Origin of the sequence: Maribacter sp. 1_2014MBL_MicDiv (assembly GCF_001865655.1) — a bacterium.
GTDB lineage: Bacteria > Bacteroidota > Bacteroidia > Flavobacteriales > Flavobacteriaceae > Maribacter > Maribacter dokdonensis.
This window is the reverse complement of record NZ_CP011318.1, coordinates 403700-519042: the sequence shown is the minus strand read 5'-3', so window position 1 is coordinate 519042 and position 115343 is coordinate 403700. Positions and strand designations below refer to the sequence as shown.

Sequence of the window (115343 nt, the reverse complement as noted above, 5' to 3'; positions counted from 1 at the left end):
AGTCAAAATAACAAGGAGCCTTTAAAATTGGATATGAATGTCTATCTAAGCCTTGCAGATAAAGACACTATTTATCCTACTGACAAGCAATTGGTAATGCTTAAAGAAATAATGCCAAGAGAAGCATTTCAGCCAGCACCTAAAATATCGAATAGGGAGTATTGGAAAGGTATTGCAGAAACGAGCTCAGGTAAAGAATACTTGTCGAAGGCATTGGAGCTTTTAGATAAAAAACCCGAAGTACCCATTACGGACAGTATTTATAGACTTGCCAATAAAGAAGGTAACCGGGGTATTTACAAACCAAGGTATTACAGAACTATGGATCGTTTAGAACGCTTTATTCTTGCAGAATGTCTGGAGAACGAAGGACGTTTTTTACCACAGATCAAGACGTATAGCAAAGCTATAATGAGTATGAAATCATGGTTGCACCCTAATCATGATGATGATAAAAACGGAGTTTTAGAAGGTAGGCGAATATCCATTGACTTGGGTGCACGAAAATTTGGGGGTGTACTGGCATTGGCTGAAAATTTGTTGGAAGATAAATTGCCAAAGTCATTACAAGATGAAATTCATAAACAGTTGCAAAGGCGTATTACGGATTCTTATTTGAAAAGTACAAAGTATTTAGATGAGAATAATAAGTGGATAAAGAGTACCAGTAATTGGAATTCCGTTTGTACCAGTGGCACGGTGTTGACCACGATCACCAGTTCAGAAAGTTATGAGAAGCGTTTGGCAACTGTAGGTTCTGCGCTTAATAGTATGGCGTATTATTTAAGCGGTTTTGGTGATGATGGGTATTGTTCAGAAGGTTTGGGATATTGGGGTTATGGCTTTGGGCATTATTTGTATTTGGCTCAAATATTACATGATTATACTAATGGAAGTATAGATTTATTTATTTTCAATATTGCCGAAAAAATGAAGAATGTTGGCAATTTTCCCGAAGGATTTGAAATTCAGAAAAATGTTTGTTCTCCGTTTTCAGATGGGGTTTCATCCATCTCAAGAAAGGGTAGTAATTTCGCCGATGTTTTATCTGCAAAGCATTACGGTGCCATTCCACCAACCGAAATAAGAATGGAGGAAGCAGCAGAGCAATTAATCGCTTGGCAATACCCAGAAATGTTTCAAGTTGTTGAAAAATCGAAGTCATCGGAATTACCTGATCATACATACTTCAATGATTTTGGAATGGTCATTTCAAGGGGAAAGCAAGAAATTCCATTTTCAATTGCCTTAAAAGCAGGTCATAATGCCGAAAATCACAATCATAGTGACGTGGGTACGTATAGCCTGGTATTGAAAGATGAAATTATAGCAGGAGACATAGGTGCGCCATCATATAGGGCAGGATCTTTTTCTCCGGATAATAAAGCCAGAAGTTCTTGGGGGCATCCCGTACCCATGGTCAACAACACCTTACAGTCTAACGGAATTGAATTTAAGGGAATTATTACGGAAACAGATTTCAGTGATCAAATAGATAAGGTGGTTATGGATATTTTACCTGCCTATGAATTACCAATGCTAAAAACCTTGGAAAGGACGGTAACAAATAATAAGTCTGGTAAAGGCACCATTATAATTGAAGATCATTTTGTAGCAACAGAGCCTATTTGTTTTGGATCGGCAATAATGACTTTAAATGAATATGAAATTGTAGATGGTAAAACCGTTATTTTAAAGACAGCCAACCAGCAAGTAAAAGCCGAGATTAAGGGAAAAGGTTTTGAATTTCACATTAAAGATGAAAAAGTACCAGTGGAACATTTAAGGGAAGGCGGTCCTGCTTATAAAATTGGAATAGAGTTTACTGAACCTAGTGTAGAGGGAATTCTGACCATCAAATTTACACCAATATCATAATGCGAAATAGACTTTTAGTGATTTGCTGTTTACTTGTTTCTATAGTTCATAGCCAAAACAATATTTTAGATAAATTGGGTGTAGCACCAGTTGAAGGCGGACTCATTATGGAAGATTATTGGGTTTGGGGAAGTTCTGTGATAAAGGGAGAAGATGGAAAATATCATATGTATGCTTCAAGATGGCCAAAATATTTAAAGTTTCATCCTGGGTGGATGATCGCTTCTGAAATTGTACATGCCGTTTCAGATTCAGCTGAAGGTCCTTATGAATTTAAAGATGTAGCGCTTGGAGCTAGGGGTGCACAGTATTGGGATGGTAGGTCTTGTCATAATCCAAAGATTGTGAAATATAAAGAGCATTATTTGCTTTATTATATGGGATCTACCCATCCGTTTGAAGAGTTGACAGAAGAAAATTCAGATGCGCTAACATTAGATAGCAAATGGTGCATAGCCGGTAGATGGGGTAAAAGGGTAGGTTTAGCCACTTCTAAGAGTCCAAATGGACCATGGAAACGGTTAGACACTCCAATTTTAGATGTAAAACCAGATTCTTTTTACAGCTATATTACTTCAAATCCTTCGCCTTTGATTAAAAAAGATGGTTCTGTGGTATTGTTATTTAAAGGTCGAAGCTATAGAGAAGATAAAATTACGCACACTGACCAGTTTATAGGTGTGGCTACGGCAGATTCTTTTGACGGTAAATATAGCGTTGTTGGTAATGAACCACTTTTCTCGGCAAATAAATTTGGGGAAGTGGAAGACCCACATGTATGGAGCGATGATAATGGTTTTCATATGATAGCGAAAGATATGACGGGTGCAATTACAGATGGGTATCATGGTGGGGTGCTAGCACATTCTAAAGATGGAATTCAATGGGCATTGGATAAAAATCCCTTGGCGTATACCAGAGAAGTAACTTGGAATAACGGACAAACTATTGAGCAAGGTCAGTTGGAAAGACCGTTTGTTTTAGTTGAAGATGGAGCGCCAACCTATATTTTCTTTGCCACAATGGATGGTCCAGGAGGATTTAGTAATGGTACAAAAACATGGAATATGGTAATACCACTAACAGGTAATAAATAATACACACATGAAATTAATAGGTAAGGTTCTTTTTCTATTATCGGTTTTTGCGATAACAACATCGTTTATGATCTATGTTGTAGATAACCAACAGGAGGTCATAGAAGTACAAACACTTTCTGAATTCAAAAAGTACTTGAATAAGGACAATGTAAAGGTAAAACTGGCAGCAGGCAATTATCAGATAGATGATGCTAAGAAAATTAGGTTTATGGAGTTTACAGGTAATAACAGCTACTTTGACCTTACTGGGGCAAGATTTATGGTCGATACAAAATTGTTTAGTCGTAATGATCTAGAATCTAGTAATGATGGTAATGACATGTATTGTGCCATTGAGGTTTCTGGTACAAATGTCACGCTTGTAGGTTTGTATATTGAAACCTATGGAGATACACCAGGTAAGCAGAGCAAGAATAAAATATTCAATGTAGTTGGTGATGATGTTACCCTTAAAGATATAGAAATCCGTACGGCAGGATCTAGTCCATGGGGCTATGGAAGTTTATATGGTTTAGGTGGGGGTGATGTTCGAAAAATGAACGGTATTCGTGTAGGTTATCCCGCAAAAAATGCAAAATTGATAGGTTGTAAAGTCCATATGAGAGCCATGGGGCATGCCATCTTTTTACAAGGTGCAGAGAATACGTTGATAGAAGATTGCCATGTAGACGGTTTGCTTAGAACAACAAATGCCATTCTTAAGGAAACTTCAGGTTATCTTTTTGATAGGGATTTTTACGCATTAAAGCCAAAACATGAACATAAACCCGGTTATGTTGAAGGAACAATTATAGGTAGAGATGGCAAAATTCTGCCAAATGAGATTATTTCTTTAAGTGAAGACGGAATCCGAATGTATCCGGAATACAACGGTCATAAAACCTTGAATACAACAGTAAAAAAATGTACGGTTACGCAAATGCGAAGAGGTATTTGCACGGGTTTAAGCACATCTGGCGATAAAATTATTGATTGTGTGGTACGCAATTGCGTAGCTACCGGATATAACATAGGTAATGCAGATACAGTAATTAATTGCAGTGCAGATGCAAAATATGCAGAAGCATTTTGCGTACCCTATACAGATGCCAAAGGGGCATATGTAGAAATGAATATTTTAGATAGCAGAAATGGCTTGGCCAATAATCTATTGGCGAAAATTAATGGTACGGGGCATGAAGTAATAATTAAAACGGCAGACCCAGCTTACATACCAGAAAATTTAGAGATAGAATTATCGGTTTGGGAGGGCTATGGCAACTTCCATAAAAATGCGGTCATGCATGCCACTGATATCAAATTAGAGAATGAAACTGCAGCGAAAGTACTTTTATTTCCTGGTACCAAAAATCCCGAAATAAAAAGTGAAGGTGAAGTGGTTAAGGTTTCAAAACCCAAATAAAATCCAATGATGTTAGTCCATATTACACCCAAAGAAATTGATTAATGTGAATACATAATTTGAAATAATAGCATAAAGAATTGAGACTGTTAAAACATAAAATATTGCTTTTAATACTATCAGTTGTAATAAGTTGTTCGGATGATAAAATCATAGAATTACCAATTACAATGCAAGATGGCTATGGTCCTTTTTGGATGGGTTTTGGGGCTATTCATGCATATTCCGAAATAGAAGGAGGGAGAGAATCCACACAATTAGAAGTGTCTGGGCTACCTGAAAAATGGGTAGATGTTAAGGTTGGAGAAATAGTTACGCATCAATCAGACAGGGCAATTAAAAATAGGATTGCATTTGCTTACGAAAATGGGTCTAATGGTGAACTTAAAATGATTGTTGATGCCAATAATAATTATGATTTTAGTGATGACGCTATTTTTTATCCTCCTAAAATAAACGGCTCCATGTTCCAAATGAATAAAGATTCACTTTTAAAAAGTAATGCTATTGATGTTAGTTTTGAACGTATAATTAATAATAAAATTACTGATATAAGTGCACCACTATTAATAGTTCATATGCCAAAATATAATCAGTTGTTATACAATTTTGCACAATTTGCCCAAGCGAGTTTAGATGGGACAGAAATTGCAATTGAATCAAATAATTTTATGGACTTATCATTTAAAGATATTCATCTAACCAAGAAAAATTTAAGTATAAGCCAAGATCAAGATGCATATATGTCAAACTTTATTGCAAATAATGAATACCTTGAAATCGGAGACAACATATATAAAAACCTAGGTATACATATAAAAGAATATACCTTGGTTTTAGAAAAAATTGATAGAGCTAAAGAGAAAATAAATTCTACACAAATAGGTTTTAAGGCCATTGAATTCACAGGTAAGAAACATAAAACTGAAAATTTTATTTCGCTCAATAGTATCAAAGGAAAATATGTGTTATTAGATTTTTGGGCAACTACTTGTGCTCCATGTATAAAGGAATTTCCTCATCTTAAAAAAATGTATTCTGAAATGGATACGACCCAATTTGAAATACTTGGTATTGCAGGTAATAGTTCAATAGAACAGATAGATTACATTATAGATAAACATCAAATTACTTGGCCACAAATAGTATCTGATGATATCAATAAAATAAATGAGAAGTATGGGATAAAGAGTTACCCTCAAACTATTCTTTTGGATCCAGAAGGAATTATTATTTCTAAAGGTTTACGAGGAAAACAATTAGAAGTTAAAATTAAAAGTGTAATAAAATAACGACCTAATTTAGAATAACAACCGCATTTATGTTAGTAAAAATAAATATTAGACTATATCTATTAACAAGCATTTTTTGTTCAGTCAGTTCAATACTAATTGCTCAAGAAAGTAATAAAATTCCTCTACCGACCAATTTAGAACAAGGCTATCCAAGGTTGTATATTACTCAAGACGAGAAAAAAGACCTTCAAAAAACCATTAAAAAAGAAACCTGGGCAAAAGAGGTGTTACAGGGCATTCATGATCGAATTGATACTCATGTAAAGCGCCATCAATCAGATCCGGAGTGGATGGTTTCAAGATTGCAAATGCATTGGAAAACCAAGGCGACCAACATTTATGTAAACGGGGTAAATTATTCACATGCCGATGGTGAAGCACCAGTGCCTACGGTTCGTTTTGTAGGAGCAAGAGATTATACCACACCCTATGGTAAACCTAATTTAGAAGATATTTTGCCTTATATGGATGACCCTAGGGGATTGTATTTGCCCAATAGAAGTAAAGAGGGCAAACCATTTGAGTGGGTACACCCTGCTAAGACCGGAAGAATTATCTACTCGATAAATGAAGAAATACTAGGTCTTGCACGTGATGCCGCATTCATCAATTGGTTAGAAAATGAAGAGGAGTATGCTAAATTCTCCTTCGATGTTTTTCATAAATATATGGAGGGCATGTCATATAGAAGTGAGCCCATAGATTTGTTGAACGGTCACATACAGACCCTTGTAGGTTTTACTAATTTTCAGGTGATACATGAAAATGTTCTGATTGAAATAGCTGAACTCTATGATTTTTTACATCCGTATATAGAAGCAAAATATCCGCAGCATATTGCCATGTACGATAAAACCATAAAACGTTGGACAGACCAGATCATAAAGAACGGTGTACCGCAGAATAATTGGAATTTACACCAAGCAAAAATCATATTGAAAGCTGCAATGGTTTTGCAAGATGACCGGTTTTATGAAGACAAAAAAGGCAGGGAATATTACATAGATTATATATTGAACGTAACCTCTGCACGTCAATGGTCGTTGACCAAATTTATGGATTATGGTTATGATAAGGAAAATGGAGTTTGGGCAGAGTGTCCTGGGTATTCTATGGGTGTCACCAAAGATTTAACCCACTTTGTAGAAGACTTCAATAATACCTTTGATCATAATATTTTACCATACATGCCCATAATGGAAGATGCGGTAAAAATGCTGCCACAGTATCTATTTCCTAATGGGCAAACGGTTGCCTTTGGTGATAGTTATTATGGTCCGCTGAGTTCAGAACCAATGAACGATATGATCCGTATTGCCCAGAAGAATAATAATACAGAGCTAGAAGAGGAATTTACGGCATTGTATCGCTTATTTGCGGATAATAAAGCAGGGCAAAAGAAAAAGCCAAGAACCAATATAAGTTCGTTCTTTGCCAGTAAACCGTTAGAAATCAATCCGAAATACAAAAAAGGAAATTTGGACGATTATGTTACCCAAACCTTTTACGCTCCTAATGTAAGTTGGCACGTACAACGCATGGGTAAGGGCAAAAACGGAATGATGGTTTCTTTAAATGCATCACTGGGAAATCACATGCATGCAAATGGAATTAACATGGAATTGTACGGAAAAGGATTGGTGCAAGGTTCTGATCCTGGTAAAGGTGCTGGCTATTTACAACCGGTGTATTTGGAGTTTTATTCTCAATTTCCCGCACACAATACGGTCATGGTAGATGGTGTATCATCCTATACCGAAATGCTCAGCTATCATGCATTTGATTTGATGGGACAATACCCAATTTCAGGACAGAAAGAGGGGTATTACAAAGATATTACCTATTCTGATGTCTATTTTTTGGAGCCCGAAACGCAAAGCGACCAATCACGTTTGGTAAGCATAGTAAAAACAGGTGAGGAAACAGGATATTACGTTGATATTTTTCGCTCGAAGAAGCAACGCAAGGGTGATAAATTTCATGATTATTACTACCATAATTTGGGTCAGACCATGAAGGTGATGGATGCGGATGGAAACCCCTTAACACTTTTACCCAGTGAGGAAATGGGCTTTGCGGGCGGACATTTGTACGCGCTAGATTACATGTGGGATAAAAAATCCGTAAAGTTAGAAGACGACTATCAAGCCGAATGGAAAATAGATATGCCAGATGGTGAAGATGATATTTTCATGAACCTTTGGATGAAAGGTACAGAAGGTCGTGAGGTATTCTCCATTAAATCACCACCTAATAAAGGATTTAAGGGTAACCACGGTTTACCATATGATGTAGATAAAGCCCCTTATTTAACGTTGACGGCAAGACAACATGGCGAGGCTTGGGAGCATCCATTTGTATCGGTATATGAACCTTTTACGTCTTCCAAAGGAAAAAGTATAGAGAAGATTTCAAGTTTTGAAGACCAAAATAACAGTAAAGGTTTTGTTGGATTAAATATTACACATACATCTGGAAGAAAAGATTTGGTGTTCTCTACGGTCAATAATCAAACAGCAACTTATGGTGAAGTAAGTACAAATGCTACGTATGCATTGATTGGTACTGAGAAAAATGAGAATGTAGTACTATTTATGGGCAATGGTACACAATTGAAAACAAAAGATTTCGTGATTACTTCAGTTGAAAAAGGTAATGTGGTTTTAGAACAGAAAGATGGTAAACTGTATTTACATAATGAAGTTCCTGTAAGTATTACCCAAAATGGCAAAAGTCAACAGTTCAAAGTTGGTGGTTTTAGGGCAGTTGGTATTGAATAGTATAAAAATTGTAGTGTAGATATTTAAAGAAGTCAAATGAAAAACCAACCAGCATCCTTGAAATTAATGTCGTTATGTTTTTTAATGGCATTTTGGACGGTAGCTTTAATGCAGGCTCAAAAAGCTGAATCTGACCTTAAACTATGGTATACGGCACCGGCGGCAGATTGGAATGAAGCATTGCCAATTGGTAACGGTCGTTTGGCGGCTATGGTTTTTGGGAATCCTATTACCGAGAATATTCAATTGAACGAAAGCACCTTGTGGGCTGGCGGTCCGCACCGTAATGATAATCCAAGGGCAAAAGAATCTTTGTCCAATATACGACAACTCATTTTTGATGAAGACTATGATCAAGCTCACGGTATCGCTAATCGCGATTTTATTTCAAAAACCTCTCATGGCATGCCCTATGAAACGGTGGGGAATTTAAGGTTGAATTTTAAAGACCAAGAAAATTGCACCAATTACTACAGGGAATTGGATATTGAAAATGCAATGAATACCACCATGTATTCGGTAAATGGTGTGGAATTTAAAAGAGAGGTTTTTACCTCTTTTACGGATGAGGTCATTGTAATGAGGTTAACAGCCAATAAAGAAGCTCAAATTAGTTTTACGGCAACTATGGATCGCCCAGAACCGGCTAAAGTTAGGTTGTTTACTGAAAACAGTGATGTTTTGGTCATGACAGGTTTTGGAAGTGATAATAAGAATAAGCGTTTGCCAGAAGAGGCTGAGCCAGTTGAAGGTGAAGTAGAATTTGATGCCAGAATAAAAATTGTTCCGGAAGGTGGAGAAATTGTTTCAACGGCAAGTGAATTAAAGGTAACAAATGCAAATAGTGTGATGCTGTACATCTCAGTAGCTACAAATTTTGTGGACTACAATGATGTAAGTGCAGATGCTCATATGAAGGCAGCAGATTATTTGGCTAAAGCATCCTCTAAAAGATATGACCAATTGTTAAGCCGTCATTCAAATTTTTATCAAAAGTATTTTAATAGGGTCTCATTACATTTAGGTAGTACAGATGCGGCAAAAAATCCTACTGATGTTAGAATAAAAGAATTTAGTACCGGTATAGATCCATCGCTAGTTGCCTTATATTTTCAATTTGGCAGGTATTTATTGATCTCCTCATCGCAACCAGGTGGTCAGCCGGCCAACTTACAGGGCTTATGGAACAACCTATTGGTACCACCTTGGAAAAGTGCCTATACCGTAAATATCAATACAGAAATGAATTACTGGCCTGCTGAGGTTACCAATTTATCTGAAATGCATGAGCCATTAATTGAAATGGTAAAAGATCTTGCAGTAACGGGAAAAGAAACCGCAAAGGTTATGTACGGTGCAGATGGGTGGGTAACTCATCACAATACAGATTTATGGAGAATTACCGGTCCTGTAGATGGGGCAACTTGGGGAATGTGGCCAACTGGCGGAACATGGTTAAGTCAGCATTTATTCGATACCTATGAATTTAATGGTGATATAGCATTTTTACAAACGGTTTATCCAGCTATGAAAGGTGCCGCTGAGTTTTGTTTGAGTATGTTAACTCCAGAACCTGAAAATGGTTGGTTGGTAATATCACCTTCGATATCCCCTGAACATGGACCCAAAAACCGTTCTAAAAATGTATTTATCGCGGCAGGTACTACCATGGATAATCAATTGGTGTTCGATATGTTGACAAAAACAATAAGAGCGGCAAAATTACTAGGGATAGATGATAAAATGGTATCTAAAATGCAGTCGGCTTTAGCGAAACTACCTCCAATGAAAATAGGTCAACATCATCAGCTTCAAGAATGGATGCAAGATTTAGATGATCCAACCGATGATCATCGTCATGTATCTCATTTGTACGGTTTATATCCTTCAAATCAAATATCGCCCTATAGAAATCCAGAGTTATTTCAAGGTGCCAAAAATACTTTGATACAAAGGGGAGACCCATCTACCGGATGGTCAATGAACTGGAAAATTAATTTGTGGGCTAGAATATTAGATGGCAACCATGCCTATAAATTAATGGGCGATCAAATAAAATTAGTTGGCAGACCAGACTCGCCTAAAGGCGGAGGTACTTATGCCAATATGCTAGATGCTCACCCACCATTTCAAATTGATGGTAATTTTGGGTTCACCTCTGGTGTAGCGGAGATGTTGGTTCAAAGTCATGATGGAGCAATTCACCTATTACCTGCATTACCAGATGTTTGGGCAAAGGGCAAGGTAATGGGTCTTCGGGCTAGGGGAGGTTTTGAAATCAAGGAGTTGGAATGGAAAGATGGTAGAATTGTAAAAGCTATAATCCGATCTAATCTAGGAGGAAACCTTCGTGTAAGAGGGTATGACAGATTGCAGGATCAAAACGGTAATGAATTTAAAGTTGCCACCACGGAAAACGTGAACCCGTTTTATCAAGTGCCACAAATTAAAAAGCCTGTCATATCTATAACAGATCCAGAAGAGCTTATTTTAAAACCTACATTCTTATATGACATAGCTACAAAAGTTGGGCAAGAAGTTATGCTACTTGCCAAGTAGTTTTATGAATTAAAATCAGGTTTGCCCTTCAATTACTTAAAAACCTTATTTCTAGGCATAATTGGCAATAATTTATAGAAGTTGAATAATAAGTGATACATGTTTTATTCAATAAAGAATAAACTTGTATAGATCAATAATCAACAACTTTTAATTTATTCTTACCTATGAGGAATTTTTTATCGAACACTTCAATTTTCAAGTCCATAGTTTGTGCATTTTTGCTGATCCAAATAGCATGCGCACCAAATAATGAAAAGAATATAGATGCAGAAGTGGTTATTTATGGAGGCACATCTGCAGCAATTGCTACAGCGGTACAATTGGCAAGAATGAATAAATCGGTCATTATTGTATGTCCGGAAACCCATATAGGCGGTCTCTCATCTAGCGGACTAGGATTTACCGATCTGGGAAATAAGGAAGTCATTGGGGGTATTTCAAAAGAGTTTTATCAAGAAGTATACAAACACTACCAGAATAAAGAAGCTTGGAACTGGCAACCAAGAGAGGAATATGGTAATGAAGGGCAAGGCACCACCGCCATAGATGATGAGCTCAAGACCATGTGGACATTTGAGCCCCATGTTGCTGAACAAATTTTTGAGCAATTTGTAAGGGAGCATAACATTACCATACATCGCAATAAATGGCTAGATAGGGAAAAAGGTGTAGAAGTCGAGAACGGAGTGATCAAATCTATTACCATGCTGAACGGGGAGAATTATAAAGCCAAGATTTTTGTTGATGCCACTTATGAAGGAGATTTAATGGCTGCCGCAGGTGTAAATTACCACGTTGGTAGAGAAGCTAATAGTGTTTATGGTGAGGAATGGAACGGTGTACAAAAAGGAATTTACCACCACAGCCACAACTTTCAACAGTTGAATATTAGTCCGTATGTAATACCCGGCGATTCTACTAGTGGTGTACTTCCTAGGATATCAACAGCACCACCGGGTGAAAATGGTTCAGGAGATAAAGGGGTGCAGGCTTATAATTATAGATTATGCACTACTAACGCAGAAGGCAATGTGGTTCCTTTTGAGAAGCCTGAGAATTATGATCCAGCACAATATGAATTGCTGAGAAGAGTATTTGAAGGTGGTAGATATTCCATGTTCGGAGGGGGCAAGATTCCCAATAAAAAGCGCGATGTTAATAACGTAGGACCGTTCAGCTCTGATAATATTGGAATGAATTATGACTACCCGGAAGCATCTTATGAAAGGAGAAAGGAAATTTTACAAGAGCATATAGACTATCATAAAGGTTTGCTTTATTTCTGGGGTCATGATGAAAGTGTGCCAGAACGGTTTAGGACAAGCATAAATAAGTGGGGTCTTGCCAAAGATGAGTTTGTGGACAACGGTCATTGGCCCTACCAAATTTACGTTCGCGAAGCAAGGAGGATGATCGGGGAATTTGTCATGACGGATAATGAGATACTTGGAAAAAAGAAAGTATTAAAACCTATAGGTATGGGCTCCTATGCCATGGATTCACATAACGTTCAACGCTATATAACCAAAGAAGGCTATGTGCAAAACGAAGGTGATTTGGGTATAGAGCCAGACGCTCCCTATCAAATACATTTAGGTACAATATTGCCAAAGCAGAAAGAATGTAAAAATTTATTGGTTCCTGCTGCAGTCTCTAGTTCGCATATTGCCTTTGGGTCCATAAGAATGGAGCCTGTATTTATGATTTTAGGTCAGAGTGCCGGTACCTTGGCAGGAATGGCCATAGATGGGGAGAAAAATATTCATGATGTTGCATATTCTGCTTTAAAGCAGAAATTGATTAAAGACGGCCAGGTGTTGGAATATCAAGGACCAGATGATGTAGCTAAATGAGAATAAGTACAGGACATATTGTTTTCATCATATTGTTAATTACATCTTCAATATCAACCTATGCTCAAGTAATAAATGCAGGAGTGAGAGGTAATACTGCAGTAGATCTTTTAGAAAGATTAAATGATGATGTATTGATTAAATCTCCGGATTTGGTGATAGTAATGGTTGGTACAAATGATATGCTGAATTCTAAAAAGTTGGCTTCATATCAAGCGTATGAGGATTATTTAGAGCGCATTGTCATACGCATAAAGCAAATGAAAAGTAACGTTGTGCTTATGACATCTCCACCGGCAGATTCTGTCTATTTATTTAAAAGACATGATAAGAAGTTGTTTAAAGAATCGCCTAATGTGAAGTTGGATAGTGCAAGAAATAGGGTTCATCATGTGGCAAAAAAATTATCGGTGCATTATTTGGATTTATTTCAGGTTTTTAATGATATGAATTTGCCCAAGCATAACAGCGATTTATTTTTTAAGAATAGTAGCAATAGTGGAGCTGCGGATGGCGTGCATCCTACGGCATTGGGCTATCGGTTTATTGGAGAATTTGTATTTCGATACTTAAAGGAAAACCTGTTATTGAAAAATCCACAAAAGATTATTTGTTTAGGCGATTCTATTACCTATGGCAGCGGAATGGTTGGTAGAGGAACAGCTATGGGAGATACGTATCCTGCAGTCCTTCAGGATTTTATAAATAATGAATACAACAGTATAAATAGACCAAGTAAAAACTGATAAAATAAAAAAAAGGAGAATGCGCCAATTACTACTTGTTTTGCTCATATTAATGGTAAATGTGAATTTCATCAATGGGCAATATCACAAGAAATTAGAGGAAGGTTTTGTACAACTGTTCAATGGTAAAAATTTTGATGGCTGGCATCTCAAATTAAAAAAAGGTGATAGTATCATGGCAAAAGAAGTATACGCTATAGAAGATGGTATGGTACATGTTTTTAAGGATATGCCAGATAGTTTAAATCTAAACACGGGAGAAAATGCCACTCATGGTTTATTCTATACTAATAAGAAGTATAGTAAGTACATACTTAGGTTTGAATATAAATGGGGAGAGAAAATCACCAATAATTTTGATGAATGGCAGTATGATGCGGGCTGCTATTACCATGTCTTCGATGATAAAGTGTGGCCTAAGGGTTTGGAATATCAGGTTCGATATAACCATATTACCGAAAGAAACCATACAGGCGATTTTTGGGGTGCTGGTGTAAGTTTAGATTGGACAGCTACTGAAGATGGCAAAACATTTTTATTGCCCAAAGATGGAGGTAAGGAAATGCGTAATATGAAAAATGAAATTTATGGGTATGCATCTCCCAAATATAATGCCTTGAACGGAAAATGGAATCAGTGCGAAATTATTGTAATGGGTAATGTATATACCATTCACAAGTTAAACGATGAAATTGTGAATATGGGCACTAACCTTTCGGTGGAGGAAGGTATCATCGGTTTTCAATCGGAAACGGCAGAAATAATTTATCGAAACATAGAAATCAAAGAATTCGATAAGGTTATTCCCATTGAAAAATTTCTAAATTAAAAGTAACTCATAAATGCTTATAATTTATATGGAATGAACTATAAATTATATCGCATAGCTATATTAAAAATTACTTTCGATATAAGATCCATAATTCAGCAGTTCTATTGTTGTTGGTAAGTTGAACTAGGGGACAGATCTTGATGAAATTAAATGAAATCAAAGAATGAATAAAGACAGAGTTTTGAGCAAGGTAATCGTAGTTTTTTTAATAGCTATAGTTGGTCTTGGTTGTAAGGGTAAAGAGAAGAATAAACCGGTTGAGGTAAAAAAGAAACCTAACTTTTTATTTGTTCTGGTAGATGATCAATCTCCTTTCGATTTTAAATTTTACGATTCTACTTCAACTTTAGATGCCCCAACGATAACCAAACTGGCAAAAGATGGTTTAATAGTTGATGATGCCAGACACATGGGGGCAATGGTGGGTGCGGTTTGTACCCCATCTAGACATATGATCATGAGTGGGAGAACGGTTTGGAGCTTACCATCTATGCAAGGATACATCAACCCTAACGCTCCTGAAAATTTAGAGGAAAACACCATTGGTGCCATTTTCAATAGGGCAGGGTACAGCACTATGCGTACTTGTAAAAAGGGAAATTCATATCCAAAGGCGAACAAACAGTTTACCGTGGTGAAAGATGCTACAAAACGCGGAGGAACAGAAGAGACTGGTAGTGCTTGGCACGCTGATCAAGTATTGACTTATTTAGACGGTAGGGAAGAAACAGCAGACGAAGATCCGTTCTTTATTTATTTTGGTCTTTCGCATCCACATGATATTCGGGACGGTACGCCAGAATTATTGGCAAAGTATGGTGCAACAAATCATACCGATAAGAAAAATCTTCCGCCTGCAAATGAAAATCAACCACCCTTATTTGAAAATTATTTAAATGCCCACCCTTTTCATCATGGGCATTTAGAATTACGTGATGAAGAAAATGTTAGTGGTGTTTGGAAAAACAGGGATGAGCAAACCGTTAGAAACGAAATAGGGAGGGAATATGCCTGTTCAGAAAATATTGATATTCAATTGAACAAGGTCTTAAATAAATTAGAGGCTATGGGAGAATTGGATAACACCTATGTTATTTATACTTCTGACCATGGTATAGCGGTTGGGCGTCACGGTTTAATGGGGAAGCAGAATTTATATGAGCATTCATGGAGGGTGCCATTAATTGTAAAAGGTCCTGGTATAAAGGTAAATCAGCGTGTTAAGGGTAATATATATCTGACCGATATTTTGCCAACCCTGTGCGATTTAGCCGATATAGAAATACCGGAAACGGTACAAGGGAAAAGTTTTAAGCCTATTCTTATGGGAGAGCAAGAAAGCCTTAGAGAGGTCATGTACGGTGTGTATGCCGGCGGTTCAAAACCAGGTATGCGTACCGTAAAAAAAGGAGATTGGAAATTAATAAAATATGATGTTTTAGACGGTAAGGTTCGTGAGACACAATTGTTCAATCTTGCGGAAAATCCTAATGAATATATAGCAGAACATAGTAAACCTACAGAAATGCAAAATGACTTGTCAGAAAACCCAAAATACGCAGCTAAGTTGGCAGAAATGGAAAAATTACTTTTAGAGGAAATGGAAAATTACGGAGATCCATTCAGGTTATGGGATCAAGAAACTAAATAACTATACATGATGATTTTAAAAAACACACGTAATATTACAATTTTAACGCTACTATTTTTTAGCGTATTAATGAGTTGGGCGCAACAAGCTAAAACAACGGAACAGCCTAATATCATTATTTTTCTTTGTGATGATCTAGGGTATGGAGATCTATCATCTTATGGGCATCCTTTCATAAAAACTCCGAATATTGATAAGTTAGCGGCAACGGGCATTAGAATGACAAATTACTATGCTGCAGCACCGGTTTGTTCACCTTCCCGTGTAGGGTTGTTAACGGGGCGTAGTCCCAATAGGGCAGGGGTGTACGATTTTATACCGGGTCCTAAGAAAAGTGAGGATTTAAGGGATAAGGTCCACATGCAAGAAGGAGAGGAAACCATACCGGCAATGTTAAAAACCGTAGGTTATGAAACTGCTTTGGTTGGCAAATGGCACTGTAGTTCTTTATTTAATAATCCTGCACAACCACAACCAGATTATTTCGGGTTCGACCATTGGTACGCCACCCATAACAATGCATCGCCAAGTCATAAAAATCCAAAGAATTTTGTTAGAAACGGAGAGAAGGTTGGTCAGCAAGAAGGATTCAGTTGTCAATTGGTGGTAGATGAAGCTATGAGCTGGTTAGACAATAGAAAAGGAAATCACCCATTTTATTTACAGGTAACCTTTCATGAACCTCATGAACCGGTAGCTTCACCAGAAGATTTAGTACAGGAATACTTGCCATATTCCAATGGTCTTGCTGAAGCCGAGTTTTTTGCAAATGTTGCCAATGTAGATAAGGCTGTGGGCAGGTTATTGGCATATTTGGAAGAAAAAGGAACAGAAAATACCTTGGTCATTTTTACTTCAGATAACGGACCGGAAACATTTACACGTTACCCTGGCGCAAAAAGAACCTTTGGGCAAACTGGTGGTTTAAAAGGGAGAAAATTATGGACCACAGAGGCTGGTATTCGTGTTCCTGGTATTGTGAATTGGATAGGAAAACCTATGTATACTGGTACTACGGATGCTGTTGTATCCGCATTGGATTTTCTGCCTACATTGTCAGAGATTACCGGAGCCAAATTACCAAATAAAGAGTTAGATGGTGAATCCTTTTTATCCCTGATTAAAACAGGGAAATTTGAAAGAAAGAAACCATTGGTTTGGGGTTTTTACAATGCCTTAAACCAACATAAAGTTGCTATGAGATATGGTGATTATAAAATATTGGCACGTTTAAAAAACAACGGTGAATATCTTCCACAGATAATGAATGTATACGATGGTAATGAAGCTTTGATCAAAGAAAGTGAACTAACCGATTATGAGTTATACAATTTAATTGAGGATAAAATGGAGTCCGTAAATCTGGTAGAAATAGAGCCCGAAAAATTTACGGAAATGAAAATATTACTTCATACGGAGTACGGTAAGTTGCTAGAAGGTAGTCATATATGGAGAAATGAAGTAGACTAAGTAATAGTGGGGTGTAATATTAATGTTTTACTGACAATGTGTTTTATGAAAAAGGTGATAGCTTTTGTTTTTATACTTTTTATGAGCTTACATCTCATGGCCCAACAAAAAAATGTGCTTGTTATCTGTATAGATGATTTAAGACCGGAATTAAAATCTTTTGGTGCAGCATATATACATTCCCCTAACATAGACAGCTTAGTAAATAAGGGTAGGGCGTTTACAAGGCACTATGTAAATGCCCCCAGTTGCGGTCCATCGCGTTATACGTTTTTAACAGGACTATATGGATTGCAGTATAGGGGTGATGCTAATCAATCTTTATTTAAAAGGGCAGAAGAACTATCTGAAGATTCCAATGCTATTTCTCCAAGTATGCCAGAATGGTTCCGCAAAAATGGGTATACCACGGTATCGGTAGGTAAAGTTTCTCATCATCCCGGTGGTAGAGGAGGTACACTTTGGAATGATGATCAAATTCCTGAAATACCTAATGCTTGGGATAAGCATATTATGCCCGTTGCGGAATGGGAAACACCTAAAGGAGCAATGCATGGCTTGGCGTATGGTAAAGTGCGTACACCCAATAATAGGGCCATCATTGAATCGGTTAATGGTGATGATAAAAGTTATCCGGACGGTCATATTGCAGAAGAAGGTTTGCGGCAGCTTGATCTATTGTCTAAAAATGATAAACCCTTTTTTTTGGCAATAGGGCTTATAAAACCACATCTTCCTTTTGGGGTTCCTGAACACTATTTAAAGTATTATGATGATGTTGAAATTCCTGCTTCTCCGCATACCTATAAACCAAAAGGGAAAACCACATGGCACGGCTCGGCAGAGTTCATGAATTATAATAGATGGGACAAGGATCCTAATATTGATAAGGAATTCGCTTTACGGCTTAAAAGGTATTACGCCGCGTGCGTTAGTTATGCCGATAAGCATGTGGGTGATATTATTGAAAAGTTAAAGCAAACGGGTGCGGATAAAAATACGATAGTGTTATTATGGGGCGATCATGGTTGGCATTTGGGAGAACATGCAATCTGGGGTAAACATAGCTTATTTGAAGAATCTTTAAGATCACCGTTAATCATTTATGACCCTTCCATGACTGGGAAAGGTCAAAAAAGTGATGCCATTGTAGAATCGGTCGATGTCTTTCCAACATTATGCGAATTAACGGATTTGCCCGTTCCTAATTTTACCAAAGGATCATCTTTAATGCCCATTTTAAAAGATGCCAAGGCAAGTGGTCATGAAGCTGTGGCAATTAAGGCACATGCTACTACCATACGAACAGATCAATACAGATTGGTTCAACATAAAAGCGGCGAAGTAGAATTGTATGACCATAATACACCAGAGGGTGAAGTGCTCAATATCGCAGAGGATCATCCAGAGACCGTACGGCGTTTAAAAAAATTGATCACTGCCAAAATGGGAATAAAAGCTTTTGTTTTCGCTGATTGATAAATAGCCCATTGGTAAGTAAGTGTATAGCTATAGGTTATCATCACTTTGCAATATAATTTATATACATGGAGCATAGATTTATAGCCTTATAAGTTCAAAGAATTGATATTAGTGGACAATTATCAATACAGAAAAAATGGTAGGTATTTTGTCTTTAATAGCTGTTGAACAAAAAATGGCATTATGCTGTAAAATGTTACGGCGAAATATATGGTTACCTATTATTTTGTTTGGTTTGGTTTTGGTAGCACAGGTTAAGGTGTATCCTGCACCAAATGGAATACAATTAGCTAAAACATATAAGGTAGCGGTAGATGGCTTAGATGTTCCTGTTTACTCTACTAAAATACCACCGTCCAAACCCATACCAAGGTTGAACCCTTTACGGGGTGAATTCGGTAAAGCATCTATTGCTTCTTTTGATATGAAGGGGAGTGCATCAGTTTCTATTGCATATCATGAAAAAGTGGAATCGGTAAAGATTTTGCCCTCGTCGTATAACATAAAACCGAATTTTAAAGGAAATAGCGTTGATTTTCAATTAGATGAACCCGGTCATGTAACTATTGAAATTAATGGAGAGTGGCATGAGTCTTTACATATTCTAGCCAATCCGTTTGAAGAAAATATACCCGATCCCAATGACCCTAATGTCATTTATTTTGGACCGGGAATTCATAATGTATCACAAATAACAGTTACTGATGGGCAGACCTTGTATGTTGCCGGTGGAGCCTATATAAATTGTGTAGTTCCGGAAATAGAGGAAGAAATTGAAATTAGAGGGCAATTAAGAAAAAAACCAACATTTATTTTAGAAGGAAAAAATGTAAGTATAAAAGGTCGTGGCATAATTGATCAAAGTGGCATTCCAAAAAAAGAAAGACGATACACTATTTTGGCGCTTAAAGCAGAAAACGTAAAGATAGAAGGTGTAACAATCTTTGACCCCAGTCATTGGACCATTCCTATTCAAAGTAGTGATAATATTCATGTTGATAATATAAAAATCATAGGTTGGCGTGGTAATGCAGATGGTGTTGATATTACCAGTAGTAGAGATGTTTTGGTAGAGAATTGCTTTATGAGAACCTTTGATGATGCTGTAGTGATTAAGTCCTTTGGCGGATATGGAGAGGTAAAAAACGTTCACACAAGAAAGTGTGTGGTTTGGAATGAGCTAGCCCATGCTTTTAGTATAGGGGCAGAGGTTCATGAAAATATCAGTAACGTACTTTTTGAAGATAGTGATGTTATACATGACGTAGGTAGGGAGACAGCGTTGAGGGTATATCATTGTGATGATGCGGTAATAAGCGATGTCACTTTTGATAATATCAGAATAGAAGAAGCCCGTAGGTTGATTTCCTGTTGGATAGGAAAAACACGCTGGACGGAAACCATGGAACGCGGACATATTAAAAATGTAACCTTCAAAAATATTACGGCAACTTCCGCGCCAATAGATACCACACTTACAGGGTTTCAAGATGGACCAGATTGGAAACCCTATAGCATTAAAGATCATGCAAGTATGGAATTGATCGGTTATGATAAAGATCACATTGTTGAAGGGGTAGTTTTTGACAATGTAATTCTTGATGGTAAAAAAATTGAAGTTAAAAATGTAATCATCAATGACTTTGTTAAAGATGTTGAGGTCAAGAAATAAATAAGCAACAATCCAGATAAAGCTAACAATCATTCTTAGGAGAATAGAGCAATTTTAAGGTGTAAGAAAAAAGAATATATGAAACAGATAAAGCCATTTGGCAATCATTTATGCGTAATCGCGGTATTAATGATGTTCTTCTCGTGTGCTGAGAATAAAGAAGAAGCACCAAAAAAACGACCAAATATTTTGTTCATCATGTCAGATGATCACGCGTACCAAGCTATAAGTGCGTATGACAGTAAATTGATACAAACACCAAATATAGATCGGTTGGCAAAAGAAGGTATGTTGTTTACCAATGCCAGTGTTACCAATTCAATTTGTGCACCATCAAGGGCAACAATATTAACAGGAAAGCATACCCATATCAATGGTAAAATAGATAATTTAATGCCCTTTGATACTACACAGGTTACTTTTCCTCAGATTTTTCAAGAAAACGGGTATGAAACAGCCATGTTTGGAAAGTTACATTTTGGGAATAATCCAAAAGGTGTAGACGAGTCTATGATATTACCTGATCAGGGATTTTATCTGAATCCGGATTTTATAGATACTAAAGGGGATACTACGACTATTACTGGTTATGTTACGGATATCATTACCGATTTAACATTGGGTTGGTTGCAAGAAAAGCGCAACAAGGAAAAGCCGTTTATGATGATGTACATGCACAAGGCGCCACATAGACCTTGGTGGCCAAGTCCGGAAAAGTTTGCGGAATTTACGAATAAGGAATTTCCAGAACCTGAAACCCTTTTTGATGATTATAAGAATAGGGGCACCGCTGCAAAAACGGCGGAAATGAATCTATTGACTCATATGATGTATAGTCATGATAGTAAAATTAGACCAGAACTTCTTCAAGAAATGGGTGATAAGGTATCACCAAAAGTTGAGGAATTCGAGAATGGTTTTTATGGTCCTTATGGCAGGGCAAATGCAGCTCAAAAAGCGAAATACGATGTGGTTTTAGACAAAATAAATGCTGATTTTAAAACAAATTGGCCAAACATGACCGAGCAGGAAAAAATGCGATGGAAGTATCAACGCTACATGCAAGATTATTTAGCCTGTATTTCATCTGTGGATGATAATGTGGGTCGTGTTTTGGATTATTTGGATGAAAGCGGATTGGCAGAAAATACAATAGTGGTTTATACTTCTGATCAAGGGTTTTATTTAGGTGAGCATGGCTGGTTCGATAAAAGATTTATTTATGATGAGTCTTTTAAGACACCGTTATTGGTTCGTTGGCCCAATAAAATTACCCCTGGTAGTAAAGAAAATGAAATGGTACAAAACCTGGATTTTGCACCCACTTTACTTGAAGCCGCCAATATTCCTGTACCAACGGATATGCAAGGGGAGAGCTTAATGCCCTTACTAACGGGAGAAAAGGAAAAATGGGATAGAGATGCGGTGTATTACCAGTATTATGAATACCCTAGTGTACATATGGTAAAACGTCACTATGGCATTGTGACCAAAGAATATAAGCTGATCCATTTTTATTATGATGTTGATGAATGGGAATTGTATGATAGATTAAAAGATCCTCAAGAGCTCAACAACGTTTTTAATGATTCAGCGTATGCAGCAGTAGTCAAAGAAATGAAAACAAAGTTAGATGAACTCCGTGTAAAATATGGAGATTCATCTGAATTGGATCAGAAGTATATAGAGATTTATAAAAACATGAAAACAGAAAAGGAAAATGATTTTTGGTAAAAAAATAGGTAAAGGTATTGTAATAAAAACCTTAGTTGTTGTTCATTTTTTGATTTATAGTACGTCTTTATCTGCGCAAACCGAAGTTGCTTCATTGGCAGCTTTGGTACCCTATTTAGCGCAAGATAGTGTCAATGTAGTTGTAAAGAAAGGTGTATATAATATCACGGTAAAAGATATAGAAAATGGCACGTTTAAGTCTTACACAAATATTGATGATCATAATGCATTGGTGCTATTGTTGTTTAGTGGTGATAATAGTACTTATGATTTTACGGATGTGACCATTAATGTAGAAACAAAGGTTCTTACGGCATTTAAGAACTATCGTGAATTTTATGAACTTCAAATAACGGGTAATAACAATGTTATAAAGAACTTAACCCTGGCAGATGTAGGATCTGTGCATGACCATCCAACTAGAAGGGCTTGTAATGTGGTTATGGATGGAGCTAGCAACAGAATAGAAGGGCTACATTTAAGTACCAAAGGATCTTACCCGTATGGTTATGGAGAAACGTTTGGAAAAGGAGGAAAAAATGTAATTCCTCATTTTAAGCATTCTGCCTTTTTGGTTCGGGGTTATAAGAATCATGTGAAAAACTGTACAATAATTCACCGATCTTATGGACATGCCTTGTTTATGCAGGCGGCAGATGAACCGTTAATTGAAGGTTGTTATATAGAAGGTACCATGCGATCAACAGATGATATGCTTGCCGAAACCGGAACGGGTACAGATGGAGATAAAGCAGGTTTCATGACATATTTTGGGTATAAGTTGCCACCAGGTTATATGATGAGCCTGGGCGAAGGAGGTATAAGAGCATATAATGGAGGGGAAACTATAATTGATGGTGTGGAGTATAACCGTGGAACTTCTAACCCAACGATCATTAATTGCACGGTAAAGAATATGAGGGCAGGTGTAACACTGACCCATGCAACAGGTAAAAAGTATGTGTCGGGAACAACAACTATTGGTTGCGAGAGAGGTTTTTGCATTGGCACGGGAGATATTGTAGATTGTTATGCAGATACCCAATATGGTCCAGCACTTGGGGTAGATTATATTACGGACAGTGGTACAAATGCAGATATAACCTTGCTTCCGTATGAAGGGGAGTCCTATAACGGTAGTGGTCATGCAGCCATCATTATAGGAAGCAATCATAAAATTACCCTTAGGAGTGCTATCCCTGATCCTGATCAGAATTTAAAAATTCAAATTGGTGGTGATAACAAAACGATAGGCTTACTAAAATCAGATGAAAATTATACCGCATCGCATATTTTACTTCATAATTTAACAGTGTATCCCGTTATTCTCGATGAAGATAGCAGTGGTATTAAGGGGGTATCTGCGGGTAAGGTTATAGATGAAGGGCAAAATAATCACCTTTCTTATAAATCAATTTTTCAAGATTAGAATACAATTAACGCACAAGAATTATAATATATCTATGTTTTTAAAATCAAATCTATCGGTATTCAACTTTCATCAAATATCCTTTGTCCTATTTGGGGCTATGACCATACTATGCACATCTTGTGAAGAGGAGAAGGATTCGGTCTCCACCGTTGAAAAAAAGCCTAATGTAATATTGATATTGGTAGATGATCAAGGTTATGGTGATATCGCGGCTTTGGGTAACCCATATATAAAAACGCCTAATATAGATAAGCTGCACGCTACAAGTGCCAGATTTACGGATTATCATGTAAATCCTACATGTGCGCCAACAAGGGCAGCACTTTTAACAGGGCATAATGCAAATAGAACGGGAGTTTGGCATACCATTAACGGTAGGTCTTTATTATTGGAACGAGAAACGACCATGGCCGAGATTTTTAAGGAGAACGGCTATTCCACTTCAATTTTTGGTAAATGGCATTTAGGGGATAACTATCCGTTTAGGCCAGAGGATAATGGTTTTGATGAGGTATTATCTCACGGCGGTGGCGGTATGGAGCAAACTATGGATTATTGGGATAACGATTATTTTGATGACATGTACATACATAATGGGGAATTGAAAAGATTTGAAGGGTACAGTACAGATATTTGGTTCAATGAGGCAATTAAGCATATTGAAAAAAATAAGGATAAACCTTTCTTTTGTTACCTACCTACCAATACTGCGCATTCACCATATTTTGTGGCGGATAAGTATATAGCACCATACAAGGATAATGAAGCCATTCCGTTACCAGCTTTCTATGGTATGATCGCCAATATAGATGAAAATATAGGTAAGTTGGTTGACTATCTAGAAACCTCAGAATTGATGGATAATACCATACTTATCTTCACCACCGATAACGGTACCGCCCAAGGAGCCAAAACAGATGGACACCGATTAGACGGCTTTATTAAGAAAGGTTTCAATGCAGGTATGCGTGGGGTGAAAGCAAGTAAATACGAGGGTGGTCACCGTGTGCCACTATTTATCCATTGGAAGAATGGAGGAATTACCGTTGGCAAGGATATTAACGAGTTGACCGCTCATTTTGATGTATTGCCAACTTTGGTAGAAATGTGTGGTTTAGAGGTGGATGATGATATTTCTTTTGACGGAAAGAGTTTGCTGCCCTTGATCAAAGGGGAAAGCAATGATTTTAAAGAACGTATTGTAATTACCAATTCTCAGCGTACTGAGAATCCTGAGCCATGGCGTAGAACATCCTTAATGCAAGGGAAATGGCGATTGGTAGATAGTACCGAGCTTTATAATTTAGAAACTGATCCAGAACAGCGAGAGAATATAGCCTCTATGCATCCTGAAAAAATGAAACAATTTAAGGATGCATATGATCAATGGTGGCAAGATTTGCTTCCAACGTATAATGATCTTCCAAGAATTTATGTTGGCCATGAAAAGGAAAATCCTACCAAATTGTATTGTCATGATTGGCATACAGAAGGGGATAGCCCTTGGCACCAAAGGCATATAAGAACGGGTTATAGGGATAATGGTTATTGGGCAATACATGTGGACCAGCCAGGTACATATTCAGTAAAACTGCGTAGATGGCCAGAAGAAACACAGTTGGCCTTAAATGCAGAGGCACCTATTAGACCAGCAAAAGAAGGGACCAGTGTTTCTGCAAGTAAACCCGGTAAATCTTTGCCAATTACCAAAGCGAGGTTAAAAGTGCAGCATTTCAATAGTGAAATTAAAGTGGATCCTACTCAGGAATATGCAGAATTTAAGGTGGATTTAACCGAAGGGGAAGCTGAACTGCAAACATGGTTTACGTTGGATAACAATGAAACACTTGGTGCATATTTTGTAAGCCTAGAAAAAATTGAATAGGTTAATTGATTGATTTTTAAGGGTTAAATATATTGTGATTCATAATTTATCGATAATGAATCATGAGTTATAAGTATATGGGGATTAATTTTTCATATTGCACAAGGTCATTAGGCAACTTAAACAGGTTATGAGTAAACACAATCAAAATTTTAATTTCGCAGCATTGGTGTTAATGACCTTTCTGTTTAATTATGGCTGTGCCCAAACGGCTAAAGTAATGGTCTTGAATGATTCTTTAGAAGTGCGATCTACACTTTTATATGAGGAAAATTTTAATGAAGACCTAAGTTCTTGGCAGGTGGAGCAGATGCCTGGGGGAATAGCTAAAATCAATAATGAAAAGCTTGAAATTGATGATGTCGCAGGTTGTACAATTTGGTTTAAAAAAGAACTATCCGGACCATTAATGATTGAATACGATGCCTATATCATATCTGACGGAGGAGAAAACGACCGGGTTTCTGATATGAACTGTTTTTGGATGGCAAAAGATGTAGAACATCCGGATAATTTATTTGAAAATTCAGCCAAAAGACACGGTAAGTTTACAAATTATGATAGTCTACGGCTGTATTATATGGGCGTAGGTGGTCATGACAATACCAAAACCAGATTTAGAAGATATGTAGGTAATGGAGAAAGACCGTTATTGGCGGCACATGATTTTTCTAAACAGGAGTTTTTGCTAGAACCTAATACCACGTATCATATTAAAATCATTGCGTATGACAATGTTATTCAATATTACAGAAATGGAGTCAAAATGATCGATCTAAATGATGATGATCCTTATACCAGTGGATATTTTGGGTTCAGAACGGTGAACAATCATATGACAATTGATAACTTTAAAGTATACGGATTAAAACAATAATAAATATATAATTAAATGTCTACAACCTATAATACAAGATACGCTTCTAGCCCAGAGGCAGTTAAGAAATATGACACAACAGCTTTAAGGGACGAGTTTTTGATCAATGACCTTATGAAAGAGGGCGAGATCAATTTAACCTACACCCATTACGATCGCTATATTGCTGGTTCTGCAGTGCCAAAATCTAATTTGAAACTGGAAACTATTGATCCTTTAAAGGCAGCGTTTTTCTTGGAGAGAAGAGAAATGGGTATCATCAATGTAGGTGATTCAGGAGCCGTTGAAGTAGACGGTGAAAATTATAGTCTTGGTCATAAAGACGCGCTCTATATTGGCATGGGTGCAAAAGATGTCATTTTTAAAAGTGATGACCCTAAAAAACCGGCTAAGTTTTATATCAATTCAGCACCGGCACATACCAATTTTCCAACTAAAAAAGTAAGCTTGGAAGAGGCGAATAAATTGGAGCTCGGATCTTTGGAAACTGCAAACCATAGAACGGTTAGTCAAATGATCATTGGTGGTGTGGTTACTACATGTCAGTTGCAAATGGGTATGACCAAGTTAAAGACCGGTAGTGTTTGGAACACTATGCCGGCACACGTGCACGATCGTAGAATGGAGGTATATTTTTATCTAGATGTGCCAGAAGGTCAAGCAGTTTGTCATTTTATGGGTCAACCCCAAGAAACAAGACATATATGGATGCATAACCACCAAGCGGTAATTTCACCACCATGGTCTATACATTGTGGGTCAGGAACTTCAAATTACACCTTTATCTGGGGTATGGCAGGTGAGAATTTAGATTACAGTGATATGGATGTTGCTGCAATAACAGAATTAAAGTAAAATTATGTCTACAGAATTATTTAGTTTAATAGGAAAAGTGGCATTGGTAACCGGTAGCACCCATGGTCTAGGTATGGCAATGGCAAAAGGATTGGGACTTGCAGGTGCAAAGTTGATCGTTAACGGTAATTCATCGCAAACTAAGATTGATGATGCCGTTGCATTTTATAAATCATTGGGTATAGATGCATACGGATTCAAGTTTAACGTAACCGATGAAAAAGCGGTTGAAAAAGCTATTAACGATATTCAAGCTTCAGTTGGCACCATTGATATTCTTGTGAATAATGCAGGGATCATTAAAAGAACACCTCTAGAAGAAATGGAAGTTGAGGACTTTAAAGAAGTTATCAATGTTGATTTAGTGAGTCCGTTTATAGTATCCAAACATGTGGTGAAAACCATGATAGCCAGAAAGCAAGGTAAGATTATTAATATTTGCTCAATGATGAGTGAATTGGGTAGAAATACCGTAGGGGCTTACGCGGCCGCAAAAGGCGGATTAAAAATGTTGACCCAAAATATGGCTACCGAATGGGCTAAGCATAACATACAGGTCAATGGTATAGGACCAGGGTATTTTGCAACCAGTCAAACCGCGCCTATACGTGTAGATGGTCACCCTTTCAATGAATTTATTGTAAATAGGACACCGGCAGCAAAATGGGGAGACCCAGATGATTTGGCAGGTGCAGCGGTATTTTTATCGTCTAAGGCGAGCGATTTCGTAAACGGACATATTTTGTATGTAGATGGTGGTATTTTGGCAACCATTGGTAAACCAAGTAATGAAAACTAAAATTATGATTAACCAGATCCATTTAAAGTATTGTGCAGTAGTAGTTACCTTATTTTTAATAGGCTGTACAGGTGAAAAACCGTTAGAAATTGAAGTTGTAAATCATTTGAATATTGATCGTTCATTGGAGACCGTTGAAATTGATTTGGCACTTTTACAATCTGACGAATCTTTAAAATTGGTCACGGGAAAATCATACAAGGTCAGTGAAGTAGGTAGTGGTACTGAATTAGTTTCGCAGCTAAGTGATGTTGATGGAGATGGCGCGGCAGATGTTCTTCTGATTCAACCGGAAATAGCGGCAAATTCAAGTAAAACTTTTAACATCTCACTTAAGGATGCTGTAGCAGGGTCAGAAGATATTCCAATATGTTATTCAAGATTTGTTCCGGAGCGAACGGATGATTATGCTTGGGAAAATGATAGGGTAGCATTTAGAACCTATGGTCCTGTGGCGCAAAAAATGATAGAGGACAGTATACCCGGTGGAACATTATCCAGTGGTATGGATGCGTGGTTAAAAAGGGTGGATTATCCAATAATCAATAAATGGTACAAGAAAGAATTGGAAACTGAAGGCACTTACCATGAAGATGACGGCGAGGGTTTAGATAATTTTCATGTTGGCACTAGCAGAGGAGTAGGTGGTATTGCTGTCAAGGCGGACACTACATATCAATTTTCAAGAAATTTTACAGATTATAAAACTATTGAAACCGGACCGCTCAGAACTAGTTTCTGGATTACGTACGCACCATGGAAGGCAGGAGATAAAACCATAGCGGAAAAGAAGTTTATTTCTTTGGATCGTGGAAGTAACCTGTCTAAATACAGAGTTGAAGTCAACGGCTCGGAAACCATTTCCGTTGGCCTTACACTTCATGAAAAAGATGGGGAAATTGCTGCTGAGGTAGAACAGGGTTGGGTCAGTTATTGGGAACCATATTTTGGCTCTGAATTAGGAACAGGTGTCGTAGTTCCTTCCAACGCTATGTTGGGATATGATAAATATATGACCAATGCCAAAGATCTAAGTAATTTGTATGCACAAGTTAAAGTGATAAATGGCGAAGCGGTTTATTATACCGGATTTGGATGGAAAAAAAGCAAACAATTTAATAGCAAAGAAGAGTGGAACGCTTATTTAAAGGAATTTGCCCAAAAGGTGAATGCACCATTAGAAGTTAAAGTGAAGTAGTTGGTTACTTATACGGATGATTGTTTTGCACCATAGTTGAGTTATATGAACTCATAGCAAAACAATCATCCGTTTTATATTAGTTGATTTTTTTAATCAAATGATTTGGAAAATCTTTCGTGTTCTTACAGCATACTTGCTCCATTACCTGTTGTAATTCGGTCTTTAATAATGAAATCGTATGATTTCCTCCTTCATTTCCCAATGCCGCTACACCGTACATAAAAGAACGACCTAAAAAGGTGAATTCAGCCCCAGAAGCCATTGTTCTGGCAATATCTGGACCAGAGCGTAAGCCGCTATCCATCATAACTTTTATTTGGTCGCTATATTTTTCTGCAATTCTAGTCAACGGTCTTATAGTAGATTCCCCTGCATCTAATTGTCTGCCACCGTGGTTAGAAACAATAATACCATCAATACCCAGTCGTATGGCTTTTTCGGTATCCATTTCAGAAGCCACGCCTTTGAGTACCAATTTACCTTTCCACATATCGCGGATAGGTTTAATTTTTTCCTCGTTTAATCTGCCGGTAAAAGTTTGATCCATGAATTTTCCTAGTTGTTTTAAATCTAGGTTTTTGGGCATATAAGGCTTAAGCGTTTCAAAGTTGGGCTGACCATGAATTAGGGTTTTCATTGCCCATTCTGGTTTTCCTAAAATTTGTAGAATATTCTTTACGCTCATTTTTGGTGGCATAGCCAATCCATTTCTAATATCCCTTGGTCTAAATCCAAAAGTTGGTACATCTGATAAAATGACTAGAACCGGGCATTCTGCCTGTGCAGCTCGGTTGATCATATCATCGCGTAATCTATTTTCGGTCGGATGATATAATTGAAACCATGCCTGACCTTCGGTAATTTCAGAAATTCTTTCAATACTACTTGTAGAAACCGTACTTAAAACAAAGGGTACATTGTGTTCAAAAGCCGCCTTGGCTAGAATTTCCGGAGCATTGGGCCACATGAGCCCCTGGAGACCAACTGGTGCTATACCAAAAGGAGCATCGTATGTATGCCCAAAAAGTTCGGTTTTCATATCGGATCCCGTATGCTTACTTAAATAGCTGGGCGATAATTCCACTTTTCTGATATCGCTCGTATTTTTAATGAGGTTCACATCTTCATTACAACCACCATCCAAATATTCAAAAGCAAATTTTGGAATTTTTTTCTTCGCCTTGTTTCTTAAATCGGTAACTGAAGGGTATTTGTTGTTAATGGTAATTTTGGCTTTACTCATAATTCAAATATTTTGTTCATTAGTCGCCATTTTTCTCCTGGTTTTGAGTTTGGTATAGCTTGTTGATACTTCCACATTAAAGTTTCCCATTCTTGCACTTTGACATTTCTTTCATCAGCTTGTTGCTTTTTGTCAAATGAGAATAAGGGGTTGGTTTCCATAATCATGAAAAGCCTGTTTTCTACTAGATAAATATCTAAATTTTCAATGTGAGAACCTTTGATACTTTCAATAATTTCTGGCCACACATTTTTATGGTGCTCAATATATTCGTTGATCAAGGTTTCATCGTTCTTCAAATCTAACGCAAAACAGTGTTTTTGATTCTTCATGCTAATTCTGATAATATTTATGGGTCATTTGTCCGTAGAAAGCAATAACCACAAAACAGATTAATGGTAATATAAAAGAAAAGTTGACCTCGGATAACCCTAGTATTTCCGTGTCATTGACACCAAATCCGCCAACGTCTATTATTTTACCCTGTAGACCAGGCATTAAGGCACCACCAACGATAGCCATAACAAGACCTGCAGCACCAATTTTAGATTCCTCTTCTTCTAAATTTTCTAAGGCAATACCATAAATTGTAGGGAACATTACGGACATGCATAATGATAGTGCTACCAAACAATAAAGCCCTATGGTGCCTACTAAGAACATGGTTCCCAAAGATGCGATAATAGCGGCAATGGCATATAATAACAGTAATTTTCCAGAGGATATAAACCTTAGAAGATACGTGCCAATTACCCTGCCTACTAAAAAGAGGATAAAGGCGATAATTTGATAATTTGCGGCGGTTTCACTTTCCATACCAATAGCCTCTGCATATTGGTAAATATAGGTCCAACACATAATCTGTGCTCCAACATAGAATATTTGGGAAACCACACCAAAGACATATTTTTTATTCTTTTTCAATGAATTAAATGTATGGGACAGGCTAGGTATGTTGCCATCACCTTGTGATTGTGGCATTTTACTAACGGCGATCAATACCAAAATTGCCAATATAACCAAGCCTAAGACTACATAGGGATCTCTGATCACCATTAAATCTGAAGTTCTTATGAGAGATTTTTTTGCTTCGGATAAGGCACTATAATTTTCAACATCGTCAGATTGTAAATTTTTAAGTACAAATTGCTGGGCCACTAAAAGTCCCAATAACAGACCAATAGGGTTAAAGGCTTGTGCCAAGTTTAATCTTTGGGTCGCGGTTTTAGGGTCACCCATTGCCAATATGTACGGATTGGCGGTTGTTTCTAAAAAGGCAAGACCAAATGTTAGAATATATAGACCTAAGCAGAAGAACCAAAACTGTTCTGTTATGGCCGCAGGATAAAAAAGTAATGCGCCTACCGCATATAAGGCCAAGCCAATGATAACACCTACTTTATAGGAATATTTGCGAACAAATAACGCTGCCGGTAAGGCCATGCAAAAATAACCACCATAAAAAGCCATTTGTACCCATGCAGCCTGAGAATTAGATAGCTCCAATACCTTTTTAAATGCTTGTACCATAGGATCCGTAACGGCATTTGCAAAACCCCAAAGAGCGAATAAAGAAGTTATTAAAATAAATGGTAACAAAGTTTTTCTTGATACAATGGGTGTTTTATCTGTCTTTGACATGGGTGGTGAGTTTTGTTGTTAAGTTGAAAGGTTAGAAAGCAAAGTCAGCGTTATAGGGCGCGGTCCAAATGGCTGTAGCCACCATCTACAAATATGAGTTGACCTGTGGTATGACTGGATTTTTCAGAAAGTAAGAAAGCGACCATATCTGCAATTTCTTCTGCTGTGGTCATTCTATTTTCTAAAGGAATTTTTTCGGTAATCTTACCAAGTCTTTCTTCTGGGTTTGGAAATGATTTTATCCAACGATCGTACAACGGTGTATAACATTCGGCAACAATGACTGCATTTACACGAATGGAATAGGGTAGTAGCTCAACCGCCCATTCTCTTGTAAGTGCATTTCTGCCTCCGTTTGCTGCGGCATAACCAGAAGTGCCACCTTGACCGGTTACCGAGGTTTTAGAGCCGATATTTACTATTGCTCCCTTGTTTCTTTTAAGTTCAGGCAGCGCATAGTGTGCCATCATGTAATAATGGGTAAGATTTCTGGAAATGGAACGCATAAAATCTTCATGATTACCATCTTCTAACCCTACCGAATCATTTACTCCGGCATTATTGACCAAGCCGTCAATTCTACCAAAACGTGCTATACAGCTATCAACGGCCTCTTTACATTTTTGAGGGTCTGTCAGCTCGGCAAAAGCATACCCTGCTTGTCCGCCTTCTTTTTCTATCTCAGAAATTACCGATACAATATTCGCTTTATTTCTACCTAGAATATATGGTATGGCACCTTCTTTTGCTAGGCAAATACTTATACCTCTACCAATTCCAGATGAACCTCCAGATACTATGATAACTTTATTTTTCAGATTTAAATCCATCGTTGGTAATTTTAATATGATTAATTGATTATGCGTTTAAGTTGTAAAAATCCATAGCGTTCAATCCCATAATTTGTGCTTGCTCTGTAAGCGATAGTTGCTGGATGTAAGACGTGATAATGTCTTTGTTTTTGGCATAACTACCCGCCAATAGGCAAACAGGCCAATCTGAACCGAACATTATGCGGTTTGTGCCAAATGCCTCAAATACAACATCGATATACGGAGTGAAATCGGAAGTTTTCCAACTGCTCCAATTTGCTTCGGTACTTAGGCCCGATAGTTTACAATATACATTTGGGTTTTTGGCAAGTGTTGTAATAGCGGCTTTCCAATCATTTATTTCACCAGATTTAATAGGTGGTTTGGCAATATGGTCAACAACAAATTTTTGATTTGAAAATTTTGAAACCAATTGAGTGCTGTTCTTTAATTGATTGGGGAACACCAAAAGATCGTAGGTTAGATTTAAGGCCGCTAATTCACCAATGCCGTTCATAAAGGCTTGATCTAAAATAAAGTCTTCCTTTTCAGCTTGTAGAATATGGCGCACACCTTTAAAAAGTTTGTTTTGGACAAAATGTTCCAAGCGTTTTTGCACATTACTATCACATAAGTCTACCCAGCCAACTACACCTTTTATTACATTGTTTTCTGCAGCCAAGTTTAATAAGAAGGCAGTCTCGTTTTCAGATTGATCCGCTTGTACGGCAATACAACCATCAACATTGTTTTCAGTAAGTATTGGTTTTAAATCACTAGGTAAAAAATCACATTGTATGATTTTCATAGTGCTATCGATCCAACTATCTCTAACCGGGTCATACTTCCAAAAATGTTGATGGCTGTCTATGATCATTTTGTATATGCCTTGGCAACTTGTTTAGAGCTTCCTAATTTTTCAATACCTAATTCAACCACATCACCTGGGTTTAAATATCTTGGCGGATTAAAACCCAAACCTACACCAAAAGGAGTACCTGTAGATATGATATCACCCGGTAATAGGGTCATGTATTGGCTAATGTAACTAACCAATTCTGGAACATTGAAAACTAAATCTTCGGTATTACTGTTTTGTAATAGTTCTCCATTGACCTTTAACCATAGGTCTAAATTGTGTGGATCGCTAACTTCTTCTTTGGTAGCTAAAAACGGACCTATAGGGGCAAAAGTATCACAACTTTTACCTTTTACCCATTGCCCTTCTTTTTCTAATTGAAACTCCCTTTCGCTATAATCATTATGCAATGTGTAACCCGCTACATAGTCTATGGCATCGGCTTCTTCAACATAGCTTGCTTTTTTACCAATAACTACGGCAAGCTCTACCTCCCAGTCGGTCTTCTTACTATTCTTTGGGATGATGACATCATCATTGGGTCCTACGATAGCAGAAGTTGCCTTAAAGAACAATACAGGTTCGGTAGGTACTTTCATGCCACTTTCTGCTGCATGTTTGGCATAGTTCAACCCAACGCAAACAATTTTAGAAGGTTTTTTTAGGGGAGGTCCCAACCTAGTACTCTTATCTATTTTAGGTAAATCATTAGCTTTTTCATCAACCCAAGATGTAAGTCGGGCTAAACCGTCGTTCTCAAAAAACAGTTCATCATAATCTTCACCAAAACCTGAAGTATCTATCCAATCGCCATTATCAAGAATTACTCCCGGTTTCTCATTTTCAGGTATTCCAAATCGTATTAATTTCATTGTATATAATTTATCCGTTAAGTTTTATGAATCCCCCGTCAATAGGGAAATCCGTTCCAGTTATAAAAGAAGCTTCGTCTGAACAAAGGTATAGGGCTAGGTCAGCAACTTCTTGAGGTTTGCCCATTCTGCCAATTGGCTGTGTGGCAGAAAGGTTTTTGAACATTTCTTCTTCTTGTCCCGGGTAATTGGCTTTAATGAACCCGTCAACAAAAGGAGTGTGTATTCTAGCCGGTGAAATACAATTGCAACGAATACCGTCTTTAATATAATCTTTGGCTATGGAATAGGTCATGGTCAATATGGCTCCTTTGCTCATAGAATAGGCAAAACGGTCATTTAAACCTACGCTAGAAGCTATAGATGCCATATTAATGATGACTCCCCCATGTTTCTTCATAGTGGGAATAAGAGCATACATACAGTTATACGGGCCTTTAACATTGACATCATAAACGCGATCTAAATCTGTTTCGGCAGTTTTTTCAATATTACCTACATGGGCTATACCTGCATTATTAATTAAAATATGAATATCATGTTTTGAAGCAATTTCATTGATTACCTCAACTACCTGCTTTTGATCAACAACATTGCAGTTATATGCTGTAGCTGATCCACCTTGTTCTTTAATTAAGTTTACAGTGTTTTGGGCATGGTCTGCATTTAATTCCAAAATATGAACGTTGGCTCCTTGCGCAGCAAAAGTTGTAGAAATTGCTTGACCAATACCACTACCACCGCCGGTTATTATAGCGTTTTTACCTTTTAGGTTAAACTTCATGTTTCTATCGTTTATTTGTTAGGTAATTCTTCTTTCCAAAATGCCCCATCAGGAAAAGTATAGGTGTCCAATGACTCTTCTTTCATAGTAATACTATAGCCTGGTAGTTTTGGGGGCATGTATGCTCCGTCCTTAATAACCACAGGGTCATAAAAATGTTCGTGCAAATGATCAACAAATTCTATAATTCTATTTTCCATACTACCGCTTATAGCTATAAAGTCTATCATGGATAGGTGTTGAACGTACTCACAAAGCCCTACACCACCTGCATGCGGGCAAACAGGGATGTTGAATTTAGCGGCCATTAACAATATGGCCAAAATTTCGTTTACGCCACCAACCCTACAGCTATCAATTTGGCATATGCCAATGGCACCGGCCTGCATTAGTTGCTTAAAGATTACCCTATTTTGACAATGTTCACCTGTTGCAACTTCAATGGGTTTAACTGCTTTGGCAATTTTAGCATGACCTAAAATATCATCGGGACTAGTTGGTTCTTCAATCCACCACGGGTTGAATTTTTTAAGCGATTCCATGTTGGTGATCGCTTCGTCAACATCCCATTTTTGGTTGGCATCCATCATGAGTTTTAGATCGTCTCCAATTTCTTCACGAATAATTGCGGCACGTCTCATATCATCCTTTAGGTCAGAACCAACTTTGATTTTCATATGCTTAAAGCCACTCTCCTTAGCTTCTTTGCAAAGACGTCTCATTTTATCATCGGAATACCCTAACCAACCTGCCGATGTAGTATATGCAGGGTAGCCTTTATCCTTCAGATAAGCAATACGTTCTTGTTTGGTAGCTTCATTTTTACTTAAAAGTTCAAGAGCTTCTTTAGGAGTTATGGCATCTGTAATGTAAGTGAAATCTATACATGAGACCAATTCAGCGGGAGTCATATCTGCCAATAATTTCCAAAGCGGTTTCTTCTCTACCTTGGCATATAGATCCCAAACGGCATTTACAATAGCGCCAGTGGCTAAGTGAATAACCCCTTTTTCAGGACCCAACCATCTCAATTGGCTGTCACCGGTAATCATTTTCCAAAAAGCGCCCATATTCGAGGTAAAGCTTTCCAAAGATTTACCAATGACTAAATGAGAAAGAGATGTTATGGCCTGGGTGCAAAGTTCATTACCTCTACCTATAGTAAAGGTTAATCCGTGACCTTCATGGCCATCAGGTGCATTAGTCTTTAAAATAACGTATGCAGCACTATAATCTGGATCAGGATTCATGGCGTCTGATCCGTCTAAAGACTTACTTGTAGGAAAGCGAATGTCCCTTGAGATGACGTCAGTAATTATAATTGAATTTGACATTGATTTTGTTTTATTCAAAAATAGGGGGACAGATGACCTAAAACCACCACATAAAATACCAAATCTGATACTTTTTTTGCATTCAGCTTAAAAATGTTTTCGATGTTGGCTTAAAAATGAAGAAGGAGATTCATCTTTTATGATTTTGAACTGACGATTAAAATTAGAAATGTTTCCAAATCCACACGCATATGCAATTGATGTAATACTCTCTTTGTTTTCAAGTAGCATTTTGCAAGCAAAGCCAATTCTAATTTCATTCAAGAATCTGGTAAACGGTTTTCTGTGAATTGTCTTAAAAAATCTACTGAAGGATGATGCGTTCATGTTAACCAACAGAGCTACGTCTTTAGAGCTTATTTGGGTATGAAAATTTTGATATACATATTCATAAATAATATTCAACCTTTTATTTTCTGATTTATGAAATGTATTTATAAAACCATTACTTGATAAAAGCGTATAGTTTTGCTGTTGCTCTAATTTGCATAATAATTCAATTATTCTCGTAATTTTAAGTGCAGGTTCAAGACTATGTAGATTTATTAATTCATTTTTTATGTTATCCTTAATATGGTTGAATTTTATTCCCTGTGCCGCTTTCTTCAATAATTGAGCAACAGGTTGCAATTCTGGCAGGGATAAAAATTCTTGACCAACGAAGTTATCTTTAAAATGAACGGAAACTGCTTGTGCGGTAAGTGTGGAGTTTTTTTCAAAATATACCTCGTCATTTAACCACATATGCGGAACGTTCTTACCTATTAAAACAACCTCACCGGCTTCAAATTTTTCTATGCTATCTCCAACAAATCTAGTACCGGTACTTTTAATAATATAAACCAATTCTAGCTCTTCATGAAAATGCCACACCTTCAAAAAGTTCTTGTAATTATTTTGAGATACAGTAATGGAGGTATTGGCAACACTAGAACGATCTAGCAGATGAAGTTTCATATCATGTAATTTATTACAAAATACGAACTATTTTAAGATGTATAAAAAATATATGATTTGTAATGCTTATATTATATAGAGGAATAGGGTTTTATTGAATTTTGAAGAGGAAAAAGACAAATAAAACCATATCTTCTACATATGAAATCATTTAGTTCATGGTATTATACTAAACTTTATCACTTTTATTGTTCATGAATATTCTCCCGAAAATACCTTTTTATAAACATACATTTATGCTTAAGGTCTGTAGAAAAATATGTTTGAAACAAGTAAGAATAACAAAGCCACTTTTGGCGATTTTTGGGTTGTTCTTTTCTTTTATAGTTGAGGCACAGGAAAACTTCTATTTTGATCATATTGGTACAGATGATGGTCTTTCGCAAAGTGATGTGAATTGTATATATCAAGATTCCTATGGCTTCATGTGGTTTGGTACACACGATGGATTAAATAGATATGATGGATATTCTTTCTCCGTTTTTAAACCTGATCAAAAAAGCACGAACATAAATAGTAACCTTATTTACGCCATGACTGGTGATGATAATGGAAATCTGTGGATTGGTAGTACCGGTGATGGTCTATTTTATTATGATAAAAAGAAAGAAACTTTTAGGCAGTTTAAATATAATAAAGAAGACGATCATAGTATTTCTAATAATTATATAACACGTCTATATATTGATAGCAAAAATAGACTGTGGATAGCCACTAAAGAAGATGTCAACATGGTTGACCTCTCGGCATCTATGGATAGTATAAAGTTTGAAAAGTTCAAGTTTGTTATCAAAGATACCGATGAGCGACAAGATGGTAGTGTGATCAATTCTATATATGAAAATTCTGATGGCGAGATACTTTTGGGCGGTCATTTAGGAATATATCAGCTAAAACTTGATGCTGGTGGCAAATCCTATTTTAAACTAATTAGTGATGAAATCGGTTTTGGTACAGAATCGGTAGGTGTAATAGCACAAGACAGATATAACAAATATATTGTTGGTACAGGGCAGGGGTTGTTTGTACAAAATAATGATAAGGACCAAAAATTTATAAAAATCAGAGAAGGAAACTTTACGTCTTTGGCTTTTGATGATATGAACCACATTTGGGCCGGAACTGATAATGGGCTGTTATACTTTGATAATTCTTCTAGCTTAAAGCAACCCCGGTTAATAAAAACCTTCAGCTATAAACCAGAAGATAAAAATAGCATTAGTAAAAATATTATTACTTCTTTGTTCATAGATAGAACAGGTATTTTATGGGTAGGTACCAATGGTGGCGGAGTAAACAAGTTTGATCCTAACAGAAAAAAGTTTAAACATGTAAAACGCAATTTAAAAGAGAACAGCCTAAGCTATGACAAAATAAGATCGATCTTTGAAGATAGTAATGGTACATTTTGGGTAGGTACAGAGGGTGGTGGTTTAAATAAAGGTAATTCGGGTAAAGAGAAATACGCCGCCTTTACTTCAACTAATGAATTGAGAAAAGTTTTTGCCCTTGAAGAGATTTCCATAAAAAATAGAAAATTTCTTTTGGAGGGCGGTCAAAATCATCCGTACCTATTTAAAATAGATATTACTAATCCTAAAGATAAAACTCCTAAAATTACAAGACTAGAAGGTATTCACAGAAGTGTATTCAGTCTTTTGAACGATTCGCAAGATAATTTATGGATAGGTACCTATTCAGGCGGTTTATACCGATGGATTAAAGACGTGGATGGAAATTATTCAAAGCAAAATTTTAAGGAAAATACCAATGATGTTAACTCCTTGGCCAACAATATTGTAAGAAATGTTTATGAGGATAGTAAAGGAAATATTTGGATTGCAACGGGAGATGGACTTAGTCAGCTAACTATTACCGAAAAATATAAAGAGCACCCAAAATTCAAAAATTACAAAAAAGATGAAGATGATCCAAATTCATTAAGCCACAATTATATTTTATCACTTTTTGAAAATAGAAAAGGAGAGCTTTGGATAGGTACATTTGGTGGAGGATTAAATAAACTTATACCAGGGGAAAATGGTGAAGAAGCGACGTTCAAGAACTATAGTATAGCCCAGGGTTTGCCTAATAATGTAATAAAGGCAATTCTAGAGGATGAACAAGGTCATTTATGGGTTTCTACCAATAAAGGACTGTCCATGTTTGATACTGAAGAAGAAATCTTTAAGAATTTTGATGTTTCGGACGGCTTGCAGGATAGTGAGTTTCAAGAATTGGCCTCTTTAAAAAGAAAAGACGGTGAATTGGTTTTTGGCGGCATCAACGGTTTTAACGCATTTTATCCAAGGGAAATAAATGATAACAACACAGCACCGGAAACGGTAGTTACCAAACTATCTATTTTCAACGAAGAGGTAGCTGTAGGCGAAGAAATAAACGGTAGGGTTTTATTAGAAGAAAATATATCCGAGGTAAAGGATATTACTTTAGATTATAGCGAGAATAGCTTTTCATTTGAATTTTCTTCCTTACATTTTTCTGCACCAAGAAAGAACCAATACGCATATAAGTTAGAAGGTTTTGATAATGATTGGGTATATGCAAGTTCGGACAAAAGGTTTGCTACTTATACTAACATTGAACCTGGTAATTATACCTTAAAGGTAAAATCATCCAATAACGATGGTCTTTGGGATAATACACCGTACACCTTACAATTGACTGTTAGACCGCCTATTTACAGAACTACGGTGGCATATATTATTTATGGCCTTTTACTATTGCTTCTTTTGGCCGGTTTATGGAGGTTTACCATAATTAGTAATACCAAAAAACATCAACTGGAACTGGAACATTTGGAGAAAGAGAAAAACGACGAACTACAAACCTTAAAGCTTGATTTTTTCACCAATATTTCGCACGAGTTCAAGACCCCGCTTACTTTGATCAAAGCTCCTTTGGAGTATTTGTTAAGCAGTAAGGAAGAAATTGGGGCGTCTAATCTGAAAGAGCAATATCAATTAATGCATAAGAACACCAATTACCTTTTAAGGTTGGTGAACCAATTGTTAGATTTTAGAAAGATCAACCAAGGTAAGATGTCACTTGTTGTTAGGCATACGGATATTGTATTTTTTATAAAGGAAGTAGCGGAGCCCTTTCAGTTATTGGCATTTAAAAAATCGGTCAAGTTCAACATTGTCTCAAGTCAAGAACATTTTAAAACTTGGTTCGATCATAATGCATTGGAAAAGGTGATAAACAATCTTCTGTCCAACGCCTTCAAATTTACCCCTGAGGGTGGTGAGATTATAGTAGAAATCGATGTTAACAAAAATGGACCTACAGAAAAAGAAAATGTTATCATTAAAGTAAAGGATAACGGACTGGGTATTTCAGATGTTAAGAAGAATATCATTTTTGAGAAGTATTATACGGAGAAAGAGAACGAAAAAGTAAACTCCAAAGGTGTTGGTATAGGTCTTGCGTTTACCAAAAGTTTGGTAGAGTTACACTTGGGCAGTATTTCCGTTGAAAATAATGAAGGTGGAGGGTCTTGTTTTATAGTGACCTTACCAACAGATAAACAAGCATACGAAAATGCGGAAGATATCAGCTGTAAAGAAATAACGGATAATGATTATTTGGTAAGATCTTCTGAGGCCGAGTCCTTGGCAATAGATTTGAATGATGAACTAGAAGATTACAATTTATCTAAGGTTAGATCTAAAAACCCCGTATTGCTTATTGTAGATGACAATCCAGATATCATACAGTTCATAAAACAGGTCATGGGTAAAACCTACACCGTCTTTGAAGCCAATAATGGTGAACGGGGAATGGAGATAGCTAAAAAAGTGTTGCCCAATATTATAATCACGGATGTAGTTATGCCGGTAATGGGCGGTATTGAGTTCTGTGAAATGATAAAAACAACCAATATCACCAGTCATATACCGGTAATAATGTTGACTGCCAAGACTTCGCAAGAGAGTGAGATAGAAGGTTTGTCACACGGAGCAGATGCCTATTTAAAGAAACCGTTCAATGTACAGGTATTAGAGCTTAAAGTAGCCAATATTCTTAAAGATAGGGAAGAGTTGCGTAAAAGATTTAAGAAAGAAATTACGTTACAGCCCAAAGAAGTTACCGTAACCTCATTAGATGAAAAGTTTTTGCAGCAAGCGGTTGAAACGGTAGAGAAACATATGATGAATACTGATTTTAATGTAGAGATGTTGGTAAAGGAAATGGGGCATAGTAGAAGTAATCTATACTTAAAGTTCAAAGAGCTTACCGGTTTGTCATCAAGTGAATTTATAAGAAATATTCGTTTAAAAAGGGCCATTCAATTACTGGATAACAGCGATTTTTCGGTGAAGGAAATAATGTTCAGAACTGGGTTCAATACGGCATCCTATTTTTCTAAATGCTTTAAAAAAGAATTTGGAGTGGTACCAAGCGAATACATTAAAAAAACAAAGGTAGAACAAGATTAATAGGATAAAACCAATGAATAAAACCATTAATTACGTTGTTGCACTTATTTGTGTTTTAGCATGTTCTCTAAGTTCTTGTAAAGATAATAGTACTAAAAATCAGCTTACAGAACATTCATTTGAAAAACCGAATGTTCTTTTTATAATGAGTGATGATCAAGGTTATGGTGATGTCGGTTTTCATGGTAACCCCATCATTAAAACGCCACATATCGATGCTTTGGCAGCAAAGTCTACCGAGTTAACAAACTTTCACGTTGGTACAACCTGTACACCATCTAGAGCTGGTTTGCTCACAGGTCGCAATAGTAATAGAAGCAATACATGGCATACCATTGGTGGCTGCTCTATATTGAACAGAGAAGAACAAACCATCTCAGAAGTTTTTCAAAAGGATGGCTATAATACAGCCATGTTCGGTAAATGGCATTTAGGCGATAATTATCCGTATAGACCACAAGATAGGGGCTTTAAAGATGCTCTGTATCATGGCGGTGGAGGTATAGGGCAAACGCCAGATTATTGGAACAACGATTATTTTAATGACACCTATTTTAGAAATGGCAAACCAGAAAAGTTCGAGGGGTATTGTACAGATGTTTGGTTTAATGAAAGTATAGAATATATTGAAGATCAGAAGAACACTCCCTTTTTTGCATATGTAGCTTTAAACGCACCTCATGGTCCGTTTAACGTTCCTCAAGAATATTTAGATATGTATGCAGATGCTGATCTAAATGATACCCAAAAACGGTTTTATGGAATGATCAGCAATATAGATGACAATATTGGTAAGCTAATGGAATATCTAGAATCTTCAGGGAAATTAGAAAATACGATTGTAATATTTACCACAGATAATGGTACGGCGGCCGGTATCGGTAAAAAGAATGGGGCGGTTACAGGTTATAATGCGAATTTAAAAGGAACAAAAAGTAGTCCTTATGATGGCGGTCATAGAGTGCCGTTTTTAATCCATTGGCCAAAAGGAAATATAACTGCCGATCATTTAGAACAGAGTAATGATCTAGTATCTCATGTAGATATATTACCTACGCTAGCCAAACTCTGCGGCATTGACTTTACTCCAAAAAATGAATTGGATGGTACCGATGTTTCTCAAGTGTTTTATCCAAATAAAAAACTAGAAGACCGAATGTTGGTTGTAGACACCCAACGTTTACAATGGCCGGTAAAATATAGAAATAGTTGTGTCATGCAAGGGGAGTGGCGATTGGTTAACGGCAACGAGCTTTACAACATGGATACCGATTTTGGTCAGGTAGAAGACTTGAGTTCCAAATTTCCAGAGCGAGTAAAGAATATGCAAGCGTTTTATGAAGATTGGTGGAAAAGTACTGAACAAGATATGCATTATTCAAGCAATCCTTTAAACACGCCAAACAACGAAAACGTGTTGCTTACCATTCATGATTTACATTCAGAGGATCCAATACCGTGGAATCAAGATTTGATACGGAAGGGTGAGCAACAGCCAGAGGGATATTATTTAATAGAAATTACAGAACCGGGAAACTATCAATTCGATTTGTACCGATATCCACCAGAATCTAACTTCGCTATAAACGACACTGTAGAAGAAATAGCCTCTAAACCCAATTGGAACGGACTAGCAAAAGGTAAAGGGATAAAGGTAGTGGGTGGTCAAATTCAATTAAATGACCTTGTTTTTAAGCAAGACGGAAAAGCATCGGAAAGTCATATTTCCGTTACCGGTAGCTTAGAGAACGGAACGTATAGGTTGGCTGCCAGTTTTATTACTCCAGATACATCAGAATTCCCAGCATATTATGTAAATATTACCAAAATATGAAAAAGCGTTTACTTATCTTATTAGGGGTCATAAGTTGTTTTATTGCATGTAAAGAACAAGAGAAAACACAGAAGAAAGATAAACCAAATTTCATTTTCTTGTTTGCAGATGATTATACATATGATGCTATAAATGCTTTGGGCAATGCAGAAATAAAAACGCCGAATTTGGATCGTTTGGTCACAACGGGGACCACGTTTACAAACGCTTACAATATGGGCGCTTGGAATGGTGCTGTATGTGTAGCTTCAAGATCAATGATAATATCTGGCTTAAGTGTTTGGGATGCACAAAAGAAGTATGAAGCCTGGAAGAAAGACCAAGACTTGGAACATACTTGGGGGCAATATATGAAAGCTGCGGGTTACGAAACCTATATGGGAGGCAAATGGCATGTTACCGCCAAGACTCAGAAAGTATTTGACTATGTAAAAAATGAAAGACCAGGTATGCCCAAAGATCGGTGGGACCATGCTGCTATGGTAAAAACTTTTGCAGAGTTGCCTAAAGATATCAATCCGGCAACGGTGATGCCTTTGGGATACAATAGACCAAAGGATGAAAAGGATACCTTGTGGAATCCTGCAGACCCAACACATGGTGGTTATTGGGAGGGCGGTACACATTGGAGCGAGGTCGTTAAAAACGATGCAGTTGCGTTTTTAGATGAGACCAAAGACCGAGTGAAGCCTGTTTTTATGTATTTGGCTTTTAATGCGCCACACGACCCTAGGCAAGCACCTCAAGAATTTTTGGACATGTATCCTTTAGAGCAAATTTCGCTTCCAAAAAATTGGCAAGAAGTTTACCCAGATAGAGTAGGTATAGATAATGATTACCAATTGAGAGATGAGGCTTTAGCCCCATTTCCAAGAACAGCCTATGCCACCAAAAAACACATTCAAGAATATTATGCATTAATTACGCATTTAGACCAACAACTTGGGGAAATTTGGAAAAAAGTAGAAGAAACTTTAGATCCCAAGAATACGTATATAGTTTTTACTGCCGATCACGGTTTGGCAATAGGCAAACATGGGCTAATAGGCAAGCAAAGTTTGTTCGATCATAGTATACGTGCACCTTTTATTATTTACGGACCGGATATACCTAAAGACAAAAAGGTAAATACTGACATCTATATTCAAGATGCTATGGCCACTGCGCTAGATTTAGCAGGGGCGCCAGCAAAAGAAAAGGTGTTCTTTAATAGCATATTACCACTGGTTAAGGGCACACAGAAAAGTAGTAATTACCCATCAATTTATGGGTCATATGTTAATTCGCAGCGAATGATCAGAAAAGATGGATTTAAATTGTTGGTATACCCAAAGTTGAACAAACTATTACTTTTTGACATGGAAGATGACCCAGATGAAATGAAGGATTTAGCAACCAAAGCAGAATATAAAGCAAAGGTGGAAGAGCTTTTTGGAGAATTGCAACAGTTACAAATGAAAATGAAAGATTCGTTAGATTTATCAGCCACTTACGCCAAGTTTAAATCAAAAATATAACGCTAGATGTTGAAGTTTAATTGGAGATATGGGTGCATAGTTCTACTGGCAGTATTATTATTGGCTTGTAAAGGAAAGGTAGAGGAGAAACGATTTACGTTGATATCTGAAAAGCAATCTAATATAGATTTCAATAATAAGATTTGGGAGACAGAAGAAATGCATTATTTCTCATTTCCTTATTTATACATTGGTGCAGGTGTTGGGGTAGGAGATTTTAATAATGATGGCTTGGAAGATATTTTCTTTTCGGGTAACCTGGTACCCTCCAAGCTCTATTTGAATAAAGGGGGGTTTGTTTTTGAAGATATTACAGAAGTGGCCGGTATTACCGGCGATTCGTGGGACAATGGAGTTTCTATTGTTGACATTAATCAAGATGGATGGTTAGATATTTATGTTTCCGTTGGTGGATTCACCACTGAAAACAAAAGAAAAAACAAGCTGTATGTTAACAATGGGGATGCAACCTTTACTGAGCAAGCAGCTGATTATGGCATTGCCGACAGTGGTTTTTCTACGCAAGCGGCCTTTTTAGATTATGATAAGGATGGTGACTTGGATCTATACTTGTTAACACATGCCAAGGAGAATACAGATCAAGTAGAAAAGCTTTATACATTAAAAGATGGGTCGGGACCCAGTACTGATAAATTATATAGAAATGAAGGTATTGGTCCAAACGGTCATCCCGTTTTTAAAAATGTATCGGCAAGTGCAGGTATTTTAACAGAAGGATATGGCCTTGGAGTAGCCGTTTCCGACATCAATAAAGATGGATGGCCCGATATTTATGTAGCCAATGATTTTTTAGCTAATGATTTATTGTACATTAACAATCAAGATGGTACGTTTTCAGATCAATTGTCATCTTATTTTAGTCATACCGCCCGTAATAGTATGGGAATAGAAATGGCTGATTTTACGAATAATGGATTGCTTGATATTTTTGTTTTGGATATGCTTCCCGAGTCAAATGAGCGCCAAAAAACCATGACGGCAAACATGAATCCACAACACTTTAAAGAAACTATAAAAAAAGGATTTCAGCCACAGTTTATTCGTAATGTGTTGCAATTGAACAGAGGTGAGGGTACTGATGGTAAGCCAATATATAGCGAAGTTGGTCGCTTTGCAGGTTTGCATGAAACCGATTGGAGTTGGGCTCCCTTGGCAGCGGATTTTGATAATGATGGATCTAAAGATTTATATATTACGAATGGTTTCAGAAGAAATATAACCGACCATGATTTTCAAGATTATTCTAGTCAGCAACATATTTTTCAAAAGGGAACGGGTAAAATGCGCGAAGCAAAGGTTGTGAAGCGAATTTTAGACTTAGATAGTATATACTTGCCCAACTACATGTTTAAAAATGAGGGCGAATTAAAATTTGAAAATAAAGTGAAAGATTGGGGCTTTGACAAGGCTTCTTTAAGTAACGGTGCAGCCTATGCCGATTTTGACAATGATGGGGATTTGGATTTGGTGGTTAATAACATCAATGCCCCTGCATTTTTATATCGTAACAATTCAAATAATAACCATTACCTACAATTAGACGTAATAGGTAAAGAAAATAATAAGAATGCATATGGTGCACAGGTAGGATTGCATTTTAAAGATGGTACAGTGGCGTATCAAGAAAAAAATCCGGTTAAGGGATACATGTCTAGTTCTCAGCAAAAATTACATTTTGGCTTGTCAAAGAATAAAGAGTTGCAAAAAGTATCTATTACATGGCCAGATGGAATTTCAGGTGAATTTTCTCCGGAACGTTTAGATACTATTTATCGCATTGATTCATCAACAATAGAATTGGTTAACGCAAAAGAAAAAAATATGGGTTCTACCTTATTGACATCTTTCATGTTAAACCATACCCACGTAGAAAACAAGGGAAACGATTTTATCCATGAGCCCCTACTTTTACATCAGTTCGATTATAATGGCCCTTCAACTGCCGTTGCGGATTGTAACGGAGACGGTTTAGACGATATTTTTATTGGTGGTAGCCGGTATAATTCAGGACAATTATTGTTTCAACAAAATGATGGTACTTTCATCGCTAAGCCTTTAGCCGAACAGCCTATTTATGAAGATGGAGGAGCATTGTTCTTTGATGCCGATACAGATGGCGACATGGATCTTTATATAGTAAGTGGAGGCAGTGCGGTAAAATACTTTGATAAAGGTCATTATCAAGACAGATTATACTTAAATGATGGAAAGGGCAATTTTAAATATAACCCCGATGCATTACCACCAATCTTGGCAAGTGGTTCTTGTGCAGTGGCCACTGATTTTGATAGGGATGGTGATTTGGATTTGTTTGTAGGTGGTAGGGTTACTCCAGGGAGTTTTCCAATTGCCCCAAAAAGTTATTTACTACGTAATGATGCGGGTACATTTACAGATGTAACCTTACAATGGGCGCCAGAACTATCGGAAATCGGTATGGTTACCTCAGCAATTTTTTCTGATGTAGATAATGATGCTGAAATGGATTTGTTAGTGGTAGGTGAGTTTATGTCTATTACATTTTTTAAAAAGAAAGATGGAAAATTAATTCAAACTGCAATTTCACCTTCCATTGATTCAGCAAAAGGTTGGTGGAATAGTATCGTTGGGGGCGATTTCGATAATGATGGCGATACCGACTATGTCGTAGGTAACCTGGGCAACAACCATGCTTACAAAGTCACCAAGGAAAAACCGCTACGTATTTATGCGAATGATTTTGATAGTAATGGCAGTGTTGATGCCATAGCTACAAGATTTATCCGTGATAAGGAAGTAAGTATAGCACCTAGAAATTTATTGGCTACACAGTTAAATAGTGTAAAAGGGGTGTTTAGAAGTTATAAGGAATTTGCAGAATCTAGCACTCAAGATTTATTGCGGGTGTTAGACACTACATCTATGCAAATTTTGGAAGCTAACGAATTTGCCTCAATGTATCTGGAAAATACAGGAAATGGAAAGTTAGAACCTATTCTACTGCCGTTGGTTGCTCAATTTTCTGTAGTACAGGGTATGCAAGTTGCCGATGTTAATTTTGATGGAAATTTAGATTTGTTAGCGGTAGGTAATCTATATCATACAGAGGTGATTTCTGGGTATATAGATGGTGGTAATGGATTGGTTCTGTTAGGTGATGGCAAAGGAGGTTTTAGGGAATTACCTTATAGGGAAAGTGGTTTTTACGCGCCCGGTGACACCAAAAGTTTAGTTCAGTATCAAAATAGTGATCAGCAACCCCAATTTGTGGTTACGGTAAATAATGGAGGAACTAAAGGATTTAAATATCAGAATGCTAAGATAGATTCAATAATTTCTTGGCCAAAAGGCACTACTAAGGCTGTCCTAGAGTTGCAGAATGGAAAAATTAGAAAAGTAGAAAAATATTGGGGTAGTGGCTACCTGTCACAACCAGCACAGTATATTTTAAAATCAGATGCAATTCACACTGTTGATTTTAAATAATAGTGAATACACCATAAGTAAAGTAAACAGCTACTCAATATTTAGAAATGTCTAATAACCTGTTTTTAGAGTGTATGGTTGACATGCTTTCAGACTCACATTGAAAGATATTCAGAAAACGATTGGTCTTGCAAAGAAGACGTATTTAATGATGAATGATAATATTGTTATATAATGATTTATTAGAGAATTAAGTGCTACAAATCAATTAGTAAAGTAAGTATAAGGTAGTGGTCAATTAAAATACAATTGCCCTACCTTTTTTTAATTGGTCCCGTTGAATTATCATTTTTATAACCTCAAATAGATCGTAATTCCACTTAACGTAAGAAAGGTTTCAAAAGGTTACTGTATATCTGTCTTAAAACGAGTTGTTTAATCATTTGTTTCATTGATAAAAACAATTGTTGCATTATCCTTAAGGACTTGGGAATACATTTGATGATATAAAATAATAAAGAATACAAAATTATGGGATTAACAAAAGCAATGAAATTATTCGACAGCTGGGTGCCATTGATCTTAGTGGTCATTGGTTTTTTAATGTCGAGTAACCAATATGTCCTGGCTCAAGATGGAACAGTTTCAGGAACAGTAATCGATGGTTCGGGTATGCCACTTGCTGGAGCATCGGTTTTGGAAAAGGGTACTACAAATGGTACACAAACCGACTTTGATGGTAACTATTCCATTGGGAATGTAAATGATGGAATTTTAGTATTTAGTTACATTGGTTTTAAATCTAAGGAAGTCGCTATTTCTGGGCAATCCATTATTGATGTAGTGCTGGAGGAGGATGCAAGTCAATTGGATGAGGTGGTTGTAATTGGATACGGAACACAAAAGAAAAGTGACCTTACAGGAGCTGTTTCACAAGTGGCATCCAAAGATATTGATAAATACACCTATAGCGATGCCTCTCAAGCATTACAGGGTCGTATGGCGGGGGTCAGTGTTCAAACCCAAGGTGGTTCCCCTGGGGCAAGTGCAGTTATAGCCATTAGAGGTACGGGTACGATGTCAGATGCAGGACCGTTATATGTAATCGACGGTATGTTGACCGGAGGGATGGAGTCGCTTAACCCATCGGATATTGAATCGATATCGGTTCTTAAAGATGCTTCTGCAAGTGCCATTTACGGTTCAAGGGCCGCTAACGGTGTTGTAATCATCACAACTAAAAAAGGTAAACGAGGCGGACTTTCCGTAGATTTTGATACAAGTTATGGATTTCAAAGTGTAATCAATACTCTTGATTGGGCCGATGCAAGTCAATATGCCGAAATATCAAATAGGTCAGACGACAATGACGGTTCAGCAAGAAAGCCTGCTAACGATACTGAATTTGACCCCTCATATTCAAGTGACCTGTATAAGGAATCGCTGAGGTCCGCAGCCGTTCAAAATACCAATATAAGATTGGCAGGCGGTGGGGAGAATACGCTGTTCAGCTTTTCGATGAACTATTTTGACCAAGATGGTATTGTTAAATATTCCGATTTTAAAAGATATACGGCAAGGGCTAATGGAAGTTTTACCAAAAACAAGTTTAAATTAGAAACAACCTTAGGACTAACACGAACCGTAAACAATCCGAACCCTTATTTTAACAAAGAGCGAAATATTTTGCCCACTATAAGATTGAAGGATTCGAATGGTGACTGGAGCTCATCGGATCTGGAGGAAAGAGGAATTGATGCTTCTCCTGGTTCGTTCTATGGCCAATCGTCAATCTATAATGAGTTGGGGATGGCCGCTTTGGAAGATCGTACGGTTACCAGAAATACTTTTTTAGGAAACCTGTCTCCTTCTTATGAGATTATCGATGGCCTTACTTACAAGTTGAATTTAGGTCTAGAATACTACAACAACAATAATTACACCTTTACCCCAAACCATCCCGTTTTTTTAGCAACAGGGGTGTCAAGTGGTATGGCTGAATTGAATGAAACCAACGTAACGTACCAATCATGGTTATTGGAAAATACCTTGAACTACCAAAAAGTATTTGGAAATCATTCTATCAATCTACTTGGTGGGTACACCGAGCAGGAGACCAATTCAAGGTCTTTAGGGGTAATTGCTAGAGGCTTTCCTTCCAATGATATTAGGGTGGCGTCCGCTGCTTTGGAAATCCAGAATGTACCTTCTGAGGATATCACTTCCACCATTCAATCATATTTTGGTAGGTTAAACTATGTGTTCGATGACCGTTACCTTCTTACGGCCACGGTTCGTAGAGATGGGTCCTCTTTGTTTACTGATGATTTGCGATGGGGAACTTTTCCTTCTATGGCCTTGGGCTGGAACGTAAGCAACGAGAAATTTATGGAAGACAATTCCTTGATCTCCGATTTAAAGTTACGGGTCAGTTATGGAGAAATAGGTTCAAACAATGTTTCTGCCTACGCGATCGATCCATCATTGAACTTATTTAGCGAGTACATTTTGGGTGAAGCGCAGACCAGGGTTACGGGTTATTCCATCACACAAGGGGTAAATCAAAACATTACCTGGGAAACCACAAAGACCACTGATATTGGTGCCGAACTGGGTATTTTGGACAATAGGTTGAGGTTTACAATGGACTATTTTATTAAAAAATCTGAAGATGTATTGGTGGGTCTTAGACTACCCTTATACACCGGGTTTGGTAATGAGGTTCCTTTTAATACAGCCAGTGTAGAGAATAAGGGTTTTGAATTTTTAGCCGACTATAAAGAGCAATTGTCCGACGATTTTGTATTAGGGGTTTCTGCCAATTTCTCATTGCTTAATAATGAGGTAACCGCGTTGGGCGATGCTTCCCCGATCATTCAAGGGTCGTTTACATCCAATACAATTAACAGTACCAGAACCGACGTTGGTCAACCTATATCTTCTTTTTATGGGTATATCGTGGACGGAATCTACCAAACGGATGCCGAGGCTACTGCTGCCAACGATCAAGTTGGTAATCCAAGTGCCGGAGATTTTAAGTTTAAAGATTTAGATGGCGATGGTGATATAGACGATGATGATCGTACCTATATAGGAAACCCTACGCCAGACCTTGAATATGGATTTAACCTAACGGCTGAATACAAAAAGTTTGACCTTAACCTCTTTTTCAACGGTGTTGCGGGCAATGAAATTCTAAACGGAACAAAGTATAGAGGCTATTTTGACTTGGAAGGTAACTATTTTGCAGACGCCTTAAATGCTTGGTCACCAACTAATACTTCTACTAATATACCTAAGAATACCAGAGCAGATTTAGGGTTCAATAGAAGGATGTCTACTTTTTACCTAGAGCCTGGTGATTACTTCAGGCTTCGCAATGCCCAGTTGGGTTATTCGTTCAGCGATGCACTACTTGAAAAAATGAAAATCAAAAAAATGAGATTGTATGTATCGGCAACTAATCTGTTTACCATTACCAATTATACTGGTTATTATCCAGAGGTAGGAAGAAACAGTAGGGGAGCTACAGGAAACAACAGTATTTTCAATTCAGGGGTAGACGAAGGTACATATCCAACACCGAGGGAGTTTAGACTAGGATTACAAGTATCATTTTAAACAAAAAAAAGTTAAGCTATGTACACAATAAAAATATCAAAAAGGGTATTGATCGTCTTTATCGGGATGTTGTTCTACACGATTAGCTGTAGTGATGACATTCTTGATCAGACCAACCCAAATGTAATTACCCCAAATTCATTTTGGAATACCGAGGAAGATGCAGAAAAGGGAATCATCGGTGCATATAGTCCATTTACCAATATTTGGTACTATACTAGATTTGAGATTTTCACATCAGATTATAGAGATGATGTCGTAAACGGGTTCAATACTTCAGAACGTACCGCTGTAGGTTATTTCAGTGGTACATCAGAAAGTAATGCCACATTTTGGGTGTGGAGTGCTATGTACCAATGCGTTACTAGGGCAAACGAGGTGTTGTTCAATGTTCCGAACATAGAAATGGATGCCGATTACAAAGACAATATTTTAGGTGAAGCCTATTTTATTAGGGCATTCAACTATTTCAATTTGGTCAATAACTGGTTAAATGTTCCATTGATTACAACGCCAATTTCTGAAATTGAGCAACCGAATCTTATAGAGCAGGCAGATCCTGCAGAAGTTTGGGCCTTAATTGAATCTGATTTGAAGAATGCGCAAGCGTTATTGCCAGATTCTTGGTCAGCTGACGATATTGGAAGGGTAACGAGTGGTGCGGCAACAGGAATGTTGGGAAAAGTTTTCTTGTATCAAGAGAAATACGCCGAGGCAAAGGCAGAATTTGAAAAGGTTATGGATGGACGCTACCAATTGGCAGAGGATTATACGCATAACTTTACTGAGGCTTATGAGAATAATGTGGAATCCTTATTCGAAATTCAGTTGATTTCTGATGGAAATTCCGGGTGGGGCGCTGATGCTCCGGGAGTTGGGAAAGGAGCTGCTTTCCAACCCGATTTGGCTCCTAAAGGTTTTACCAATCAAGATGGAATGCGAATCAACGAATGGGTTTTAGATTTGTACAATGATGAAACTACGGTCAACGGAGAAATGGATCCTAGGGCTTTCGCGACCTTGTTTTTTAACTCAAATGATTCAACAGAATATAGAGGTAGGTATTTAAAATCAAGAACTTATGGTAATAAAACCTACGCCGAAGCCTTATCTGAAGATGGTACCGATATTTTTGCCAATAAATACTTGGATTGGGAATATAACGGTTTTACAGAATCTCAACAGCTAGGCTGGTACGGATCGGGAAACAATGTTAGAATTCTAAGATATGCAGATATTCTACTCATGTTCGCAGAGGCAGAGTTTATGCTCAACGGTTCTTCTCAAGCCGCGTTAGATGCCATAAACCAAGTTAGGGAAAGGGCTGATATGCCCCCGCATGCAAGTATTACCATGCAAGATATTGAAGATGAAAGGGTAAAAGAATTGTCTCTTGAACGTACTCGATATTTTGACCTTTTACGCTGGGACAGAGTTGTTGAACGAATCGTAAATAATCCCGAATTAAAATCGGAAAGTGCTGGTACTAGTGCCTATAAAGCAGGTAGAGAGTATATTGCAATCCCACAAAATGAGATTGATGGTAACCCAAATTTTAAACAAAATCCGGGGTATTAAAGAGAGTTTAGTTATGGCGGCCAAGGGTCGCCATTTCTATTATTAACCTTAAACTTCCCGTATATTATATATTTATCATTAAAAAATAAAAGCTCAATACATATCAGAATGAAAAAAGTCTTTAAAATTTTAATGTTTGCATTGGTGCTTTCATCTTTGGCTTGTAACGAAAAATCGACAGATGCTATAGAAGAAAAAAAACAGCCAAATATCATTTTCATCATGGCAGATGATCATACTACGCAAGGTTTGGGCGTTTATGGTAGCAGGTTGGCATCATTGAACCCAACGCCAACATTGGATAAATTGGCAAATGAGGGCATGTTGATGGAAAATGTGTTTGTAAACAATTCTATTTGCGTACCAAGTAGGGCGGCCATTATATCAGGACAAAGAGCACAGACCAACGGTGTGCTAGATTTGGAAGGTGCCTTACCACCAGCGAAGCAATACCTGCCAAAAGAGATGAAAAAATTAGGTTACCAAACGGCAATTATAGGTAAGTGGCATTTGCATGATGAACCTGCGGAATTTGACTATTACAAGGTACTTCCGGTACAAGGCAAATATTTTAATCCTGATTTTAGAGTTCGTGGAGAGCAAGAATGGCCAAACAATGTAGTACAGACAGAAGGGCATTCTACAGACGTTATTACGGACAATACTATTGAATGGTTAGATAAAGGAAGAGATAAAACTAAACCTTTCTTTTTAATGCATCATTACAAAGCACCACATGACGATTTTGAAAATGCCCCACGTTACAATGATTATCTGGCAGATACCTTTATTCCGGAACCAGAGAGTTTATATGATAATAAGAACAATGGTTCGGTAGCTACTAGGGGATCGAACGATTCCCTATCGCGCATTATTGGTTCATCGGTCTCTAGACGTAATTTAATTCGTAATCAGGCAATGAATATTTATACAGATAGCTCTATTTATAAACAATATAGAGATCAAAATACTATTGGGATAGATGAGCATAAAAAATGGCAGTTGACACCAGAAGAAAAAGAAATAACCTCAAAGGTGTATCAAGATTACTTAAAGCGCTATTTGCGTTGCGTAAAGGGTGTAGATGATAATGTAAAAAGACTGATTCATTATTTGGAGGAAAATAATCTGTTAGAGAATACTATTATTGTGTACACCGGTGATCAAGGTTTTATGTTGGGCGAACATGATTATATAGACAAAAGATGGATGTACGATGAATCTATGCGTATGCCTTTCTTTGTTCGTTATCCTGAAAAAATTAAAGCAGGTACACGTTCAGATGCTATGGTAAATAATACTGATTTTGCTCCTACTCTTATTGAAATGGCAGGTGGGTCTGCGCCAGATTACATGCAAGGGAGAAGTTTTAAATCAATATTGGAAACAGGGGAAGAACCGGCAGATTGGCCGCAATCTACTTATTATCGTTATTGGATGCATATGGCACACAGACATCAGAATCCGGCACATTTTGGGCTTAGAACTAAAGATTATAAGTTGATATTTTTTTACGGCAGGTATTGGGTAGATACGGACGACCCCAACGCTGAATATAATAAAGCTAGCTGGGGTAATGATTTTAGCAATAAAACACCGGTAGCGTGGGAATTCTATGATTTAAAGAACGACCCAAAGGAAATGAACAATGCTTATAATGACCCAAACTATACAGAAGTTATTGCTGAATTAAAAGAAGAGTTGATAAAGGTTAGGGAAGAATTAAATGAAACCGATATAAATTACCCACACATACAAAAGGTAATTGATGCCCATTGGAATGATTGATAGCCATAGTTCCATAAATAGAAAAAGCCAACTTGTTAAAGTTGGCTTTTTTGTTAAAGCTATGACAGACTGCTAGTAAATTGATTGATAGTTTTTAAAATGGTTTTACGTAGCGTTTATTATTTTTCTAGTTGAAATATTTGTTCTAAAGCTATCCACTTTTCACCTTTTTTTGCCCATGGAAGTTCTTGTTGAAATCCCCACATCAGTTCTTCCCATTCTTGAACCTTTGGGTTTTCCGCATCCATTTTAGACTTCTTATCGGGATCAAAAGAAGCATCGACTTCCATAATCATGAACATTCTATTACCTGTAAGGTAGATTTGCATATCTATGATACCGGCATCTTTAATGCTCTTTGTAATTTCTGGCCATGCATTGCCTTCTGCATGGTACTTTTTGTACTCCACAATTAATTCTGGGTTATCTTTTAAATCGCAAGCAAAACAAAGACGTTTATTTAAACTCATAAAATGGATTAATTAGTTGGTATGATATTTTTTATAAACTGTTCTTCCGTAAAAGGCAACTACACCAAGACAAATAAGTGATAGTACAAATGAAAATCTCATTTCTGTAACTCCAAAAATAGTAATGTCCTCATATCCAACACCACCTAAATCTAGCATATAACCCTGTAAAAAGGGGAGTAGTGCTCCCCCAACAATAGCCATGACCAAAAATGCAGCTCCAAATTTGGCATCTTCACCTTGGCCTTCTAAAGCAATACCGTAAATGGTGGGAAACATAATGGACATGAACAACGAGGTTGTCACTAATGAATATATACCTAACATACCCGGTAAAAATATTGCGCCCAGCAGGGTTAGCATTCCACCTAATCCAAAAAGCATTAATAATTTTCCAGAGTCTATTTTGGCCATAAGGGCAGTACCTATGGTTCTACCTATCAGAAAAACAATGTAGCCGGCTAAACCGTACCAAACGGCAGATTTTGCGTCAATGGCAAGTGTTTCGGCGTATTGGTACACGTAGGTCCAACACATAATCTGGGCACCTACATAAAAAGCTTGTGTGACCACACCAAAAGCAAACTTTGGTTGTTTCCATAATCGTTTTACGGAGTCTTTAAAAACCACCTTTGCCTCTTGATGTTTGTTTTGTGGCATCTTAACCACGCTGATCAATACAAAAAATATCAAAACTACAAGTCCTAAGAGTACATATGGATTTCTAATAATTTCCAGGTCAGATGTTCTAATGACGGCTTTGGCACTTTCGTTCAATGTGTCAAAAATAGGAACACCATCTACTGTTGTGTCATCGGATTGTAATGCGCCCAATACAAAGTTTTGAGCCACCAATAGCCCTAAAATAGAACCCATTGGGTTGAACATTTGGGCAAAATTCAAACGTCTGGTGGCTGTTTCTTCTGCACCCATAGAAAGAATGTACGGGTTAGATGTAGTTTCTAAAAACGCCAACCCAAAAGTTAGTACATACAATGCCGATAAAAAGAAAGGGTAGCTTTCATAGGCAGCTGCCGGATAAAATAGCAATGTGCCTATGGCATATAATGCCAAGCCTAATAAAACCCCTTTTTTATAAGAGTATTTATTTACGTATAAAGCAGCGGGAATAGCCATGGTAAAATAACCACCATAAAATGCTAACTGTACCAAAGATGCTTGCTTGTTGGATAATTCCAGTACTTTTTGAAAACCGCGTACCATTGGGTTGGTCATATCATTTGCCAAGCCCCATAAAGCAAACAGAGAAGTAATCAATATAAATGGCACCAATACTGATTTGGCAACAACAGGTATTTTTTCAGATGTGTTCATAAGGATTGGTAGGTTTTGTAGAATTATTTTTCGGATAATAAAGATCGGTCTAGATGCACATAGCCACCATCAACGGTTATAAATTGGCCCGTGGTGTGTGATGATCTTTCTGATATAGCGAATAATACGGCATCGGAAATTTCTAAGGGAGAGGTCATTCTGTTTTCAAACGGAATGTTCTTTACAATAGATTGTAATTTTTCATCGCCATTATCTAAACTGTTGATCCAGTTTTCATAGGCTGGTGTCCAACTTTCAGCAATAATCAAAGCATTACTACGAATGCCGAACGGAATTAAATCTACCGCCCATTCACGGGTTAAGCCAAGAACACCACCTTTGGATGCCGCATAGCCAGAAGTACCGCCCTGTCCCGTAAGTGCAACTTTGGAACCTACGTTTAAAATATTGCCTTTCGCCTTTTTTAAGTAGGGTAGGCAAAACTTGGTCATGGCAAAAAAACTGACCAGATTAAGCTGTAAAGAGCGCATAAATTTCTCTATGCTATCTTCCAGTCCAACCGTGTCGTTAACACCAACATTATTGATCAAGGCATCTATTTTACCATATTTATCACCAATGACCTTGGCAGCTTTTTCTATTTGGGCAACATCGGTTAAATCGGTCTTTACAAAAATGCTGTCCACACCTTTGTCCTGTAGTTCTTGTTCATATTCGAATCCGCGATTATTTCTACATACTATTACCGGTATAGCACCTTCTTTGGCTAATTCTTCTACAATAGTTTGCCCAATACTGCCTCTTAAACCTGCAGCACCTGTTATAACTACTATTTTATCTTTTAGTCTTAAATCCATACTTTATAAATTATAAAATTCCACCGCGTTATTGCCCATTATTTTAGCCTTTTCATCGGTGCTAAAATCTGTAATATATTTGGTGATCAGTTCTTTTACTTGAGCGTAACTGCCAGCAACTAAACACACCGGCCAGTCGGAACCAAATAAGCATCTATCAGCTCCAAAAGAGGCTAAAACTAGATCTAGATATTTCTTAATATCTACAGGTTTCCAATTGTTATAGTCGGCTTCCGTTATCATGCCCGATAATTTGCAATACACGTTTTCGTGTGATGCTATTTCTTTCATCAATGATGCCCATCCATCATAAAAACCATCTTTTATATAGGGTTTTGCTATATGGTCAATCACAAATTTTTGATTTGGAAATTGCTTTACAAACTCTAAAGTTGCCCCAAGTTGATGCGGAAATATTAGAATGTCGTAGGTGTAGCCATATTGCTCTAGCTGTTTAATTCCGTTTAAAAAAGGTTTTCTCAATAAGAAGTTTGGGTCGGGTTCGCCTTGTACCACATGCCTAAATCCTTTGACAATTGTATTGTTACAAAATTTTTCCAAATCCTTTTCAATGGTAGAAGCACGAAAATCTACCCAACCAACAACGCCTTTTATAAAGTCATTTTCTGATGCTAAATCAATTAAAAAATTGGTTTCTTCTATGGTTTGGTCCGCTTGTACGGCAACACATCCATCAATCTCATTTACTTTTAATTCGGTAATAAGATCCCTTGGCATAAAATCTCTTCTAATAACAGCCATGTCATCATCTATCCAAGCATGCTTTTGAGGTTCGTACCGCCAAAAATGTTGATGTGCATCTATCGTCATAGTCAGTTTGTCTTTTGTTACTTTTGGTTTATTAGGCTTATGGCTTCTTCAAATCCGTACTGTTCTATATTGCTGAGGTTATTGGTTATGTTGCTCGTTAATCCTGATATTTGGTTGAGGTCTTCATTCCATATATCGGCATTGCCCAAAATTTGGGAGGTCAATGTATTTAGATCGATATTATTTTCTCTGAATTGCTGCCAGGTGTTGGAGAAGTATTCAAGTATTGAAGACTTATCGTTTAGGTCTATCTTTTCATTATCAAAACTCCCTTCATAAAAGCGTAGCAAGGCACTTAATGCAAATGTGATGTGTGCAGGAAGTCTTCCTTTTATTCCTAGGTAATCTTTTAATGTAGGAAGTAAACGTGTTACAAATTTTGAGGTACTGTTTAATGAAATACTGATCAGTTTATGTTCTAAAGCCGGATTTTTAAACCTGGTAAGCACATCATTGGCAAATTGTTGTTTATAATCTTGTGGAAAATCTAAAGTAGTTAACACCTCGTTCATCAATACACCTTTAATGAAATTAACAACCAAAGCATTGTTCATGGCGTCTTTAACCAAGCGTTCCCCTAAAAGGTATGCAACGGGTACCATTGAGGTATGTGCACCATTTAGAATACGAACCTTTAAATTTCTGTACGAAGCTAGATCGGATACTAATTCAATATTTAAATCAGTTTCTTGAAAAGGAAATTCGGCTAAAATATCTTCTGGCCCTTCTAGTAACCAACTATGATATAATTCACCGGCAACAGCAAGTTTATCCGTATATCCAAGCTTGGCTTCTATCTCTTCAATTTTATCTTTAGGATACCCGGAAACTATACGGTCTACTAATGTATTATAGAATATACATGAATTAGAAATCCAGTTTTTAAATGCATCGGTCAAAGACCAATGATCTGCATATTGTAAAATACATTGCTTTAAGGTTTCCCCATTTTTTTCGATAAGCTCAACAGGTAAAAGCATACAACCTTTGTCCTTATCACCCTTAAAATGCGCAAAGCGATGAAAAAGCCAAACCGTCAGCTTTGCAGGAAACTCTTTTGGCGGATGGTTATCAAAGGCATCATCGGTATTAAAAACAATTCCTGCTTCCGTAGTGTTCGATATAATAAAACGAAGTTCAGGAAGCTTGGCAAGTGACAAATAAGCATCCCACTCCGAATAGGGATTTACTACTTCTTGAATGCAGTCGACTACCGTTAAATCTTGCTCAAAAGTGTCGTTCGCATAACCTTCAAGGTTTACGGAAAACAATCCGTCTTGTGATTTAAGTTCTTGGTAGTCACCACGTTCTGTGGGTTTAATTACAGCAATACCTGCATTAAATTCTGTGGTGCTGTTTATTTTTTGAATACTGATATCTACAAAGGCTCTTAAAAAATTACCACCACCAAATTGCATTACTTTAATTGGTAGTGATTTACGGTTTTTAACTGCGTTGTTGTTTAATAAATTCATAAGTTTTTTATAATGATATTCCTCTTTTCCAAGGTATAAAATCGTCTTGTCCTAATCGTACCGCATTGGGTACCTTCTCTCCGCTGGCCACTGCGATTATATACTCCAGTAACTCTTCTCCCTTGCTTTCTATGGTAGCAGAAGCCTCAATAATACCACCGGTATTAAAGTCTATTATGTCTGCCATACGCTCACTTAATGTGGTATTGCTCGCTATTTTAATGGTAGGGGCAATAGGGTTTCCAGTGGGTGTACCCAAACCTGTAGTAAAGCAAATTATATTACAACCAGACCCTGCAAGTCCCGTTGTACTTTCAACATCATTACCTGGTGTACACAGTAAATTCAAGCCTTTTTTAGTTACCGGTTCTGTATAATCGAGAACATCGGTAATAATTGAGGTTCCTCCTTTTTTAGCAGCTCCGGCGGACTTCATTGCGTCGGTAATGAGTCCGTCTTTAATATTACCTGGAGACGGATTATTCTCAAATCCTGACCCCACTTCCTCGGCACGTTTGGCATAGGTTTGCATTAAACCTGCAAATTTCTCTGCATTTTCTTTGGTTTGGCACCTATTTAAAAGTTCTTGTTCTACACCGTTCAGTTCTGGAAATTCTGCAAGTACTGTTGATGCACCCAGCGCCACTAACATATCGGAAACATGCCCCAAGGCAGGGTTGGCAGATATACCTGAAAACCCGTCTGAACCACCACATTCCAAGCCGAGGGTTAGTTTGCTAAGTGGTGCTTTGCTACGTTTGGTGTTGTTGGCCTCTATTAAGCCTAAAAAGGTTTGTTTAACTGCATCTTCAATAAAATGTTGTTCACTTTTACTTTGTTGTTGTTCTAGTATAACAAGTGGTTTAGAAAATTGAGCATCCCTTTTATTAATGGCATCTTCTAGTATAGGAATCTGAGCGTTTTGGCAACCAAGACTTAATACGGTAGCACCTGCTACATTGGGGTTGGTAATATAGCCTGCCAATAAATTACAAAGCGTATCGCTATCTTGTCTAATACCACCGCAACCACCATCATGTGTTAAAAATTTAATACCGTCTACATTGGGGAAAACCTGCTCGTCCGTATTTGGAATTTCAGGTTTTATAATATTGCTTTGTAAAAAATCTTCCTTACTAGAGCGATTTCTATAATGCTGTATTAGTGTCTCCGTAGAAATAATGTCATCACTGGACGATTTGTAACCCAATGGTTTTAACAAGGCGGTTTTTAATACTTCTACATTCCTATTCTCGCAAAAAACCAAAGGGATCACCAACCAATAATTAGAAGTACCTACACTGCCATCTTTTCTATGGTAGCCCATAAAGGTTCGGTCTTTAAAATTTTCGATATCTGGCGGTGTAAAATTCCAATGTTGGTCCGCTACTTGATAGCTGGCCGCTGCATGAACCAAATTCTCAGTAGTAATAGCCTCACCAATTTGAATGGGAACAAGAGCTTTACCAACAATAGAACCATACATATATACCAAAGCATCTTTCTTAATAGGAGATAGGGCAAACTTATGTTTGGCCTTTACCTTTTTTGGAATAGGAATGGTAACATTATTATGAATTATTTGTGTGCCTTCTGGTATATCTTGTAAGGCAACAAGTATATTATCTTTTGGATGAATGAGTAAAAATCTGTTATCCATAAATTCGTTTACAAGCGTTTGTGAAATAATACCAAATTAGTTGCATTCTATTTCATATCAAATTTAGAAAGTGACCATCGCTTTAATCACCCCGGTTTCAGGTTTTAACCAAGAATCAAAATTGGCAATCATTTCTGTGTAAGGTACGGTATGCGTAACAAAAGAAGCTATGGGAAATTGGTCAATAACATGGATTATATATTCAAAATCTGCCAAGGTTGCATTTCTACTACACATAATGGTAGATTCTTTTGCGTGTATTGCGGGGTGGTTAAAGGTTAAATCTCCTTTTGACAATCCGACCAATACATATCGCCCCCCATGTGCCATATAATTTGGTCCGCTTTCCAAGGCAAATTTATTACCGGAGGCATCGAAAACTGCTGTGGCCAAATCGTTATTGGTAATTTCATTCACTTTTGCGACCGCATCTTCATCAGCTTTAACAATAAAGTCTACACCGATTTTTTCTTTGGCATAATCTAAACGTTGTTGATTGACATCAATGGCAATTACCTTGGCACCTTGTAATTGTGCCAATTTCATAATTCCAATACCAATGGGACCACAACCAATAACCGCAACGGTTTCTCCTTTTATAATTTGTGCTCTTCGTAATGCATGCGCACCAATTGCCAAGGGTTCTACAATAGCCATTTGTTCAAGGCTCAGGTTGTTTGCCGGTAACAATAACTCTATTGGTACGGTTATAATCTCTTGCATACCACCATCGGTATGCACACCTAAAACCTTAATATTGGTACAACAATTTGTCTTACCAGCTTTACAGGCAACACATTTATTACAACTTATATAAGGCATGACTACTACCTTATCACCTTGTTTGAGCCCTTTTGAATTAGGTTCTATAGCAATAATTTCAGCAGCAAGTTCATGACCTAAAATACGTGGATAGTTAAAAAAAGCTTGATTGCCCGCATAGGCATGCAGATCTGTACCACATATACCAACTCTTTTAATTTTTAGAGTAGCTTCATTAGGTTTAGCTACAGGTGCTTCTTTATCTTTTAGGGTAAACGTGCCGGGTTCTTCGCAAGTTATATATTTCATTATCGTAAGTGTTCAAATGCAAGTGGTCGTTTAAAAACGCACCCCGTTAGGGGTGCATCATTTAATTAAAACTAACACAAACAATTATTTTAAGACTAAATTTTATCTGCAAGGGTAATTTCTAGGCAAAAGGCGTGATCACCTTTCTTTTCTCCAAGGTTTGCTATTTCAAGACCGTTATTGGTTTGCTTATATGCAATTTCATTATCTGATCCCAATAACGTAATAGATTTAATATCTAGACCCTCTGCGTTGGTGTTTCCCAAAGCCAAGGTTTCAATGGTTACGGAATTGTTTTCTGGCCAGGCCAATAGAATGGCATAAAGCTTATTGTCTTTTTTAGTGAATCTAATATCTTGAGCCGTAAACCCTTTGTTTTCACCTTCAGAATGATGCCCTTTTTTAACCTCGGTAGGTCCTTCACCAAAAACGGTCCAATATTCGGTGTTGTAAATGGCATCACCATTTACTTTTAACCAATCGCCAATTTCAAAAAGTATTTTTTGTTGGTCCTCAGGAATACTACCATCTGCTTTAGGACCTATGTTTAAAAGTAGATTTCCATTTTTAGAAACGATATCGACTAAATCATCCACTAGTTCATTGGTGTTTTTAGATTCCCAATTGGTAACATAGCCCCATGAGTTTTTACCTATGGAAGTATCGGTCTGCCAAGGCAATTTTCTAATACCTGGCAATTTTCCTCTTTCTAGATCGTAGATAACAGTTCCTTCAGGAAAAGCCTCATGATCAAAATTTTTATCGTTTATGACTACTTCCTTGCCCCATTCTATTCCTTTATTATAGTAATATGCCGCTAGTTTTGGTCTGTATTCCTTAAAATCTGGTATATCTAAATAGAAATCGAACCATAGAATATCTGGTTGGTAATTGTCAATTAAATCAACCGTTCTATTCCACCATAATTTCTTGAACTCTTCAGAAACAGGTTCGGTCAGATCTTTACCTTTTGCAGAATATAAATCCGCAAATTCAGGATCTGTAGTGTCAAAGTGGTCCTTTTTATTATAGAAAGACCAGTTAAACGCATAGTGCGAAGAAGCGCCCATAATAAGACCTTCTTTGCGACCTTCTTTAAATAATTCGCCCAGAATATCCTTTTTAGGTCCCATGTCTACTGAATTCCATCTTGTGGTATTGGACTCATACATGGCAAAACCATCATGGTGGTCTGCAACGGGTATGACATATTTAGCGCCAGATTTTTTAAAAATATCTATCCATTGAGCAGCATCGAATTTTTCGCCTTTAAATAGAGGTATAAAATCTTTGTATCCAAAATCCTTTTGGTCACCATACTTCTCTTTATGATATAGGTACACCTCATTTGGTCCCAGTTGTTGATGTTTTAATTGTGCCGAAAAGGTGGCAGAATCCATATACATTCTTCTAGGGTACCATTCAGAACTATACGCTGGCACGGCATAGGCACCCCAGTGAATAAAAATGCCGAATTTTTGATCATTGAACCATTCCGGGTCTTTGTAGTTTTCTTTTATAGATTCCCAATTAGGCTCATAAATTTTCGTTGACTCAACGGTTTCTTTTTCCTTTTTTTCGGTTCGTGATTTACAGCCTATAACTAATGCTAACAATAGTAAAGGGTATACAAAGTACTTGTTCTTGTTCATGTAGTAATCGTTTATTAGATGTGTATCTAAGTAAGAGCTGCTAAATTCCGTTTTTTGTTTTATGGAATTCATAACAGATGTTTTAATGATTACAACAAATGGTTATCCTTGTTTTTTATTAGGTTTTATATGTATTTCTTTGGAATATGTTCAATTAATGATAACAAACTTTAAATAAAAATCAATTTATAATGCGGTTAAAAATTAGATTCTTTTGCTTGCTTTTGTGCACTGTACAGTTTTTAATGAGTCAGAAAAACAGTAAAAAATTGCCAAACATTATTTGGATAATGGCAGAAGATATTAGTTTAGATTTGGCGTGTTATGGTACCAAAGCGGTTAAGACACCCAACTTAGATCAAATGGCGGCAGATGGCATTCGCTTTAATAATTGTTTTGTGACCAACCCTATTTGTTCACCAAGTAGATCAGCCATGATTTTGGGTACACATCAACAAAAAAGCAATACTTACAATCACCGTAGTAATAGAGAGGTAGTATTGCCAAAACCATTTGTTCCCTTTACGCAATTATTAAGGGATGCGGGTTACACCACTATTTTGGGACATAAAGATGTGCGTGGAAAAGGAAGAAAGATCGATGTGAATTTTAAACATACACCTATTGGTACTTGGGACGGTGAATCAAATTTTGGTATTTATGATAAGTACGATGAGTTTCTGCCAAAAGATGCACCATTTTTTTCGCAGATAACATTGAACGTAACCCACAGGGGCGATTGGTGGGATGAAATCCGTGCAAAATCCAAACATCCTGTAAACCCCAATGATGTGGAGCTGCCACCATATTTGGCGGATAATCCCGTAATTAGGTTAGATTGGGCCAAGTATTTAGATCAGATGGAATATATGGATGCTGAAATTGGAATGCTTTTTAAAGAACTGGAACAAAAAGGACTTGCCGAGAATACAGTAGTAATTTTCATAGGTGATAATGGTAGGTGCAATATTAGAGGGAAGGGATATTTACACGATTCTGGCTTAAGAATTCCGTTATTGGTGAAATGGCCCAAAGGAATAGACAAGGGCCAAATAGATGACCGAATAGTAAGTTCAACAGATATAACGGCAACCATTTTAGATTTGGCACAGGTTAAAATTCCTGATTTTATGACCGGAAAATCATTTTTAGATGAGGATTTTGACCGAACCGAGGTATTTGCATCTCGCGATTTGTGGGATGAAATTCCGGAAAAAAGCAAAGCCATAACCACCAACAAGTTCAAGTACATCAGAAATTTTAAACCAGAGATTCCTTGGGATGCCCATCAAGCATATTTAGAATTTTATAGGCCTGCCGTACACGTAATGCGAAGCTTAAAAGAACAGGGTAAATTGAATAAAAATGAATTACTTTTCTTCGGATTAAAACCGGCAGAAGAGCTGTATGATTTAGAAAAAGATCCATTTGAACTGAATAATTTGGTTTTGGATGTTGAATATGCTGCCGTAGTACAAAAAATGAGACAGCAAACCTTAGATTACAATGAAGCCTTTAAACCAATCGGTGATACTTATGATCCTGTGCATGCGGAATCTGTAGACGTTTTAGAATGGGTTAAGAAAGAGAGACCAAAAGAATACCAAAGAATGTTGGCTGGTGAAGAAATTGGGTTTCACAAAATATCAAACGAATACAAGGAAACTATCAAATAAAAGTAGTATGAAAAGTGGTTTTTTAAAACAAATAGGGTGTATAATCGCCATCTTTATTGCAACAAGCTGTGGTGAGCAGAAAGAAAAAAAGGAAGAACAACCATCAAAAAACGAACAACCGAATATTGTCATCATTTATTTGGATGATTTGGGCTATGGCGATGTTGGGGCTTATGGCGCAACCGAATTAAAAACACCGAATATGGACAGGTTGGTCAATGAGGGTGTAAAGTTTACTTCCGGTTATGCCAGTTCTGCAACTTGTACGCCTAGTAGGTATGCATTGCTTACAGGTGAATATCCATGGCGAGTAAATGCGGCGATATTGCCAGGGACGGCACCATTGATAATAGATACCGATCAACCCACAATTCCTAAAATGCTAAAGAAAAAGGGATATCAAACAGGTATCGTAGGTAAGTGGCATTTAGGATTGGGCAACGGTAATGTAGACTGGAACCAAGAAATTACTCCCGGTCCCAATCAATTAGGTTTTGACTATTCGTACATATTAGCTGCCACGCAAGACAGGGTGCCAACAGTTTATATAGATAACGGCAAGGTTGATAATTTAGACCCTAACGATCCTATAGCAGTCAGTTATGAGGAAAATTTTGAAGGTGAACCAACAGGTAAGGGTAATCCTGAGTTGACCACCATGAAATGGCACCATGGCCACAACCAAAGTATAGTAAATGGTGTGCCTAGAATTGGCTATATGAAAGGTGGAGAAGCCGCCAAGTGGAACGATATTGATATGGCAGACCATTTTTTGGAAAAAGCTAAGACATACGTAGCTAGTCATAAAGACGCTCCGTTTTTCTTGTATTATGCCTTACAACAACCACATGTGCCAAGAACGCCACATCCTAGATTTGTAGGTGCATCGGGTATGGGGCCAAGGGGCGATGTAATCGTTGAGGCAGATTGGGTAATCGGCGAATTTTTAAAAGAACTGGAAACACAAGGTATCTTGGAGAACACGTTAATTGTGTTTACGAGTGATAATGGTCCTGTGCTAAATGACGGTTATTATGACAATGCCGTTGAAAAGTTGGGAGATCATACTCCGGCAGGGGGATTGAGAGGAGGAAAATATAGCCTTTTTGAAGCAGGTACCAGAGTCCCATTTTCGGTCTATTGGAAAGGAAAGATAACACCCAAAACATCTGATGCACTTGTTTGCCAAATAGATTTATATGCATCTCTTGCCGAACTAACAGGAGCAGAGTCTAAGTTACCCGATAGCCAAAATTTACTCAGCACATTTCTGGGGAAATCAGAAAAAGGCAGAGATCAGCTGATTATTGAGGCCGGTGGTAGAACCGCTCTTAGAAAAGGCGATTGGGCGTTTATACCCCCATATCCAGGCAGTGCAATTAATACTCAGGTGAATATAGAATTAGGAAATGATGAAGTGTATCAGTTATATAATCTGAAAAACGACTTAAGTCAACAGCATAATATAGCTGAAGAAAACCCAGAAAAACTAGAGGAACTCAAAACAGAATATGAAAACATTAGAGGAATAAGTAATGCTACTGTGCCAGAGTTGGAATTGCATTAAAAATAGTTGTTAGTTTAATTTTTTGAGAAGCACCCGAGAGGGTGCTTTTTTTTTGAAAAAGAAACTAATCTCTAGCATAAATTCTTTAGCAATAACAAATGTTCTAAACCTTGCCACACATGTTTTAAAAGTTTTACCCATAAGAAACTAACACTTAGTTTTAATAAAATAGAGCTTTAGAACGCATTTATGACCAAACATATTAAATCATTGTTTTTACTATGGTTAACTTGTATTAGTTTAACCGTAAACGGGCAACAGGCGAATACCAAATCGAAACCGAATATCGTTGTCATCTTAACAGACGATCAAGGTTGGTTAGATGTGGGGTTTAATGGAAGCACCGATATTCCCACGCCAAATTTGGATAATTTGGCAAAAGAAGGTGTCATATTCAAAAATGGGTATGTATCGCATCCGTATTGCAGTCCATCCAGAGCAGGGCTTTTGACCGGTAGATATCAAGCACGTTTTGGGCATGATTGTAATATGCCATATGATGGTGAAAATGATGCATCTGTAGGTACGCCACTATCTGAAAAGATGATATCGGAAGCTTTAAAAGAGCAAGGTTATGCTACAAGCGCAATAGGTAAGTGGCATGTAGGCGATCATGTTGATCTACACCCTCCTTGGCAAGGTTTTGACCATTGGTTCGGTTTTGCAGGCGGTGCAATGAATTATTGGGGAGAATCCAATGGGCAATTGCGCACCATATTCAGAAATGAAAAAAAAGTACCGGAAAGCGAATTATCGTATTTAACGGATGATTTCACCAATGAAGCCATCTCATTTATAGAGAATAACAAGCAAGATCCGTTTTTTATTTACTTGGCGTACAATGCGCCACATGCTCCAGACCACGCTACCAAACAATATTTAGAAAAGACCAAGCATATAGAATATGGCGGTAGAAGTGTTTATGCGGCCATGGTAAACGGGGTAGATGCAGGTGTTGGTAAAATTGATGCCTATTTAAAGGAAAAAGGGTTAAAAGAGAATACCATTTTGGTATTCTTGAGCGACAATGGCGGGCGTACCATGCATGCCAATAATGGTCCAAATAGAGGACATAAGGGAATGTTGTTTGAAGGCGGTATAAAAGTACCGTTCTTCATGGTTTGGCAAAATCATATTAAACCCAACGAAGCTTATGATGAGGTTGTAAGTTCCTTAGATTTATTTCCTACGCTACTCAATGCGGTAGGGGGTAATGTTAAAGGTGAAAAACAGCTAGATGGCGTAGACCTTTTACCATTTTTAGATCAAAAGAATGAAAAGCCGCATGAGACTTTATACTGGCGCAGCGTTGGCGGATTTGAGTATGCCGTAAGACACCAAGAATACAAATTATACAAGAGCGCTTACAAAGGCAGAACTATGCTTTTCAATTTAGAAAAAGATCCCTTGGAACGTCATGATATTGCTGAAAACCACCCTGAGATTATTACAAAATTAGAAGCCTTATACACAGCGTGGGATAGCAAAAATGTGGCGCCAGGTTGGGTAGACCCGCATCCGGAAAATGTCATTAAAGAGGAGAAGAATTTTAGAATGATCAGAGAAAAATCACTTAGACCAAAAAATTAAGTATATGAATGTAAACACCCATTTTGCCAGATCACTAACTGTTTTGATTATTACGCTGATCTTTAGAGTGGTACAGGCACAAGAACAGCCTAATTTTATTTTCATTTTAACCGATGACCAATCTTATGGCATGATGGGCTGTACCGGTAATGAAGTAGTACAGACTCCCAATATTGATAAGTTGGCAAAAGACGGTGTACTTTTTACGAACGCACATATTACCAGCGCCATATGTACACCAAGTAGGGCAAGTATTTTAACAAGCCAGTTTGAACGTAAACACGGTATAAATTTTAATTCGGGTACCAGTATGTCAGAGGAAGGGTGGAATAATACCTACCCTATGGTGCTTCGTGAAAACGGTTACTATTCTGGGTGGATAGGTAAAAACCATTTGCCTGTTGGTGATGGTGGTTATACCAGTGGTTTAATGGATAAGAGCTTTGATTATTGGTATGCCGGGCATGGTCATTTGACCTTTTACCCAAAAGAGAGACATAAGATATTCAAGCATGCAAAAGATGATACCCAGGTTGAGATTATAAGCGAAGGAATTTCAGATTTCCTGTCTAATGAGCAAAAATTACAAGGTGCACAAAAGTTTTTAGATCAGCGACCAAAAGATAAACCATTCGTGCTTTCGGTCAACTTCAATTTACCACATGATGCCAGCGCATCTACCATGGCGCAAAGAGAATCCGATGATGAAATCTATAAAACTTTGTATGACGATGTAGATTTAAAATTGCCTAAGAATTACATTGCTAAAAAAGATATTGTACATCCTAAATTACCACCGGAAATTCACAAAACAGATGATAGACAAGAGGGGTATGACTATGTAGATCATCCAGATAGTCTGCTGGCAAGATATCAATTAAGATTACAAGCTATGACAGGCATTGACCGTATGGTGGGCGAACTTAGAAAAACGCTAAAAGCCCAAAAATTGGATAAGAATACCATTATCGTTTTTACATCTGATCATGGTTTGTTTATGGGGCAATTTGGTATTGGTGGTAAAGCCCTTTGTTATGAAATAACTACGCATGTACCGTTAATTATTTATGATCCAAACGAGAAAAAATCGAATAGGGGTAGAAAGTCCGACGCTCTGGTACAAAGTATAGATATTGCTCCAACTTTACTTAAAAAAGCAGGTATTCTGGTACCGGATACGTATCAAGGTAGAGATTTATCGCCACTATTATCACAAGAAAAAAGCGACGTTAGGAATTATTTATACACAGAAAATTTATGGTCTACCCAGTTTGGGAATCCAAGATGCGAAGCTGTTAGAGACAAACATTGGAAATATATTCGATACTACAAGAACGAAAATTTTTCGGCACAAAAAAAGATTGAGACAGCAAAGCAAATGGGCATTAAGATGACGGCGATGTTATATAAAGTCCATGATCCGGATATCGCCCTGTATCGCTCATTCGTAGAGGGACCATTACAAGGCGAAAAAGCAGTCTATGAAGAACTGTTCGATCTGGAAAATGACCCAGATGAAACTACCAATTTAGCAGGGGTAGCGGAACATGCATCGGTATTGGAAAAATTGAGAACCGTGTGGAAAGAGAAAATAACCTTTGCCAGAGGAAATGAGGCACCAAAAGTGTTGCGGTATACCTCTGATAGTGAATCGGAACGTGGTGTAATCATAGAACCAAAATAATAGATAATTTACCAGCAATGACCGAACAAAATATCAACAAAAGCCTATATAGTCTTTTATTCACACTATTATTAACGGCACAGGCATTCTCTCAAGAACTTCCTTTTGGCTATCCAGATACTGAGCGTACCAAAATAAGTATCAATCAAGGTTGGAAATTTCACTTAGGAAATCCTGATGCAGCGTATTTTGAAAAAAATACGGATGATACCACGTGGGAAACCGTGAACGTACCACATACCTTGGCATTGACCTCCTTGGCTTTAGATGGTTTGCAAGATGAAAAAACACAGCTTAAGTTTCATAGAAATGTAGGTTGGTACAGAAGGAATATAATGGTACCAGAGAACAACAATAAAGTTTTTTTAGAATTTGAGGGTGTACATCAAGTTACCGATGTTTGGGTTAATGGTAAACATGTTGGTAAGCATGGTACAGGTGGTTATACACCATTTCATTTTGATATTACGCGGTATGTGGATAAAGGAAAAGAAAACCAAGTAACCGTTTTGGCAGATAATAGAAGAAGTATAGTAGTTCCGCCAGATCCAGGTCCTTTTGATTATGTAAAATTTAGTGGTCTGTATAGAGATGTTTATTTGGTAGAAAAGCATCCGGTGCATATTGGTTTTAATTGGGAAGCTAAGCGTGCCGGGGTAACCATAACTACGCCAACGGTAGATGTGGTGAACAAAAATGCGACCATAGATATTAAATCCGTAGTAAAAAATAATAGTGGAAAAGCTGAAAACGTAACAGTGGTCACAAGAGTTATAGATGCTGAAGGTCTGGTGGTGCTAAAGTTGATCGATGATGCAAACGTTGCTCAAAATAGCAACTATGAGTTTGACCAAATAGGGAGTTTAGAAGATAATGTTCAATTATGGGATGTTGAGAATCCTTATTTGTATCGCGTAAATACAGAGGTTTTGGTAAATGGCAAATCTGTAGATGTCGTGGAGAACAATTTGGGGATTAGAAAGTTTGAATTGAATCCCGATCGTGGATTTATGCTTAACGGCAAACTGATAGAACTTATGGGTTTCAATAGGCATCAGCACTTTCCATATATAGGCGATGCGGTACCAGATGCCCTGCATTATAAAGATATGTTGCAGTTTAAAGAGTTCGGTTTTAACATTATGAGAACCGCACATTACCCGCAAGATAATGCCATTTTAGATGCCTGTGATAAGCTGGGTATTTTGGTATATGAAGAAGCGCCTTCGTGGATATCGATGAGTACGGATAAGGAGTGGTGGAACAATTTTGAACAATCGGAACGCGTTATGATCCGCAATCATAGAAATCACCCTTCCGTAATAATTTGGGGAGGAGGGATCAACCACAGAGGGTACGTGCCTGTAGCACACAATACCGCTAAACAAGAAGATCCAACAAGGCTTACCGCCTCACAAGGTTCACGGTGGACAGGATGGCAAACATCTGGTCTAACGGACATCAATGCAAATATGCTTTACGGACCATTTATCTGGGACCGTGCAGAACCTATGTTCGCTATGGAAGGGCATCATGGACCAGAAGCCTTGGCACCGTTTAGAAAAGATTCCCTAATGACAGGATTAATATCATGGACGGCCCATGCCTATTATACCTTTCATCCAACACACGATAAAGCTTCCAACAAAATAGACAGAACAAGAAGTGGCGGAATGACCATTTTTAGAAATACAAGACCAGAGTTACATTGGTATAAGGCAGAGCTAGGAAAAGAACCCTTTGTATATATGCTGGAAGACTGGAAAAAAGGGCAAGATTCCATCACGGTCTATAGCAATGCAGAAAACATAGAATTAAGTGTAAACGGTAAAACGGTAGCTACCCAAACCTCCTCAAAAGATACTATTTATGATGGTTTACACCATGCGCCTTTTATATTTAAAAATTTAAAATATGCCGATGGTGAGGTTAAGGCCAAAGCCATTTTTAAAGATGGAAAAACCAAAGAAGTAGTTCATAAAACTCCGGGAAAACCCTATGCCATAGAACTAATGGTAGATACCGTAGGTAGAAAGTTTACTGCAGATGGTGCTGATATTCTTATGGCCTACGCTACTGTTGTAGATAAGAACGGCACCGCAATTAAAGAGTACAATGGTAAGGTTACTTTTTCTGTAAGTAAGAATGCCATGGTGGTAGGTGATAATGCGAATATCAATGCCAACCCTATGTTCACGGAGTATGGTATTGCACCAGCATTGATTAGAGCAGGTACTACGGCAGGTGAGGTCAAAATTACGGCAAGTGCCAAAGGTTTAAAATCTGCCAATGCAAACGTGCAATTAACAGCCTATGACCCAAATGTTTTGGCAACGAATGCAAGAGCTATTTATGATTTTAAGAAAGTTAAAATAGACATGGGTGCCCATGACCAGTTGGTTCAATTCGGATGGGATTTTTGGCATGGCAAGGACGAAGATAAAAGTAGCTATAAACTACCCCTTTTCAAAAACGCCGAAGTAAACCTTGCAACAAACAGCGCTGATGGTGTTTTGCGCTGGTTGGGTGAAATGAACGTTATAGGTAAATACGGATTTGTGTATGGCGATGGTGTCCTTGGTATAGATAAAAATGGGTTAAGCATTAACTTTAAGGGACTACCAAAGGGAAAATATAAGTTGACCACCTACCACCATGCACCACAAAGTAATTCAGATGAAATGGATCCCAATAAGGATAAGTTGAAAGAGATACGAATTTTGAATATTCCCTACGAACGCAAATTAACCATATCGGCTGGGGAGAATACCAAAGAAGTTAAAGTCACGGAAGGTAAAATGATGCAGTTTCAAGAACCAGGTAAAAGTACGATCCTATTTAATGTTCAAGATGATGGTACTGCAAAAGTTAATATTCAAGGAACAGCAGGAAAAGGAATTTGGTTAAACGGAATAGAATTGCAAGAATGGAACAAATAATCAGTAGAAAGTCGGGAAATATTATACAATGTATTATCACGTGTTGCATGCTCTTTCTATTTATAGGTGAAGTGCATGGGCAACGTTATAGTCCAGAAAATGAAGATGTACGGGTTGGACCGCCAAAACCGCCACTAGGTAAAAGATGGGTCATGAATCCCGATTTTTCAGATGAATTTAATGGTACAGCGTTAGATACTACAAAATGGTTGAATCATCACCCTACTTGGATAGGAAGAGAACCAGGACTATTTATGAAATCACAAGTATCCGTTGGTGATGGTTACTTACAGCTGAAAGGCGAAATGATGAAAAAGGACACCACAATAAATGCCTATGGTAGCAACAGAACATTTTCAATTGCCGGTGCTGCGGTAGTTTCCAAGAAGAAAACACAGTTCGGGTATTTTGAAACAAGGGCAAAAGCCGCGGCAACTACCATGTCTACTACATTTTGGTTTTCTACCGTAGGTAGTTTTAAAGGACCTAACGGTTGTGATACATATGGCCTAGAATGGGATATTCATGAATCGGTTGGTAGATCAGGCGATTACAGTGGTAGCTATTTTGCAAGTGGAATGCACTCCAACAGTCACTTTTGGTATACTGATTGCGAAGGCGAGCGACATGATCGCAGGGCTGCTCAGGTAAGATTTGAAGATAACGAGGTAACCTCAGAAAATTTTCATGTATATGGTGGTTGGTGGCGTAATGAAAGTTCCGCTAGTTACTATTATGACCATAGAGAGCCAAAACATCAAAAATTCTATAATAAGGTAAAGGAAAAACCATTTGATCAACCCATGTACATGCGTTTGGTATCTGAAACCTATCCTTTTCCTTGGATAGAACTTCCAAACGAAAAAGAGTTGTCCGATCCAAGTAAAAACGTAGTTTATTATGATTGGGTCCGCGCGTATAAATTAGAGGATATTTCAAAGAAGATATCTCATATTTCTTTAGAAAAGGAATTACAATTGTATGATGAAAGTGTCATTTTTGATACTACGGAAATTACCTTAAACAAGGAGTCTAACTTGGAAATTCCGATTTCCTATAAAGCAAACGAACCAAGGCAATTGGTTTTGGAAATCTATAATACTGCCGATGAAAAAATAGCTTCGGATAAAGTACAATTGCTTGCTGGTTATGGTCATTTTCGACATAAATTAAAGTTGAGCAACACGTTGAATGCAGATACCGAATATCGTTTACTTGCCAAATTACAACCTGTACAAGACGATGATAAAACTATTTTAGACCGTAACAACCTTATGTTAAAGATAAAATAGCTTAATAATCGTCTTTTAGAACCATTTATATTCCTAAATGGGTCATATGTAGTGCTGGTTTCGGGCAAATCACCCTAATCTTGTTATAGACCTATCAGTTAGTTATCAGTGCTAAGGTCTCATAGCTAGACTGGTACAGGAAATTAATTGTTCATAAGATTAAATCTATTTCAAATGATAAAACACATCGGTAAAAAACTAGGGATTATTGCTGTAGTATTAGGAGCAAGCTATCAATCACATATATATGGCCAAAACGATAAATATGCAGAAACTTGGGAGTCTATAGCCAAGGTAAATGCAACGCCAGATTGGTTTTTAGATGCCAAATTGGGTATTTATGCACATTGGGGTCCGGTATCAAGTGCTTTTGTTGGAACCGAACCAAGCAAGCATTATGCAGGTTGGCATGGTATGATGATGTATAATGATGGTAAAATAGTTGAAACCAAAAACGGTAAACCCAGTAACAATTACCTCCATCATAAAAAGAAATACGGTAAACCAGCAAAAAAAGGATATATAGAAATCATAGAAGATTTTTCTCCAACAGCTTTTGACGCCAAGGAGTGGGCAGATTTATTTGCAAAATCGGGGGCAAGGTTTGCCGGTCCTGTAGCCATGCACCATGATAATTTTGCGATGTGGGATAGTAAGGTAACCCGATGGAATGCTATGAATTATGGAGGTATTGATCCGTCTGCAGCACTAAAAAAGGAGATAAATGAAAAAGGCATGCGATTTATAGGATCTTTTCACCATGCATTTACCTGGAAATATTTTGGTCCTGCACACGCACACGGTAATATTGATCCTAAAGATTATGATTTGTATACAAACCCACACAGTTTGGATAATGACACTCCAGATGAAGCTTTTAGGACAGCATGGTGGGCCGCCTTAAAGGAATATATTGATAATTACCAACCGGACATTATTTGGTTCGATTGGTGGTTAGAGAATCTACCGGAAGAAGACCGACTTAAGTTTTTGGCCTACTACTATAACAAGGGTAAGGAGTGGGGTAAGGAAGTAGCCGTTTGTTATAAAGAAGCAACCTTTAACGAAGATGTTGCTATCAAGGATTATGAACGCGGTAGGCCAAATCAACCCAAACAGAATGCATGGCTAACGGATACTTCACCGGGAGCGTGGTTCTATAGGCCCCATGCCAAATTTAAAACAGCCAATGAGCTTATAGATATACTTGCGGATATTGTGGCAAAAAACGGATTAATGTTGTTGAACGTACCACCAAACCCAGATGGCAGCATTCCGCCGGAAATGCAAAAATTATTGACAGATATGGGAGCTTGGTTAGAAATTAATGGCGAGGCAATTTATGATACACGTCCATGGACCGTTTTTGGTGAAGGGCCCACTAGACTGCCAGAGGGTGGGCATAAAGTAGAGGAGAAGCTAAATATAGAATACAATGAGAACGACATAAGATATACCAAGAAAGGCGATAAAGAATTTTTTGCCATTGTATTAGACGAGCCCAAAGGCGATGTAATCATGAAAACGTTGTCTACTGATATTGGAGCATTGAATTCAGCTATTCTAGAGGTGCAATTAATTGGTAGTACCGAGAAATTAAAATGGGAACGGAATGAGAAAGGTTTGGTCATTCAAAAACCATCCTCTTTTCCTACGGAATATGCCCATGCTTTTAAAATCACTTTAGAAGGTTACAAAGAGAATAATATTGGTGGAGATGTAGAGGCGCATATAGATTAATTTTTTCGATGATGAAATATTCGGTCTTTACTATCAAAAAGATGCTAATAGGTCTATACTGTATAGGTCTTGGCTGTATATTTTCCTTGCAATCACAGTCAAGGCCAAATGTTATCTTGGTACTAACCGATGACCAAGGTATTGGCGATTTGGGTGCGCATGGCAATAAGTGGTTAAAAACACCAGAAATTGATGCTTTTTATGATGATGCCGTAAGAATGACCAATTTTCATGTGTCTCCGTTATGCACGCCCACTAGAGCCGCAATAATGACCGGTAAGTATCCAATAAGCAATGGGGCGTGGGCAACATACAAAGGTAGAGATGCCCTTTCCAATCTGGTGACCATGGCAGATGTATTTAAGAAAAATGGCTACAAAACCGCTTTATTCGGAAAATGGCATTTAGGGGACAATTATCCCAACAGACCAACAGATTCTGGTTTTGACACGGCTATTCATCATTTGGCAGGTGGTATCGGTGAATTGTCCGATTATTGGGGAAACGATTATTTTGATGATGTATACTATGTAAACAATCAACCTAAACAATTTACGGGGTACTGTACCGATGTTTGGTTCAATGAGTCCATAAACTTTATTAAGAACAATAAGGACCAACCGTTTTTTGTGTATTTGCCATTGAATGCGCCTCATGATCCGTTATATGTGGATGAAAAATATGCTGCCCCGTACAAACATTTAGAAGGCAAGGAAATAGTTAGTGCTAATCTTTATGGAATGATAGCCAATATTGACCATAATTTTGGCAAGCTGACCAAGTTTTTAAAAGCGGAAAAATTAGAAAAGAATACGATTGTCATTTTTATGTCAGATAACGGTACACGATATGGGTATCGGGAAGCTGATAATTTAGGCTATAATAAAGGCTATAGCGGAATAAAAGGTAGCAAACAAGAAGGCGGACATAGAGTTCCGTTTTTTATTCGATATCCTGAAGCAAGAATTAATGGGGGTAAAGACAACAATACGTTGTCGGCTCACATAGACCTTATACCAACGCTGGCAAGTTTATGTAAAATAGATACGCCCAATACATTGAGTTTAGAGGGGGTAGATTTTTCTCCCGTATTAAAAAATACAGATGCAATTTTAAAAGATCGAACGCTATTCCTGCATAATCGGCAAGACTGGAGACCGCCCAGACAAGAATCTGACGGACTTGTTTTACGCAACGAATGGCGATTACTACAGGGCAAAGAGCTTTACAATGTAGTTACTGACCCCAAGCAAAAGAAAAACATAGCAAAGGAACATCCAAAATTGGTCAAAGATTTACAAAGTGAGAATACAACCTTTTATACATCGGCTTTGGGTAATGATGTAATTAATGAAATACCGGTAGCCATTATAGGCACGGAACATCAAAAAGAAATAAAATTAACTATTCAACACGCCATTGGTGACGATAACGGTATTTGGAAAACCGAACAAGTGGCTGCGGGTGTAAAAAATAAAAATAATACACACGCTATAGAGGTTGCAAAAGAAGGTATGTATACTATTTCATGTATGCGCTGGTCCAAAGAAGTACCTGGACCTATTCTAGGGGTGCCAAGTAAATTTCCTAAATCAAATTTTGAGTATGTGTCCATTTCTCCGGATAAGGTAAGATTACGGATAGCCAATCAAATTTTTGAAAAGACTATTAACCCAAATGACCAGTCAATAGATTTTAAGGTGTTTTTGGAAAAAGGTAAAACGTTTTTGGTAGCGGACTTTGTGTCTGGCTCTGATACTTACGGAGTCTATTACATCTATATCAATAAAATTTGATATGCTTTTTAAAGTAAGATAGAAGAGATAATTATCATAAACGGGTAGTGAATTATAATACATTAAGGCTGGGTATTGTATTGTTTAACTATTTGTTGTTGAATGTGTTAGTTGTTTGTTCAGTTAATGTCTAGTAACGAAATAATGGGCTTTAAGAAAGGTATTTTAAATTTCAACTTTAAAGAATACATAAAAATTACCCTAAAAAAATTAATTAAACCTAAATTTTTATTTCATAAATGAGAATAATTAAAACATTACTAGGTATTTCTGTTGTGTTGGTATTTATAAGTTGCCAAGAGAAAGCTATAAAGTCAACTAAAAGTAATACGGGCGAAGAAGATAATTCGACTATAACCCAAGAGCAAATTGACCACTTGGGTATAACCGATGTTGAGCATTTAAGTGCGGCTTCAAAAAGAGCATTAGCTTGGCCAACCGATTTAGGAAACGAGTGGTTTTTAGAATTTAATCAACTAGAACCATTAAAAGGCGATTTGGCATATGAAGAAGGGGTGATTAGAAGAGACCCAAGTGCCATGATCAAAGAAGATGGTAAATACTACGTTTGGTACTCTAAAGGTGTTGGACCTACGCAAGGTTTTGATGGCGATATAGAAAACGAAAAAGTATTTCCTTGGGATCGTTGTGATATCTGGTATGCAACTTCTACAGATGGTATTACTTGGAAAGAAGAGGGAATTGCAGTTGCAAGAGGAGAAAAGGGCGCCTATGATGATCGATCTGTTTTTACGGTAGAGATTATGAAGCATGAAGATATGTACTATTTAACCTATCAAACTGTAAAATCACCGTACAATAAAAGAGTTAAGAACCAGATAGGTTTGGCTTGGTCTACATCTCCCAACGGTCCTTGGATCAAGAGCAAAGAACCAATTTTGAGTCCTGCAGACAATGGTATTTGGGAAGGTGATGATCCTAATGATCGCTTTTCGGTTAAGAAAAAGGGAGACTTTGATAGCCATAAAGTTCATGACCCCTGTATTCTTCCTTTTAAAGGTAAGTTCTACCTGTATTATAAAGGTGAGCAAATGGGCGAGGACATTACATTTGGTGGCCGTCAAATAAGACACGGGGTTGCCATTGCCGATAATCCAAAAGGACCATATGTGAAATCTCCATATAATCCAATTAGTAATAGCGGACATGAAATTTGTGTATGGCCGTACAACGGAGGAATTGCCTCTCTGATCACAACGGACGGACCCGAGAAAAATACTATTCAATGGGCGGAAGACGGCGTAAACTTCAACATCATGGCGTCAATTCCAAGTCCGCCGCACGCTATAGGTTTAAACAGAGCTGTTGATAGTGAAAAAGAACCTACAGAGGTTTTAAAGTGGGGGTTAACACATGTATATAATAGTAGGGACTATCAAAGTATAATGCGTTTTACCTCTCGTAAAAAAGAGAAATATTAGAATCTATGTACTTTATATGGTAGTAAAAATCCGTAACGGTTTTAATGAAGAATTAGCGCTTCATGGATACAAGCTCATTCTATTGGTATTTCTAGTTGTTGGGCAATGGTGTTCAGCGCAGAACAAACCCAATATTGTTTTTATCCTTGCCGATGATGCCGGTTATGCAGATTTTGGTTTTCAAGGAAGTAAAGATTTCAAAACCCCATATTTAGATGAGTTTGCCAAAGAGAGCGTTCGTTGCACTCAAGCCTATGTAAGTGCTGCCGTTTGCGGTCCGTCAAGAGCAGGTTTTTTAACCGGTAAGTACCAACAGCGCTTTGGTTTTGAGGAAAACAATGTACCTGGTTACATGAGTACTTCTGGAGTAACAGGTGATGATATGGGCTTACCGTTAGATCAAAGAACCATTGCCAATGAATTAAAACAACAGGGTTATACTACCGCCATTTTTGGTAAGTGGCACATGGGCAACGCAGACAGGTTTCACCCCACCAATAGAGGTTTTGATGATTTTTCCGGATTTAGGGGAGGGGCTCGTAGTTTTATGCCCTATGATGAAACCAATAAAATCGATAAGAACGAAAACAGATTAGAGCAGGGTTTTGGTAATTATCTAGAGCATAAAGGATATTTAACGGATGTACTAGCAGATAGAACCAATCAATTTATAGCTCAAAACAAAGACCGTCCATTTTTTATATATCTGTCCTTTAATGCCGTGCATACGCCAATGCAGGCAACAAAAGAAGATTTGGATCAATTTCCAAATTTAACCGGAAAGCGAAAACAACTGGCAGCAATGACCTTGGCCATGGATCGGGCATGCGGTAAGGTGTATGATCAATTGAAGAAGCTAGATTTATTGGATAATACTATCATTGTATTTACCAATGATAATGGAGGACCAAGTGATGCCAATGCGTCATTGAATAAACCCTTAAGTGGCACCAAGGCAAATCATTTAGAAGGTGGTATTAGGGTTCCGTTTTTAATTTCTTGGAAGGGAGTTTTACAGGGAAATACAACATACGGTAATCCTATTTCTTTGCTGGATATGTATCCAACATTCAGCATAATTGCCGGTGTTGAGGCGGCTAATTTAAAGGGGTTGGACGGAGTTGATATTTTGCCTTTTTTGAAAAAAAATAAGAGTGGTCGCCCACATGAAACTTTGTATTGGAAAAAGGAAAATAGGGCTGCTATCAGAGAATTGGATTGGAAATTAATTAGATATCCAGATAGACCTGCAGAGCTCTACGATGTATCAAAAGATAATGCCGAGAAATATGATTTGGCATTGCAATATCCAAATAGAGTCAGGGCAATGTACAAAAAACTATTTCAGTGGGAGCTAGGTCTAGAACGACCAAAATGGCAACTACAGCGCAAGTTTGAAGGAAAGGCCGCAGAAAGAATGGATGCGTACAGTGCTCCAAAAATAAGAATGAATAAAGACTAACACAGTACATGAAAACAAGCGTAGAGCATTTTGGAACTATTGAAGATAATGACATACAGTTGGTTACGTTGACAAATGACCATGGGGTAGAAATAAAAATATCAAACTATGGCGCCACCATAACCTCTATTAAAGTACCGGATAAAGAAGGGAATATAGATGAAATCGTGTGCGGATTTGATGATTTAGATAGTTACTTTTCACCGGCATATACCAGTAACGCCCCATATTTTGGAGGTACGGTAGGGAGATATTGTTCTCAAATTAAAGATTCAAAATTTACATTGGAAGGTGTTGATTATCAATTAAATAAAATAGTAGGTAACAATAATCTTCACGGAGGTAAAAAAGGTTTCGATAAGAAAATTTGGACCGTTGATATCTATGATGAAAACAAGGCATTGGTTACCATGAAATTGGAAAGTGGGCATTTAGAAGAAGGCTTTCCTGGCAATGTGGTTGTCTGGGTAACTTTTACCATATCCAATACCAATGAACTACAGATAGATTATATAGCTACTACAGATCAGAATACACCGTTTACCATCACCAATCATTCTTACTTTAATCTTTCAGGATTTAAAGATGATGTTTTGCAACACACAGTTAAAATAGCATCGGATAAAAAACAAATTTGGGACGATACGGGAGCGGCAACGGGCAATAATATTTCAGTATTAGGCAAGCCGGACGATTTAAGAACACCTAAGAAAATAGGTGATGTTCATGACGCCATGAGAGACGGTTTTGAACATTATTACCTGTTTGATGAAAAGGGTTTTGAGCTAGGTAAGGTAGCTGAAATTATAGAGGAAAACAGCCGTAGAAGTTTGGAAGTATATACGACCGAGCCAGGTATGCTTTTTTACACCGGTAAGTATACTTCAGACGAATTAAAAAGGGAGACGGGGTTGCAATATGGAAAATTTAGGGGATTGTGCCTAGAGACACACCGATACCCGAATGGACCAAATATTACCAATGCCCCCAAATCTATTTTAGATAAAGACGAAACCTACCGAAGTACGACCATTTTTAAATTTGGCTGGTAACCATAAAATAAACTAAACCAAAAATATACTAAGATGATAGAAGGAGTATCGTTGGCAATTTTTGCCGGATTAATGCTGGGTCTTTATGCCCTGCCAGAAAAATTTACCAAAGACTTTAAATATGAGAACACTTGGAGTTTGTTTTTTCTACTCACTATGTTCGTTGTTCCAATAATAGCCTCGTTAACGCTCATTAACGGATTTGGTGAAATATTCGGTAATATGCCTATGGATATATGGGTAAAGATGGGACTTACCAGCTTCTTATGGGGAATAGGGGTAATGATGTGGAGCAAGGCAATTAATCACATAGGGCTTTCATTAGGCTTCTCCATTTTTATAGGAACCATAATTCTTGTGGGTTCATTATTACCTTTTATAGAAGACGGTCTACCGCCAACCAATGTACTTACCTTTATTTTAATTGGAATCTTTATTGTGTTGGTCGGCGTTATCTTAAATGGTAGGGCAGGTATTTTAAGGGAAAAGGATGAAGCCGGTACCAGTGATAAAAAAGGTTCTATGGTTACCGGTATTATGATTGCCATAGTAGGTGGTTTATTGGCAACTGGTTTCAGTTATGCAAACGCGGCTGGTAGACCTTATTTACATGAAGCAAGTATAGCTCAAGGAAATGCAGATTGGATAACTGCCGTAGCGGTAATGTTCCCTATATTTTTAAGTGGAGGTATTGTAATGACCGCATATTTCTTGTGGCAATTAAGTAAGAACAATGCTTGGGGCAATTTTAAGACGCCGGCATTTGGTAAAAACGTAGTATTAATATTGGTCATGGCAGTATTTCATTATGCGGCATCGGCATTGTTCGCTTACGCGGCATTTAAATTAGGAAGTTCTGGAAATACCGTAGGGTATGCTATTTTCAATACATCATCTGTGGCCACGGCGATTGTTAGTGGTCTAATTACCAAAGAATGGATTAATGCGTCATCAAAGGCAAAAAGCTTTTTATACGCCGGTCTTGCGCTAATGATATCTGGTATTGTAGTAGTAGCATATTCGAACGGTATAAGCTAATAAGATTTTTGTTTTTTGTAGCTAAAGTGCTAATTGTTCACAAAGCGGGAGGCTGTAGGTCTTCCGCTTTTTCTTGTGGCATGGTAAAGGGTAGCCAACTCTTTTATTTTTGGTTGATATTGTGCATTTGTAATCAAATTGTGCGCTTCTAATTCACCTGGATTGTCATTTAGATTGAACAAAGCAATCGGTGTTTGGGTATGGTTGCTTTTATCGGATTTGTCCACTTGTAAAATCAATTTAAAACCATCTTTAATCAACATAACTTCTTTGCCTGTAACGCTTTGAGTGTAAATAACCCTATCTAAATCTTCAGTTTCATTTTCAAGTAATGGTAATAAACTAGATGAATCTAAAGCTTGGTCAGCAGAAATCTCAATATGATTTAACTCAGCCAGTGTTGCCATAATGTCAAGACCAAGAACCGGACTTTCGTTTATCTGATGTTTAAAATGATTGTTCCAAGATACTATGAACGGAACACGATTACCGCCTTCATAAGCTTGGTTTTTTCCGCCTCTATAAATATCACTTGGTCTGTGCCCAGACTTTAAGGTATTCTTTCTTAAAAGTCCGCCATTATCAGAAGTCAGCATAATAATGGTGTCATCATAAATACCTTGCTTTTTCAAAGTATCGATCAGTATTTGTATTTGTACATCTAATTCTTTAACTAAGTCTAAATGTTTTGAAGGTGTGGTGCCGGCTATTTTAATTCCATTTAACTCATCGGTTGGGGTGTGTGGTAAATGAACGGCTAAGGCAGAATAGTACATGAAAAATGGTCTGTCTTTATGTGCATTCGCATCAATATAATCCATTGCCTTTTTTACCAATAAAGGTCCCATGTCATGCGGATTCCAATTACTGTCCCCTAAACCTTCGGCTTTGTCCAATTTCACGCCAATCTTATCCATTTTTGTCTGGGAGATATATGTAATCTTTGAGTCTTTCGCCAAAGGCATCATGTCATTATCTTCATATACTGCATAAGGCACATCTTGTATACCGGCTTGGAAAGAAAGCGCATAATCAAATCCTCGATAGCGTGGTCCGCCACCTACAATTTTTTTGATATCTACATCTAGTTCGGGTTTGTTTCTTGGACCTCGATAAATAGTATTTGGGTCATCTTTTTTTAGAAAATCACCACCAATATGCCATTTCCCGAAAAAGGCGGTTTGGTAACCAGCTTGCTTCATTAGTTTGGAAAGTGTTAGCTGGTTTTCTTTGATAGGACTTTTTTCATAACTACCCCAAACTCCCCATGGGGCATCACTTCTATAACAATGGTTTCCCGTCATTATCGCATATCGTGATGGTGCACAAAGTGCAGCGGGAGCATGTGCATTTGTAAAAACGGCTCCGTTTTTTGCTAAGGCATCAATTGCAGGAGTTTCAACAATAATAGTATCTGAATGTGCTTTTCTATAGTACGATACATCTCCAAGACCTAGATCGTCTACTAAAACAACAACTACGTTTGGCTTTTTTTGAGCACGGAGAACTAAAGTAAAAAGAATGAAAAATAGGATAATTGTAGGATGTAATCGAGGCATGTTGTTTTTATTTAATTGGCACTAAAGTATAGGCTCGTACCCAATCATAATAGGTGGTATTTTTACTATCGTCTGCTAATTCTTCTGGTGTTGGAGGTGTTTCCCAATTGTATGTTTCGGTTACCAAATGCATGTACATGGGTTTATTGAACGGTGTTTCCCTAAAAAATGTACTAGGGTTCATGGTAGTTCTGTATTCGCCATCTAAATAAATTTTTATGGTGTTGGCATCTACCCACCAACAACCGTACACATGGTACGCTTCATCTGCCGGCGGATTAATTTCAGAGACGACTCCTTTTTGTGACTTCACAGTTTTAGCGCCATCGCAATCCGTATAAAAGGTATGTGTATTCGATCTTAATTTGGTTCTAAAGTCACCACCTGTTTTTTGCTGACCAACAACTTCTACAATATCCAATTCTTGCACTTCAAACGGACATTCTTTGGTGTCTGGTTTATTCTTTAGCCAAAAGGTAGAAGACATACTTATACTAGAAGCTTTCATTCTGGTTTCAAAATAGCCATAAAGTGCATCTTTTGCTACCGAAGCTACGGCACCGCCCGCAATGTTATATTTCTTGTCGTTCTCTAAAACTGTATTTTTTATTTGGAGATTACCATCTTTCACAGAAACGGAATAAGCCCTAAAAGTAGCAGGAGGTCTTCCATCTACCCAATAAGGTGATCTTGCATGCCATTTACTGGTATCTAATAAATTGCCTTCAAATTCATCGGTAAATTTATCATTTGGTACCCATTTATAACCTTTAGGAGGTTCGGGAGTTTGTGCTGTTATATTGAAATAGTACATTACGACTGTACATAAGAATAGTCTTTTTATCGATTTCATATTTTATCAATTTTTGAATAGTTGTATTTCGTCATTATTATTGCCTACTAAAATTCCCATTTTTCCATTGGCCAGTTCAATTGATTTTAAAGCTTTGACGTTTTTAGGAGCAAAGAATCCGCTAGACAAACGGTTTTGAGGTTTAAAATTTCCTTTCTTTGTACCTAATAGTACTAAACCGACAGAAGCATCTGCTCTTGTAGTCTCAATTTCAGATTCGAATTTATTTCCAGCTAAGGCAATATCCGTAAGTCCGTCGGCATTAAAATCACCTGTAACAAAATCATTTACACTTGAGAACTGAGCAGGGTAGGGAAGTGGGGCTAGTTTTGCATTTCCATCTTCAAAATTTACAAGCACACTTGCGAATTCATAGGCACTTAGTTGAAGCGCGTTGTCGATACCTTCCCCAATAATTTCCCTAAGGTTAGATTTTGAAAATTGAGTGAAGGTTTTAAATTTTCGGTCCAATCCCGGTAATTGCTCCGAGCTACATTGTAGACCCCTTATAGGTACTTGTCTACCTTTGTAGTCTTTCGCTAGAAAAATATCATTTGTACCGTTTTGATCAAAATCACTGGCGTAGACCTTAAATGGTTTCTTTTCGCTTGCCGTAAACTTGTAGTTTAGTCCAAGATTACCGACTAAAAGTTCATTACCACCATCTTGGTCAATGTCTACGGCGGTAACTGTATTATACCAACCATTGGTTTTGTCTAAACCGTAGGAGTGCGTTTCATTTACAAGATTGCCATTATTGTTTTTAAATACTGAAATAGGCATCCATTCACCAACTACGATAAGTTCTTTATTATTATCGCCATCAATGTCGGTAAACGTGGCATCTGTTACCATGCCAATAGACTCCAGTTCAGGAGCCAACTCTGCTGTAGCATCGGTAAAGTTTCCATTTTCGTTTTTAAGAATAATACTTCTTGGAGCTTTTGGATATTTTGCAGGAACCAGTCTACCGCCTATAAAAAGGTCTAGGTCACCATCATTGTCAATATCAAAAGGCAATACGCAACCACCACTTTCTGCACTTATAATCAGTTCTTTTTTCGTAGTGAAATTACCCTTACCATCGTTGAGGTAGAGTCGATCTTTAAGTAAGGGGGAGTTTTGGGAAAATTCATTACCTCCGCTTACCACATAAAGATCAAGATCTTGATCATTATCTACATCGAAAAATACGGCATCAACATCTTCATATTTTGCGTCACCGGATAAAATGGCATTGTCTTTTTTTACAAAAGATTCTTTATCAGTTTGATAATAAATAGCACCTGAACTGCCAGATGCACCACCAACATAAAAGTCTTCTAAACCATCATTGTTAATATCGCCAACAGCAATACAAGGTCCTTCGTTAGAAAGTTTGTGAGGCAGTAATACCTGAATTCTAAAATCGTCAAATTCATTTTCTTGGTGTTTGTAGACCGATGAGAAAGAAGTGCTGGTTGCATCTACAAATAGGGTTTCTTTGGTCGTAGACTTTTCTAAAGCATGTAAGGCATCTGTATAATCGACGATAATTGTTCTATTGGTCGCGATATCATGCAGTTGCTGCTCTTTGCCGTCTGGCCAGGCAATGGTAAGGGTGTCTATTTTCGTCGTTTTTCCAAGCCCGAAATGTATAATTGGTTCTACCGAAGAAAGATAGCCACGAACGGTTTTGAATTCATGAAACTGTATGCTGTCGTTGGTTTTTAGTGTGATTTTTGCACCTAAACCATCCTTGTTTGTTGCGGGACCGTTGAGCTTAATTTTAAGATATCCGTTCTCTTTAGAATTGGTAAGGTTTTCATAAATAAAAGCAGGATCATCAACGTTATTTACGATAATATCCAAATCGCCGTCATTATCCAAATCTGCAGTTGCGGCTCCGTTAGAAAAGCTTTGTTGGTCTAATCCCCAGGCCTTGCTCATATTGGTGAATTTTAAATCGCCTTCATTTTTATATAGGTAGTTAGAAATTTTGTTCTGTTTAAAAAGCGAAATAATATGCTGTGCATTCTCTTCATTTGTTCGTTGAGATGCTTCGGCACTCTGCATATATTGCCTAAATTTTATGGTAGCATCTTTGTCCCAAATATCTCTTTTGAATCCGTTTGTAATGAAAATATCCCGTAGACCGTCATTATCGAAATCACTTGCCAAGCATGCCCAGCTCCAATCTGTTTTGGCAATGCCCGAATACTGCGATAAATCACTAAAAAACCCTTCGCCACGGTTTTTTTGAAGCATGTTGTGCATGTATTGGTAATGAAAACCATTGTTTTTCATATTGGCGAACAGCTGTGTGTTCATATCTGCCATCGTGGTTTTAGAACGTTCGTAATCTTCTGGCATCATTTCTAACTGTACAATATCTTCCCAGCCATCATTATCTAAATCCGCTATATCTACACCCATGGCATAAAAGGGTATGTGGTTGAACCTAGACTTTAATTGTTCGCTGAAATTTCCTTCGCCCTGGTTCATATATAGGTAATCTCGTTCTAGATAATCATTGGCAACAAAGAGATCTACCAGGCCGTCTTTATCTACATCAGAAGTAACTAATCCTAATCCGTAACCAAAATTGCCGTTAATACCCTTTTGCTGGCCTATTTCTTCAAATTTTCCGTTGTTGTTGATATATAGTTTATCTCTGTATAAATAATCTTCACTGGCCTTACCTGCTAAAACCTGCTGGTAGTTGAGAAAAAAGTGTTCAGGTCTGTTGGTTAGATAAAGGTCCAGGTCATTATCGTTATCCATATCAAAAAAGGAAGCCATTACAGAAAATCCTTCATCGGCCAGTCCGTATTCAACTGCAGACTCTTTAAAAGTGTTATCGCCTTGGTTGATATAAAGAAGGTTACTTCTTTCTTGCGGAGTATCTTGCCAGCCACCTCTACAGATGTAAATATCTGTATGTCCGTCAGCATTGACATCTGCCATGACTACGCCGTTATGCCAACCGTCTTGCTTACTTATGTTTGCTGAGCCTGTAATATCATCAAAAATGAAGTTGCCTCTGTTTAGATATAATCTATCAGGCGCTTCATTAGCTGTAAAATAAATGTCCGATAAACCGTCATTATTAATATCTGCTACCGCTACACCGGCACCATTGTATACATAGTTGAAAATGGCGAAAAAGTTATCATAATTTTCGGCAATTGTGTTTTTAAAATGAATGCCCGATTCTTCTGGTCTTATTAAATTGAAGAGTGGTAATTCATTACTCTCCAAAGACTGTTCGTCCATTTTTTCTTGTTTGCAGCTATATAGTAGAACGCTTATTGCAAATATTATAAGAGCAGAAGTATTGGAAGATAAACCACGCATATGCATATACAGTTTAATTAGCATAAAAGCCTATTCAGAAATGGTGAACAGGCTTTTTGATTATTTGTTTAAGATATTAAAAATATATTCCTAGTAACCAGGGTTTTGCACCAGATTAGGGTTAATATCCAACTCTGATTGAGGTATTGGCCAGCGTATTTCAAAATCTTGAAATTCAGGTCCTGGATCGCCGGCATTAGGTCCACCTTGTGTAATACCGGATATTGCTTCATGGTAAACACCAAAACGTATAAGGTCGTTTCGTCTCCATCCTTCAAAGCATAACTCTTTTCTACGCTCTTCTAAAAGTTCTGTTGCATTATCGTCTTGTGAACCTACAACCATATCTGGAACAGCATCTGTAGTCATTCTAGCTCTTGCTCTCAATCTGTTTACGGTAATGTCCAAATCTGCCTGAGTTAGTTTACCTTGCCCGTTTAATGCCTCGGCGTACATTAATAGAACATCTGCGTACCTAATGTATGGGTTGTCAAATGGTGTATCGTTAGGATAGCTATTTGGTTTTTCGGCATGCCATTTCCATCCTCTCCAGTTATTCATTGGTACCGTATGCGTTTCAGGATCAGAGAATCCTTCTTCTGGAGTAAAATCATTTGCATTGTGCTTTGCTATATTATTAAATAATCTTACATCTTCTCTGTCAAAAGAGGCTTCAAAGCTATGGTTGATAAAACAAGTACCCCAGCCTCCACCGTTGTTTACGTTACCGTTTGGGCCATAAAAAGTACTTAATAGTCCACCTTCTCCACGTGCAGGACCATCCATGCCAATAGAATACACCATTTCTACACTTTGCTCGTTGCTAAGATTGAAAACCTCTCTGTAATTAGGTAAAAGATCATAAACACCGCTATCCATTACTTCTTTTAAAACAGTTTCGGCACTAGCCAATTTATCTGTTTGATTAAGGGGAAAGCCACTCATTTGTAAATAAACCTTACCTAATAAAGATTTAGCTGCGCCCTGAGTGGCACGACCGCCACCTTGTTCTTCCGGAAGTACACTTGCGGCTTGTTGCAAGTCTTGTATGATGAAGTTATAGGTTTCTTCCGGTGTAACTTGACTCACTTCTACAGACTCCAAATCTGTAGTTTCACTTGTTAATAACGGAATGTTTTCATACGTGGATACTAAAGAAAATAATACCATTGATCTTAAGAACTTAGCTTCGGCAACGAATTTAGTTTTAGATTCATTATCGATTTCATCTTCGTTCATTGCTTCAATTCGGTCAATTGTACTGTTGATTCTGTTCAATGCAACGTATAAATTCTCCCAAATAGATCGCACTACACCATTAGAAGGTGTTAATTGATGCTGATAGATAAATTTTCTATCACCGCCCCATGGCGGAACAACGACTTCGTCAGCAGCTATAGAGCCCCAATGAATGCCCCATCCATCTTTACCATTTGCGCCAGATGAAACTATTGGTTGTACGGCATCGTACGCACCAATAAGATAGGTTTCCGCACCTTTGGCGTCTACCAAGAGAGCATCAGGAGTCAAGAAATTACTGGGTGATTCAATTAAAATATCATCATCACAAGATGACACAAGCAGCAGTCCCGCCGCTAGAGTTAATATTCCGTAAAATTTAGTTTTTTTCATCTTTTAATTTTTTTGTTCTTTAATTAGAATCCTACGCTTAAACCTAATCTTATAGTTCTTGATCTTGGGTAAGAGTCTGCATCTAGACCTGGAGTAAGTTGATTGTTGCCAACACTTACGTCTGGATCGTATCCTGAGTATTTTGTGAAAACATGAAGGTTATCTACGGCGGCATATACCCTACAGCTTTTAAGGCCAATGTTTTTCTTTACTCTGGTAGGTAATTCATAACCTAAAGTAACATTGCTAATTCTGAAATACGACCCATCTTCAATAAATGACGAATAAGCAGTTCCATTAATACCGGCATCGCCATCTCCCCAAATAGAAGGGATATCTGTATCAGGGGTTTCTGGTGTCCAACGATTAGCAACTCTGCCATATTTATTTAAAAATGGAATAGCTTGGGCCGTACCTTTACTAAGGCTTTTTAAATAAACATCATTACCATAAGACCATTGGGTAATTACTGAAAGATCTAAGTTCTTGTATCTAAAGTTATTGGTAAAACCGCCAAAGTGTTTTGGTAATGCATTACCAATGATTTTTCGGTCATCAGAATTTACAATGCCATCTGCAGCGTCTGGTACACCATCACCATCAGTATCAACGGTAAGTTGATCTACGAATTTTGGCATACCCGGTCTGTATTTCGTGTTATCTGGCTGACCTGAGGAAAGTACGGTACCATCTTTTAGCTCGTAAACCACATCATACCAAACAACACCTTGATCTGCAGCGTCTTGTCTAACTTTTGCGGCAGCTTCTTCATTTGATAATCCGTCAAAAGCGGCAAAATCACTATAGTTATAAATACCATCGACTTCTAAACCATACATGGAACCTAAAGATTCTCCTACTTTTACTATGTAATCATCTTGTATTTGATTGTCACCAATAGAGTTTACCAAAAATTGATCAGCATCACCAAGGTCTAGGACCTGGTTATCATTGAAACTGATGTTGAAGTTAGTTGTCCACCCAAAGTTTTCATTGTCAAAGTTTACTGTGTTCAGGGCAAATTCAAGACCCTTATTTTCTACTTTTCCTAAGTTTTTAAATACTGTTTTAAATCCGGTAGTTGATGGTAATGGAACTTCTAATAAAAGATCAGAAGTTTCTTTACGGTAATAATCTGCCTCTAAAGAAATTCTATCATTGAACATTCCAATAGAAAGTCCGGCATCAAACTGTTGTGTAGTTTCCCAAGTTAATTCTTCATTTGCCAGTTGTTGAATTGCGGCACCGGTAACCAATTGGTTTCCGTTCAAAATGGTACTTGCTACACCAGCTTGAGCAAAAGATCGGTATGAACCAATGGCGGTATTACCGGTTTCTCCAAAACTTGCCTTAATTCTAAAACGATTTAAGGTGTTGTTTTCTTTAAGAAAGTTTTCATTTGCAACGTTCCAGGCAGCACCTACCGAAGGAAAGAAACCATACTTTTTACCCTCTGCAAATCTAGATGAACCATCATATCTGGCACTGGCATTTAATGTGTATTTACCTTTGTAATCATATTGAACCCTAGCAAGATACGATTGTAGAGCTGTTTTGGTAAATCCAGATGAATTAGGTAAGGTCTCCGTGGCAGAACCCAAATTGTTTAGGTTTACGCCAGGGAGATCAAAACCTGTTGCTGCTGAATTGTTGAATTCAAATGTATTCTGTTGCTCTTCATAAACCGCCGTAGCATTCAAAGAGTGGTCTCCATAAACCTTGCTGAAGTTTAAATTTTGCTCGGTTATTATACCAGTTCCCATGTTGTTGTTTACGAATGCTCTACCATTTGCTGTTCTACCCCAACTGATTTTCTCTGAAAAGTATGCGGTACCTTTAGTAGAGGATATATTACCTCTAACGGATGACTTAAAAGTAAGTCCGTCTGCCAAGGTATATTGAATATACACACTACCGAAAGATTGAAAAGCGGTTCTATTATTACTGTTGAATTCTAGGGTAGCCAAAGGATTGGTAATATCACCATCTCTTACCGAGATTATTCTGCCGTTCTCATCATATTCGGCATCATCATATCTATTGATACCTTGTACTGGTGTAAATAAAATAGCACTAGTTATAATACCGTTTCTACCATTTCCATTTTCATTGGCTGCGTTAACTATTCCGCTATTTTTATAGATACCCAAATTAAGGTTCATACCGGCCTTAAGTTTATCGCTTATATTTTGATTGATATTTAGGTTGCCATTATACCTTTCAAAATCAGATGTTTTTACGATGCCCTCTTGATTTAAGTAAGAGAACGAGGCTGAATATGTGTTCTTGTCACCACCACCGCTCATAGATACTTTATAGCTCTTGGTAATCGCTGGTCTGGTAATTTCTTTTTGCCAATCTGTAACCAATACACGAGAATCGCTTAAATCCAATGGTGTGCCATCATCATATCTAAAAGCTCTGGTGTAAGTATCCTCAGCATCTGGGTTCCATGGGAAATAATCGTTCCAGAAATCTACATATTCTTGACCGGTCATTAAATCCAATGGTCTAGCTAAGGTAGATACTCCGGTAAACGTTTCAAAGTTTAAAGACGCCCTGCCTTTTTTACCTTGTTTTGTCGTAATAATGATCACACCATTAGCACCTCTAGAACCGTAAATAGCTGTCGCTGAAGCATCTTTCAATACTTCAATAGATTCAATTGAGCTAGGGTCTATTGTTGATAGCGGACTTGTAGAGGAATTTCCGATACCTACAGCAGTACTGGCGGTGTTACCTTGTAAAGCAAAACCGTCTATCACATAAAGTGGGTCGTTACTGGCCGTAATAGAACTACCACCTCTAATTCTAATATTAAAACCAGATCCTGGTTCACCACCAGATTGTACCACCTGTACACCCGAAGCCCTTGCAGCAAGACCTCCTTCAAAGGAAACAGGTTTTACTTTATCAAGTTCATCCGCTTTTACAGAAACAATAGAACCGGTAAGGTCTTTTCGTTTAGAGCTACCATAACCAATGATAACAACCTCGTCCAAGGCAGATACATCGGTCGTCATAACAACATTTAAATTGGTTTTGCCATTAATGGCAACTTCTTTAGCCTTGTAACCTATATAGGTAAAGACTAGTACATCGTTTGATTGAGCTTTAATCGTAAAGTTACCATCAAAGTCAGTAGCAACCCCAGAAGTGGTTCCTTTTACAATAACGGACACACCGGGTAAAGGACCCGATTCATCGCTTACATTACCTTTAACATTTAAGTCTTGGGCATGCATAAATTGGACACTTATTATTGAGTATAATAATAAGAACCAAAATGTTTTTGAGTTAAGTTGTGTTACTCGCATAGTTTGTTAATTTTCAGTTACTGCAATATTTAAAAAAATGTTAAATTTTTACGATACATATGATTTAGAGAGCAGTACATATGGTTTTTGAAATAATAAATGGTAGTATTTTGGCGAATTGATAAAATTTGTGGTAAGCCATTAACCATCTGTGTTATCTGTGGTTGAATTGATTATGTGATATTTTAAGCCTATGCTAAGACTTTGAACAGCCTATTATGATCATTGGATGTAATTGTATGCTGTAGTGGAATGATTGACGAAATATGACAAGCAAGAATGCATAGGCACTTACTATAGCGCCTTAGTCCTTGGTTCGGGTTAACAGTATTACCCAATCTCCTTGACTTTTCTTTGGTGCACTGCCTAAATCTACCTTTTGACCGCCTTGCACTTTTGTTATTTTTGAAGAAATTAATTTCCCCCCAATTTTTGGGTTGTACCACATTACTTTATACGGGTAATTAGATTCACTTAAGTCAAGGTTCGCCGTAATTGCGTTGTTGAGGTATACCATATAAGTATGGTTTTGTTTTGCCAAGCAGTATATGGTATTGTCGTTGTCCTTGTTGCCAACCAGTTCATTATGGTTGGTCATGTTCCAGTATTCAATATTGTTATTGGCAAAGAATTGTAAAGCATTATGGGCTTGATCCCAGAATAAATCACGTGAACGGTAATCTTCGCAGGTCAGGTCAGAATGTTCATGCTTGTATCCAAAATACCATTCATTTCCCCAGCCGCCAGCCATAAGTGTTCCCCATAGTCCGTTTCTTCTGGCTAGATCATGATTTGGGTTTTCGGTATCAGGTAACAGGGCATGTTGAGCGTCCCCTGGCTCATCTACGGCAACTGCCCATTGCTTGCCCGCATTTTTTGAAGCGGACAGCCAATGCAGTACTTCTTTATGGATACTTGCAAAATCCGCTCTATGTGTTTGCACAGAAGGTCCAGTGATACCAGAATCAAGTCCTAATAAATCGTCGAATTTTATGCCGTTATGTATTACCAAATGATGATTGTAGGGATCGTGGTTTTTAAAGTAATGGGCCATTGCCAGGCGCTGCATAGTATCTTGTGGTGGGGTTGTAGGGTTTTTAACCCATTCACCATTTTCTTCGCAAAGATTCCAGTTGAGGGCCAGGTGATGTCCAAAATGCGCAATTAATTCTCTGTAATATAATTTACTGTTGGCACCAACACCACCATTATCCAACAAGCCTTGGTTTTCTACTTCTAAGGTTTTAAAGTGTAAAAACAATCCCATTTTTTGGGCATGGCTAAATACTATTTCCCATTGGTCCAGTTTAGAAACATCCATACGATCCCAAGTATTGTAATCAACGTAGGGAAACACATTTTTGTCATCCCCCTTAATATTGTTCGTTAAGAAAGAAAACGCATTAAGGCCTTTGCTAGATAAATAATTAAGTGCGCCGATCATTCCTTTGCCCTTATCATCTTTCCAAACAGGGTCATCGGTTTTCCAATCTTGAATATGTGGTGACCATGTTTTTATAAAATTATCTCCATGGCCATCATTATGAAAATTACCGTCAAAATCTGCATATGCCAGAAAGTTCTCAGGTGCATCTGCACCTTGTTTTAAGAAGTATTCATTGGTTTCCGCAAATTTTAAATAACGCTCACCAACATATTGTAATCTACCCTTTGCCCTAAAGTCTCTTCCTTCTTTATCGGTTGGTGAGATGGTAAAACTGCCTTCATGGCCATCCATAAATTCTGCGCTTACACCGGTATCTATTTTATCGCTTACAGCGCTCCAGTTTCCTTTTCTAAAATCAACTTTATAATTCCATTCTCCTATTTCATCTGGGGCAAAATGAACTTTCCATTTATTACCGGCTGTTGCAGAGGTCTCACCTGCATTTCCATCCGCAGCAAAATATCCTGGTACCAGATAAGTTTTATTGGTGGTACTGTGCGTAAAAAGAACGTTGAGCCTGTAATTTGTAAAAGGGTTGAAATCTGCATCTTCAGAAGACTGTGGTCCATCAAAAATTATAGTGACTTTATGCCATTTTTTAAGCTCTCCTTGTAGCTGGTAATCAATATTCTTAGGGCTTTCTTGAGCGAACAATTGGTTTGCAAAAAAGTAGCTTAAAAATAGGAGTACAGTAATAATGATTTTAGAGCGTATCATGGCAACAGTATTGGTTAAAAATTTATTTTTCTTTAAGGGCTTTGTTTTGGGCCTCAATACGTTCTTGTTGCTTTTTGCTTAATCCGTATTCATAATAATCGCTTGGTTTGTAATGCCAAATATTTGAATGTGTTTTCATTTCTTGATCATCCACATCTAGGCTAAGGTCACAATCAAATCGCATTAAAATAGAATGTTGTTTGCCTTTGGTACCTGCGGTTATGGCATGCGATATTCCCCAAGTGATACCCTTGCCATAATCTGTATTGGTAAATGCATCCGGTACATACGGTCCGCCGGCAATTGGCATTAATGAATTGGTAATAGCGGCAATCGAGAAATTTATACCGTCGGGAGCATATTGTACGGTAAAATGTTCGTTACCGTCTTTGATGACTAAAGCGGCAATACCTTCTTTAAAAGGAAATAAAGTGGTTTCGTGACCTGAATTCAAAACCGGATTCAATGGGCTTTTTGTAAAAGGACCAAGTGGGTTATCGGCTGTAGCTAACCCCTGCATACGTACTAATCTAGGGTCGCCATCAAAATCAGACTTATAATACAGATAAATTTTATCGTTGTAAACAAGTGGGTATGGGTCGTGAATGGAAAATTGGTCCCATTCTCCTTTACCACCATTGGGTATTACGATTTTGTTGTGGGCTGTCCAAGGCCCGTCAGGTGAATCGGCATATGACACGGCAACAGGGCAATCATCACCTCTTTTGCCACTGGCTTCCATAAAACCTTGATAATATAAATAGTACTTTCCTTTATAAACTAAAATATCTGTAGTTGAAACAGATCGCCATCCTACGTTAGGTTTTTCCGGTCTTTCTATGGCTACACCTTGTTCTTTCCAAGTAATGCCATCTTCGCTTGTGGCATACCAAATTTCGGCAAGGTCCCAATCGCTAGAAGGTATGGTGTCATTACTTTTGGCCGCACCTTGTGGAGGTGTACTGGTATGTCTATAAGTATACCAAACATAATATTTACCGTTATGAAATATAACTTTTGATGGATCTCTTCTTGATATTGTGCCATCGCCATTGCTATAATCCAACCCTTTTAATTCGGTGTATTTAAATTGGGAATATAGCTCGTTATCTTCTGGGCGTGGAGCTAAATATTGATCATAGTTACGTTGCATTGCCAAGCTTAGCGGCTGGTCAGGTTTCTCCTTAGGTAGATGAAACGGAAAAGCTTTTTGGGCATTCAAAGAACAACCTAAAAAGCCAGAACAAAGTAGTAAAGTAACGCGCTTAAAAGCCATAATTAAATAGTGTGTTTGATTATGTTTTCAAGATAATGCAAATACAACCCGTTTAAATTAAGTATAGAAGGCATTAGTGCAACAAGTGTTCAAAACACTACCACAAATGATTATTGAATGTTTAAAACAACATTGTTAGGGAGTTATAGCTTGGTTTTTTCGATATTTCCCTGGGGTAGTGCCGGTAATTTTTTTAAAGGTTCTGGAGAAGTAAGAGAAGTTTTCCATGCCTATTTTATGGGCTATTTCTTCTAAGGAATGGTTGGTGGTCCATAACAGTAATTGAGCACGTTCAATTCTTTTGGTCTGGATGTATTTTAAGGGTCTCATATTAAACTGTTGTAAAAACAACCTTGAAAAATGATCTGTACTCATATGGTACTTTTTTGCCAAATCCTGTACTTCTAGGCTTTGGTTTAAATGTTCGGCAATATAAACAAGGACATCATTTAATCTACCAGTGGAAACATTGGCATTGGTTGCAGGTTCATTTTCAATAAAACGAGAAAGTAAAACGGTCAGTATACCTTGGGTCTCTAAATAACGTTGGGTGTTCATTTGGGCATTGTCCTTGTTAAATTGCAAAAGTTTTTGCGGTTTATGTGAGTAAGCTTTTGGGTCACTGTTTACAATTTTTCTTTTTGGGTACATCTGTGTTAGGCGTTCAAAGAATAAATGATCCCCTTCTTTTAGGGGAACTTCATATCTAAAAGACCGTAAATTGTATATAGAAAGCCCGGGTCTTATTTCTTCAAAGAAACTGATGTAAAACTGCTCATGATAATTTTCGCACTTGTACGTATTATATACATAGCTGGGTATAAGGTACATATGACCTTCTTTTAAAGTGTAGGTTCTGTTGTTGTGATAGAGGGTTGCAGACCCCTTGGTAACGTAGCACAATCGTGTAAACGGACTTATTACATTATCAAAGTTCCATGCCGTGTCAAGTTTGGCATAGCCGGTATGCAGTAAGCTTATTTTAAGGGATTGTAGTAGTTGAAGCATAAATAAAACATTTGTTGCACTTAAAAGAATATATGTACAGGTGTCATCAGAACAAGTGAATTAACTTTAGTCACAACTAATTCAACGTACTGATGAAAAAAGATAATAAACACTCTAAGGTGGTAAAAAAGTCGGAATTGAACAAAAATACTTTTCAAGTTTCAAGAAGAAGTTTTATTACAAAAACAGCTTTGGCCGCCGGGGCGGTTACAATTGTACCAAGACATGTGTTGGGAAAAGGATTTACTGCTCCCAGTGATAAAATTAACCTTGGTTTTATAGGATTGGGAAAACAATCTAGGGGGCTGGCAAAGAACTTTATAAAGAACGATGCCGAAATTATAGCTTGTTCAGATGTTTGGACTACCAAAAACAATTGGTTTAAAAATCACGTAGCTCAAAATCAGTTGGAGATAAACAATTCTAACAGAAAAAATACCCTGACCTCTTATATCGACTATGCTGAATTACTTGAAAATTCAGCAATTGATGCAGTAGTAATTGCCTCGCCAGACCATTGGCATGCTAAACATGTAATGGATAGTTTAAAGGCGGATAAGGATGTCTATTGTGAAAAACCGCTCTCTCATAATATAAAGGAGGGAAGGGAAATGGTGAAAGCCGTAGAACAATCTGGTCGGGTGTTACAAGTAGGCAGCATGCAGCGTTCCTGGGATAATTTTAGAAAAGCCTGTGAATTGGTTAGAAATGGTCATTTAGGTGAAATTAAGCGAGTTGAGGTAAATGTAGGAGACCCTGCAAAGGCTTATGATTTAATGGAGGAAGCTATGCCAAATGAAATAGATTGGAACCATTGGTGCGGTCCTGCACCTCTGTTGAAATACAATCATAGGTTGGCACCATCAAGTAATGATGTTGATTTTTGGCCAGACTGGCGTTTGTTCGAAGAAACAGGTGGAGGTATACTTTCGGATTGGGGCGCGCATATGTTCGATATTGTTCAATGGGCTTTGGGGATGGATGAATCTGGACCTGTAGAATTTGTGCCGCCTACGGACCCTACTGCGGTAAGAGGTTTAAAAATGTATTATGCAAATGGCGTTGAGGTAGAGCACAAAGATTTTGGCAGGGGTTGGGGTGTTCGCTTCTTTGGTAGTGAAGGTCAAATGGATATTAGTAGAGGGTATTTTGAAACCACGCCAGCAAAATTGGTAGATACGGATTATGCTGCAATGAACATACAGTTGATTCATTCTGATAATCATTACGCCAATTGGTTAACTGCTATCAAAAATGGAGGAACACCAATTTGCAATGTAGAAACAGGACATAGAAGTGCCAGTATTTGTCACTTATCCAACATTGCTTATAAATTAAATAGACCGTTAGTGTGGAATCCTGAAAAAGAAAAATTTCACAAAGATTCCGAAGCGAATAAATTAAGGTCAAGAAAAGAACGAAAATTCTAAGATGAATTCTTACATGTCGGAAATGTACAATTATTAGCCTTTTTTGGGCATGGTGCAAAAGTAACTGTTCTTATAGATTTGACTTAACGGAAAACAACATATGTAAATGCGAATGTTAAAACGATTTTTTCTCATACCAATAGTGGGGTTGGTAGTCTCTTGTGGCGGACCAGAGTTGCCAGAGGAAGTAGCGCTTGAATATGAGGCACTACCGAAAACATTAGATTTTAATCAGCATGTAAAACCTATTCTTTCAGATAAATGTTACCTATGTCACGGACCGGATGCCGGTAATATAAAAGGTGGATTACAATTGCATTCCGCTGAGGCAGCATATTCGGAATTGTCTGAGAATCCCGGAAATTTTGCCATTGTACCCGGTAAGTTGGAAAAGAGTGAAATGTTTCATAGAATTATCACTACTGATCCCAACCTGATCATGCCTTCTCCAGATTCGCACTTATCCCTTACCAACAAGGAAAAAGCGATGTTGGTAAAATGGATAGAAGATGGTGCCGAGTATAAAGATCATTGGGCATTTATAAAACCGGAAAAGCATAAGGTGCCTAAAATTATAAATGAAGATTTGGTAGCCAATCCTATAGATAATTTTGTTTTGGCCCAACTAGAGCCTTTAGATTTAAAATTATCGGAAAAGGCGGATAAGGAAACCTTGCTAAGGCGTGCGTCCATAGATTTAACGGGCTTACAGCCAACTCTAGAGCAAATAGAAGAGTTTGTAAACGATGAGTCGCCCAACGCCTTTGAAAAACAGGTAGACCGTATGTTGGCTTCAGAAAAATATGGAGAGCAACGCACGTTAGATTGGATGGATCTGGCACGATATGCAGATACACATGGGTATAGTGTAGATAGGTATAGGGATACGTCGCCTTGGCGAGATTGGGTGATCAAGTCATTCAATGAAAATATGCCATATGATCAGTTTATACTATGGCAGCTAGCAGGCGATATGTTGCCAAATGCAACACGTGAACAGAAACTGGCGACCACCTTTAATCGTTTACATCCGCAAAACATGGAGGGTGGTATCATTGATGAAGAATTTAGGGTAGAGTATGTTGCCGACCGCTCACATGTTGCCAGTCAGGGTTTTTTGGGTTTGACCATGGAATGTGCCAAATGTCATGATCATAAATACGATCCTATTTCTCAAAAGAACTATTTTGAAATGTTCAGCTTCTTTAACAATGTTGATGAAACAGGCCTCATTTCTTGGGATAATGCTACGCCCGTTCCTGCTATGATGATTCCTACGGAAGATCAAGAAAAGGTGCTGGCATATTTAGAGACTATGGTTAATGAAAAAGAAGAAAAAGTGGTTAAAACTGTTCAGACCGAAGCAGAAAAAGCAGAAGAATGGCTAAAACAGGAAAAATATAAGAACATTTCAAATATTGAAAAACCTGGTGATTTAGTAGTCGCAATGGATTTTGATCAAGGGAAATTATTGAATACAATTGGTGGTAATGGTAAGAACAACATTCGTATGCGCCAAGAATTTGTTGATAATGAAAAACCGGTTTTCAAAGAAGGTAGTAGGGGCAAGGGGTTGCTAATGGATGGTGATACTTGGTTGGATTTAGATAAAATAGGTATTTACCAAAGAGCGGAATCCTTTTCTATTGGAATAGAGGTGTTTGTGCCCAAAGACCTAGAAACCGGTGTTATTTTCCACAAAATGAATAGTCCAGAACTGCATAGTTTTAGAGGATATCACCTGAAGATAAAGGATAATAAGTTAGAAGCTTTATTGGCACATGTTTGGCCGGATAATGCATTGGTTGTAGAATCTGTAGAAGAAATTCCGAAGGAAAAATGGGTGCAATTGACCCTTACTTATAATGGAACAAGTAAAGCAGATGGAGTTTCCATTTATATGGACGGGAAAAAACTGCAAACCAAAACCTTGTATGATAACCTATACAAAGACATCATCTTTCATGGATTGCAATTATATGAAAACAGCCCTATCATTGAACCAGGCTTGCGTATAGGTGCAGTATGGCGAGGAAAAGGCATAGGTGGTACCGTTGTAGATAACGTTATGGTTTTTGAAAAAGAATTGACACCTGTAGAAGTTTTGCAGATTTCCAATAAAGAGCAATTATCGACTTTAAAAGAGAAGTCTTATGCCAATTTAACGGCAGATGAAAAATCTGAATTAAAGGAATATTACATTTCGGTAAATTCTAGGTCATATAAGAAAGCTATAGAAGCTTTAGAAAAGGACCGTTTGGTACTTGCCGATAGTATGGATAATGTAAAACAGATAATGGTAATGAAAGAGAGCAAACAAAAAAGGCAGGCGTACCTTTTGGCTCGTGGGCAGTATGACCAACCTACCGATTCTGTTTTTCCAAATACACCAGAAGCGATATTTCCATTTTCTGATAAGTTCGAAAAAAATAGAATTGGTTTGGCCAAATGGATTACCGATAAGGATAATCCATTGACGGCCAGGGTTACGGTAAACCGGTATTGGCAGCATCTTTTTGGAACCGGAATTGTAAAAACTGCCGAAGATTTTGGAAATCAGGGTGAATTACCATCGCATCCTAAATTATTGGATTGGCTGGCCATTGAGTTCATGGAATCTGGATGGGACGTAAAGGCCTTGCATAAACTTATGGTAATGTCCAACACGTACCAACAGAACAGTATTGCCTCTAGAGAGTTACTGGAGCTAGATGGTGAAAACAGATTGTTGGCCAGAGGACCTTCCAAAAGATTATCCGGTGAAATGCTCAGGGATAATGCACTTTACGCTTCTGGTTTATTGAACGAAAAAATTGGCGGTGAGAGCGTGTACCCATATCAACCACCCGGATTATGGCGTGTCACCGGAGATGAATATGCACAGGGACAAGGAGAAGAATTGTATAGAAGAAGTATATACACCATTTGGAAACGGGCGGTACCACACCCCACGATTTCAACTTTTGATGTTCCGTCTCGTGATCTATGCACCACAAGAAGACAAGAAACCAACACTCCATTACAAGCGTTGGTGTTGCTGAACGACCCAACGTTTGTTGAGGCGGCCAGAGTACTCGGTAAAAAGATGATGGAATATGACAGCATTACGCAGGGCATAGCCAAAACGTATAAAAAACTTACCGGCAGAACTATTAAGAAAGAAGAGTTGACCATATTAACGGAATTACAGCATACAGAATTTGAAAAGTTTAAGAACAACAAGGCAAAAGCACAAGGTTGGATAAGCATTGGTGAGTATGCTATAGCGCCTACGGATGATATAGCTCTGGTAGCGGCCAATGCCGTTGTGGCATCAACGATTATCAATTCTGATGCATTTATTACTAAACGATAAAAAAGAATATTATGTGCGACCATCATGATACATTACGTTCAAATAATAGGGATTTTCAAGAGATTGAAAAACAATTGGACCGTAGGCATTTTTTAAAGAAAACTTCTTTAGGTATCGGTGCTATGGCATTGGGCAGTTTGCTCAGTGCAGATAAGGCATGGGGGGCAATTGGCAATCAAGGAGAATCATTAAACAATTTCACGCAGAACAAGCTTGGCCTGCCCCATCATTTGCCCAAAGCAAAACGAATTATATACTTGTTTCAAAGTGGTGGTCCATCGCAATTAGATTTGTTCGATTATAAACCTGGGCTTGTAGATATGTTCGGTAAAGATTTGCCAGAATCCATTATAGGCGGTCAACGACTTACAGGTATGAGTGGTAGCCAATCTACCTTACCTGTGGCACCGTCTATTTTTAATTTTGAACAATATGGCGAATCACGTGCTTGGGTAAGTGAACTAATGCCGCATACTGCTGAGATAGTCGACGATCTATGTTTTGTAAAATCTATGCAAACAGACCAAATAAATCATACCCCGGCCGTAACTTTTATGCAAACGGGTCATCAATTGCCAGGTAGGCCTTCAATAGGTTCGTGGTTGAGTTATGGTTTGGGATCTGATAATGAAAATTTACCGACCTTCATTACATTAATAAGTAAAAATGGTACAGGACAACCTTTAAAAGCCGGTTTGTGGGGCAATGGTTTCTTGCCCACAGAGCATCAAGGGGTGCAATTTCGTTCTGGTAAAGACCCGGTATTATACTTGAATAATCCTGATAATTATGACGGCAACGATCGCAAAAAAATGTTGGATTATCTAGGGAAATTAAACGCTATTCAACATGATGCTTATGGCGATAAAGAAATACAATCTCGTATGGCTCAATACGAAATGGCTTTTCGTATGCAAACTTCTATTCCCGAAGTTACCGATACAAAAGATGAGCCAGAGCATATTTTTGAAATGTATGGTAAGGACAGTAAAGACCCGGGTACATATGCGGCCAACTGCCTAATGGCGCGTAAGCTATTGGAAAAAGGCGTAAAATTTGTGCAATTGTACCACCAAGGTTGGGATCAACATATTGGTTGTCCGGGTGGGGTTAAGTTCAAGGCAAAACAAACCGATCAAGCCACAGCTGCTTTGATCAAAGATTTAAAGCAACGGGGTATGTTAGAAGATACCTTAGTGGTTTGGGGCGGCGAATTTGGTAGAACGGTGTACTCACAAGGGCAATTGACCAAAGAGAATTATGGTAGGGACCACCATCCAAAAGCATTTACCATGTGGATGGCGGGAGCAGGCGTAAAACCGGGAATGACTTACGGACAGACCGATGATTTTAGTTACAACGTAACCGAAAATCCGGTACATGTGCACGATTTTCATGCTACCTTATTGCACTTGTTCGGTGTTGATCATGAACGCTTGACCTTTAAACATCAAGGTAGACGATTTAGATTAACGGATGTACATGGCCATGTGGTCAAAGATATTTTAACCTAGCAAACCAATTATGTCCACAAGACGAAATTTTATTAAAACTACTGGGTTGGCTAGCACAGCCATGGCAACTACATCTATGGCATTTGGCGCTACGATTATTAGTTCTAAAAAGAATTCAGATCGTTTATTGAATGAAACGGAAACCATTTTGGGCCATGGTGATTACAAGTATAAACTCACTAAAAATTGGGCACAGATTAGCGCTACCAGAATTCCTTTGTTGAACTGCCATGAAATGGTGATGGATAGCAAAGGAAGGTTAATTATGGTAGGAGACCATCCCCAGAACAACATCTTGATTTTTGATAAATCTGGTAAATTACTGGATTATTGGGGCACCGCCTACCAAGGAGGTCACGGGTTGACCTTGCATGACGAAGGAGGGGAAGATATGCTTTACATTACCGATTCTGGTTGGGCTTTAGGCAAAGGCAACCAAATGGTAAAACATAATGGCCGTGTAGCCAAAACTACCATAGATGGTAGAGTGTTGTTTGATATTGGTCACCCTATGACTATTGGCGTGTATAAACCCAACGAGTCTTTTTGCCCAACGGAAACCGCCATTGGTCCCAATGGCGATATTTATGTAGCCGATGGCTATGGTGAAAGTAGAATAATTCAGTACGATAGTAATGGAAGATATATTCGCCATTGGGGCGGAATGGAGAATCCGGATCCCAATTACAAACTGGTAAGTGCCCACGGGGTAGCTATAGACTATAGGGAAAAAGACAACCCTATGGTAGTAGTAACTTCAAGGTCACAAGAGTGTTTTAAATACTACACCTTAGATGGTGTATATGTGAAAACGATAGAAATGCCTAACATGCAGGTCTGCAGGGCAGTTTTTGATGACGATAAATTGTATGCGGGTGTTTGTTGGTCGCAACCAAAAGTAGGTAAGACCAACTGGAAAGACCATACCGGGTTTGTGACCATAATGGAAGGAGATAAGGTAGTATCCAATCCTGGAGGTACTGAACCGGAATATAAAAAAGGGGTGTTGCAAAAAAGCTATCAATTGGAAGAAAGACCAATATTACACGGTCATGATGTCTGTGTTGATGAAGATAAGAATTTATACATCTGTCAATGGAACGCCAACCATTCCGCTCCCTATAAATTAGAGCGTGTTTAATATCGATAATGAGTATGCAAGAAGCTTCAGATTTTGTTTTGTTTCTAGGAAGGTTTCATCCTTTGGTGGTGCATTTACCTATTGGGTTTTTAATGTTCGCCTTGGTATTGGAACTTGCGGATAACTATACCAAAATTAAGCACCTAAACGCAGCTGTACCATTGGCACTTTTATTTGGGGCTATTTCTGGTGCCGTAGCCTGTATTTTAGGGTATATGCTATCCCAAAGTGGCGGTTATGATGAAGATATGCTGAACGGACATTTTTGGTTCGGTATCGGTACTACGGTAATTGCATTTTTTGCCTGGGCGGTAAAGTCGGGTAAGCTTAATATTGCATTTTTACAAAAGGCAAAACCGAATCTGGCCTTATTAACAGTAATGGTTATATTATTAAGCGTAACAGGGCACTATGGCGGAAATTTAACCCATGGGGAAGATTATTTGGTGAAATATGCGCCATTTAGAGAAAAGGAGGAGCCTTTGCCCCAATTGGCAAAGTTAGAAGATGCAACTGTTTATCCTTATTTAGTAAAACCGGTATTTGAGGCAAAATGCGTAAGCTGCCATAATGAATCTAAAAAGAAAGGCGGTTTAGCAATGCATACTTTTGAAGCCATGACTTTAGGTGGTGATGGCGGTGCCATCTTCACGGCGGGCGATGTTGAAGGCTCAGAGTTGATACGAAGAATTACCCTGCCAGAACATCATGATGATGTAATGCCGCCCGAAGGTAAAACACCACTAACGGAACAAGAAAGTGCCTTGATCAAATTTTGGATTGAACAAGGTCAAGCAAATGAAGTAGCGACTTTAGATGCAACAGAAGTGCCTGAAGATGTATTGGCATATGCAGCATCGACTTTAGGTTTCGCAGCCGCGGGCGTTGGTCAAGGTTCTTCGGAAGTATTGCCAACAGCAAACCCTTTGAATATGGAAGTTGTGCATTCCATTACCGAACAAGGTTTTAAGGTGAAAGAGCTTATAGATGGTTCCGGTTTGGTAGAGGTAACTCTAGAGGATGGACAGATCAATGCGGAGAATATCAACAAGTGGGAAGAAAATTTTAAATTGTTAGTTCCTCTGAAAGACCAAATACTGTGGGCAGATTTTGGCGGGAATGAACTTTCTGATGCCATTCTTGTTCAGATTGCAAGTTTTACCAATCTTAGAAAATTAGTGTTGGACAATACGACAATTACAGATACTTCCTTACAACCGCTTACAACTTTAAAAAACCTTGAATCGATAAATGTATATAAGACTAATGTGACCAACAATTTGTTACCTATGCTAAGTGAAATGGCGAACCTAAAAAAGGTTTACATCTGGCAAACACAGATAAGTGCAGATGAAATTGAGCAATTTTCCAAGAATTCTAATTTAGAGGTTGTTTCTGGCGTATAATTTTAAGGTGCTTTGGTTGCATGTTGCTTTCTGTAAAGGTTAGGAGTAGTATCATATTGAGTTTTAAATTTCTTAAAAAAGAAAGGCAGGGTTTCAAAACCACATTTATAGGCAATATCTGCAACGGTCATGTCTGTGTCAATCAGCATTTTAGCGGCTAAATTTATTCTATATTCATTAAGGTAAACAAAGAATGAACGCCCCATCATTTTTTTAAAAAATCGGGAAAATGCTTGTTGAGATAGGTTGACCATATTTGAAACTTGGTGTAAACTAATAGGGTCGTGATAGTTTGTAGCAACAAAATCGTGAATAATAGCCATTCTATTATTATGTTCCGAAGGAAGTTCTTTGGTAAATTTTGCATTGGATAACAAAAAGAATTCTGCCTTGGAGAGTTTCAGTAAAATGGATAATAAGACCAAATATTGTTCTGCACTTTTTAGTTGAGGAAGAGACTTAAGATCTGATAATATAGATGTGGTAGTTGCTGCTTGAAATAGAATACCTCTACTTGCTTGTTGCATCATATCATGTAATTCTGCTAATTCGGGTATTGAGGTAAATATCTCTTTGTTCCATTGAATTACGATAGAAATACTTTCTTCATCCGCATTATTCTCGTTTTTCCAACAATGTGGTAGGTTGGAATTTAAAAGTACTAATTCTCCCGGTTCATAGCCACTTACATAATCCCCAATAAATTTAGTGCCCTTGCTTTTTTCAATAAAGGTTAATTCGCATTGAGGGTGCACATGCCAGGGAGCATCAAAATGGCTATCCACAAATCGGTAAGCCAAAATGTTGCTGTTCTCAGAAAATGATATAGCCTCTAATTGTGGTTTCATATTTAAATTTATGTACTATTCAATCAGTATATTTTAATTATTTTAAATTAATAAGACAATATAGATTAATTAATTGCAAATATAGATTATAAATAAAATTTTAATAATGATGATTTTTGTAGTAAGACCAGCTTAAATGTATAGAATCAATACTATTTGGTCTTTGTGATTTATAAATAATCAAAACTAGAGATGTAAATGAGCGCAAGCATTTTTTCTGATGCCTTTAAAGACACTAGAGTGTCTAAAGGAACCTGCCCTTTTAATGATCAAGATGATCCTGTAACTATGTTACTTCGTTTTAAGGATGTGAGGAAAACGGCGCATAATGCAAAAGACTTTAGTTCAGCGGCAAAACCCGGTAGAATAGTGGTTCCATCAGAGGTAAATATTAGGGATGCTAGACAAATTCCCTTTGAAGTAGATCCGCCTGAGCATACAGAATATCGCGCCTTGGTAGAAGATTGGTTCAAACGCCCATTAGATATCGATTATGAATTTAAACTAACAAGGATTGTTGAGGCAGAGATTGATCGTGTATTGCAAAAAGGAGCTATAGAAGCCATTTCAGAATTGTCTTTACCCATACAATCAAAAGCATTGACCTTGTTGTTGAATATTTCTTTAAGTGAAGCTGAAACTTGGATTTCTTGGGGAACGCATGTGTTTAGAAGTGAAGATTCTGATTTAGATGCGGATAAGGCATCTATTTTATACGATTATATTGATGCCGAAATAGACAAAGCTATAGCAGCTCCAGATGATAGTTTGTATTCCGTTTTACTGAACTCGGAATATCAAGGTCGTAAAATGACCAAAGAGGAAGTAAAAGGGGTACTTATTTTAACTTTTGCAGGAGGTAGGGATACCGTTATTAATTATTTGACCAATACCATTTCCTATTTAGCCGAACACCCAGATGCAATTGAGAAATTAAACGATAACCCTGCGTTAGTAAATACGGCAATAGAGGAATTTGTGCGCTACTTTTCACCATTGACCCACATGGGCAGGGTGGTAAAAGAGGAGCAGGAAATTAGCGGGCATATTGCAAAAGAAGATACCCGGGTATCATTATGTTGGGCATCTGCCAATAGGGATGAAAGTATTTTCGAAAACGCAAATAAAATTGTTTTGGATAGAAAAATGAATCCGCATGTAGCTTTCGGTTTTGGAGCCCATAAATGTTTAGGGGCAACACATGCAAGACAATTAATGAAGGTGTTTTTACGAGTATTGACTGAAAAGGTAAGTACTATTGAAATTATTGATGCTGTAGAAAATATTGAAGATTGGGGAGCTCATAAACGAAAAGTGGGTTTTGATAAATTAACTATTAGATTAAACACAAAATAATATGGCAAAAATAACGTACATCACTAAAGCAGGAGAAGAAATACAACTAGAAGCCAATAGTGGTAGTTTAATGGAGTTGGCGGTTAAGCATAAGGTAGCCGGTATAGATGGGGACTGCGGTGGCGTCTGTTCTTGTGCCACCTGCCATGTGCATGTTGCACCAGAATTCTATCAAAAATTAGATGCACCAACAGAGATAGAATCAGATATGTTGGAGTTTGATGATCATGTAACGGAGTATAGTAGACTATGCTGTCAAATTCCTATTTCCGCAGCCGTTGACGGTATTACAGTAAGCGTGGCAAATTAGATCAATTGTGGATACTACAAATTTAAATTGCGTAATTATCGGGGCAAGCCATGCGGGAGCTAATTGCGCTATGGAACATAGAAAGCAAGGTTGGCAAGGCAATATTTATTTAATAGATGCCGATGCGCATTTGCCCTACCATAGACCGCCTTTATCAAAAGAATATCTATCAATAGAAGAGGAAGGGGCAACGAATTTTAAACCGTTGTTTGCACTAGAGCGATACCAAGAAGAAGAAATCACTTTACAATTAGGTCTTAAGGTAACCAAGGTAATTAAAAAACAGAAGTCCGTTATTTTGAGCAATGGTGAAACTATAAGATATGATAAGCTTGTAATCGCTACAGGGGCTTCTGCGATTGTACCACCTATTGAAGGTATAGAGTCCTGTAGAAAAGTAAGTGTGTTACGCAGTGCGAAAGATGCCATACAGATACAGCAAGATTTTAAAACAAGTACCAATAAAGAAGTGGTAATTATTGGTGGTGGTTATATTGGATTGGAAACAGCTGCATCATTGAGGAAATTGGGCGGAAATATTACCGTTCTAGAACGTGAAGAACGTATTTTGGCACGTGTAGCCCCTATAGCATTAGCCGATTATTTTCAAGAATTACATACGGCAAATGGGGTGAAAATTCACACAGGTACCTCTGCCATTAAAATAAAAGAAACAGATGCTGCTATAGAAATACAATGTAATAACGGTAATGTTTTTACTGCCGATGTTTTGATTGTTGGTACTGGTGTAAAGCCAAATACATTTGTGGCGGAAGAAATTGGGGCAGAAATTAATAATGGTATTGAGGTAGATGAGAATTTGCAAACTACGGTAGAAGATGTATATGCCATTGGTGATGTAGCACAATTTTATCATCCTACCTATAAAGAATGGATGCGATTGGAAAGTGTGCAAAATGCCGTAGATCAAGCAAAAATTGTAGCTTCTAATATAGTTGGCAATACACAAAATTATAATACTATACCGTGGTTTTGGTCAGATCAATATCATGTTAAATTGCAAATGGTTGGCTTATCAAAAGGATTTACACGTATGGTAATACGTACCGAAGCAGATAAGAAAGATTGCTTTTCAATTTGGTATTTTAAAAATGATGCACTTATTGCGGTAGATACCGTAAATAATGGGAAAGCTTTTGTTCTTGGGGGTAAATTTATCCAGAACAAGATACTTGTGGATCCATTGAAAATTGCAGATAATACAATTCCGTTTAAGCCGAATAATTTTATAAAAACCGAAACAAATGCCCATTAAAGTACAAGCAGCTGTTGCCACTGGTGATGGAAAATTTATAATAGATACCATTACAATTGATGAACCTAAGAGCGATGAGGTTTTGGTAAAAATGAAGGCTGCCGGACTATGTCATACGGACTACGATTCCCTTACTTGGGGCAAACCCATAGTTATGGGCCATGAAGGCGCGGGTGTAGTTGAAAAAGTGGGAAATGGTAATTTAGAATTTGAAGCGGGGGACCAAGTTATTTTAAATTGGGCAACACCGTGTATGCACTGTTTTCAATGCCAAGAAGGCAATCAGCATATATGTGATAACAACTCTCCTGTAGTAGCAGGTGGTAACGGGCATACCCCTGGGCATGCAACGTTAGAAAGTACAAAATGGCGGGGCAGGGCAATAGAACGTTCCTTTAATTTAGGCTCTTTGAGCGAATATGTACTGGTGAAAGCATCAGCTTTGGTGAAGGTAAAAGAGACATCATTGAATTTCTCAGCTGCCGCCATAGTTAGTTGTGGGGTTATGACGGGTTACGGCTCCGTAGTAAACGCCGCAAAATTAGATGCAGGTAGCACAGCTGTAATTTTGGGTTGTGGAGGTGTTGGCTTAAATGTGATCAACGCCTGTAAAATTTCAGGAGCCAATAGGATTATTGCGATAGACATTAACCCCACTAAGTTGGAAATGGCCAAAACCTTTGGGGCAACGGATGTTATTTTAGCTCAAAAAGAGGATGTGGGATTACTGAATGCGGCATCCCAAGTAAAAAACCTTCTAGGAAATAAAATGGCGGACTATGCTTTTGAATGTACCGCCATACCTGCATTAGGTGCAGCTCCTTTGGCTATGGTGTGCAATGCGGGAACGGCTGTTCAGGTTAGTGGAATTGAAGAAGAAATAACCATAGATATGCGCTTGTTCGAATGGGACAAAATTTATATAAATCCGCTTTATGGAAAATGTAGGCCACAAATAGATTTTCCAAAAATAATGGGTTTGTATAAAAAAGGAGATTTACTGTTAGATGAGATGATAACCAAAGAATATGAATTGCACCAACTTGACGAAGCCTTTAATGATATGTTAAGCGGGAAAAATGCAAAAGGTGTCATCGTTTTTAAATAAGCTATGCAAGGATCATTTAGAACCATAGAACTTTCAGATACTAAATTAGAATTTGACGGACTCCGATTTTTAACCGTCAAAACCCCAAATTTAAAGGGTAGGGGAGATATTTGCGTATTTGTACCCAAGACAAAAAATCCGCTTACCAATTTACCCATTTATATTTTGTTACATGGCGTATACGGTAGTGCTTGGGTTTGGGCGTTAAAAGGTGGCGCACATATTTCTGCACAAGAAATGATACAAAATGGAGAAATAGAACCGGCAATTATTGCAATGCCATCCGATGGATTGTGGGGAGATGGTTCTGCTTATTTTCCGCATCATAACAAGGACTTTGCGAAATGGATTGTTGAAGATGTGCCTTTGGCCATCCAAGAAAATATTCTGGAAGCGGGTGATGAAAGTAAACTTTGTATTGGCGGATTATCCATGGGAGGTTACGGAGCCTTAAGTTTAGGCGCAAAATATTCTGATAAGTTTAGTGCCATTTCTGCACACAGTGCCATTACCAAATTAGAAGAAATGGAACTTTTTGTAGAAGAACCTTCAAATGATTATTTAGAAAGTGCAATTCAACCCAATGTGCTAGATGTGATTGCCGATAACAAAACTACATTGCCACCGTTACGGTTTGATTGTGGCAAAGCAGACCAATTAATCGCTGGTAATAGAGATTTACATGCACAATTAAACGAATTGCGAATACCGCATGAATACACAGAGTTTAGTGGCGGTCATCAATGGGAATACTGGCAAGAACATATTCGTAAAACCTATTTGTTCTTCAATGCCTCAATCGCCCATAAATAAGTCCGGTAAAAACAGTGTTATTTGTGGAAATAAGGTGATTAAAATCAGTACTAAAAAGCTGATTCCTAAATAAGGCAAATTCGCTTTGCTTACTTTTTCTAAAGGAACTTTTCCTATACCCGACGCTACAAATAAGCATACTCCTAATGGTGGAGTGGTCAAACCGATAATTAAATTGAGCAATGCAATTATGGCAAAATGAATAGAATCTATATCTACACTTAAAGCCACCTTTAATAAAATAGGGAATAGTATTAAAAGTGCCGCTATGGTTTCCATAAACGTACCCACTAAAATTAAGAGTAGGTTAATGAGTAGCAGCACCACATATTTGTTGTCTGAAAAGCCCAAAATCATATTTGAAATCTCATGAGGTACTTTTTCAGAAACTAGGATATACCCAAACAAGTTGGCAAAGCCAATAAGGACCATTAGGCTGGCGGAAGTTTTCATGGCATCGATTAAAATAGCCATGGTCTTTTTAAAGTTAAGTCGCTTATACACAAAAGTGCCGACTAAAAAGGCATAAAGTACTGCAATGATTGATGCTTCGGTAGGTGTGAAAACTCCACCAATGATTCCGAATAGGATGATAAACGTCATTAACAACGACCAAAACGTATCTATAAACCCTCTAAATATTTGCTTAAAAGAACTTCGTTTGTATTTGGGATAATTTCTTTTTTTGGCGATATAGTAGGTGAGTACCAACATAGCAACACCCAATAATAACCCTGGTAAAGCTCCTGCCAAAAACAATTTACCAACCGAAAGTCCGCTTAGCGTAGCAGCGATAATCATAGGTACACTTGGTGG

General features: G+C 37.7%; 76 protein-coding genes (2 of these 76 running past the window's edge). 49 read left to right on the top strand and 27 right to left on the bottom strand.

All coding sequences use genetic code 11. From position 1 onward, the window contains the following. From YQ22_RS02145 to YQ22_RS02050, 20 genes are all read left to right on the top strand, one after another. Nucleotides 1-1878 carry the 3' portion of a hypothetical protein gene (locus tag YQ22_RS02145; RefSeq protein WP_071339897.1) on the top strand. Its footprint begins 75 nt before the window's first position, so the window shows 1878 of its 1953 coding nt (coding positions 76-1953); the start codon falls outside the window, past its left edge; its stop codon occupies nt 1876-1878. Then, nucleotides 1878-2975, top strand: a complete 1098-nt coding sequence (locus YQ22_RS02140) for a glycoside hydrolase family protein (RefSeq protein WP_071339896.1) — start codon at nt 1878-1880, stop codon at nt 2973-2975. Before YQ22_RS02145 ends, YQ22_RS02140 begins: the two co-directional genes overlap by 1 nt. Nucleotides 2976-2982: 7 nt before the next feature. Beyond that, complete coding sequence (locus tag YQ22_RS02135; RefSeq protein WP_156894521.1) at nt 2983-4380, top strand: hypothetical protein; 1398 nt, start codon at nt 2983-2985, stop codon at nt 4378-4380. Between the two features lie 104 nt (nt 4381-4484). Beyond that, nucleotides 4485-5672, top strand: coding sequence for a TlpA family protein disulfide reductase (locus YQ22_RS02130; protein WP_156894520.1), 1188 nt, complete (start codon nt 4485-4487; stop codon nt 5670-5672). Between the two features lie 29 nt (nt 5673-5701). Further along, nucleotides 5702-8455, top strand: coding sequence for a hypothetical protein (locus tag YQ22_RS02125; RefSeq protein ID WP_083414176.1), 2754 nt, complete (start codon nt 5702-5704; stop codon nt 8453-8455). Nucleotides 8456-8491: 36 nt separating this feature from the next. After that, nucleotides 8492-11014, top strand: a complete 2523-nt coding sequence (locus YQ22_RS02120) for a glycoside hydrolase family 95 protein (RefSeq protein WP_083414175.1) — start codon at nt 8492-8494, stop codon at nt 11012-11014. A gap of 167 nt (nt 11015-11181) precedes the next feature. Continuing rightward, nucleotides 11182-12870 (top strand): FAD-dependent oxidoreductase, encoded by a 1689-nt coding sequence (locus YQ22_RS02115; protein WP_071339893.1) that lies wholly within the window; start codon nt 11182-11184, stop codon nt 12868-12870. Continuing rightward, a complete protein-coding gene (locus tag YQ22_RS02110; protein WP_071339892.1) occupies nt 12867-13616 on the top strand; it encodes an SGNH/GDSL hydrolase family protein in 750 nt (249 codons plus the stop codon). Before YQ22_RS02115 ends, YQ22_RS02110 begins: the two co-directional genes overlap by 4 nt. Nucleotides 13617-13635: 19 nt before the next feature. Then, nucleotides 13636-14445: a 3-keto-disaccharide hydrolase gene (locus YQ22_RS02105; RefSeq protein ID WP_083414174.1), complete on the top strand. Its 810-nt coding sequence runs from the start codon at nt 13636-13638 to the stop codon at nt 14443-14445. Between the two features lie 166 nt (nt 14446-14611). Next, complete coding sequence (locus YQ22_RS02100) at nt 14612-16099, top strand: sulfatase-like hydrolase/transferase (RefSeq protein ID WP_071339890.1); 1488 nt, start codon at nt 14612-14614, stop codon at nt 16097-16099. A gap of 6 nt (nt 16100-16105) precedes the next feature. Further along, the gene (locus YQ22_RS02095; RefSeq protein ID WP_198033506.1) at nt 16106-17569 is read left to right on the top strand and encodes a sulfatase-like hydrolase/transferase; all 1464 of its coding nucleotides are present in this window, start codon (nt 16106-16108) and stop codon (nt 17567-17569) included. Between the two features lie 45 nt (nt 17570-17614). Beyond that, nucleotides 17615-19048 carry a sulfatase gene (locus YQ22_RS02090; protein WP_083414173.1) on the top strand — a complete coding sequence of 478 codons (1434 nt, stop codon included), beginning with the start codon at nt 17615-17617 and terminating at the stop codon, nt 19046-19048. Nucleotides 19049-19187: 139 nt separating this feature from the next. Beyond that, nucleotides 19188-20723: a glycosyl hydrolase family 28 protein gene (locus YQ22_RS02085; RefSeq protein WP_083414172.1), complete on the top strand. Its 1536-nt coding sequence runs from the start codon at nt 19188-19190 to the stop codon at nt 20721-20723. Nucleotides 20724-20801: 78 nt separating this feature from the next. Beyond that, on the top strand, nt 20802-22457 hold the full coding sequence (locus YQ22_RS02080; RefSeq protein WP_071339887.1) for a sulfatase family protein: 1656 nt from the start codon (nt 20802-20804) through the stop codon (nt 22455-22457). Beyond that, entirely contained in the window at nt 22444-23886 is a 1443-nt protein-coding gene (locus tag YQ22_RS02075; RefSeq protein WP_071339886.1) for a hypothetical protein, read from the top strand. Before YQ22_RS02080 ends, YQ22_RS02075 begins: the two co-directional genes overlap by 14 nt. A gap of 34 nt (nt 23887-23920) precedes the next feature. Beyond that, the gene (locus tag YQ22_RS02070) at nt 23921-25774 is read left to right on the top strand and encodes an arylsulfatase (protein WP_198033505.1); all 1854 of its coding nucleotides are present in this window, start codon (nt 23921-23923) and stop codon (nt 25772-25774) included. Between the two features lie 130 nt (nt 25775-25904). Next, on the top strand, nt 25905-26651 hold the full coding sequence (locus YQ22_RS02065) for a DUF6250 domain-containing protein (protein ID WP_071339884.1): 747 nt from the start codon (nt 25905-25907) through the stop codon (nt 26649-26651). Nucleotides 26652-26666: 15 nt separating this feature from the next. Then, nucleotides 26667-27506 carry a 5-dehydro-4-deoxy-D-glucuronate isomerase gene (gene kduI, locus YQ22_RS02060; protein WP_071339883.1) on the top strand — a complete coding sequence of 280 codons (840 nt, stop codon included), beginning with the start codon at nt 26667-26669 and terminating at the stop codon, nt 27504-27506. A gap of 4 nt (nt 27507-27510) precedes the next feature. Further along, nucleotides 27511-28305: a gluconate 5-dehydrogenase gene (locus YQ22_RS02055; protein WP_071339882.1), complete on the top strand. Its 795-nt coding sequence runs from the start codon at nt 27511-27513 to the stop codon at nt 28303-28305. Next, nucleotides 28295-29503, top strand: coding sequence for a DUF4861 family protein (locus tag YQ22_RS02050; protein ID WP_071342469.1), 1209 nt, complete (start codon nt 28295-28297; stop codon nt 29501-29503). The genes YQ22_RS02055 and YQ22_RS02050 overlap by 11 nt, the downstream gene beginning before the upstream one ends. Nucleotides 29504-29582: 79 nt before the next feature. On the opposite strand, the gene YQ22_RS02045 is transcribed toward YQ22_RS02050, so the two are convergent. The 9 genes from YQ22_RS02045 to YQ22_RS02005 form a co-directional block, all read right to left on the bottom strand. Continuing rightward, entirely contained in the window at nt 29583-30749 is a 1167-nt protein-coding gene (locus tag YQ22_RS02045; protein ID WP_071339881.1) for an alpha-hydroxy acid oxidase, read from the bottom strand. Beyond that, nucleotides 30746-31081 (bottom strand): L-rhamnose mutarotase, encoded by a 336-nt coding sequence (locus tag YQ22_RS02040; protein WP_058105411.1) that lies wholly within the window; start codon nt 31079-31081, stop codon nt 30746-30748. Before YQ22_RS02040 ends, YQ22_RS02045 begins: the two co-directional genes overlap by 4 nt. A 1-nt stretch (nt 31082) precedes the next feature. Further along, nucleotides 31083-32390 (bottom strand): L-fucose:H+ symporter permease, encoded by a 1308-nt coding sequence (gene fucP, locus YQ22_RS02035; protein ID WP_071339880.1) that lies wholly within the window; start codon nt 32388-32390, stop codon nt 31083-31085. A 50-nt stretch (nt 32391-32440) separates the two neighbouring features. Beyond that, entirely contained in the window at nt 32441-33220 is a 780-nt protein-coding gene (locus tag YQ22_RS02030) for an SDR family oxidoreductase (protein ID WP_058105413.1), read from the bottom strand. Nucleotides 33221-33248: 28 nt separating this feature from the next. Continuing rightward, a complete protein-coding gene (locus YQ22_RS02025) occupies nt 33249-34079 on the bottom strand; it encodes an amidohydrolase family protein (protein ID WP_071339879.1) in 831 nt (276 codons plus the stop codon). Then, nucleotides 34076-34933, bottom strand: coding sequence for a fumarylacetoacetate hydrolase family protein (locus tag YQ22_RS02020; RefSeq protein WP_071339878.1), 858 nt, complete (start codon nt 34931-34933; stop codon nt 34076-34078). The genes YQ22_RS02025 and YQ22_RS02020 overlap by 4 nt, the downstream gene beginning before the upstream one ends. Nucleotides 34934-34943: 10 nt before the next feature. Next, complete coding sequence (locus YQ22_RS02015; protein ID WP_058105517.1) at nt 34944-35717, bottom strand: SDR family NAD(P)-dependent oxidoreductase; 774 nt, start codon at nt 35715-35717, stop codon at nt 34944-34946. Nucleotides 35718-35728: 11 nt separating this feature from the next. Then, a complete protein-coding gene (locus tag YQ22_RS02010) occupies nt 35729-37051 on the bottom strand; it encodes an L-fuconate dehydratase (protein ID WP_071339877.1) in 1323 nt (440 codons plus the stop codon). An 87-nt stretch (nt 37052-37138) separates the two neighbouring features. Then, nucleotides 37139-38008: an AraC family transcriptional regulator gene (locus tag YQ22_RS02005; RefSeq protein WP_071339876.1), complete on the bottom strand. Its 870-nt coding sequence runs from the start codon at nt 38006-38008 to the stop codon at nt 37139-37141. 263 nt (nt 38009-38271) lie between these two features. Here YQ22_RS02005 and YQ22_RS02000 point away from each other — a divergent pair, with 263 nt between their 5' ends. The 7 genes from YQ22_RS02000 to YQ22_RS01970 all read left to right on the top strand — a co-directional run bounded on the left by YQ22_RS02000 (nt 38272) and on the right by YQ22_RS01970 (nt 56235). After that, nucleotides 38272-42471, top strand: coding sequence for a hybrid sensor histidine kinase/response regulator transcription factor (locus tag YQ22_RS02000; RefSeq protein WP_232231289.1), 4200 nt, complete (start codon nt 38272-38274; stop codon nt 42469-42471). A 13-nt stretch (nt 42472-42484) separates the two neighbouring features. Then, a complete protein-coding gene (locus YQ22_RS01995; protein ID WP_071339874.1) occupies nt 42485-44305 on the top strand; it encodes an arylsulfatase in 1821 nt (606 codons plus the stop codon). Then, complete coding sequence (locus YQ22_RS01990) at nt 44302-45822, top strand: sulfatase-like hydrolase/transferase (protein ID WP_071339873.1); 1521 nt, start codon at nt 44302-44304, stop codon at nt 45820-45822. The genes YQ22_RS01995 and YQ22_RS01990 overlap by 4 nt, the downstream gene beginning before the upstream one ends. A gap of 6 nt (nt 45823-45828) precedes the next feature. Then, entirely contained in the window at nt 45829-49308 is a 3480-nt protein-coding gene (locus YQ22_RS01985; RefSeq protein ID WP_071339872.1) for a VCBS repeat-containing protein, read from the top strand. Nucleotides 49309-49779: 471 nt separating this feature from the next. Next, nucleotides 49780-52869 carry a SusC/RagA family TonB-linked outer membrane protein gene (locus YQ22_RS01980; RefSeq protein ID WP_232231285.1) on the top strand — a complete coding sequence of 1030 codons (3090 nt, stop codon included), beginning with the start codon at nt 49780-49782 and terminating at the stop codon, nt 52867-52869. An 18-nt stretch (nt 52870-52887) separates the two neighbouring features. Then, nucleotides 52888-54447: a RagB/SusD family nutrient uptake outer membrane protein gene (locus tag YQ22_RS01975; protein ID WP_071339871.1), complete on the top strand. Its 1560-nt coding sequence runs from the start codon at nt 52888-52890 to the stop codon at nt 54445-54447. 108 nt (nt 54448-54555) lie between these two features. Continuing rightward, nucleotides 54556-56235, top strand: a complete 1680-nt coding sequence (locus tag YQ22_RS01970) for a sulfatase family protein (protein WP_071339870.1) — start codon at nt 54556-54558, stop codon at nt 56233-56235. A gap of 119 nt (nt 56236-56354) precedes the next feature. Here YQ22_RS01970 and YQ22_RS01965 read toward each other — a convergent pair whose 3' ends face one another. From YQ22_RS01965 to YQ22_RS01930, 8 genes are all read right to left on the bottom strand, one after another. After that, nucleotides 56355-56705 (bottom strand): L-rhamnose mutarotase, encoded by a 351-nt coding sequence (locus YQ22_RS01965; protein ID WP_071339869.1) that lies wholly within the window; start codon nt 56703-56705, stop codon nt 56355-56357. Nucleotides 56706-56717: 12 nt separating this feature from the next. Next, a complete protein-coding gene (gene fucP, locus YQ22_RS01960; protein ID WP_071339868.1) occupies nt 56718-58040 on the bottom strand; it encodes an L-fucose:H+ symporter permease in 1323 nt (440 codons plus the stop codon). A 23-nt stretch (nt 58041-58063) separates the two neighbouring features. Next, a complete protein-coding gene (locus tag YQ22_RS01955) occupies nt 58064-58858 on the bottom strand; it encodes an SDR family oxidoreductase (protein WP_071339867.1) in 795 nt (264 codons plus the stop codon). Nucleotides 58859-58861: 3 nt separating this feature from the next. After that, nucleotides 58862-59689, bottom strand: coding sequence for an amidohydrolase family protein (locus YQ22_RS01950; protein ID WP_071339866.1), 828 nt, complete (start codon nt 59687-59689; stop codon nt 58862-58864). Between the two features lie 17 nt (nt 59690-59706). After that, nucleotides 59707-61164, bottom strand: coding sequence for a tagaturonate reductase (locus YQ22_RS01945; protein ID WP_071339865.1), 1458 nt, complete (start codon nt 61162-61164; stop codon nt 59707-59709). Between the two features lie 7 nt (nt 61165-61171). Beyond that, nucleotides 61172-62824 carry a UxaA family hydrolase gene (locus YQ22_RS01940; protein WP_071339864.1) on the bottom strand — a complete coding sequence of 551 codons (1653 nt, stop codon included), beginning with the start codon at nt 62822-62824 and terminating at the stop codon, nt 61172-61174. 63 nt (nt 62825-62887) lie between these two features. Beyond that, complete coding sequence (locus tag YQ22_RS01935; RefSeq protein ID WP_071339863.1) at nt 62888-63895, bottom strand: zinc-binding alcohol dehydrogenase family protein; 1008 nt, start codon at nt 63893-63895, stop codon at nt 62888-62890. Nucleotides 63896-63990: 95 nt separating this feature from the next. Continuing rightward, on the bottom strand, nt 63991-65547 hold the full coding sequence (locus YQ22_RS01930) for an alpha-L-fucosidase (protein ID WP_071342467.1): 1557 nt from the start codon (nt 65545-65547) through the stop codon (nt 63991-63993). A gap of 245 nt (nt 65548-65792) precedes the next feature. Between YQ22_RS01930 and YQ22_RS01925 the strand changes: the two genes are divergently transcribed. The 12 genes from YQ22_RS01925 to YQ22_RS01870 all read left to right on the top strand — a co-directional run bounded on the left by YQ22_RS01925 (nt 65793) and on the right by YQ22_RS01870 (nt 84825). Then, nucleotides 65793-67223, top strand: a complete 1431-nt coding sequence (locus tag YQ22_RS01925) for a sulfatase-like hydrolase/transferase (protein WP_071339862.1) — start codon at nt 65793-65795, stop codon at nt 67221-67223. A 7-nt stretch (nt 67224-67230) separates the two neighbouring features. Continuing rightward, nucleotides 67231-68790 (top strand): sulfatase family protein, encoded by a 1560-nt coding sequence (locus YQ22_RS01920; protein ID WP_071342466.1) that lies wholly within the window; start codon nt 67231-67233, stop codon nt 68788-68790. Between the two features lie 189 nt (nt 68791-68979). Then, entirely contained in the window at nt 68980-70380 is a 1401-nt protein-coding gene (locus tag YQ22_RS01915; protein WP_071339861.1) for a sulfatase family protein, read from the top strand. 4 nt (nt 70381-70384) lie between these two features. Further along, on the top strand, nt 70385-72064 hold the full coding sequence (locus YQ22_RS01910) for a sulfatase-like hydrolase/transferase (protein ID WP_071339860.1): 1680 nt from the start codon (nt 70385-70387) through the stop codon (nt 72062-72064). A gap of 17 nt (nt 72065-72081) precedes the next feature. Further along, nucleotides 72082-75003: a glycoside hydrolase family 2 protein gene (locus tag YQ22_RS01905; protein ID WP_083414170.1), complete on the top strand. Its 2922-nt coding sequence runs from the start codon at nt 72082-72084 to the stop codon at nt 75001-75003. Beyond that, on the top strand, nt 74991-76295 hold the full coding sequence (locus tag YQ22_RS01900) for a family 16 glycosylhydrolase (RefSeq protein WP_232231281.1): 1305 nt from the start codon (nt 74991-74993) through the stop codon (nt 76293-76295). Before YQ22_RS01905 ends, YQ22_RS01900 begins: the two co-directional genes overlap by 13 nt. Before the next feature lie 174 nt (nt 76296-76469). After that, nucleotides 76470-78035: an alpha-L-fucosidase gene (locus YQ22_RS01895; RefSeq protein ID WP_071339859.1), complete on the top strand. Its 1566-nt coding sequence runs from the start codon at nt 76470-76472 to the stop codon at nt 78033-78035. A gap of 41 nt (nt 78036-78076) precedes the next feature. Then, nucleotides 78077-79831 (top strand): arylsulfatase, encoded by a 1755-nt coding sequence (locus tag YQ22_RS01890; RefSeq protein WP_071342463.1) that lies wholly within the window; start codon nt 78077-78079, stop codon nt 79829-79831. A 239-nt stretch (nt 79832-80070) separates the two neighbouring features. Then, entirely contained in the window at nt 80071-81273 is a 1203-nt protein-coding gene (locus tag YQ22_RS01885; protein ID WP_071339858.1) for a glycoside hydrolase family 117 protein, read from the top strand. A gap of 16 nt (nt 81274-81289) precedes the next feature. Beyond that, nucleotides 81290-82735 carry a sulfatase-like hydrolase/transferase gene (locus tag YQ22_RS01880; RefSeq protein WP_083414168.1) on the top strand — a complete coding sequence of 482 codons (1446 nt, stop codon included), beginning with the start codon at nt 81290-81292 and terminating at the stop codon, nt 82733-82735. 8 nt (nt 82736-82743) lie between these two features. Then, a complete protein-coding gene (locus YQ22_RS01875) occupies nt 82744-83787 on the top strand; it encodes an aldose epimerase family protein (RefSeq protein ID WP_071339857.1) in 1044 nt (347 codons plus the stop codon). Between the two features lie 33 nt (nt 83788-83820). Beyond that, complete coding sequence (locus tag YQ22_RS01870) at nt 83821-84825, top strand: L-rhamnose/proton symporter RhaT (protein ID WP_071339856.1); 1005 nt, start codon at nt 83821-83823, stop codon at nt 84823-84825. Between the two features lie 29 nt (nt 84826-84854). On the opposite strand, the gene YQ22_RS01865 is transcribed toward YQ22_RS01870, so the two are convergent. The 8 genes from YQ22_RS01865 to YQ22_RS01830 form a co-directional block, all read right to left on the bottom strand. Continuing rightward, complete coding sequence (locus YQ22_RS01865) at nt 84855-86384, bottom strand: sulfatase-like hydrolase/transferase (RefSeq protein ID WP_071339855.1); 1530 nt, start codon at nt 86382-86384, stop codon at nt 84855-84857. A 7-nt stretch (nt 86385-86391) separates the two neighbouring features. Then, nucleotides 86392-87237: a family 16 glycosylhydrolase gene (locus YQ22_RS01860; protein WP_232231278.1), complete on the bottom strand. Its 846-nt coding sequence runs from the start codon at nt 87235-87237 to the stop codon at nt 86392-86394. 6 nt (nt 87238-87243) lie between these two features. Next, entirely contained in the window at nt 87244-90492 is a 3249-nt protein-coding gene (locus tag YQ22_RS01855) for a VCBS repeat-containing protein (RefSeq protein WP_232231276.1), read from the bottom strand. Nucleotides 90493-90663: 171 nt separating this feature from the next. Then, a complete protein-coding gene (locus YQ22_RS01850; protein ID WP_058105443.1) occupies nt 90664-92205 on the bottom strand; it encodes a RagB/SusD family nutrient uptake outer membrane protein in 1542 nt (513 codons plus the stop codon). Nucleotides 92206-92228: 23 nt separating this feature from the next. Further along, nucleotides 92229-95450 carry a SusC/RagA family TonB-linked outer membrane protein gene (locus YQ22_RS01845; RefSeq protein ID WP_071339853.1) on the bottom strand — a complete coding sequence of 1074 codons (3222 nt, stop codon included), beginning with the start codon at nt 95448-95450 and terminating at the stop codon, nt 92229-92231. A gap of 376 nt (nt 95451-95826) precedes the next feature. Continuing rightward, nucleotides 95827-97686, bottom strand: a complete 1860-nt coding sequence (locus YQ22_RS01840) for a DUF5060 domain-containing protein (RefSeq protein WP_071342460.1) — start codon at nt 97684-97686, stop codon at nt 95827-95829. A gap of 22 nt (nt 97687-97708) precedes the next feature. Further along, entirely contained in the window at nt 97709-98962 is a 1254-nt protein-coding gene (locus YQ22_RS01835; RefSeq protein ID WP_071339852.1) for a glycoside hydrolase family 117 protein, read from the bottom strand. 135 nt (nt 98963-99097) lie between these two features. Then, nucleotides 99098-99970: a helix-turn-helix domain-containing protein gene (locus YQ22_RS01830; RefSeq protein ID WP_071339851.1), complete on the bottom strand. Its 873-nt coding sequence runs from the start codon at nt 99968-99970 to the stop codon at nt 99098-99100. A gap of 92 nt (nt 99971-100062) precedes the next feature. Here YQ22_RS01830 and YQ22_RS01825 point away from each other — a divergent pair, with 92 nt between their 5' ends. From YQ22_RS01825 to YQ22_RS01805, 5 genes are all read left to right on the top strand, one after another. After that, nucleotides 100063-101400, top strand: a complete 1338-nt coding sequence (locus YQ22_RS01825; protein ID WP_083414167.1) for a Gfo/Idh/MocA family protein — start codon at nt 100063-100065, stop codon at nt 101398-101400. Between the two features lie 106 nt (nt 101401-101506). Beyond that, nucleotides 101507-104755 (top strand): DUF1553 domain-containing protein, encoded by a 3249-nt coding sequence (locus YQ22_RS01820; protein ID WP_071339850.1) that lies wholly within the window; start codon nt 101507-101509, stop codon nt 104753-104755. 11 nt (nt 104756-104766) lie between these two features. After that, nucleotides 104767-106269 (top strand): DUF1501 domain-containing protein, encoded by a 1503-nt coding sequence (locus YQ22_RS01815; RefSeq protein WP_071339849.1) that lies wholly within the window; start codon nt 104767-104769, stop codon nt 106267-106269. 10 nt (nt 106270-106279) lie between these two features. After that, nucleotides 106280-107410, top strand: coding sequence for a 6-bladed beta-propeller (locus YQ22_RS01810; protein WP_071339848.1), 1131 nt, complete (start codon nt 106280-106282; stop codon nt 107408-107410). Between the two features lie 8 nt (nt 107411-107418). Further along, nucleotides 107419-108816, top strand: coding sequence for a c-type cytochrome domain-containing protein (locus YQ22_RS01805; RefSeq protein ID WP_083414165.1), 1398 nt, complete (start codon nt 107419-107421; stop codon nt 108814-108816). 2 nt (nt 108817-108818) lie between these two features. Here YQ22_RS01805 and YQ22_RS01800 read toward each other — a convergent pair whose 3' ends face one another. Beyond that, nucleotides 108819-109664 (bottom strand): AraC family transcriptional regulator, encoded by an 846-nt coding sequence (locus YQ22_RS01800; RefSeq protein ID WP_071339846.1) that lies wholly within the window; start codon nt 109662-109664, stop codon nt 108819-108821. Between the two features lie 198 nt (nt 109665-109862). Here YQ22_RS01800 and YQ22_RS01795 point away from each other — a divergent pair, with 198 nt between their 5' ends. From YQ22_RS01795 to YQ22_RS01775, 5 genes are read left to right on the top strand one after another with little or no spacing between them, the layout of a single operon-like run. Beyond that, the gene (locus YQ22_RS01795; protein WP_071339845.1) at nt 109863-111020 is read left to right on the top strand and encodes a cytochrome P450; all 1158 of its coding nucleotides are present in this window, start codon (nt 109863-109865) and stop codon (nt 111018-111020) included. Nucleotide 111021: 1 nt separating this feature from the next. Then, on the top strand, nt 111022-111330 hold the full coding sequence (locus tag YQ22_RS01790) for a 2Fe-2S iron-sulfur cluster-binding protein (protein ID WP_071339844.1): 309 nt from the start codon (nt 111022-111024) through the stop codon (nt 111328-111330). 7 nt (nt 111331-111337) lie between these two features. Next, nucleotides 111338-112606, top strand: coding sequence for an NAD(P)/FAD-dependent oxidoreductase (locus tag YQ22_RS01785; protein WP_071339843.1), 1269 nt, complete (start codon nt 111338-111340; stop codon nt 112604-112606). Continuing rightward, nucleotides 112596-113714 (top strand): Zn-dependent alcohol dehydrogenase, encoded by a 1119-nt coding sequence (locus YQ22_RS01780; protein WP_071339842.1) that lies wholly within the window; start codon nt 112596-112598, stop codon nt 113712-113714. The genes YQ22_RS01785 and YQ22_RS01780 overlap by 11 nt, the downstream gene beginning before the upstream one ends. 3 nt (nt 113715-113717) lie before the next feature. Then, nucleotides 113718-114527, top strand: coding sequence for an alpha/beta hydrolase (locus YQ22_RS01775; RefSeq protein WP_071339841.1), 810 nt, complete (start codon nt 113718-113720; stop codon nt 114525-114527). Here the strand turns inward: YQ22_RS01775 and YQ22_RS01770 are convergent. Beyond that, nucleotides 114510-115343 carry the 3' portion of a TRAP transporter large permease gene (locus YQ22_RS01770; RefSeq protein WP_071339840.1) on the bottom strand. It continues 444 nt past the right edge of the window, so only the last 834 of its 1278 coding nucleotides appear in the window; its start codon lies off the right edge, out of view; the stop codon is at nt 114510-114512. The genes YQ22_RS01775 and YQ22_RS01770 overlap by 18 nt on opposite strands.

Coding starts and splice junctions, on each gene's coding strand:
- YQ22_RS01860 (WP_232231278.1), bottom strand. CDS start 87,237: ATGAAATCGATAAAAAGACTATTCTTATGTACAGTCGTAATGTACTAT.
- YQ22_RS02050 (WP_071342469.1), top strand. CDS start 28,295: ATGAAAACTAAAATTATGATTAACCAGATCCATTTAAAGTATTGTGCA.
- YQ22_RS01935 (WP_071339863.1), bottom strand. CDS start 63,895: ATGAAATATATAACTTGCGAAGAACCCGGCACGTTTACCCTAAAAGAT.
- YQ22_RS02030 (WP_058105413.1), bottom strand. CDS start 33,220: ATGGATTTAAATCTGAAAAATAAAGTTATCATAGTATCTGGAGGTTCA.
- kduI (WP_071339883.1), top strand. CDS start 26,667: ATGTCTACAACCTATAATACAAGATACGCTTCTAGCCCAGAGGCAGTT.
- YQ22_RS01995 (WP_071339874.1), top strand. CDS start 42,485: ATGAATAAAACCATTAATTACGTTGTTGCACTTATTTGTGTTTTAGCA.
- YQ22_RS01910 (WP_071339860.1), top strand. CDS start 70,385: ATGAATGTAAACACCCATTTTGCCAGATCACTAACTGTTTTGATTATT.
- YQ22_RS01795 (WP_071339845.1), top strand. CDS start 109,863: ATGAGCGCAAGCATTTTTTCTGATGCCTTTAAAGACACTAGAGTGTCT.
- YQ22_RS01975 (WP_071339871.1), top strand. CDS start 52,888: ATGTACACAATAAAAATATCAAAAAGGGTATTGATCGTCTTTATCGGG.
- YQ22_RS01775 (WP_071339841.1), top strand. CDS start 113,718: ATGCAAGGATCATTTAGAACCATAGAACTTTCAGATACTAAATTAGAA.
- YQ22_RS01890 (WP_071342463.1), top strand. CDS start 78,077: ATGCTAATAGGTCTATACTGTATAGGTCTTGGCTGTATATTTTCCTTG.
- YQ22_RS01810 (WP_071339848.1), top strand. CDS start 106,280: ATGTCCACAAGACGAAATTTTATTAAAACTACTGGGTTGGCTAGCACA.
- YQ22_RS01865 (WP_071339855.1), bottom strand. CDS start 86,384: ATGCCTCGATTACATCCTACAATTATCCTATTTTTCATTCTTTTTACT.
- YQ22_RS01895 (WP_071339859.1), top strand. CDS start 76,470: ATGATAAAACACATCGGTAAAAAACTAGGGATTATTGCTGTAGTATTA.
- YQ22_RS02065 (WP_071339884.1), top strand. CDS start 25,905: ATGAGTAAACACAATCAAAATTTTAATTTCGCAGCATTGGTGTTAATG.
- YQ22_RS02125 (WP_083414176.1), top strand. CDS start 5,702: ATGTTAGTAAAAATAAATATTAGACTATATCTATTAACAAGCATTTTT.
- YQ22_RS01945 (WP_071339865.1), bottom strand. CDS start 61,164: ATGAATTTATTAAACAACAACGCAGTTAAAAACCGTAAATCACTACCA.
- YQ22_RS01990 (WP_071339873.1), top strand. CDS start 44,302: ATGAAAAAGCGTTTACTTATCTTATTAGGGGTCATAAGTTGTTTTATT.
- YQ22_RS01985 (WP_071339872.1), top strand. CDS start 45,829: ATGTTGAAGTTTAATTGGAGATATGGGTGCATAGTTCTACTGGCAGTA.
- YQ22_RS01815 (WP_071339849.1), top strand. CDS start 104,767: ATGTGCGACCATCATGATACATTACGTTCAAATAATAGGGATTTTCAA.
- YQ22_RS02095 (WP_198033506.1), top strand. CDS start 16,106: ATGATGATTTTAAAAAACACACGTAATATTACAATTTTAACGCTACTA.
- YQ22_RS02135 (WP_156894521.1), top strand. CDS start 2,983: ATGAAATTAATAGGTAAGGTTCTTTTTCTATTATCGGTTTTTGCGATA.
- YQ22_RS01955 (WP_071339867.1), bottom strand. CDS start 58,858: ATGGATTTAAGACTAAAAGATAAAATAGTAGTTATAACAGGTGCTGCA.
- YQ22_RS01940 (WP_071339864.1), bottom strand. CDS start 62,824: ATGGATAACAGATTTTTACTCATTCATCCAAAAGATAATATACTTGTT.
- YQ22_RS02075 (WP_071339886.1), top strand. CDS start 22,444: ATGATTTTTGGTAAAAAAATAGGTAAAGGTATTGTAATAAAAACCTTA.
- YQ22_RS01920 (WP_071342466.1), top strand. CDS start 67,231: ATGAAAAGTGGTTTTTTAAAACAAATAGGGTGTATAATCGCCATCTTT.
- YQ22_RS02080 (WP_071339887.1), top strand. CDS start 20,802: ATGAAACAGATAAAGCCATTTGGCAATCATTTATGCGTAATCGCGGTA.
- YQ22_RS02100 (WP_071339890.1), top strand. CDS start 14,612: ATGAATAAAGACAGAGTTTTGAGCAAGGTAATCGTAGTTTTTTTAATA.
- YQ22_RS01880 (WP_083414168.1), top strand. CDS start 81,290: ATGGTAGTAAAAATCCGTAACGGTTTTAATGAAGAATTAGCGCTTCAT.
- YQ22_RS02110 (WP_071339892.1), top strand. CDS start 12,867: ATGAGAATAAGTACAGGACATATTGTTTTCATCATATTGTTAATTACA.
- YQ22_RS01835 (WP_071339852.1), bottom strand. CDS start 98,962: ATGGCTTTTAAGCGCGTTACTTTACTACTTTGTTCTGGCTTTTTAGGT.
- YQ22_RS01980 (WP_232231285.1), top strand. CDS start 49,780: ATGGGATTAACAAAAGCAATGAAATTATTCGACAGCTGGGTGCCATTG.
- YQ22_RS01855 (WP_232231276.1), bottom strand. CDS start 90,492: ATGGACGAACAGTCTTTGGAGAGTAATGAATTACCACTCTTCAATTTA.
- fucP (WP_071339880.1), bottom strand. CDS start 32,390: ATGTCAAAGACAGATAAAACACCCATTGTATCAAGAAAAACTTTGTTA.
- YQ22_RS01950 (WP_071339866.1), bottom strand. CDS start 59,689: ATGACGATAGATGCACATCAACATTTTTGGCGGTACGAACCTCAAAAG.
- YQ22_RS02010 (WP_071339877.1), bottom strand. CDS start 37,051: ATGTCAAATTCAATTATAATTACTGACGTCATCTCAAGGGACATTCGC.
- YQ22_RS01850 (WP_058105443.1), bottom strand. CDS start 92,205: ATGAAAAAAACTAAATTTTACGGAATATTAACTCTAGCGGCGGGACTG.
- YQ22_RS02045 (WP_071339881.1), bottom strand. CDS start 30,749: ATGAGTAAAGCCAAAATTACCATTAACAACAAATACCCTTCAGTTACC.
- YQ22_RS02115 (WP_071339893.1), top strand. CDS start 11,182: ATGAGGAATTTTTTATCGAACACTTCAATTTTCAAGTCCATAGTTTGT.
- YQ22_RS01905 (WP_083414170.1), top strand. CDS start 72,082: ATGACCGAACAAAATATCAACAAAAGCCTATATAGTCTTTTATTCACA.
- YQ22_RS01780 (WP_071339842.1), top strand. CDS start 112,596: ATGCCCATTAAAGTACAAGCAGCTGTTGCCACTGGTGATGGAAAATTT.
- YQ22_RS02070 (WP_198033505.1), top strand. CDS start 23,921: ATGTTTTTAAAATCAAATCTATCGGTATTCAACTTTCATCAAATATCC.
- YQ22_RS01805 (WP_083414165.1), top strand. CDS start 107,419: ATGAGTATGCAAGAAGCTTCAGATTTTGTTTTGTTTCTAGGAAGGTTT.
- YQ22_RS02120 (WP_083414175.1), top strand. CDS start 8,492: ATGAAAAACCAACCAGCATCCTTGAAATTAATGTCGTTATGTTTTTTA.
- YQ22_RS02105 (WP_083414174.1), top strand. CDS start 13,636: ATGCGCCAATTACTACTTGTTTTGCTCATATTAATGGTAAATGTGAAT.
- YQ22_RS01845 (WP_071339853.1), bottom strand. CDS start 95,450: ATGCATGCCCAAGACTTAAATGTTAAAGGTAATGTAAGCGATGAATCG.
- YQ22_RS01830 (WP_071339851.1), bottom strand. CDS start 99,970: ATGCTTCAACTACTACAATCCCTTAAAATAAGCTTACTGCATACCGGC.
- YQ22_RS01885 (WP_071339858.1), top strand. CDS start 80,071: ATGAGAATAATTAAAACATTACTAGGTATTTCTGTTGTGTTGGTATTT.
- YQ22_RS01870 (WP_071339856.1), top strand. CDS start 83,821: ATGATAGAAGGAGTATCGTTGGCAATTTTTGCCGGATTAATGCTGGGT.
- YQ22_RS01800 (WP_071339846.1), bottom strand. CDS start 109,664: ATGAAACCACAATTAGAGGCTATATCATTTTCTGAGAACAGCAACATT.
- YQ22_RS01970 (WP_071339870.1), top strand. CDS start 54,556: ATGAAAAAAGTCTTTAAAATTTTAATGTTTGCATTGGTGCTTTCATCT.
- YQ22_RS02020 (WP_071339878.1), bottom strand. CDS start 34,933: ATGAAATTAATACGATTTGGAATACCTGAAAATGAGAAACCGGGAGTA.
- YQ22_RS02090 (WP_083414173.1), top strand. CDS start 17,615: ATGAAAAAGGTGATAGCTTTTGTTTTTATACTTTTTATGAGCTTACAT.
- YQ22_RS02025 (WP_071339879.1), bottom strand. CDS start 34,079: ATGATCATAGACAGCCATCAACATTTTTGGAAGTATGACCCGGTTAGA.
- YQ22_RS01925 (WP_071339862.1), top strand. CDS start 65,793: ATGAGTCAGAAAAACAGTAAAAAATTGCCAAACATTATTTGGATAATG.
- YQ22_RS01900 (WP_232231281.1), top strand. CDS start 74,991: ATGGAACAAATAATCAGTAGAAAGTCGGGAAATATTATACAATGTATT.
- YQ22_RS02040 (WP_058105411.1), bottom strand. CDS start 31,081: ATGAAGAATCAAAAACACTGTTTTGCGTTAGATTTGAAGAACGATGAA.
- YQ22_RS01790 (WP_071339844.1), top strand. CDS start 111,022: ATGGCAAAAATAACGTACATCACTAAAGCAGGAGAAGAAATACAACTA.
- fucP (WP_071339868.1), bottom strand. CDS start 58,040: ATGAACACATCTGAAAAAATACCTGTTGTTGCCAAATCAGTATTGGTG.
- YQ22_RS01875 (WP_071339857.1), top strand. CDS start 82,744: ATGAAAACAAGCGTAGAGCATTTTGGAACTATTGAAGATAATGACATA.
- YQ22_RS02085 (WP_083414172.1), top strand. CDS start 19,188: ATGGTAGGTATTTTGTCTTTAATAGCTGTTGAACAAAAAATGGCATTA.
- YQ22_RS01930 (WP_071342467.1), bottom strand. CDS start 65,547: ATGAACAAGAACAAGTACTTTGTATACCCTTTACTATTGTTAGCATTA.
- YQ22_RS02140 (WP_071339896.1), top strand. CDS start 1,878: ATGCGAAATAGACTTTTAGTGATTTGCTGTTTACTTGTTTCTATAGTT.
- YQ22_RS02015 (WP_058105517.1), bottom strand. CDS start 35,717: ATGAAGTTTAACCTAAAAGGTAAAAACGCTATAATAACCGGCGGTGGT.
- YQ22_RS01840 (WP_071342460.1), bottom strand. CDS start 97,686: ATGATACGCTCTAAAATCATTATTACTGTACTCCTATTTTTAAGCTAC.
- YQ22_RS01820 (WP_071339850.1), top strand. CDS start 101,507: ATGCGAATGTTAAAACGATTTTTTCTCATACCAATAGTGGGGTTGGTA.
- YQ22_RS01825 (WP_083414167.1), top strand. CDS start 100,063: ATGAAAAAAGATAATAAACACTCTAAGGTGGTAAAAAAGTCGGAATTG.
- YQ22_RS01915 (WP_071339861.1), top strand. CDS start 68,980: ATGACCAAACATATTAAATCATTGTTTTTACTATGGTTAACTTGTATT.
- YQ22_RS02055 (WP_071339882.1), top strand. CDS start 27,511: ATGTCTACAGAATTATTTAGTTTAATAGGAAAAGTGGCATTGGTAACC.
- YQ22_RS02005 (WP_071339876.1), bottom strand. CDS start 38,008: ATGAAACTTCATCTGCTAGATCGTTCTAGTGTTGCCAATACCTCCATT.
- YQ22_RS01965 (WP_071339869.1), bottom strand. CDS start 56,705: ATGAGTTTAAATAAACGTCTTTGTTTTGCTTGCGATTTAAAAGATAAC.